Here is a 115,343-nt window from a genome sequence, read left to right as displayed (position 1 = left end):
CTATGGCGTGGATCACTTTCTTGAACGTGCCTTTGCCCCTGATCGCGTCATTCTCTTTCTCGAAGCCTTCCAGGCTGATCAGCATGACCAGATTTTCTGACATTTTCAAGATGGAATCCAGCTTCTTCTCAATGAGGATCGCGTTCGTACAAATCGTTGTGTAACGGTCTTCTTTGGCCAGCAGCTCCGCCAGTTCATCAAACTTGGAGTAAAACAGCGGCTCTCCGCCCCACAGGAATACGCGCGATTTGCGTTCTCTCGTTTCGGCCAACAGCTTCTCCACGACAGGAATCTCGATTTCGTCGTTCTTTACTTCTTTGGCAAAGCCGTGATGGAAGCCTTCCGGATTCCATTCGAAGCAGTGCTTGCAGCGCAGGTTGCAGCCGTTATTAAGCTTGATCCCGATCTCATAAGGCACGGGGGCCGCATATGTCGGATCCTCCTTGAGCTTCCTTCCCGTTTCCGCGAGCGGCACCAGGGTTCTTTTCATATTACGGAATGTCAGTTTATCAAACGTAACTGCTGTTTTCGGCTGCATAGATGTTCCTCCCATAATGGTTGATTTTGGATCGCTGCTCCAGCAAACATCTGCAAATCTCCTGCAGTTTAGGTATTGAAAAACCCCGGGCTTTCCACTCCGCAAAACGGATACCGAAACCACGGGATTCCCAATAGGCTGAATTGTGAAGCTCATGGTCGCCGAACGGTTCCAGCATAACAAAAGGGATTCCGAATGCCAGCGAGTCGTTCAAGGTCGCTCCCCCCGGTTTGCTGATGATTGCCGCGCAATTACGCATCAGGTCCGTGTAAGCGGAGTAACTCCCGAGCGGAAACTCCCGGAGAACACCGTCTTCACGGACATAACGGACCATCGGCGGAAACGTGTGACACCCCTGCGCATCCTTGCTCCACGGATCCCAAGAGGCCTCCGTTCCGAAGAAGCGTGTAACCCCGTCGTCCTCCTGTACCTCAGAGGGATCATATACGATCACATCAAGGCTGTGACCGAGCTTTTGAAGTTCTGAGATCGTCCCGGCATAGGTCCCGATCCCCCAGCCACCGCCATGGATCAGAACGCGTCCGGTACGCTGCGCATAAGGCAGAGGTTCTTCTTCGTCCGAAGCAAGGTAGCTGCCCGGCGACAGCTTTGAAGGATCGTAGAACCAGACGTTGTCATAGCCTAGGTATAATGGCTTGTGCACCTTATAAGACGGTGTATCAATCGCATCCAACCGAATCAGTCGAATATCCAGCGGGATGCCCGCAGCTTCCTTATAACGCTCCAGAATCGGCAGCCAGAAACCGGTAAAGACTGCAAAGCGGGAGATACCGGCCTGTCTCCAGTCTTCCAGCATCCTCCGAACCGTCTCCTCGTCCAGAGAAGAGTCAACGGGCTTGGCCAGCTTATGCCCCATACGGGCAACGGAGAAATCAGCATGGAATGCTTTTTGGGTGGACCAAATCTTGTGCCGGACTTCTTCGTGATACAAGTTTTCCAGAACTTGAACGTCTGTTCCGACACCTCGACTTTGCAGGTACATGTGCAGATGCATAGCCGGAATGTATGCGCCGAGAGAATTCCCGGACGCCAGCAAGGTAACCGAAGATGAATTCATGGGCAGCCTCCAAGTTCCAGTTTTAGTTGTACACTTTTACGGACAAGTCGGCGAGCACCTGCCTCAGGCTTTCGACCAGTTGGCTGCGGTGTCTGTCGTCACGGCCCACCACCGATACATACAGCCGCCCTTTCGGTACGCCTCGCTTGTTCTGTACTCCTTCGGCGATACGGCGCCGGTTCAGAATCTCGTTCACCATGACGGTATTGGATGATAGCGGTACGATCCCGTAATCCCCGAGCGTTGTCAACAAAAGACCGGATTCGCGCAGAGCCTGCAGGAGTTTCCCGAATGTGAAGCCTCCCGGAAGACCGAGAGAGAAAAACGTAAGCCAGCCGGTATGGCCGTACGGTTCCGACCATTTATCGAGATAGGCGTTAATCAGTCCCATGGATTTGCGGGCATTGATCTCCACAATGGATAGGACTTCTCCGTCCTCCAGTATCATGGAGTCAAAGCAGACAAAGCCGTGATAACCGTCCTCGACCAAAGCCCGGAGCGCTTTCTCTATCACGGTAAAATAACCGGCGTTCTCAAGCATGCCGGTAAAAGCTTCATCGGCTTTGATAGACCCGCTGTAGTTTTGCTGGTGATTCATCATCCGCTGTACGGAGATGAACTCCGTCTTTCCGTTCTCCTGGATGAACCAGTGAGAACTGAAGTCGGTCACCTTTGGCAGCAAGGGCTCCAGCAGGAATTGAACCCGCAATCCGCTCCCCTCCTGTTTATGCAAGTGCTCCGCGATCCTTCGCTGCATGGCTTCACTGTCGATGAGCAGGTTGCCCTTGCCCGAAACACCGAAAGGGTCTTTCAGCAAATATGGCCCTCGTTTCAGAAGGGCAGTTCCAATTACCTCTATTTCCGCAGCGCTGTTTGCCTCCATGCCGCAGCTTTTCTCGCCAATTCTAGTCAGAAGCCTGCTCGAGTATATCTTGGAGTTCACACGTACAACCGTTTCCATGTCCGGTAATGAATTAAACGGTTCGGCAGCATGAAGGTAAGCTTCCGTTTCTGCTGTAATAGCGTACGGCGATAAAATGTGTGCGGCGATAGAGAACAAAGCCTCATCCGGTGATTGTCTTTGCCGTAAATCGTTAGCGGCATATATGGAAGGGATCGATTCCGGCAAGACCACTCCCTTTGAATAACCGGCGGCGGCAGTCTTCAGCATCCTGTTTGCCGGCAAAAGATCCTGGGCTTGTTCGGCTGCAAGGCTGAACATACACTGTTTGAACACATCCGATCCTGGTAAAGGTTTATCCTCTTCGTTCAAATCAAAGTGATAACGGGTCCGAAAAGAAAAACCCAGTCCATTTAGGTATTCGTGCAGCGAAGGATCGATTTTGCAACGCATGTAAAGGACGTCGTCCGGTCCGCAAAATGGAAAAAGCAGCTCGTCCATACATAGGACAATCGATTCTCGGTCCTTATCGGGCATCGCGGGCAGCCGGGCCAGCACCGGATCCCTCCAGCGCGTTTCGGGATCGAAGGTACCCATCACGATTTTCGGAATCACACCGGTTTCATGGTTTGACATCTTCGTACAAGGGCTGCTCCTGCGATTGGCAGCTTTTCAGGAAAGTGATAAATGTGTCGATCGACTGGAGGTGTTCGTAATCGAATTGGTCATAGTCAATGACCACGTTTAACTGATCTTCGACTTTGAGCATAAACTGGATCATTTGCAGAGAATCGAGGCCTATATCGTTGTTTAGATCCGTTTCGGGGGACAGGCTTTGGCGGAGTTCCGGTTGGTCTTCCTTGATAGAGCACAAAATGTCTACGATTTTATCGTACATGACTACACTCCTTTAAAGGGTTAATATACGAGGTACAACCGAATCCTTACGATTAGAGATTCCATTTGAATACAAACTCCTTAGACGATTCCCTCCTTTTTCCATAGTTACAATTATTATCTTCCTGGTGTTAAAATCTGTCAACTAAAAATATAACCTGATTCGATAGAGTGAACATTGCCGAATGCTGCGCCCGATCTCACGATAAAAAGGAGCTGTAACCTCAAAAAAGGTCACTAGCTCCTTCTACTTATGACGTGGCATATGCTTTATAGTGCCTTGGCAACAGGAAGCCCGCCCGGGACACTATTTTAATGTTTCGTTTTGGTATGTCCATTTTCTGTCCAGGCATTGAAGCTTTAATCCGTTGCGGCCTCTTGCTCTTTCGGAAGCGGCATGCCCGCTTCGACCAATCGCTTGTTGCGTGCGAAGAACACAGTAAGCACGAGCATAAACAGTCCGGTACCGACCAGCAGCCATTCAATTTTGACCACGTCGGCAAGCGGTCCGAATATCAGCATCCCGATGGGCATCATGGAAGTCGAGATCATCCCGAAGACACCGAATATCCGTCCCAAATAATTTTCGTCCACCTTCTCCTGCAGCATGACGGTGGTCGGCGTATTAAATATGGGCATCGCTACTCCGAACACGGCCATGATGGCTAAGTAAATCCAGAATACAGGGACAATGCCGAGCGCAAAAGTGGATACAGCCATGATGAGGCTGGCAATCGCCATCGTGTACACTTTATTTTTGAAACCGCCCCATGACGCGATAATCCCTCCTCCTGCCATCATGCCGACGGAAAACGCGATCTCGATTGCCGTCAAACGCCATACGTCGTCACCGAAGCTGCGGGTAACCTGCAGCGGAGTCAGAAAGGCAGCTGGTGCCATAAGCACAAAGAAAATAGCGAAGAAGATAAAAAAGGATTTTAAAAAGGCATGCTGTTTAATATACGCCAAGCCCTCCTTGAAGTCGTCCAGGTAGCCTGTGCTTTGCGTATCAGAAGCCTTTTTGTGCAGCGGAATTTTGAGAAAGACAAGCAAGGTGAATATCGCGATCGCAGCCGTAACGACGTCGATAAAAAAGATCACCTCGATCGTTGCCATGGTGAGCAAAGCCGCGCTGACGATGGGTGCTACGAACATGGTCAGCGCTTGTAGACTGCCGTTGATGCCGTTAACTTTGGTTAGCTTCTCTTGCGGCACGATTTGAGGCAATATCGCTCCGACCGCTGGTGTCTGAATGCCTGCCCCGAGTGCGCGTACGGCAGAAATGACAAACAGCAGCCAAATCGCTTGGTAGCCAAGCATAAACGTAATGGCCAAAATCAGCGTAACCACCGCGATCATAGCATCCGCAATCATAATGAGTGATTTACGGTTGTAGCGGTCCGCCCAAACGCCAGCAAACGGCGACAGCAAAAACGTCGGAATGAATCCGCAAATAATATACAGCGTCATCATGAGGCCTGACTGCGTAGTTAGTGTAATGTACCACATGATGGCATATTGCACCAAGGCAGATCCAAACAACGACAGTGTCTGGCTGCTTAAGAAGAGAATGATGTTCCTCTTCCAATGGCTTTTCTTGTCATCTACGATTTCTGACATCGTCCCACCCTTTCGTGTATGATCTCACGCGAATTATACTCATTTTAACTTAAAACGAAGTGCGATATTTCTTTTTAATTGCTCATTTTACGTCCATCAGAGATCCTCGAATGCGGGAAGACAATTAGGCTCTACCGATTTTCACGAGAAGCTGCGCAAAGATAGGCACACACAGTTTCTTCTCATTAACTGTATAGACAACTTCCAGACTTTTCAACAAATAAACCTTCACTTCGGTGAGGAAGGATATCCTAGAACCATCATGACCACAAAATCGTGTCCGTTGTAATATAAGCGGCTCCCGCCTCTTCAAACGGCTTTGAAATTTCCTGTTCGTTAACGGTCCACATCGAAACGTCAATTCCGGCCCTTCTGCAGTTTCGTACGTCCTCGGGAGTCGTTGAACGATAATCGTAATCCAGAAAGGCAGGCTGCAATCGGCCGATAAACTCCAGGTCTGCAGGGGCTGGCGGTTTGGACGATAAATAGCCGAGCGGCACCCTATCGTCGATAGCCCGCACCTTCAACAGATCATCGGCATTGAAACATATGAAACTGCATTGGGCAAGCATGCCGGAACCGCGGACAAGCGCAACTAACTTCTCCAGATCACACTCTTGGTGATATTCCTCGATTTCGATAAAGGCATGCATGCCGTAGGACAAACAGACGGACAGCACTTCCTCAAGCGTAGGTATGTGCAGGCTGGAGTAGTTCCCGATCCCATTTCCTGCCACGATATGCAGTTTGCGGATCTCCTCATATGAGAAATCCTTCGTCCTCCCGGTACCGTTCGTCATACGGTCGACGGTGCGGTCATGATGGACGATCCAGCGGCCATCCGTTGTGCAATAGGTATCGCATTCAATGCCCCAGAAATCCGATTTGCCCGCTAACTCAAAGGCTGGGATGGTATTCTCGGGAGCATGCAAACTCAATCCGCGATGGGCGACATATTTGGGTTTACTATTCATCTAATTGCTCACCTCATAATCCGATTTAGTTGACCATACAAGCGGCAATCATCCTTTGATCGACCCCAGCATGGCTCCTTGATTAAAATGCTTTTGCATAAACGGATAAATAACCAGCAGCGGCAGCGCCGTCAAAATAATCGCCGCCATTTTGGCAGCAGGCGTATATTTATATAACACATTGGTGGCATTGGATATCGTAGGATCATCCTCCACCAGCATCTGCCTTAAGAATACCTGCAGCGGCATTAATTTAGCATCGTTTAAATATAAGATGGCAGAGAAATACGTATTCCAGTTAGTTACAAGATAAAACAAGGTAAAGGTAGCTATAACCGGCATGGACAACGGGACGATCATCGACAAAAACAGGCGCCACTCCCCGCTCCCGTCCATTCTGGCCGATTCCTCAAGCTCGAGCGGCATGGACTGAAAGAAACTCCTCATCACAATAACGTTAAAAGGTGCAATCGCGGTGCTTAACCAGATGGCCCAAAAGCTGTCCAGGAGATGGAGCGATCGGACGACCAAATAGGTTGGTATCATGCCGCCCGAGAACAGCATCGTAAAAAACACCATGAAATTCAGTGAATTTCGAAACTTCAGCCACCGCTTGGACAACCCGTATGCCATGAGAGAGGTCAGCACGATATTCAGCGCCGTTCCCACAGCGCTAATGATAACCGCATTGCGGAAGGCGGAGATAAACCCTGGATGCGACAGTAGATACAAGTAACCATCCAGGGTGAACTGCTTGGGTATCACGAAGAAACCGCGCGTCAAATACTCGTATTCCGTCGAGAAAGAAACCGAGAGTACATAAAACAAAGGGAAAATAGCCATCGCTGCCGCCAGCAAAAGGAAACTGTAGACCATGATCGTGAACAACAGGTCAAGACCTCTCAGGTGCCGCATTTAAAACACTCCCTCCTGCCCCGTTTTTTTGGCCAGGCGGTTGACGAGCAGCACCATCACCAAGCCGACTGCGGATTTAAACAATCCTACGGCTGTCGAATAACTGTAATCGCCTTGAACCAGACCCGTTTTGTATATGAATGTTTCAAATACCTCGGATACATCTTGATTCATCGGATTCTGCAGCAGAAAAATATGCTCGAAACCAAGGTCCAACATGTGTCCGAACCGTAAAATAAACATAATGACAATGACGCTTTGCAGGCCGGGAAGCGTAATATGCCAAACTTGGCGCCAACGGTTTGCGCCATCCATCATAGCCGCCTCATACAATGTCGGGTCTATGCCCGATAAAGCTGCGAGATAAATAATCGCTCCCCATCCAGCACCCTGCCAAATATTTTGGACTAGCCAGACCCACCGAAAATACCGGGGATCCGTCATCCATTCAATTCGATCCAGTCCAACATTCTCCAATAATTGATTGAAACCTCCGGAGCCGGTTGCGAATAACACAATGGTAATGCCGACGATTACGACCCAGGAAATAAAATTGGGCGCATATAAAATGGTTTGGACAGCCGTCTTGAAACGCTTCGCTCTAACCTCATTCAACAGCAGCGCGACCAGAATAGGAGCCGGAAAAAAGAACAGTACATCCAGCAGATTGAGGAGCAGCGTATTTTTGAGCAGCAGCAGGAAATCGCCTTCGGCAAACAATCTGCGAAAATAATGAAGTCCTACCCACTCGCTTCCTGCAATTCCCTTGAACGGGCTATATTCCAGGAAGGCAACGGAGATCCCGAACATCGGAATATATTTGAAAATGATAAAAAAGAGAATACCCGGCAGTATCATGAAATAGATTGGAAATGCCCTTTTCCAGTAAGCATTCATTCATTCAATCCTCCATTGTTATAAACCTGACAGAATTAATAAAAGGACCCGAGCAGCTGGAGCCGCTCGGGTCCTTCAGGCGAACGTTATGGATTCGCTGTATAAGCGGCATTCACTTCCTCCATGATCTTGTCTCCGCCGTCTCGCTTCCATTCCGCGATCGCTTCATCTATACGTTCCACCGGTTTTTTGCCTGCAATGATTTCGATGACGGATTTATGGAAACTTTCGTTTAGGGCTGTCCCCTTCGCCAAGTATGTGGCTGACGAGAAGATGTAAGCGTCGGACGCGTTCTTATATGGATATTTGCCTGCGTTATCAATGGATTGCTCCATTTCCTTTGCCCAAGTCGGGTCGCTCCATTTGTACGTGTTAAACGTATTGGAATTGTTTCGCAATACCCAGTTCCACAAGAGACTTTGACGCCCCTCACCTTCAGCCTTCAATTCATCGGTCATCTCATAAGCTCCATTGCTGTTTTTCTTGTAATGGATATTTTCAATTCCATTCTTGAGGATGTCTTCCCCTTCGGGAGAAACCCACCAATCGAACATTTCCAGAATGCGATCCCGCTTCTCAGCATCGACGTCCTTGCTTAAAACGACCTTAATGGTTCCGCTCGTAGGCGTGGATGTGCCCCGCGTTCCGTTTGCTCCCATCGGCGGCGCCAGCTCCACGAACTCGGCTCCTGGGGAAATGGTCTGCAGCTGCTGATTGGTTTGTTGGCTAAACTGATAATGCATGTCGGCAAAGCCTACTTTACCTTGCGCGTATTTCTCATTGAAATTCGTGTTGGTAATGAAGTCTTTGTCAAGCACGCCTTCCTTATAGGCGCGATTCATGAAAGTAAGGAATGCTTTCCATTCTTCCGATTGGGTTTGCATCGGTATCAGCTGGCCGCCCTCTTCCTTCCAGCCGTTCGCCAATCCGAATGCTGCAAACAGCTCCGGTATTCCCATAAGGCTCGAGTTGCCAAGCGCCGAGAATCCGAAGGTATCGTTCTTCCCGTTGCCGTCCGGATCCTGGGTCGTGAAAGCTTTGGCTATTTCATAAAAAGTATCGATGGTGAATTGCTCTGCAGTGGGTACGGGGATTCCCAGCTTAGTAAGCCAGTCCGCTCTTACATAAATTGTGTTTTGGGCTGTGGCGTATATCGGAATGCCGAAGATTTGATCTTTCGGGTTCAGCAGCGCCCATTCTTCCGGCTTTGCTATGTTTTGCAAATTTGAATATTCGGGTAAATGCGGCTTTAAATCCAGGAACACGCCCTGCTCCACCCATTTCAAGTATAGGCTTGGACTATCCATGCGTATAATATCCGGCAGTTTGCCGGATGCGGCGATCACGTTCAGTTTCTCGGCAAAATTGGCATTCGGAACCCATTGAATCTGCAAATCCACATTAAATTTTTCATTGATATGCTTGATAATCGGATGATGGTTGTCCGGCCAGCCCCCACCCTTCCATGAAGCGATCATCATATCGATTTTTATTTTCTTGGAATCGTCTTTCTCTCCGTTCGCACCGGAAGCCGTACCTGCATCCTCTTTTCCCGTGGATGTGCATCCAACGATCGACAATAACACCAGACTCATAACCAGGATCATTGATAACGTTCTTTTCACTTCGGGTGACCTCCATTACGAATTTTTGGAATTTGTCCTTCATGCATCTTTAATATATCTTGTTGTCCGGGGTCACTTTTTCACATAATGATGATGTTTTTATCCGAATTTCTGATCATGTGTTTGTCTTTTTTGGGAATCGAAGCGTGACTTTGCTTCCTTGTCCCGATACTGAATGCACGCATACGCCGTATGGAGGGCCGTATTTTAAAGCCATTCGGGCATGGACATTGAGGATGCCAACCGATTCCTCGTGGTCCGATGGCTCTGCCTGTTGTTCCACATACTTCATTCTCTGTACAATCCGCTGCAATTCTTCTTCTGGAAAACCACTGCCGTTATCCGTAACGTCAATGATAAGGTCGCCATCCTTCTCATATGCCTCCACCGCGATATGGGCATTTCCGTTTCTTGGTTCAACCGCATACTTTACACTGTTCTCTACGATCGGCTGCAGCGACAGCTTGATAATCCGGCAATCCATGCAGGATTCAGGCACCGATATCCGGCTTCGAAAATGATCGAACCGGATATGAATGATATCCAAAAAATTTTGCAAATTTCGCAGCTCATCCCGCAGCAGCACTTCGGAACCGGGCATCTTCGATGTATATCGATACACACCCGCAAGCCTTGTCACCATTCTCTCAATCGTCGGCACCTTCTCGATAAAGGCGATGCTTTTGATAATTTCCAACGTATTGTAGAGCAAATGCGGGTTGATCTGATTCTGCAGTGCCTGGATATGGGCATCCCTTTGCCGCAGCTGCAGCTGCATCTCGTTGATCTCAAGATGATGTACCGTGTGAATGAGTTCATTCAGCCTTGCCGTCATCTGATTAAAGCTGCCGTTAAGCTGCTGAATCTCGTCTTTGCCTTCAACCAACTCCGCACGGACATTCGTGTCGCCGGTCTCCACCTGTTTCATCAGGTTCCGCAAGCGAAGAATGGGACGGACGACTTGGCTGACCATCCTCGGAATAAACAACAACGATACGATAATAATGCCTGTCATCACAAAGAACGTTGCCTTGCGCGCGAAGTCCAGCCCGCTCGCCATTTCATGCATGGGTACAGAAGCAACCATATTCCAGCCGGTCACTTCCGAGCGGTTCCCGGAGATCAGAATTTTCTCTCCGTTCCGTTTGATTACAGCATCCTGCTCACCGAGCGGCAGTGCACCCAGAGCGGTGTCCTCGACACGTTGACCGGCCAAGTTCATGTCCGGGTGATACACGATCTCTCCTGTTGAATCGACAATAAAAAAGAACCCCGTTCTCCCGAGTCTCGTCTGTCCGAGAATGTCTTGAATTTCGGTAATGGATAAAGCGATGTTCAAATTTCCGACGAGCTTGAGGGAATTCGGATCAAATATGGGCACAATCAGCGTAATATAGGGGTATGCAGCCATGACGGCATCTTCATGACGGTAGTGTGAGGGGACGATGTTCAGCTTATCGGATAAGGGGCTGCTTAGCCATGGCGAGTACTTAATCATGGCATGATTCAAGGCGTGATCTTTCGAATAAATCAATCGGTCGTCCAGTGAACGGAGTACAATCCCCAGGACATTAGAATAGTTGATGGCAATATACTTTGACATGATGCCCTCGACGAGCGCTTCCTGTTCTCTACTGAACATTTCACCGCTAATGAGCCATTTCTGCAGAAGTCCGCTCTCCGGATTGTCGCCGAGCAGCGAATTGGAGGGCAGCGGACCGGCAATCGATGCATATGTCGATTGGGCCATTTGCGTAAAATACCGGTCGAGCTGATGATTAATCCGGGCCGTAGAATCCTGGGTAATCATATAAAAATCATCTTTTGCCGATTCTGTATAGTAATAGGACGTGAAAACTGCCATCAGTGAAATGGAAATAAAGCTAACGGACAGCACCAACCCGAGGATCTTCGTCTGAAAAGAGAAACGGTGATGCCAGTTACGCCATTTCATGAGCCCATCCTCCTTCTGTATTCGAGGGGAGCAACTCCGGTATGCGCTTTGAATACTCGTGTGAAATAGGGCGAAGAGGTGTACCCGACGATTTCCGCAATCTCGGATACAGCGTACGAGGTAGTTCTCAGCAGCTTTTTGGCCTCATCCATACGCAATCGATTGACATAACCGACGAGTGAGCTGCCCGTATGTTTTTTGAATAACGCGCTGAAATGGGAAATGCTGAAATTCGTTAGATTCGCCATTTCCGTGAGCGACAGATTCGATTTATAATTTGCCTCAATGTACCGGCACGATTGGGCAATGGCCTCAGGCAGGCTCGCTTTCCCCATTCCCGGATACTCGAGGTACCATTTTTCCAGCAGCGCCATGTAGTATTTCTGGATGGCCCCATCATCATTAGATACATATTTAGGGATGTCCTCGGACGCAACGCCGATTTCATTCAACAGGCTCTTAAGCTTGGTCTCCATAATATTCAGCAGCCCAATCCGGGCATTTTTGCTCAGAGCATGTAATCTTAAGACGGACTGAATTAGGTGGCTTTGCTTTTGCATGAGAGTATCAAGCGCCAATCCCTGGTTGTTATCCAATAGCGACTGGAACTTGACGATATAGTCGTTCAGGTCCTTCAGAGATTCCAGCTTCTCCTTGGATCTGCTTAGCGCTTCGGTCAGGGTTTCAAATTCTACCGGCTTTAGCAAATACTCCGAAACGCCATAGCTCATGGCCTTCTGGGCATATTGAAAATTGTCGTAGCCGCTGATAATCACGGATACAAGTGGAATCCGATGCTCCGCTATTTGCTTGATCAAAGATAACCCGTCCAGCTCAGGCATCATGATATCCGTAATCAAGAGCATCGGCCACACTTCCTGAATCATGCTCCACGCTTCTTTTCCATTGCTGCATTCCCCTACCACCTGGAATTCCTCACCGGCGGATTTCACCATCTCGACGATTCCTTTCAAGACCCATGGTTCATTTTCGGCTATCAGAACGGTGTACATTTGTGCGATAAACCTCCATCGTTGGCAATTATCCAGGTTTCTCAGGATATAAAGAGGATTTCGTGAATGCATGATATTTTCCTGCTTTTACATAGCGGTGATGTATGATCAAGGCTTTAACCCTCGTGATTCGATGATTGCGCTTCTTCTTTTGAAGCAAAATAAATGGGGTTTGTCACTGCCGCCATCGACAAGCCATCGGCCAGATCGAGATTCCGCCAAATTTCTGCCCGCAAAAATCTCCTATGCATGGCGTTAACCATCAGTGTAACACCTCCGTCCGAGTCAACAGAAGTTTCTTCCTCGAGACCGCGCTCGCTGTACAGACGAATCCGATCGCCCGGAATCAATTCATCCAGTTGAACGACCACCTCGTGATCGGCGTGCCCATAGGGCACTTCATCACCAATCCCGTATTCGCCGCACTGAAGGGTGGCAAAGGGACCGTCTGGCGAATAAGTGATAACGACATGGCCTTCCGCAATACCGTTCAGCACGCCTTCCACCGTTTTTTCATCAGTCCAGACCCATACGCATGGCATCGCATGCTTCACATATGAATCCGGTCGATGCACATCGCTTCCGCCAACGGCTACCAGGCGTCTCCCCGCGACAAGCTGTTCCTGCCACCAAGAAAGCGCACGTCTGTTGTGCTCTCTCCAAGGCCCGTTCCAAATTTCTACCCAGTCGTAATCCACATCGAAATCCCACTCCCACGGGCAGTTATCGCAGTGCGTATGGTTGAGCACAATCTTGGCCCCCCGCTCGCGGGCGACTCGAAACTTCTCGTGCACATCGGAAATTCCCGATACGCGAAAATCATCCATGGGGCTCGTCACGCCAAGAAAATTACTATGACCATAATTCGTCGTAAACTCCGTACCTGGTATCATCAGTACCGAGGTAGCGCGGGGATAAGCAAGGTTTTGGCTGTTCGTATTGTGATCGGTCATGGCTATAAAATCGCAGCCCAAACTCTCCATCATAGCCGCATTCTCTTCCAGGGTATAAATGCCGTCGCTATGAACGCTATGCGTGTGAAGATCTCCCTTCAGCCAGCGCGATGTCTTGTAGGTAAACTCGATTTCTATCGTGACCGTACAACCCTGAGCGGGAACCTTGTAGGCGTTATGGAGAATAGCCCAATACCCTGGGGCCAACCGTCCAGGCTGATACCCTGGAGTCGCTTGATTCAGACCGATGCTAAATTCCTGACGTGCCCCTCCGCTCCAGCCTCTTACTCTCTCGGCATCCCGGATCCCTAGATCAATGACGGCTTTTGCGGCTTCATCGCCATGGGATTCCACTTGATAGCTCACGTGGATTTCTTCGACACTCTCCGGCATTTGGAACGGAACTTCGATGTACGTACTTTGTTCCGAATGCTCAATATATCGTTTGAAAGTCGATATGTTCATTCGCTCGATTTGTTTGGTCACACGACTGCCTCCTCAATTCTGCTTATTCTTTATTTGCGCCGACAAACATTCCTTTGACAAAATACTTTTGCACATACGGATAGATGACGATCAGCGGAAGAAGGGCAATGACAATCCCCGCCATTCTAACATTGGTCGTGATAAGAAAATTGCTCGAGGTCGAATCGGTATCAACAATGAGCGATTTCAACGCGATCTGCAGCGTATATTTGGACGAGTCATTTATATACAGGAGGGCTGGCGTGAATTGGTTCCAGCGGCTGACAAATTCAAACAGCGTAACGGTTGCCAGCCCTGCTCTCGCAAGCGGCAAGTACATCGTAAAGAAAATCCGAAGATCCCCGGCTCCATCGATCCGGGCCGATTCCGACATCTCGTAAGGGACGCTCAAAAAGAAATTTCGCATGAGCACGACGCTGAAGCCGGATACGAAACCCGAAAGTATCAATGAGGACAGCGTGTTTAGGAGACCTAAATCCTGATTCACGATATACAGCGGGATCATGATCGCCTCGCTCGGAATCATCATCGTTAACAGGATCGCGGATAACATCCACTTTTTTCCGGGAAGCCCTTTTTGAATCAGCACATAGCCAGCCATAGAACTTAGGAACACATGACCTACGGTACCGACAACGGTCACAATGACATTGTTCGTAAATGGCAAATAAAGCTTCATGCGGTTCCACACCGTGGAGAATCCCTCCAGGCTGAATTCCTTGGGCCACAGTACGATCCCGGGCTGCATGGAAGCAAAATTTGATGAAAATGCAAGTGCAAGCGTATTTAGAAAAGGAATAACCATGGTTGAAACGAGCAGAAGGAGGAACAGAATATTAACCGCATCAAACACACGGCCCGGCAAGCTGATTTTATTCGTTGATTTCATATACCGACTCACCCTTCATCGTAGCGGATCACCGCTCTTGTTACGTACGTTAGCGCGAATGTTGCCAAAATCACCAGGAAGCCGGCCGCCGTAGCAGGTCCAACGCTAAATTCCAATATCCCCTTTTGGTAGGTGTACATCATAATGACATCGACTTTATTGGCAATGGCGCCGTTACTCATCACGAATATTTGATCAAACAAACGCAGGATTCCCAAAACGTTCAACATGATGACCACTTTCATGGTGGAGCGAAGCATCGGAATCGTTACATATCGTATCCTTTGCCAGCGACTGGCTCCGTCCATGCTCGCAGCCTCATACAGCGATGGATTGATGTTTACGATGGCGGCCAGGTACATAATGCAGGTATACCCCATTTCCTTCCAGCCAGAAGTTAGGATCATGACGGAGCGGGCATAACGGTCCGAAGACAGGAACCCGACCGGCTGACCGCCAAAGAGCTGAATGATTTGGTTCACGATGCCCGTATCCGGAGACAGCAGTAGAATCCACATTCCGCCTACGACAACCCAAGAGAATAAATGAGGTAAATAGACGATCATCTGGGTCATTTTTTTGAACCAGGCGGAAGCCACTTCATTTAAGGAAAGCGCGAGAATCAGCGGCAGCAAGAAGTTGATGATAAAACTTCCGGCGCCGATCACGATCGTATTCTGAAAAACTTCCCAAAAACCCGGATCCTTTAGCACACTCAGATAATTATCGATGCCGATGAACGGACGATCTCCGATAAGCCGGTAATCTTGAATGCTGATAACAAGTCCCCGGGCAAGCGGATAAAAGGAAAAGATGAGGAAGTAGGCCAGGATAGGAAGCATCATAAAGTATAGGGTTTTGTATTTGAATATGGCTTTCACGGAATTTCGCCCCCTTATTAAAAAAATAAAGAAGGGCGCGGCGTCATCACCGCCCCTCCTCTTCATGCTTTAATCGATAAGTCCGCCTGCTTTAAGCTCTTCTCGCATTTTTTTTACGGCGTCGGCAGCCGGCATCTCGCCCATGATCGCTTTGAAGGAATATTCATTGATAATCTTCTCGGCATTCGCCCAATTCGGAGGCGTTAATTCCAATGCAGCGTATTGATCGACGAGATCCTGCGCTTCCTGGACGCCCGGCAGTTTACCGAAAGGCGGTTCGACGTTGCGGTTATACCAGAAAGGAACGCCATGGTCGGAAGCATGCTCTTTACCGGTTTGGGTCAATTCGTATTTGCCGTTGGCAACCGTGTAATCCACATCCTTTATGCCTAAGCTGCCCAGCGTAATACCTTCCTCGGAATGCCACCATTCAATGAATTCAAAGGCTGTTTTCGGATGCTCCGCATTGACGGGAATAACCCAAACATCCGGATCGCCTCTGCGCAGCATGTGGTTGCCGTTTGCGTCGGCTGCACCAGGCAAGCCCTTCGCTTCGAATTTCGTATTCGAATCTTGTTCCTGGCGCGTATTGTTCAGCATGCCTACCCAAGCGTCCCAGTACGTAATCATGCCGACCCGGTCGGTCAGGAACAGGTCTCGCATTTTACCGGTGTCATTCGTGGTAAAGTTCGGATCCAGAATGCCTTCCTCAAACAGCTTGTTCAGCCATTCATAAACCGGGATGGCCGCATCTGTAGAATATGGAACGTCCAGCTTGCCGTCCGCCGTTTCCACATATCGTTGTTTCAAGCCCGCTGCGCTGAAGAAGCCCTGCAGTTCATACATGCCGGCCGTGCTGAGTCCGTACGTGTCTTTTTTGCCGTTTCCGTCCGGATCTTGTTCGGTGAACGCTTTGAGGACGTTATAATAATCGTCCAGCGTTGCAGGCTCCGGCAGGTTTAATTCGTCCAGCCAGTCCTTGCGAACGATCGGCATCGTTCCTCCCTGGTACTTGGTGAACACGCCGTAGATCTGGCCATCCTTCGTCTTTACTTGTTCCCACTCATTCGCGGGAATGACGTTTGGATCCGACAGCACCTTGGAGGCGTTCACTTGATCGGTCAGCGGCGTAAGAATTCCTTGTTCAACGAAGGTGGACATCTTCTCTTTGCTGATTTGCAGCAGATCGAATTTTTCTCCGGAAGCGATCGCTGCAAGCAGCTTCTGGTCATAGTCAGCAGCCGGCTTGTTTATCATTACCTTGATGCCGGTTAGACGTTCGATTTCTTGCTCGAACTGCGTGTTCTCCTCAGGCGTTTTGCCGCCGATGACACCCGTCATGATTTTGAGTGTGCGTTCTTCTTTCGATGCAGCTTGGGACGCGGCAATGCCGCCTTCCTGTGTACTGCTGCCTGCGTTCGGAGAACAGCCCGCAAGCAGCCCACCGAACAGAGTTACAGCCATGATTGCACTCATGATCTTGTTTCTTTTTACCAAGCTAACCACTCCTTAATTGTCATTAAATAAGAAATTTGCAGGATTCCCTCACAACCAGCTGTGCGGGTATGATGATTTGCCTGTGGATACGTTTATCGCTTATTTTCTCGATCAACAGCTTGGCTGCTTCAGCTCCAAGCGTCTCTGCCGACAACTCCACGGATGTCAGCTTTGGATTCATATCTTGAGCTAAAATCGCATCATTGCTGAGGGCGATGACCGACAGCTGTTCGGGCACCTCAATATCAAGCTCCCTGGCTGCCCTCAGCACGCCAAGAGCCACTCTGTCCGTATCGGTAATGACTGCCGTATAGTACATGTTTCTATACGTATTCATGATGGACATGTATCCGTATTCCGTGCCGTTGGCATGCAGTTTGTGGTTATAGTACATCACGTACTCTTCGCGCATCGGCAGACCGTACTGGCGATAAGCTTCCAATAAGCCATGTTTTCGATCATAGGACACGGTCATATCGGAGGCTGCATTCAGAAAGAGGATGGATTGATGTCCTCCTTGAAGCAAATAATCTCCTACCTGATGAGCCACTTTCGTGTTGTTGTTATCCACGTAGCTGATCGAATCGTCATATGGATCCGACCGCCCCACCAGCACAAGGGGTGTACCCATCATCAGATACCGTTGGATACGCAAATCATTCTTTCGCGGGTTGAGCAGAATGACGCCATCGACAGGATCCTGTGAATACATCGTAGGATCATCCTGCTCGGGTAAAGTGTCGAGCACTAAGCGGTAGCCCTGCTTGGAGCATTCCTTGATGACACCGTTAATCAACTGAGTATCGAAAGCCGTCATCGTCCCATCAGGCGGGAGAGGGATCTTGAGGCCGATGCTCATCGTCTTCTTGATCGCGAGGCTTCGGGCCAGATGATTCGGGAAATATCCCAGCTCTTGGGCTACCTCTAGTACCCGCTCCGTCACTTGCTGGCTGATCGGCCTTTTTTTGCTGAACACACTGGATACGGTCCCCTTGGATACACCAGCCCTCTTGGCAACGTCATCAATGGTAGCCATCTATGGTTGTTCCTTTCTCTAACAAATTCTCATTGTGCCTGCTGGATCATTAAACCGGTTTAATAACCCTACGCCATTGATTGTAAAAAAGAATAATTTAATAGAATGCAGGTTTTTGTTAATTAAAAATTAAAATCTCTGCACCAGCTTGATGAAGGATGCTGCTCTTGTTTTTTCTGACAAATCAAAAAAAGCCGCCTATGGCGACTTTCTACGCATGTATATTCATGTGAACCCGACCCCTATCGTGTCCGGGTTGCCATATTAGTTATTTTCGATTGGCATCGCTTTACTTTATAGCGGTTCGCATCGGGTGTCCCGCCTAATTATGAGTAAGAAACTATTATACTAACTCCGTGCGGACCGTGATTCCGCTATTTGTGAGCAAAGGTGCTAAATATAAGATTAAGCGGACACAGGTTCCGCTATTACCGGTATATCACCGCAAAAACAGAGAAAAAACCGAGAATAACGGATTCTGTGTCCGCTAAGCATTGAAATTAGTACTTTTGTTGGGAAATAGCGGACCTCCTGTCCGCATACATCAGTGCACCTGCCTATTTTTACTTCCAATTTGAAAATAGGGCTATTGTTAATTGGGCTCTCATTATCGCTGCCACAGTTGATCCTTTAGAAGAACCCGATGTATTTATCCATATACCCATCTTATTCATATAACCAACTTATCCTTAATCTTCTTCATATCCATCACTTTGGTCGAGTATTCTATTGCATGTATTTCCCCCTTGATATGGAAAATCAAATCCTAAACGGCTGAAAGAAGCAGCAGAGACCTATCCATTGACGGGTCCCTGCTGCTTCTGTGCATGCCTATATCTCGCGAGAAAACTAAACATTTTCCAGAAAAAGTGTGCAATGACGCTCTCTATTCACCTATGCCAGGTTTATGCGTCGTATCGAGTCCATATTCACCTACGCCAGCTTAATGCTTCGAATCGAGTCCATAACCGCATACACCAGGTCTAGCTTCGATTCCAGTCCATTTTCGCTTACGCCAGGCTTATACTTCGTATCAAGTCCATATTCAACGACGCCAGAACTATTCTTCGTATCAAGTCCATATTCACCTACGCCAGGTTAATGCTCCGAATCGCTTCCATATTTACTTACGCCAGCTCTATTCTTCGAATCGAGTCCATATTCACCTATGCCAGGTTAATGCTTCGTATCAAGTCCATATTCACCTACGCCAAGTTAATGCTTCGAATCGCTTCCATATTTACTTTCGGTTCGCGCTCGATCGTCAGCAAACCGTTCACTTCCTGCTGCACGTCCGTAATTTGCGTATAACAGAATCCGCTCACGTATGGCAAATTTTTAATCGCTTGCGTAATTCCTTCGTATCGCTTCAAGAATTCATCCTCGTTACGAACCTGATTGCCGTAGCCCCAACCCTCTTCGCTTGTAAAGGCGATGCCGCCGTATTCGCTGATGATCACAGGCTGGCCTCGATAGCCATACCCCTGCGCGAATGGATAACGATGCGTGTTATGCGCGAATTTGTTGCCTAACAGCGCGTCTTTGTCCCGATATCGCTCTTCCAGCATAGCGCCTATCTCTTCATAATCGTGGAGTGTAATGATATCCGAAATCGTATGTTCCCAGCCGTCGTTCACGATGACCGGCCGCATCTGGTCGAATGCCTTGGTCAAATGATAGATGGATTCCGTAAATTGCTGCTGCTTGCGGTCGGTGGCGATGTCAGTTATTCCCCAGGATTCGTTGAATGGTACCCATGCAATGATGGAAGGATGATTGTAATGCTGGCGAACGACAGCCATCCACTCATTCGTGAATCGCTCAACCGCATCGTCCCCGAATTCGTAGGTTGACGGCATCTCCGCCCATACCAGCAGCCCTTTGCGATCGCACCAATATAAGTACCGGGGATCCTCCAGCTTCTGATGCTTGCGCACACCGTTAAAGCCGAGGGCCAGCGTTTTGTCGATGTCTTCCAGCAGCGCTTCCTCCGATGGAGGCGTCAAATGCGTATCGTTCCAATAGCCCTGGTCCAGCAGCAGTCTCTGATAGATCGGCGTATGATTCAGTATGACCTGATCACCTACGATCCGGATGCTCCGCATGCCGAAGTAAGAATAGGCCGTGTCGACCGGCTTTCCGTTTTGCTTCAGAATCATCTCGACGTCGTATAAATTCGGATGGTTCGGATGCCACGGCTTGACCTTCCACTCGCCCACGGCCTCGTTAACAACGCTCACGTCAACTGCTACGGTGCCGCGCTCTACGCTCGTTTCCGTCGACCGGATCAGCTTACCATCAAACCGGATGATGGTCTGCAGAGTCAATCCGTCGTAATTCTGCCCAGCGTTGCCCAGTTCGTAACAGAAGTTTACCGACCCGCGTTCCAGCTCCGGCGTTATTTTTACCCGGTTGATATGAATCGGATTCACGTACTCCATCCACACAGTCTGCCATATCCCTGTCGTCTGCACGTACCAGCAACCGAAGTTGTCCTGCATCCACCGCTGCTTGCCGCGCGGTTGGGTACAGCTGTTGCTGTCCACGGCTCGAACGGTAATCCGGTTCTCCCGGCCGACCTCAACCGCTTCGGTAATGTCAAAGGAAAAGGCTGCGTATCCGCCCTCATGCGTGCCGACTTTGTGTCCGTTGACCCACAGGGTCGCCGAGTAATCGACCGCTTGAAAATGCAGCAGGATACGTTTGCCTGCTTCCTTGGCAGGTATGGCAACCATCCGCTCATACCATACGCAGGGGTGGAATGATTCATCCGCAATGCCGCTTGCTTTCGTTTCGAACGCGAAGGGGACCGTAATTTTGCGGTCTGCTTCAAGACGGTCGTACCACTTGCCGCTCTCCCCTTCCCATGCATCGTCAAAACGGAAATCCCATTCCCCGTTCAGATTTTCCCAGTTTTCACGCACCAATTGCGGTCTAGGATAGTCTTTAATATATTTGTGCGAGCTAGACATTATGTTCCACTCTCCATCTTCTGTTAGTTTATCGTTTCTATTTCGTACCCATGGATTCCACCGTTAAGTCGCCGAGCTCGATCTGCTCCGCATGAACCGATCGCAGGCCTACTCTCCCCTGCATGAATGCCCGGGGATCATCATATGTCAGGATCGGCTCTCTCCCGTCTTGCACATATACGCGAATCGTGCCTCGTACCGCTTCAATTCGCAAGCTTGTTGGCTCGTTCGCTTTCAGCGAAACCTTGACGCTATGCAGTAATTCGGAATCGTAATTATGTTTGTACAGCTCAAGCTTCGTAGCGCCGACCGCAAGGAAATATCCCATCAGCGAATCACTCACTTGATCCCGGAAATCCGACTCGTTAGTCACTCGAAAGAGCACTCCCGCCTGACCGGACGGATCGTCGCCCAGCTTCACGGTCGTTCGGATGCGATAATCGGTCCAAAGGGGGCTTCCGCCATACATCTTGGCATCGGAATTGGCCGCGCCGGCATACCCGCCGTCCGTTTCGATCCATTGGCCGTGAACATCCTCGGAGCTTGTTTGTTCCAGAAGATTCTCCAATTTGAACGTTTGCATGTCGACCAGCTCGAAGTCCATCGTTTTCCATTCCATCGTATGGTCGCTGTCCAATTGAATGGCAAGGCTATGTAAACCCTTTTCGAGCTTTAGAGACCCAACCCGAATTTTAACCCAAGGTTCGCTACCGCTACCCGAGTAATGGCTGCCGTCAACTTTATAGTTTTCGACCTTCTTATCGTCCACGAGCAGCTTGAAGGATGTCGGCCCCATTCCGGCCTTGACCGTCAGGTCCAGCGCATACGTTCCGGATTCCGACACGTTCACGGCATAACGCAACCAGTCGCCTTTATCCGTCAGCGAAGCCGAATAGCTTCCATCCTCAGCCATCTTAATCGCCGTACCGTCCGAACCACGCCATGCGCCTGCTTCCGATGGATGGCGGACCGAGAAGCCTCTGCCTTCACCGCTTAAGTAGTGTACGGCCTCCATGCTGCCCGGAAGCGGTTTGGCCGTTTCAAAGTCGCTGCTGCCGGAAGCGTGATTCGAGAATGCCGTATACGAAAAGCTCGGCTCGCCGTTTTGGTATCGATAACCGATTTTACCTGGTTCGAACGGTACCGCCGATTGATCCAGCTTCAGAACGCCGTCCAGGTAAACCCGCAGCCGATCTTCTCCGCGCTCGACGCGAATCGTGTGCAGCTTGGACCAATCCGTGTCTGCGGGAAGCTCCACCGTGGCAAGCACCTTGCGGCTGCCGTCCTGCATTCTGCCTAAGGATAACCCGTTTTGCTCCGGATCGATTTCGGCGAACCCGTATTGATTCGCGTCCTGATACGCAAACAACGCGGCGACGGGGGCCTTCGATGGAACCAAGTTATATTCGACAGTAAAGACTCCATCCGTGCTCACCTTGCTAATGATTTGTGCACTTCCTCCAGAATCCGCTGCTTCCCAGCGGCTTTGATCGATGGCTTCTGCGTCCAGCCTATCAGCAAAGACCGGCCCTCCCGGAACAGGCTGATCGTAATTCGTAGGCCCCAGAATCTCCATCTTGTCTCCGTTGAATACAAGCCGGTCGATGTTCATCCGACGTACGGGCGGGCCCTCCTGGGATCTTCCCGTCAAGTTATGATAGACGAGATAATAGGAATCCAGATCGGGCCCCATTACCGTCGAGCTATGGCCGAGCCCGTAAAAGTCCGGCTTAGTGCTGATGACGAGCGGGTTGTTGGCCGGAATGGTGTACGGACCTAGCGCCGAATCATGCGACACGGCATAATGAATGCGGTAGCCTTTGCTGAATACATGATTCCCGGTATATGTCATGTAATAGGTACCGTTCCGCTTGATGATCATGGACCCTTCCGTCCAATGCCCCAGATAGGGCCCTTGGATCGTCTGGCCCACCCCGAATTCGGCGGGACCGTCCATTGGAACGCCGACAATGCCCGACGAACCAGCATGGGTGAACAGCCAGGAGCCGTCATCGTCGATAAATACCGAGCCGTCAATGCTCATCCCGACGTTGTCGGAGATCCGTTCGAACGGGCCTGTCGGCGATTCGCTTCGAAACACATAATGCCCTTTTCCTGCCGGAGACGTATAGAGATAGAACCAGCCGTTCCAGTAAATCACTTCAGGTGCGTAGGCGCCGGTCGATACGGGATCCTCCGTCACCAGCCCCGCATACCTCCAATCGACCAGATTGTCCGATATCCACGCCTTGATGCCCGTCCGGTGATCCTTTGTACTGACATACAGATAATAGCGGCCGTCATGCCGCAGTATATACGGGTCCCCGTTGCCGTAATCCTCCCATTCTTCCTCTAGGGAAGGAAAAGGATTGGCGTACATCTTTTCGTTGTAAATGTCCAAATCGACCGCCTCCGGTTTCGTTCTTGAATCGCATCCCGACAATGCCAATCCGGCCGCTAATCCTAACATGCCAAGACAACAAACGATCTTCGACAGGCGCGGCATACTTATTGGCATGTGTCTCACCCCTTGATTCCGCTGATTGCCATCGACTCGATAAAGTATCGTTGGCAGAAAAAGAACACGATGATCACCGGCACCATGGCGATGATGGCGGCGGCCATGATCATCGGATAATCCGACTGGCCAATGTACATGGCCTGCATGGAAGCGATCAGCACTTGAATCGTTTGCTTCTCGGGCGTATGCAGGTAAATCAGCGGACCGAGAAAATCGTTCCAGATGCCCATAAAGCCGAGGGCAGCTTGGGCGGCGAGCGCGGGCTTCATGATCGGCAGCGCGATCTTGAAGAAAATGCCCGGAAAGCTGCAGCCGTCGATTTTCGCCGCTTCAATCAATTCCGTTGGCATCGCGCTTTGCAAATATTGGCGGATGAAAAAGATGACAACGATGTTGCCGAACAGGCCAGGTATGATGAGCGGCAGCAGTGTATCCACCCAATCCAGCCTGGAGAATCCGATATACTGCGGTATCATAACGACCGAATACGGAATCATCATCGTCCCGAGCAAACCCATGAACAGCATGCCTTTGTAAGGAAATTCGAATTTGCCAAAGGCATAGGCCGACATCGCGGATATCAGCATCCCGATCGTCAGGACGATCACCACGATGATCAAGCTGTTCATAAATCCATGCAGCAAGGGCGACTCCAGCCAAACCTTCGCATAGTTGTCGAACGTAAACGGATCGGGAATCCATTGTGGAGGAATTTCAAATACGTTTCGCCGATCCTTTAACGAGGTCGATATGGTCCATATGAACGGTGCGACCATAAAAATCGAACCGCATAACAACAGCAGCAGCGACCAGAGGTCCGTCATTTTTTCCCGTTTCACAGATTTCCCCCCTAGTCTTGATAAACCCATCGATTGGAAAGCTTAAATTGAATGAGCGTGACGATAAAGATGAGAATGCCCAGTACCCAGGCCACCGCGCTGGCATAGCCCATGTTGAAGTACTCGAACGCGTGCTGGAAAATGTAGTAGACGACCGTAGCGCCGCTGTATTCCGGTCCGCCATCCACCGCAAGCACGTAAATCTGGCTGAATGACTGGAACGCACCGATGATGCCCATAACGATGACAAAAAAATGAATCGGCGTGAGCAGCGGGATCGTAATTCGCGTCAGCTTGTGCCATGCACCAGCGCCATCGATTTCCGCAGCCTCATAATACGTCGAGGAGATCGATTGCAATCCTGCAAGATACAGCACCATGTTCCCGCCGATGCCGCTCCACAGCCCGATCAGGATGAGCGAAGGCTTCACCCACTCCGGCTTGCCCAGCCAGTTAGGCCCGGTGATGCCGAATGTTTCCCACAAAAAGTTGTTGAGCAATCCGTAATCCTGATTCAAAATCCACTGCCATAGCAGGGATACCGCGATAATCGGCGATATGACCGGAAGATAATAGATCGTTCGCATGAACGAGATGCCGGCGAATTTGCGGTTCATCAATATGGCCAGCAGCATCGACAGTATCATGCCGAGCGGAATGCCGATCATCAAATAGACCGTATTGTACAACGATTTGAACACTTTCTCGTCTTTCAATAGATCCTTATAGTTTGCGAGCCCCGTCCACTGCGGATCGGTAAGCATATCCCATTTGTGAAAGCTGATATAGATCGAGAACAAGATCGGCACAAGGCCGAACAAAAGAAACCCGAGAACTGGCGGAGCGACAAACAGATACAACCACGCCAGCTCTCTTCTGCGATACCCGCCAAGCTTGGTACCCATATTTCATTCCACCTTCGCCTGTATTTCGTTATGACATGACAGGATGTCCGTACGGCGGGGGGCGCCGATATGAATAATTGACGCCACCTGCCCTTGCGGCATTATTTATTGCCTTTGTCGTACAGCTCCTGCATCTTCGGCTGGATCTGGGCCGTAAAGTCTTTCGCCGACATCTCACCGTTCCATACTTTGCTCGCATTCTGGTTGAACATATCCATCCATTGCGTATCCTTAGAGAAAGCTACCACGTCCGGTCGTCCGTAATCTTGGATAATATCGAGGAATACTTGACGTGTCTGAGGTCCTTTGTCCATTTCCTTAAATTCGCCTTCCGCCATGTCGATCAGATTAGGAACCGCTTGACCGAGCTGGTAGTTTTCGCGCTGCCCTTGCTCATCCAGGGACAGGAAGGCCGCCAAGTCGAACGCTTCCTGCGGGTGTTTGGATTTCGCCGAAACGGCAAATCCCATCGAGCCGAGCCAGGTCGCCGTTTCTCCCGTATTCGGGCTTGCCGGCCACGCCGCAATGTCCCAACCGAAAGGCAGCTCCCAGAATGCAGGCTGATCCCAAGGGCCCATCGCAAACATCGCCAGCTGGCCGTTAATAAAGCGGGTATATGCATTCATCGCTTGCTCGGCTTCCTGATTCGGGCTGACCTTATGCTTCAGGTTCAGGTCAGCAACAAATTGCATCGCCTCATAAAATTCGGGCTCGTTCACCTTTACCGTGCCGGTGGCGTAATCGATATATTCACCGCCGTTGCCCCACACCGCCGATTCCAGGCTGTAAGCGCCTACACCATATTGATCGGGCTTTCCGTCGCCGTTATCGTCGACCGTCAGCTGTTGGGCTGCTTCCAGCATGTCGTCCCAGGTCCATTCCCCTGCCGTTGCGGAAGGGTAAGGCACCCCCGCTTCGTCAAACAAATCCTTGTTATAGACAAATGACCATGGTCCTACGTCCTTCGGCAGTCCGTACACATCTCCGGCGCCAACCTTGCTGCCGTCAAAGCGGTAGCGGTCCATCGCCTGCTTCCATACGTTATCGGGATTAAACAATGAGGTCTTATCCAGATAGGACTGAATGTTGAGAAGCGTTCCGGCCTCCGCGAAGCGGTAAAACTCGGGGCCTCCGACGTAGAATACGTCTGGAACCTTGCCGGAGCTGATCAGCGTCGTCATCTTCTGCGAGTATTCGCCTGGCGGTACCGAAGTGTATTTAACTGTGACGTGCGGGTTCTTCTCCTCGAAGGAAGCGATCAGCTTTTCGAAAATCTTTTTTTCGTTCGGATTGCCGTGGCCCATAAACTCAATCGTTACAGGTTCTTTAGGGTCCTTCCCGGCGGAAGCTTCATTGCCTGGTGATGAAGTGTCCGAGGTGGTTGGTGCAGCCCCGTCATTTGGTCCATTGCCGCCGCTGCAAGCGGTTAACGCGAACATCAGCAGCAGCATGATCATGCCTGCGAATTTGTTCTTCGATTTCATGCGATTCCCCTCTTCTTTAAAAGATGTGGTGTAAGCGCTTTACGAAATCATAGTAACTTATAATAATATAATTTTATATACTATATTTAGTATAAAATTAGGGCTATCCTCCGTTTTTCGATCTTTCACCTTAATCTTTCACCAGCATGACCGGCACCACGATTCTTCTCGCCTCAAAAGCCCCTTCGATCTGCTCAGTTAGCAGCTCTACGGTTAACCGGCACATCTCCTCCTCGTTTTGGCGGATGTACGGCACATTCGGCAGATCCGGCGGATCGAACGTGATCAGCTCCAGTTCGTCCGGCACCTTCCTACGCGATGCAACTGCCGCTTTATAGGCATTTCTGCACAGCTCCGTATTGGCCGTAATAATGCCGGTAATATGGGGATTGTCATCTATAAACGTCCTGATGTGTTCGACGGATTGACCCGATGCGATCTCATCCAGCGGGAGGAGACACCATAAGCTTTTGTCGATCGACAATCCATGCTCCAGAAATGCCTGCTCAAACCCTTGGGCCCTCTCGTCCGTCACCGTATTCGTAATTTCGGGAGAGATGAACGCGATAGACGAATGGCCTTTGTTAAGCAAATACTCAACGGCTTCCCTTGTGCCGTTTACGTTATCCGAGCTTACACTGTATGTCTTGATCTCCTTCAAGAACCGGTCGATCAGAACGAAGGGGAAACGGTCCAGCGAGAGCCTCAGAATCGAATCGTTGTAGGTCTCGTTTTCAACCGGAAAAATGATCATGCCGTCCACCCCTTGCTTGAGAAAGGACGAGATGACCTTGGATTCCTCTAGCTGGGATTCGCGCGTAATTCTCAGCATCACTTCATAGCCTGCGGCAGACGCATATTTCTCGATGTTATCCAAAAAACGCTGGTCCACTTTCGTTTTCATCGTCGGCAGCACTAACCCGATCCGCCCGCTTTTGCCCGGACCTGCCGTCCATTCACCCAACTGATCAATCGCCGTGGCGTGCTCCGGCTTGCTCATGACAAAGGTGCCCTTGCCTTGAATCCGGACGAGCAAGCCTTCCTCCATCAGTCCAACCAGCGCATTTTTGCTTGTAATCTGACTGACGCGGTAACGTTCGGACAGTTCCTTCTCCGAAGGGACCCGGTCGCCTTCCCGCAGCTTGCCGATGGCGATCAGCCGCTTGATATCTTCCTGAATTTTTTTGTATAGCGGCAGAGATTTCAATGCCCATCACAACCTTTATAATTTAAATAGTATATTTAGTATATTATTATAATATAACTTCGCTTTTGTAAATGACTAAAACATCAATCAGAGGATTCGTAAAGGAGAATGACTGCCTTTATAGGATGTTTTTTCTTGCGATATCAGGAATGTTCATGCTTCGAAGTTTATACTTTCTGATGTCTACAAAAAAAACGGTCTGAACTTAGTTCAGACCGTTTCTTGGCGGGCTACTTCATTGATTCTTAAATTGTAATTGAGATCATTCCGGCCATATCCACTGGACTGGTACGACTTCACGCCTTGGCTCGTGCGTACCGGACATTTGTTCCGACAGCAAATCGACGACACGCCGACTTACTTCATCCAATTGCTGACGGATGAAAGGAATGCCATCGAGATCCGGATCGTCAAACGCGGCCAGCTGAGGTTCGTTCCCCGCCCCCTTCCAAATCTCCCGAATGGCATAATGGGCATAGCGGGCCAATTCCGCGTTAACGGCAAAGACGGCAGTGATATCGCGCTGTTCGCTCAGGAAACGAACGACCTCCCGTTGTCCGTTCCCCTCTGCTATGGTCTCCAAATCCAGCATGCACCACAGTGTCTTATCTATAGGCAAGCCTTGTTCCATGAAAGCGGCCTCGAAGCCTTTCGCTCTTGCGTCCGTAACCGAATTTGTAATTTCCGGTGACAGGAAGGCAATGCGCATGTGCCCAGCAGCAAGCAGACTGGATATAGCTTCCCGAACGCCTGCATAATTGTCCGAGCTGACGCTGTACGCCTTGATCTCTTTCAAGAAACGGTCAACAAGCACCAAGGGAACCCGGTCGAGCGACAAGCGCAGAATAGCGTTATTGTAGCTTTCCTGCTCGACAGGGAAAATGATGAACCCGTCGACTCCTCGTTCCTGGAACTGCTTGATCGCTCGGTATTCTTCCTCTTGCGACTCGCGTGTAATGCGGATCAACAGATCGTATCCCCTATCCGCACAATAGCGTTCCAGACCGTCCAGCAGCTGCTGGTCGATCTTGGTTTTCATCGTCGGCAAAATAATCGCGATCGTCTTTTTCGTACCCGACTGAAGATGCGGCTCTTCCGGAATGACCAGCTCCCGAACGAAGGTGCCCTTTCCCCGATATCGCACTAACAAGCCTTCCTCCACCAAACCGTTGAGCGCGTTTTTGGATGTAATCTGGCTTACACCGTACCGCTGGGCCAAGTCCTTCTCCGAAGGTATCAAGGCTCCTGCTTGCAGCTCGCCGCTCTGAATGCGCTGGCGTATATCGTTCTGAATACGTTTATATAACGGTTGCTCCATGTCTGACCTCTCTTTTTACGTCAGTCCCAACTGAAAAATAATATATATTTAGTATATCTTAAATGATATTAATTACGATACAATCCATTTTAGAAAACGCTTTCTAATTTGGGTTGGGAGGTTAATTGCATATGAAACGGAACACAGGCTTCTGGAAGAAACCACTTTCGTTCATTGTTATGCTTGCACTTGCTCTAACGGCAATTCCATTGTCGCCGGTTCATGCCGCTTCATCAGGCATGGCATGGGCTTCGCAGCAGATTGCCATCTATACGCCGCCATCGGGAGGTGTGTGGTATCCAAGGCTGCTCAAGCTTACGCCAAGCGAGTGGCTCGTATCCTTCGACACCAACGCTGGCGGTGGCAACACGCGCATTGTGGTCTCCAGAACGCAGGACGGCGGCTATACATGGAGCACTCCGGTCACAGCTGTCTCAAGCACCGCGGGCAATGTGGGGAACGGTCAAATGTTAAGGCTGCCGAGCGGGGAAATCTGGTTAACCTATCGGCAGGTCGTTCAGAATGGCTCGACCTATGAGATCCAGCTTAATGTTCGGCGAAGTCTGGACGGTGGTCACACTTGGAGCGATTTACCGGGCGGATTGATCGGAAGTTCAACCGCCTCCAGCTTTAAAGGTTTGTGGGAGCCGCATCTGGACATGATCAACGGCACGATTGCCGTGCTTTATGCGGACGACAGTCCGGCAGCGGTCGGAACGACCGGCCTGCAAAATTTGTATATGAAGACTTGGAACGGAAGCGGCTGGGGCAGCCGGATCACGGTCAGTGACGGAGTTGCCGCCGGCTCCCGCGACGGCATGCCGGTCATCACGCGAATGAACGACGGGCGGTATATAACTGTATTCGAAGCCTCGGACGTTGCCGGCCACCCTTTTGTCATCAAATATAAAATTTCGCCGGACGGCTTCAATTGGTCGGTTCCCCGTCAAACGATGTACGTGCCCAGCGGCAATGGCAAAAAAGCGGGCGCTCCGTTCGTCGTTAAGCTCGCCGACGGTCGTCTTATGGCTGCATTCCAAACAGATGAAAGCAGCGCCAACACGGGGGATCCTTTCTCATCGATGTTTACGATGATCAGCTCCGATAACGGCGCGTCATGGCAGTACAAAACCAACGTGTTTCCGGTATCCGATACGAAATCCTCCAACTGGAATGCGCTAATGGCCGTTGATTCCACTCGTGTTGCAGCCGTCACCAGCGCAACTTATCCGTCAAACGGCATCTATCTGCGCTTCGGGCATACCGTGACACCGACGCAAACCAATCTGGTTAACAATCCCGGCTTTGAAACAGCCAATGTAGCGGGCTGGACTACGTACGGCGATGATTACCCGAATCGGATTCTTATTCACGGAGCCAATGACGGCGTTGGACTTCCCGCTGCCGAAGGCTCATACTTTGTCGGTCTCGCGGGCACAAGCGGACCTTCGACCGCATATGTCGGACAGACGATTAGCGGTCTTGATAACGGCACGTATACGATGCGAGCACGCATGCGCAGCAGCGGGGGCCAGAACAGCTGTGTCATGGAAGTGAAGGAGTATGGAGTAAACATGCTTCAAACCGGGTGTCCGGTGACGACGGCGTGGACCCCTGTCACGATATCCAATATTCAAGTGACGAGCGGAAAGGCAACGATCGGATTTTACGTATCCAATTCGTCCTCTTCCCAATGGGCGGATATCGATCAGGTCGAGTTCTTCCGAAACTAATAGGAATATAACCTCCGGCTAAAATCAATCGTCTAAATGAAATGAATCCATTCAACGATGGAAGCAGTTAAGGATGCATTAAAGTTGGTGAAATTGCTTTAATACCAGGGCCGTCCATAAGTCATCATAGATGACAGTGGACGGCCCCTGCTCATTATAGTCAGCAAATAAATCTCCTTCATGCCCTATGTCAATATTCGTTGTATGAATGATCATCCCTTGATCTCGCTGGCTTACATCTCTCCATACATGGCTTCCGACACAAGAAATGCTGTACCGTCGTATTCGTACCGCAGCCGGACCGCGACCGGGAATTCACCAGGCGAAACCTGTATCGGCACCGATGCATATAAGATGCCTCCCTCAACGTAATACCTAACCATGTTGCCAAGCGCGGGCTGATCCAGCCAAAATCCCGCGTCTTCCTCCATATATTCAAATGTGCGAGTTACCCCGTCCAGCGTGAATTGAAAGATCCGTTTTCCCGCTTCTGCCGTCGCACTATAGCTAAGTCTGGATTTTACCGCAAGCACCGGATCGACTGACTTCACTTGACTAAAATTTTCTGTAAGAAGTTTCAACTCCGATTCTCTAATGCTGGTACCGTAGCCGGTTGTCAAAATGATTGCAAGGACTTCCTCCTTGTTGTTCTTTGCAGGCAGCAACGCAACGTCCGGATAGTAGGATTCGTTGCTCACATTCCTCCAATCATGAAAGGTGTGATCCATGTCGCCATACTGAACGTGGATGGAGCGGATCATCCCTTCTTTTTGGATCAGAGTTCCGGTTATCTTCAGGCCAATCTCCGCGTCCTCCTTTAATATCACGGTATTCCCCTGTTCGTCTCCAGCCTTGATTTCATTCATAGGTGCTCCCGTTTCGTCTATGTCTATTTGCTCAATAAGCGAGATTCTATGTGAATCGTTACGGATGGTAACGTCTATCGTTTCCTCATACGTCATCGGAATCGAATCCCGCAGCAGCAGACGAAGTTGATATACGGTTTGAGCTGCTTCTGCGTTTATCTCCTTTACGTGCACTTCATACACCCAAGGGCTGGACACATCATAGCGGTCAAGCGGCCATTTCACCTCGGAATGCTCCCATATGTCAGGTGATGGTCCGCCCCAGATGCCCAGCTCTCGCTGCAAGAGTGCTGCGGCCAGTGTCACAATCGTACGGTCGTTAGCCTGTTTGACCTCATTTTTCGCAAGGTTCCACCAATCGAAGTCGCCTCCAGCCCCAAGTAAGAAGCTCGATTCAAACGTTCCTCCCCCCTGTATAACTGGATTACCTGGGCTTGGAGCTACCGGATGGGGAATAGATGGGGCCTGGTTTCCGAACCAGATCCCAACGCCGAGAACAAGCAGCAAAGCTGGAACGATAACCACAGCGGCTCGGCTCCATCCAAAGCAGGATCGTTTTTTTTCAACAACCTTAAGCCGTTTATCCACGGCCTCCATCATGTCAGCCCCAAAGCGCCGATCTTTAAAAGGGGGCCTAGCCAGTCTCCGGTTCCAATCCGGCTTCCATTCATTCATCGTCGTTCGCTCCTTCCGAATCTGGCGGCAACCTTCTGTTTGGCTCTGTAAATTCTAGACTTTACCGTCCCTGGCGAAAGACCAGTAATGCCGGATATTTCCTCAATGGAAAGTTGATGATGCACACTCAATACGAGGGGGTCTCGAAATTTACCGGGCAGCTTTAGAACCTCCTGCCACAGCTCATCCGCCTCCTCCTGTTTCAAATACTCCGACTCGGCAGATGGCGAAGACGTCGTCCCGTTCAGTCCATCACCCGGCGAACAATCGCCGATCAGCACCACTTTGCGCAAAAACGCTCGTTTCAGATAGGAGAGCGCTGTGTTTCGAGTAATTTTAAGCAGCCAGGTTTTGACGGAAGCCTCCCCGCGAAAGAAGGCAACCTTTTGATAAGCTTTAATAAACACATCCTGCGCGACATCGTCTGCTGTATATGTATTTCTGGTGATCACGTAAGCATAATTCCAGACATCCTCACCGTAGAATTCCATCAGCATCCTTATGTCCGATATATTCAGTTCCGCAGAATGCTGCATCTGCATCTCCCTCAAGCTGTTCGCCCCCTTACCAAAACAGACTCCTTAAGGTCGATGAAAGTTCCCGAATTCAAATGAATATTATCCGGCGTTTCATAATGAATGACTGTCACCTTAACCGATTCACCTCGTGAACTAAAAAAGACACCTGTTTAGGTGTCCCTCTGTTTATTTTGCTCAAGCTCGTCAGACCTGCTTATCTGCGGCGATCAATAAGAAAATGGGGCGTCGGTAAGCGTCATGCCATTCCGGATCCTCAATCTGCTCGCGTTCTGGTTTAAGTTCAGACATTTCCCTAAACTGGAATCCGGTTTTCACTAACGCATTTATCTGTGTGGCTATATTCCGATGGTACTTGGTGACATTACTATCAAGAAATCTAGATTGGCGTGCTCCTTCCTCATGATAGTGATCCAAAGGCCAATGCAGCTTCTTCCCGTCCGGACTATAATACCAATCTTGTTCGGCCACAGAAGTAAATACGGGATGCTCAACTGAAAAGACAAACGAACCTCCAACCGTTAGACTCTGATATACCTTTTTACAGATATCCTCGAAATCACGAATGTAATGAAGTGCAAGCGAGCTAATCACGACATCAAACTCGTTAGCAGGGTAGTCATAGTCCTCTATTGCGGACTGCACATATTCTATATTCGTGTCATCGGTCATCAATCTTGCCCTCTCCAGCATGTTCCTTGAGATATCCACCCCGACCACAGTGCTCGCATGCTGTTCTCTTACGTACCTGCAGTGCCACCCGAATCCGCAGCCGAGATCAAGCACCTTTTTATCACTAAGATCCGGAAACATCGATCGAAAGGCACCCCATTCTCCTGCACCTTCTAATCCTTTGATGGAACGGGGGAGTTGATTGTAATTCTCGAAAAATCCCGGATCATCATACTTGTTTTGCTTCACTGCAATCTCCCCTTCACGTTTTTTATGATTCCACCCCATTATATTTGTCCTATTTTCATTCCTCAACGCCAGACTTGTTTCTGCTTTAAACGTGATCATGGATCGAGCACTCTAACGCAAAGGATTTATTCCTGGTGCTCTTCATCAAGACGCAAGGTGAACACAAGTGCCCACTCCGTATTTCTTAACGAATCCGTTGTCAGATCCGCTGTATGTATTTCATTGGAACTTGTAGCATGCATGCCAAATACATGTACCGGCTGATCTATCGTAAACGAACGTGGGTGCGTATCCTGAATCAATCCTTGTGCCGTCAACGTTGTGTCCCAAGGAATGGTAAAGGTAGACAGGCTTGATCCCGAATGGGAATTGGTGTTGACTTTAATCTTTCTGAACTCCTCGAGACCTTCTATGGATTCCGTGTCCACGGATATGATTAGTTCTACTTCGTTGCTGTCCTTTTGCTCGTCCGAACTGTAAAACAAATCTCCGATCGACCCTGCCGAATCTACCTTCTGCCCGTTCTTCCAAATATCAATATCCAAGCTGACATCAGGTTTATTTCCCTCATACTTTAATGTAAATGCACCCGTCATCGGACCGAGGAATAACTTAAACTTTGCTGCGTCCCCTTGGAACAAATCCACGGGTGTCAATTGGATCTCGGCAGCTGCCGAATTGTTCTCAGGTGAGATCTGCTCTTTGGTTCCTGCAAAGCACCCCGTTAGAATCATGAAGACAATCAAAATACACGCTTTAAATCTCAATGCACTACCTCCTTTAATCTATGCTATCGACGGTGCTACACTTGAATATCGCAGCCATCAAAAGGCAAACCTCTTTCAATCAGCTTAACAGCGTGGTCTATTGCATTCCGTTGGTCCTCTGTAAAGCTGCTCTCATCACCATTCCATTCACTTAACCACCAGAAGTAAGAACAAATATTTCTATACTCCATAAACAAGGGGATTGTTTGTTTCCAGAATTCAGAGAGCTGGTGTTCCTTCTCGTAACCCATGAGGAATTCATGCAAGAACTGTTGGGCAAACCTGCTTTTGGTGAAACGATCTTCTGCATGCACTCCCCACCAAACGGCATGTGTGGCTGCTATTGCAATGTCTAACGAAAACCAGCCATAGATACTATCGTCAAAGTCAAAGACCGTTATTTCACTGTTGTTGATAAAAAAATTATACGGATGAAAGTCATTATGTATCAGACCAAACGAATCGCTCCCCCTAGGCAGTGAATCAATCGCACTTTCCATGGAGATCAATTTTTCAAGAAGCACATAGAAACGGCCTCGCTGCAGATGAGGATTATCCATATTTCTTCTGCTCCAACTATCTCTATTCACAAGGATGTCCGATGGTTCATATGATGTCGACAGCCTATGCATCCTTCCCATGGTTTCTCCCCAATTCCTGAATATCTTCGGGCCCCATAACTGCTCATTGTGTTTATCAAAAAATCGACCTGCTGCCTCGTGAAAAGCAGTTGCGATATACCACTTATCTTCATCACAGAACACGGCCATTAATTCATGATTACATGTATGAATGGGTAATGAAGCACATACTCCGTTCTTCACTAAGTAATAAAGCCAATCCATCTCCGCCCTGATCTTCGGTACATACTCGTGTGATTTCTGAGTTAACCGCAAGATATAGGATTGATCACCCTTAGTAAAACGATATACTTCATTGGTCGAGTTACTCAGGAAGATTAACGTCCTTATATTAAATTCAAAAGATTCCGCGGCTTGAAGCAATATCTTCGAGCTTGCCATTCATAATGCCTCCATTCTTATTAAGATCCTTATGATTTCGGAAGATACCCTTCGCGAACGCACGCAAACAGCCGTATAAGTTCGATTCGTTTGGTGCATTGTAGTAATGCAGAGATTACAAAGTTATCACAACATGGAGGGATCGTTTTGGCGAAGAGCAAACAGCATCAAGAAGCGCACGGGATTGGACAAGTAGAACAACAGCTGAATAATCAAATGGAGGCTGCCGAAGACATTCAAGGACAATCGAAACTGGATCAAGATGTAAAAAAAGCCTCTCAACGTCCGGCTGATCTATTGAAAGACCTTTCGAAATAAGGAGATATGTCATGAACAAACAAAGAGCGATTGAAATTTCGGAATCGGCCATTATGAAAAATGTAACTTATCTGGATACCCCTATCTTTATCCAGCATGTCAATGAGGATGAAACCGCCCGGGTCTATCCGATCGGAAACTCGGAGCAGGAAATGACCGTCCCTTTATCCAGTCTCACCGAGCATCCATAAGATAGAAGACATTCACCCTAATATAATCAAACCCGAAATAACAAAATCCCATCCAGACTCGTCGGTGGGATTTTATTATTCTTAAACGAAATATGATTCAAGTAGCACAAGCTATTCCTTTATTTCAACGATGCCGGTACTTTTACACCGAGGAGCTTACCCTCCGCTTGAATGATGATCATACCGTTCGTCTTTAGTGTCGACTCGTGTAGATCTGCTCCAGTCGTTACTTTAAAGACTGGCCGGGACGTCATCAAGTTAATGCCGAGTAATGTGCCGTTACGCTGTGCCCGGTATAAACCTTTTCCATACACATCACTCTGCGCAGCAGGTGCATCGCCGTTCCATCCGATCCGTTGACCATTTGCAAGTTTGGTGCCGGCCAGTTCACCCGTCGATCTGTTATTGAGAATCAGTCGTTCCTGAACCAGTCCGATCAACTCCCAGTCGCCCCCATAAGGGCGAGGAAAAGTTCGCAGAGGAACTTCACCTTTCTTATAGGTGTCAAATTTGTATTCGGCCACCTTATTGCCCTGATCCATGTATAACTTCCCTTGGTTCATAAATAAACCGCCTCCGCCGTACTCATATGGCGGCTCCCCCGTCATCTTCCAGCTATACTCTCGGCTGCTCCTCTTTACGCCTGTCTTAAGATTATACACGTTTACGATCCATTTGCGGTCCGGAAGCGACTGATAATCAGCCAGCAATGGAGAATAATAGTCAACCGAATACACGAGATTGTCTTTGATTTGAAGCGCTTCTCCCTGACCAAAATGGTCCCATAACTTCTTGCCCGTCTTTTTGTCATAAGCATTCAGTTGAATGGATGTTAGTGCTCCTTGTACATAGAACGTCCGAAGGATGACTCCATCCGCCTCCTGAAGGTAATCCGTGCCGTTTCCTTCTCCTGACGGCTCATTCATTTTCCACCGAAGCTTTCCTGTTGCCTTATCAAAAGCGAAAGTTGCGCTCCCTTGGATTGCATAGAGCGTATCATAAGTCGGCACCAGCGCCTCCGTTCGCGTGTGCGCATCCATAAAGATGGATGTGTTCGACTGCCATTTCAATTTTCCTGTCTTCGCATTCAGCGCGTATGGCTTCTGACCTGCCGATAGGCCGTAAATAAAGCCTTTATCATAAACAATATAAGGTTTCAGGTCTTTACCGTAGCTCCACAGCTGCTTGCCTGTCCTCGCATCCATGGCGATGAGTTTGTTTCCCGCGAATGCAAATACCTTGCCCTCTTCAGCAATTGCCTGGTGACCTGAAATATCGTTCTCGCCCATATTCAGATAATTGTCCACCTTTACCGTCCAGGAAGGCTTCAGTTCGGGTACCTCGATTGTTGATGAATAATGCCAGTTGCGTACCGAAATATCGGCTGCTTCTGCATTCACTTGCGAAGGTGGTACTAAAAGCACGCCCTGGACAGTAAGTATGCCTGCAGCGATGCTTGCAATGAGACGCCGGCGTAATCGAGCTTTGAGGCTTATGCTTGATTGTTTCTTCTTGATGTTAAGCATGAATTCCCCTCCCATTTGTTATGGCTTCTTGCTTACGACCAATATAACGCTCAAAGAAGGGATAAAGTTCCAAGCAAACTATAAATTATCTTTAATGATCTAAAACGAGCTTCGCAAGGAGTTTGTCTGAATGAATACCATGTACTCCACAGCTGCTGCCATCAAAGCTATTTCTCAGACATTCAGTAATACAAGTCCTATTTAAGATGGCTGCGCCATTTTGGATGCTAAAAAGAGCTTGGATCCTGAACAGATCCAAAGCTCTTCTAAAGAATAATATATTGTCTTACATGTTAACGCGTCGCTCATAAACTCTTCTTATAAGCTCTTCAATGATCTCATCAGGTGACCGGTCACCCAACCAAGTTTGGCCATACATTTGCAATATTTTAATGAGTGGACCATCTTCCCAAAATCCGACGAATTCATCATTGAGATAAATCTTCTCTACGACATGCTGATTCATCTCATCGAGGCATTCTTCCAGTACCGATTTCGCAATCGGATCGCTAATCCAATCGCTAATCAGGCTGAATTTATGAAATGAAACTTCTTCCTTCCCAAAATCACAATACAATCGCTCGGTAATTCTTATATCGCGAGAAGAGCTGCCAAGCGCAATTTGGAAATAACCGCTCTCCGCTACCCAGCGATTATATTTGGTATTGTAATAGGCAAAGTCTCTCTCTTCAAGTTCAAAGACGATCTGTTGTTTCTCCCCAGGAGCCAACTCGATTTTAGAAAATGCCTTCAATTCTTTCTCTGGACGCGTCCATGTGCATTCTTCGTCATGCACGTAAAGCTGAACGACCTCTTTCCCTGTTCGGTTTCCGATATTCTCCAGCCAGAAAGAGACTGTGATCCCTGTCTCCGTTTGAGCTGCCTTCATATCCTTATAGGCAAATGAAGTGTAGGATAAGCCATGGCCAAACGGAAACTGCGGAGCGAGTTCTTTCCTATCGTAGTATCGATAGCCGATGAACAGCCCTTCACGATAATACAGCTTGCCGTTTTCACCGCGGATCCTCATATGCGAAGGATTGTCTGAAAGCTTAACCGGAAACGTCTCGGACAATTTACCGGAGGGACTCACCTGTCCAAACAAGATTTCAGCAATCGCTTTACCCATGCCTTGTCCGGAAAGCCATGAGTGAATGACAGCGGGAACATGCTGAACCCAAGGACGCATCGCCAAGGCTGTTCCACTGCTGGTCACCACAATGCACTTCGGTTGTACGGCTGCAATCGCTTGAATAAGCAGAATCTGCTGTTCCGGCAAATCAATGCCCTTCAAATCACGCATCTCGGATTCTGCGTATTCAGGCTGGCCAACGAATATGACTGCGACATCAGATTTTGCTGCCAATGCGACACTTTCCTTGATCATTTCCTCATTGACGGAGTCATCTTCAGGGTAACCCTCAGCATAACTCAACTCAACGGAAGCTCCAGCCAACGCCTTCATTTCTTCAAATGGAATATCAACGCGTGTAGGCGTTACTTTTGCGCTGCCGGCTCCTTGAATTCTAGGTTTTTTGGCAAAACGGCCGATAACTGCAATGGAATGGGTTGACTCCTGGATCGGAAGGATGCCATTCTCATTCTTAAGAAGCACAATGCTTTCTGCTGCAGCTTTTCTCGCAAGATTGTGGTACTCCATATCGGATGCCGGAACAGCTTCCTCCATACCCGTTACACGTTCTACGAGTTTTAGAATACGGGCAACGCTTTTATTGAGCTGCTCTTCTGCAAGAAATCCGCTCTCAACGGCTTTGATAATCGCTTTCGTGTTATAACCGGCAGGTCCCGGCATTTCGAGATCAAGTCCTGCTTTCAGTCCGCGAACCCGGTCATTCACCGCCGTCCAGTCTGAGATGACAACCCCCTCGTATCCCCATTCTTCCCTCAAGATGTCATGTAACAAATGTTCATTCTCGCTGGTATACGAGCCATTAAGCAAATTATAGGAACACATGACGGTCCAGGGATCCGATTTCTTAATAATTCGTTCAAAGGCGCTTAAGTAAATTTCGCGCAGCGTCCGTTCGTCTACTTCTGAACTCGTCACCATTTTCTCGAATTCCTGGTTGTTGCAAGCAAAGTGTTTTAATGAAGCCCCGACGCCTTTGCTCTGGAGGCCATTGATGAAAGCAGCGCCCAGTTCCCCTGTCAGGCAAGGATCTTCGGAGTAATATTCGAAATTTCTTCCCCCAAGCGGAGTCCGTTTCATGTTAATTCCTGGTCCAAGCAGCAATTCTACGCCCATCTCTTTGGATTCATTGCCAAGTGCTTCCCCGACTTCGTGAAGCAGTTCCGTATTCCACGAAGAACCGATAGCCGCGCCCGTGGGATAACAAGTTGCCGGAACATTCTCTGTCGTAATCCCCATTTCATCGTCACTGTTCGTTTTGCGGATCCCATTCGTTCCGTCATACATATGAACCGGCGGAATGTTGAGTCTCTCGATCCCCTTGGTCATCCACATATTTAACCCCGCACAGAGGGATGCTTTTTCAGTAAGTGTCATGTCCTTTATCAATACGTTAATAGATGCATTCATTTGCTTCCACCCTTTCATATCAAGCTTCTTCTTGTAGCTCCCGCTCTTTCTTCAATTCCTGCGCATCGTACAGTTTAAAAAACGGAAACCATACGGCGAACACAATCAGCAGGACAACGGCAAGCAGAATAAGTCCATTGAATCCGGACATAAGGTAAGTCGATACACCGATCGGCGTATACCAGAGCTGGAAGATTTTACTCGGAATTTGTGCAAACCCCATATCAAGAGCTAGGTAGACGATGATAGGTGTAATAAGACCATTGATCCACATAGGCACCATCAACAGCGGATTGAAAGCAACCGGCGCTCCATACACAACGGGCTCGTTAATATTAAATAGAGAAGGTATCAAAGTTGCTTTACCAATGGTTTTCAGTTTCTTGGATCTGGCAAACAGGAACCAGATGACAAGCGGTAAGGTTGCACCCATCCCTCCGATTCCAAGCCATCCGGAGAAGAATGTTTCAAAGGTATTTATATTGACGGGATCCAGTCCCTGCGCCACCAATGCGGCATTTTCTTCAATCGCCGGAATCCATATGGCATACCAGATGGGCATCAGAACCCATGGGCTGACTCCGAAGGAGTACAGCACAACTCCAATAAAGTTGAACAGAACAAACCCGAACAAGCTTTGCCCCATAGCATTAATAGGCTCAAACACGCTCACAATCAGCCCAAAAATATCAAAGTGGAGCTGATACACAAGAACCCAGCCTAAACCCATAATCACGGCAATCGGTACCAGGAAGTCAAACCAATCCATAATAAACTCTGGCATGGAAGACCCTTTTTTAAAGAAAGAGAACTTCGCGCAGACATTCATGATGACGGCGATAAAAACGCCTACAATGAGTGCCGTAACCATACCCGCAGGACCGAAACGCTCAAGTACGAACTGAACGGTTCCGTCCTCGTTTACGACGGGATTAAGCAGCATGAGGAATAAGGATATGCCGGTCATTCCCGCCAGCAGCTTGATTTTGTGTCTCTCCTTTTTCTCCATGACCGTATACGGCGTTAGAAATGCAATAAACAAACCGAGAAGACCGAAGCTGAATGTTGTAATTGGCGTTAAATCCGGCATTCCAGGAATGAAGTCTTGCAAAATTGAAATCAAAGTAATGATGGAACCAATAAAGATCATCGGGATGGCAACCATAATGGCTTCTTGAATCGATGCTATCCAAATGTTATTTGTAATCGCATCCAATCTTGGCGCAAAGGATTCCGTCATCCATTTCATGAAACGCTTCATCTGTGTATTCCCTCCTGTGTTTCTGTTGTGGACATAGCTATAGTATAGATTCAATTGTTAACGCTTACTCGTTGTAAATTGCCTCGTCTATGGTCGTTTTTTGTTCATTTCTCGTCTTGGGAGCCAGCAAATCGAAGCTGCCTGGAATGGACAGCAAAAAACACCCCTCTCTTATAGAGCGGTGGTGTTCTTGAAGGTTCTAGTGTTTAAAACTGTTTCTCTAAAGTGAGCAATAGGACACCATGAGGTGGAAGAATGAGCTCTTTATACCACCCCTGATTCTCTAATATCTCTGTCCGGATGACCGGGCCGCTTCTTCCGCGAAGATACGCAAGTTCCTCCTCCGTCAAGATTTCGGGTGCCCCCATGCGAACCCACTCGTCAAAAACGGAGCCATGTTCCCGGTCCATCTGATAAGTTGTGCACTTATAGGCTCCTGAAAGATGAGGGATGTTGACTTGAAATACCTTGCTGCCCTTCTCTTCGAACACGCCGTAACGGTTAAGATTGGACATCTCCGACCAGTCCCCGCTTGAAAACATATGATCCAAATGGACATAATGATACAGCAGAAGCTGCATGCTCCCATCTTGATTCTGAGTGGCCACATAACCATCACCCTTAACGGTGATCTCTTCACCCAGCTTCTGAAGAAGCTCAAAGGCGTAATAACTCGGCTTCTTAAGGCCATCCCGATTCATTAAACCAAAACCTCCGTAAAACGGAGAGGATGGAACAAGACTTTCCTCAAACACATCCGTAAAACACCAGAAAGCCATGGCCTTTACGTCTCCCAGTGTATTCATCACATGATACATCACAAACGGGGCCATAAACATGGTATCGTGCAGCAGATGCCGGTCATAGAGCGAAAAGTTCCATTCGGTAATATGCAGCTCCATCTCACGGAAAGAGGCAAGCGCCATTTTTTCCTGCAATCGATGGATGCTCTCTTTATAAAAGGTCGGCGGCATCATCTTCGTCAATATGTTCTGCTCTGCCTTAAGCTGAGGATATTCCGAATAGACATGAAAGGAAAAGAAGTCTAGGGGCACCTGACGTTTATTGCAATATGCCATAAATTCCTCGGCCCAGCTGTCGTTCCATAACGAACCATAACCTAAAGCAGGGCCACCTGTTTTTAGTTCGGGAAGGACCGACTTGATCACTCGAACGGTAGATTCATAAAAAGAGAAGTATTCCTCCTTGCTGCCTGCCCAGCAAACGCCTGATAAATCCGGTTCGTTCCAGACTTCAAAGTACCATTGTTTTACTTCCCGAGCACCATAGCGATTTAAGCAATGCCGGACGAACGCACGAACAAGCGCCTCCCATTTTGCCTGATCAGCTGGAGGGGAGATATTCCCTTTCCACCAGAATACCGTTTCGTTGGAACGGCTAAGCAGGGTCGGCATGAAACCAAGCTCCACAAACGGCCTGATGCCCAGCCCAATAAGAAAGTCATAAAGCTTGTCAACATAGGCCCAGTTATAGACAGGAGTCCCGTCATCCTCTTCGTTGTATACCATCATCTCATCATTAAAGATGCCATGGAAACGTATGTATTCAAAAGGAATTCGACCTTTAAGCTCGGCGAGCTGCCGACGCCAGTCATCGCGCAGTCCTTCAATTGCCCTGCCCGCTGTTGTGGTAACGTTCCAATGCTTTTTGTACCCTGCTGACGACATTCCCGGCTGAATCTGAATTTGTACATGATCCGTAACAACCGCCGTTAAAGGGTTTGCCCTATCCTGTTCCTGAACCGACTTCTCTTCCAGATATCGATATAACGACCCCATCGCATTGATCGTATCTAATTCATAATAGTCACCACTCGAGGACTCCTCATAGGTAAGCGGTTTTCGATTAGGCTTATCCTGAAGCGAGGCAGCGGCTTCACGATACGATCCTGGTGTGCAGCCGTACTTTTCTTTAAAGTACTTATTGAATAACTTCACGTTCGCAAAACCGCAATCCATGGCAATTTCGGTAATGCTCTTCTCAGTTCCCGATAACTCCGACTGGGCTTTCTCCAAACGGATCAGCGTTAAATACTTTTGGAAAGGAATACCGATTTTATCGGTGAAAAAGTGAGAAAAATAATGCAAACTTAAGTGCTCCTGTTCGGCCATCGTCTGCAGTGTTATCTTCTCTTTGTAATTTTGATCGATATAGGTAAGAACCCGATTCAACCTTTTATAGTCATAACTCTTGCCGCCATCTTCAGCTTCCGGGTTGATTCCTTCCGCAAAATATCGCAATAAATGACCACATAACGTTTGCAGCCTTCCCACGGTAAAGCTTCGATAGCCTGGAGACTTCTTGTTCATTTCCCATACCATCTTGGCAAGCTCTTGCTTGATCGTGTCAAATCGGAAACCGACCGGCTCAGGCTCAGTCGCTGAATTACAAGAAATAAAAACGTTATTATGCAGCCATTCCGGGCCAAACTGAAGCGTTAATAATATATTGTCGTGGTTATTCTGCTCAAACTTATGGATCGACATGCTGTTCACCACAATGACATCATCCTGATGCAGGGTATACTCCTTCTGATCTAGATGCATGATAACCGAACCTTGGAGTACGTAGACAATCTCCACCTCTTTATGCCAGTGAAATGGAACCTGCTTCACGCTGTTGACAAACAGCTTAAAAGGCATATCCTCTTGGTGCTCGATAAATTCATATAGGTAACGCATCATTTGCCCTCATTTCAAATGAACTGCAAACGATATATCCTGATTCAACATATCGAATGCATTTATAGAGTGTCTCATAGATTACAAGTATGTTCTCAAATTATAGAAGCTTATCATTATAGCATGTATAGTTTACGACTTTTACATACATTAGAAAACAGGCTATCCGGTACTAGATTCGTTGCATTGTAAAAAAAACCAATGCCGATTAGATAAAGACCTAATCGGCATCGCTATCAGGAGGTGTTCCTCCAGTTATGCCATCGACATAATTATAGTTTTTAAATGCTAGAATCACGCCGTACATCGGGACATAGTTGTAGATGAACAAGTAGACGACTCCCGGCAGTTTCATTAGCAGCCACTTATACTTCTTCAGCCTCTTCCTTAAATGAGACGAACCCCTCATGTTCCAGCCCCTTCTTCTGATAACACAATGGTGACTTCTTCTCATCCGGCTTCACCTATTCCAATACGCACAAAAAAACTGTTGAAGTTTTTCAATGCAAAAAAGGGTGCCCCAAGAGGTCCATTGACCTGGGGCACCCCACTGTCTGTGGTATGATGCTGTTCGTATGAATCCTTCCTCCACTCGCTGTTAGCCCAGCAAAGTCATGCATGATTAATATAAAACAGAACGTTTTCATAGTATCTCATAAACCTTTTATAATCCGCTGTTTCTTTCAGTACAATTATGGTTGGATAAGCATTTACTTTGCGTTGTTTGAGTGCAGCTAATACGTTCTTCTGTTCAATGCAATAAAATTTGCCTTCTTTATACTGAATAAGAAGCGGTGGATCTTCATCGGTACAGTCATTCCCAGGCATAATTCCATTAAGCTCGATGAGCCGCAAGGGAAACTTAACGACACCGAAATACAAACACTCTTTACTCATCAAATCATGTAAACCAGGAGCTGCATTTCGGGTATGGAGCATATAACAATAAATCCATTCTTCGAGCATTCCGATATTCGCATACTGTACAGCGGATCGCACAGTTGGAGCATAAGTGAATTGTCGGTCATCTTTCTTCGAATAAATGATTTTCTTTATGGAATCCAAAGATAAAAAGTACTCGTCCGCAAGTTCCGAAACCGTTACCCCATTGGCATACTTGTTGCGAATCATAATATTACGCCTCTGTAATTGATTTCGGTAACCCGACTTCTCGCCCCAGCCCCTTTTTTCCTCTCCAGTAGGGATATAAAGAAGTTTTCCTGCAGCGTATTTCTGAATTTCTTTCAATAACTTCTCAGGTATGATATCGCTGGCATTTTCATAATTCATAGGATCACCCTTTATAAGGCGTATATTCGATCCTTCAGTTGACCGATAGATTTCATAATAGAATTGCAAGATTCTATATCATCGATCGATGCATGCCACCGCAAAACATCGATTCCCTTATAATAAGCCATGCATAAAAATCTTTCTTTAAAATCCGGTATGACAATGTTCCTTTTTTTGCAATACTCGAATAACAATTCAGGTATGTGCAAGTAAGGCTTATTCAAGTCCATAATGGCAAAATCTAAAAGGAAATCGCATATTCCCGATCTGCTCCAATCTGGGAAACCAACCGTCGTTTTTCCATCTGTGATCATGATTTCAAAAAAAGTGTTATTATTTACCAAATAACGTTTTCCTTCACAATAATCAATTCTGGCGTCCATTTCCATCCAATATTTTTCGACAAAGTCTCGGTCTAAAATGGTTGTATCATAGAGTTCCTTCCAATTAAACCAGTATCCTTCTTTATCTTCTGCAAATGTATCGATTAGAAATTGCCTGCAGGTACTATACTCCGTTTTACAATCCTCGTTGAACTCACCATAGCCTTCTACTCCCGCTATGTCCGATGCACTAATTTCCAAGACTTTGTCAAAAAACAACTCATAACAATCTGCAAATTGATCGGGGCTTATTTCATCTGCGACAAATCCATTGGGTGTCATGCTAACCTGATCCGAAAGCAGGGACTTGATTATACTGTCTTTACTCATGCTCGTATCTCCTTTACACCAACAATTGTTATACACACATCAGCTGCGCACCTGATATGGGGTAATGATAACATTGGCCATGGATCGGATATAGGTAAAGAATAGGTTTAGTCTACTTTACACCCGCCTCTTGTGATTACTTCCATACTAACAATAAAGTTTACCCTCAATCATCGTCCATTGCACTTGATACCTTTCATCCATCAGCACGAGATCCGCATCGTATCCTACCTCGATTTTTCCTTTGTGAGATAAACCTAGAATACGGGCCGGCGTTGTTGAAGCCATGTGTACGGCATCCTCCATTGAAATTCCGTTAGCTTCGGTCAGACGTAACGCTTCATTCATAGTCACGGTACTCGATGCTAACGTGCCATCCGCAAGCCTTGCAATCCCCTCGGATACGGTGACGTGATGACCTCCAAATATATAATTACCATCGCCTAATCCCATCGCCTGTAGCGCATCCGTAATAAGCACCATGCCTTCGGGCCCTTTGAGACGATGCATTAATCTGACGATGGCTGGGTGAAGATGGACTTGATCAACAATCGCTTGCAGGCTTACATGCGGTTCTTCGAACGCGGCTACAATCAGTCCGGGATCTCGATGGTGAATCGGTCTCATGCCGTTAAAACAATGGGTTACATGACTCGCGCCAGCTGCAAAAGCCAGCTTTGCTTCCTCGTATGTGGCATCGGAATGAGCCACGGCAATCACAACACCCTGCTCTTTCAGATAGGATATGAGCTCCAATCCTCCAGGCAATTCAGGTGCGATCGTTACCATTTTAATGAGCGATCCCGCTTCCTGAAAAATGAACTTCATTTCATCCAGATTCGGGTGGCGAAGGTATTTCTCATTTTGCATCCCTTTACGCTTCGGGTTTAAATAGGGTCCTTCCAGATGAATGCCGGCGATCCTTGCCCCTTGTTCTCGTCCGATTACAGATTTGACACTGCGAATCATGTTCAGCAGGTCCTCTATCGTCGAACTCACAGAAGTCGCCAGAAACGAGGTGCATCCGGTTGCCGCGCAAGCGCGTGATACTTCTTGAATGCTGTCCTCGGTTCCATCCATCATGTCATAGCCATTGGCCCCATGAATATGAACATCGATCATTCCTGGTATAAGCCACATTCCGTTCCCATCAATCAGTTCAGCATCACTTTCGATTTTATCAAGTTCTTGTGTCGATTCTATTCTCTTCAGCTTTCCGTTCGAAATCCAGACCGTTGCAGAAGGAAGTATTTGATGAGGTAGGTGGACTTTGACATGTCGAATGATTTTGTTATTCATTACTACAAGGCTCCTTCCTATTGGTTATGAGTCTGACATTCTATAAGCGTAATATTTTTCTGATCTAATATTTCTTGGATGTCAACGGGAACCGATTGATCGGTTACAATAATATCCACATGATCAAAGTCTAACTTGAACCTCGATTTCACCGCGAATTTGGTATGATCCGCAACAAGTATGACCTGATCTGAGCGCCGAGCCATTTCCCTTTTCACCCGCACATCTTCTTCATATGGATAATAGAGTCCGTCTGGCTGGATTGCCGTCGCGCCGATGAACGCCTTGTCGGCACGGATTTCACTGATTTTATCGATGACGGAAGGACCGTATAATAATCGATTATGGGTATGCAGATAACCGCCGAGCACGTAGATGCTCAGATTTTCTCGTTTGGAGAGTATCCCTACATTATCGATGGAATGCGTAACCGCTGTTATCTGTTTCGCTTGAATATGTTCCGCAACAAATTGTACGGTCGTAGATACGTCCAAGAAGACCGTTTCATGGTCCCGAATCAGTTTAGCGCTATGCTCGCCGATCACGTTCTTGCTCGTCGGCTTATCAATAAGCCGTTCCTGGTAAGAAGTCAGTTCCTTTTGCAGTTCAGGCAAAGCTACCCCTCCGTGCGTTCGAACAACTACTCCTTCTTGAACTAATCTGACAATGTCCCTGCGTGCGGTATCCCGCGACACTTGAAAGAGCGAGCATATCTCTCCTACACTCATCGTTTGATGTTGTTTTAAGTAATCCAGAATTTTTACTAATCGTTCCTCTTGGAACACGTCCAATCCCTCCTTGCTTAAGCATTTACATCTTATTTATAAGTATATATAAGTAAATGATTGCAATCAATAAGTATATGTAAGCCCCTTTGAACTTTCTATTCCGACTATCAAATCGTGAGCCTATATTCACGATTTGATAGAAAACAGGCAGGCCGCTTCTTGCATAGAAGCAGCCTGCCCTTACCATCGAAGCAGGAGAGCCTTTAATAAGTAAACGACTGTTGTACCGTGCCAATCCTTGCGTTTGCATATTGGATATTATTACATCTCATACTTTCAAACGCTTGTACTGCTGCATTGGCAACATCAATATCTTGTGCGCTTGTTCCTCCACTAACGCCAATACCACCCACAACCCTTCCTTCATGAACCAAAGGGATTCCTCCGCCAAGGATAACGATTCTCCCCTGATTCGTCGTGTTACTGCCAAATGTAGCCCCATATTGCCATTGCCTATATAGGTGAATTGCCTAATACCAGTACTTGCGGAATGCAGGCTAAAGAAATGTCTCGGACACCCATTCAAAAAACTTTTCCTTCTCTTCAAATTGCGGATAATGCGCAGATTGATCAAACGCGATAAACTCCTTCTGTTCGGCTTCAAGCTTATCGAAAAATTCTTTTGCTGCATGAGAGGACGTCATATAGTCATAATCGCCCATGATAAAGTAGCACGGTATTTCAAGTTTCGTTACAAGCGCTGGCAACGGATGTTCTAAACTTCCTGCAGCAAAACCTTTTGAGATATTCGAACAAAGCTTCTACAAAAAAAGCCGCTGATCTGGATACAGATCGGCGGCGTAGAAACTACCAGGAGGATAGTTCGGTCCTTTTCCAATTGTTTTGGGCAACGCAAACATATACATATTGGTCGTCCCAAGAGATCTGTCCCTGGTTGCAAGCAGCAGTGGAAGAAGCAGGTGTATACTTTTCGCGAAGACGCAGCATATCCCCGTTTACATCGAGCTTGGTGTCGGGTTCGCTCGTGCCAATCCCGATATTACCGTCGCTGCGCCGCATGGTGAGCGGGGAATCGAGCACTTCGCCGTCATCTCCATATCGTACGAACTGCAGGTTGGCTCCCGTATTGTCGCCCGCTTCCTCTAAACTGTCGGCCCGGACGGCCCACCTCGGTGTCGTCTCATTATCCTTGCCGACTGCACTTAACTGAATGTCCCGGTTCGTCCCGCTTTCGCCGGCTACCCGCAAAATACCGCTCATTACATTGAAATTGGATGAATGAGTACGGATCTCGCTTATATCGGTGTCGAACGGAATTTCAAACCGGGTAAACAGCTGGTTGGGGTATTGACCTGTCGGCGACATGGTCGTCTCGAACGAGATATGCTTATGATCCTGCTGCTCCGGATTGTTTGCCTTATCATGGGAAATGATCGCCGTCTTGTCCTTTCCATTCTCGTCCATCCAGACGATCGCCGGCTTGGCCCTTTCCGCCGTCCACTGCAATCGAATCAGATCAGACTGATGTCCTTCTTGCTCGATCCATTTCTTGTCGGTGGACAAATGAAGCCGTTCATTGTGCGGAACGCGTATATCGTCGCCAACTTGCTCGGATTGCCCAAGCTTTGTTGTCACTCCCTGTTTCTGATCCGTACATCCTATGCCGAGCAAGAAGAAGCTCCCCATTATAATCATCATAGTCCTTAATAATTTCACGTTGTTTCCCTCCATTTATCGGTATGATTCGAGTTCATTCGTGTTCAAGAGCTAAAAACACTTTGTCTGATCGTATTATATCCAACTCGAAGCGTACACCCATTTCATCAAACTTCCCGGAAAAATGATGCTTTTCGTCTATAAAGTTTTAACGTAGCTCGTCCGAAAGGTGTGCTTCGGTTGGTCATGTAATACAGCCCAAACGATCAGCTTTTTGTGGGCACAGCAAGAGGGACTTTTGGGTCACTTGGCAGTGACTCATCATCAACAAAAAAGGATTTATGCAACTCATCTCGAACATGATATTTCGGTGCATGGATTGCAAGGTTTCATGGGTTACCATCCCCTATACTCAAACTTGAAAGGATGGTCTGTATGGATTGGTTGGATCGTATGAACAACGTTATGGAATATGTGGAAACACACTTGTCCGATTCGATTGATTACAATGTCGTGGCTAGAATTGCCTGCTGCTCAACATACCATTTTCAGCGAATGTTTCCGTTCATAACGAATGTGTCGCTTTCAGAGTATATTAGGCGCAGGCGGCTGACCCTTGCCGCATTTGAACTGCAGCAGAGCGGCACAAAGGTAATCGATATTGCTTTAAAGTATGGTTACGAATCTCCTGAGGCGTTTTCTAGAGCGTTTAAAAAAATGCACGGTGTGATGCCAATGTCAGCGCGCGACAAAGGAGTTACACTGAAGGCCTATCCTCGGTTATCCTTTCACATTTCGATTCGAGGAGATGTTGAGATGAATTACAGAATAGAGGAAAAACAGGCTTTTGAGATGTTCGGCATATCAACCCTGGTGAATAGCGATGGCGATAATCCTTTTATTGATATACCTGCTTTTTGGACGAAGTGCATATCCGACGGCACCGTTGATCGAATCCGTACAGCTGCGGGTCTGGGGGAAAATGGTCAGATTCATGGGGTACTATACAACAAGGAAGATGGAGAATTTTCCTACATGATCGCTTACTTCATACCCCAGAGTGGCATGCCGGAAGGGTTTGAAAGGCTCTCTATCCCACCTCAAACCTACGCGATATTCTCAACCGGCCCCTACCCCGACGGGCAAAGCGGGATCCATGCATTGTGGAAGCGCATTTGGGCAGAGTGGTTTCCCACCTGCAACTACGAACCGGCAAATGGTCCTGAGTTTGAAATGACTTACGATAGAGGCAACAGCATGTATGAAATGGAAGTTTGGATCCCTGTCGTTAAGAAGGCAGGGTCTTAAGCGAGAAAAGCAGCACGAGGGTCAATCACTCGTGCTGCTTTTCCGTATTCAGTTTGAGCTAGAATCCTAATTTCTCTATATATCTGAGAAATCATATTGAGGTTAAACCCGTTCAACGTACGCGTGATAGCGCTCATGAAACACATCGGCAAGCGGGATGAACAACAAATCATCCTCAACATAGCGGAAAGCAAACCCGTGCGGCCCGGTTTCCTTCACAAAACCTTCCTGCAACGACTCTTCGTGCAGTGGAAGCCGCAGATAGCTTTGGGCTTCGGAGAGTGCGGCCAAGATGTACGGGCCATAGGCCAGCGATACACGCTCTTTCCGGTCGGGCGCTGCTTCCAAACGGAGACGGCATTCAAAGAAGAGTTTGATCTCATCCCCGCTCTGCCAAGTCCGGCTGATGGAGACATACCCGGCGAAGTCAGTGGCCATGTCGGCCTGCCGACCGTTGATCTCCATACGGCAGCCCGGCCCGCTCCAATGTGGACGGCGAACTTTCAGTACGAAGTCCCCCGTCCCTTCCACCCTCAGCGTCACATTCCCGGGACTGTAACCATCTACGTCCATCGTCAGCCTCACCTGCCGTTCCTTCCAATGGAGAGTGGAAGCGACAAATAGGTTCACATACAGCGTAATTTCATCATAAAAATAAACCGCTTCAGAATATTTCATATGATTCTCCAATCCGGTGCCGTGACAGCAGGTGTTCCCCGAAACGTCGAAGGACTTCGCACCGCCGGGAGCCAGCGGCATGAAATAGGTGCTCCCTCCCGTCGGCTGATGATCGCAGGAGGCCAAAATGTGATTGAACACCGTCCGTTCGTAATAATCCATATATTCCGCAGCCGGACGATACGCAAACAAATCCTTTGTCAGTTTCAGCATGTTGTAGGAAGCGCAGGTTTCCGCGGTTTTGTCACTGAGATATTCGCCGATCCTGCCCGGCTGCCGGAACATTTCGCCCTCGCCGGTGCCGCCGATTGAATACGTATGGGCGCTGGTTACGGCTTGCCAGAAAAAGCGGGCCATATCGTAATATTCCTTTTCCCCGGTGGCCTGGAATATTTTCAGCGCGCCGATGACCTGCGGAATATGCTGGTTGGCATGAAGTCCGCCGATGGCGTCAATCTCGGCGCGCATCGGGACAAACAGACGGTCATTGTCGAACAGCTTTGCCGCAGCGAGATATTCAGGCTTATGCGTAATGGTATACAGCTCAGCGAGCGATTCGTTGATGCCGCCAAATTCGCCGGCGATGTACATGCCCCACATTTTTTTCAATACACGGTTTGAAAGCCTGCTTAATCGGCGGTACACCCAATCGCCAAGCTTATCGGCAATCTCCAGTGCCGTGCTGTTTCCAAGATGGCGGTTGCAGTCAAGCAGCCCGGCAAAAATTTTGTGCAGGGTGTAGTAAGGAGCCCATATCTCCGGATAGCGAGTAAACTTCTCCAGCAGGTCAAACTGCTCCTCAGAGTAACTGCTAAGGAAACCGGCATGATATTCGGGTTTACTCGCAAAAGCAAGCTGGCATTCTTCCAGTGAAGCGACCATATACTCCGCCTTCCGCTTGATGTCTTCATCCCCTGTTGCCGCATAGCACAATGCTAGCGCAGACAAGTAATGACCGGTCGTATGCCCTCTCAGCAGGCAGTCTGGCGAATCCCAGCCGGTCATTTCCGGGGCTCCGCGCGTATCAAGATCGGCGGCAGCTCGGAAATTATACAACATCTGGTCGTCATTGACCTTCTTCAAGAAAGCAAGGCTTCTGTCTTGAGCCGCTTTGAAGGCGGTGCCATCCTTCAGAATAACTGCGCCGGTGGGAAAGCTGCTCGCGGCGGGAGCCGTATCGATCGTTTCCCGATCCAGCTTGGCTGCCACCAACACCTCCGCCCTTACCGGAATCGTCGTGTCTTTTAGCACCCCTTTGATCATGAAGGAACCGGGCTCTTCAAAAAAGCGCTCCTCCCCTTGTTCCCAATCCACGGCATGGGATATGACTTCCTCCTCTACCGTTTCAACCACAGCGACCGCCGGCAGATTAAACGTCCTGCCCAGCTCCGCTTTCAGACGAATCGGATAAATCCGGGACACTTGAATGTTGTTTTCTTCCTCCAAAATGGTCACTTCATAGACTTTTTCCTTAACGCAGCCGCCATACTGAAACGATGCGCGCAGCGGAACCGTACGTTTGCCGATACCATATTTTGGCCGAGTCACCATGCCGTCATTATGGAGAAAGCGGGAATCTCCCGATGTCCAAGTGATCTTCGAGCCGTATTTTCCTTTCCGGGGTAAGTGGAGATCGAATTCCACCGTTGCCAGATTGCCAAGATACAGCGACTCGATATCCTTCATCACAATGCTTTCGTCTTCTTGAACCGTACTCATTTTCATCCCCTCCCTATTCACTTTGCGGTATATCGGACAGGCTGCAGGCTTTGCTTAAAAACGCGATGGAGGCTTCATGCGGCCCGAGTTAGTCAGCCGGCTGTGAACCCGGAGATGAGGCGGGTTTTCCCGTTAGGAGAATGATTGTTTCACATCCATGCCTTCTCTTCCCATTTCTTGTATAATTGCTCTCTGGCATCCGGAATGCCCGAATGAAACTGAATCAAAGCAGCGGCGCGAACCCGGCGGACATGGTCCGTCGCTTCATCTAGAGTATGTTCCCGATCCTTACCAAGCACTCCGGCATCGCGGCAAATGGCGGCTGCTGCAACCCTGCCTTGTGCCATGGCCACCAGCGCGCTTTCAATGCCCGTAATATTGCCGGCGACATACAAGCCCTTCACCGGCGTCTCCATGTTCTCATTGTGAAGCGGAATATGACCGCCCAGTTCCTTTACATACACAAAAGGGCAGCCAGCCACCGCAGCCAATTCCGCGAGCGGGTACAAGCCGCCGGCAAGCGCCACAAAATCCACCTGTACCTCCCGCTCGCTTCCAGGAATGATTTCACCTGCTCTGGTTACATTGGCCAGCGTCACGGATTCCACATGATGTTGACCGTTGATGGATATCGCGGCAGTGCGCAGCTGTAAAGGAGTTTCCCAAATTTTCATTCCGCCCCGGGGAAAAAAACGGGATACCGTACCGGCCATTCCAAGGCTTGCGCCAAGCTTCCCTCCGATTCTCAACAGTGGAGACGGCGCCAAATGAGCAAGGTTCAGCAATCGTTTCACCGCTTCTTCAGGTAAAGCGTCTTGACCGGATACAGAATTTCTCTCTGGCAGCACGATGCCCGCAATCGTAACTCCGCTGACGGACAGCTCGCGGGCAATCGCCATGGCGAGTACGTTCACGCCGATGATCAGCCCGCGGCGGCCCGGTTTCACGTAATGAACATTGGCCATCACCTGAGCGGCCCCGATCGACATGACCCCGGGCAGCGTCCAGCCTGGAATCGGCTGCGGAATTTCAGCAGCGCCGGTCGCGAGCAGCACCCTTACAGCCGCGATCGAACCGCTTGCGGTTCTAACGACCCAGCGGTGGTCCGTTCGGAGCATGCCGTGTACGGAAACACCGCAGCGGATGTCCACCCCCGATACGCGGCATTTTTCTATCAGCTGTTCCGCAACCCGCCTTCCTACCCACCAGCGGCCTTTTTCCTCGTGAAACTGCCCCAGCATACGTCCGCCCGGCTCTGAGAATTCATCCAGCACAGCTACGCCCAGGCCATGCTCGGCCGCCGCCCCTGCGGCGGATAATCCCGCCGGACCGGCCCCAATAATCAACAGATCGTATACCGGTGTCTTGGTCATAACAGCTTCCTCCCCGTAATCTCATTAGGGAGCTGCTGCCCTTCGGTGATACGCATTCCCTCTTCGAGCGGGGTAAGGCAGGAACGCACCGGCCCCCTCCCTTCCAGGTTCAGACGGCATTCCATGCAGTGGCCGATGGCGCAGTACAGCCCACGGGCCGTGCCGCTCTCCTCGTGCCTGCGCAGCGTGCGTATGCCGGAGGCCAGCAGGGCCGCCGCGATCGGCTCGCCTTGAAGTCCGGTCAGCTTCCTGCCGTTAAACGTAAAGCTCACCGGTTCCCGCTCTTTCCTCTGCGGTCCCAGAATCGGATGAAAGGTAATTCTCTCCATTACACATCACCCTTTTCCAGCTGGCCGAAGGTCACGGGCCGCACTGGAGGACGGTACGGCAGCAGCTCCGGATCCCGAGGCGACGCCGGATTCTTGGCAATAATCCAGGTCTCGAGGAGCTGCTTGCATACTCTGCCTTGACAAGCACCCATAGCGGCCCGCGTTTTCATTTTTAACTGCCGCGAGGTGCGGCATCCTGACTCGTAGGCGGCCTCCAATTGGACGAGGGTCACTTCTTCACAGCGGCACACGATCATAGAAGAACAATTCATCAAAAAGCCTCCTATCCATAAGAAATGGCGCACGTCTTTAGCTCGGTATAGAAATCCAGCGCAGCCTGCCCCTGTTCGCGCGTATGGGAGCTTGACAGTTTCATACCGCCGAATGGGGACTGATATTCGACTCCCGCCGTTTCTTGGTTGACACGGACCATTCCAGCCTGGACCTCGTCCAGGAAACGGTGGGCAAAAGATAAATTTTGAGTAAACAGTGAAGCGCTGAGCCCATAAATCGATTGATTGCATAAGGCCACTGCTTCATCAAAATCGACGGCTTCCAGCACTGCGGCGACAGGTCCGAAAATTTCCTCTTGAATCAGCGGGTGATCGGCGTTCAAACCTCCGACCATCATCGGCCGAATATAATATCCTTCCTGATCTCCGGTTACAGGGGGGCCTTGGGCCAAAATCTCGGCTTGTTCATGGGCCATATGCACATAAGACATTACCGTTTCATACTGGCTTGCGGACGCCACGGGACCGAGGTAAGCCTCGGAGTCGAGCGCATGAGCAAGCTTGATGTTGGATACGGCATGCGTCAACGCCTCGATAAATGATTCGCAGATCCCGGATTCAACGATGATCCGGCTTGTTGCCGTGCATTTCTGGCCTGCTGATCGAAACGCCCCACTGACAATGAGCGGCACCGCCTTTTCAAGATCGGCGTCGTTTAACACGATGGCGGCATTTTTACCGCCCATTTCGGTTTGATATTTGATATTTCGTTTGGCACATATTTGAGCGATGTTCAGACCTGTGGATGTTGAGCCGGTAAAACTTACGGCGTCCAAGGGAACCTGCTCCAGAAGGATATTACCGATCTGACTGCCCTTGCCAACAACCAGATTGATGACGCCTGGCGGAAGCCCGGCCTCGGCAAAAACCTCAGCGAGCCGGGTCGCGGTTAATGACGCAAGCTCCGCCGGCTTCCATACTACCGTGTTTCCGCATATCAACGCGGGGGCTATTTTCCAGATCGGAATGGCAACCGGGAAGTTCCAAGGCGTAATGATGCCCGCCACGCCGAGAGGAATCTTCCGGGTGTACTGCAGCACGTTCTGCTCGCTGGAAGGGATGACCGCCCCGTTTGCGCGGACCCCCTCCGCACCGTAATAACGAAGCAGATTCACTCCCCGCTTGACTTCCCCACGCATTTCAGCAATCGGTTTTCCCATCTCCATGCTTGCAAGAATAGCCACGTCTTCTGACTTTGACTCGAGTACATCCGCCATGCGGTCCAAATGCCCGGCCCTGGCTGAGCCGCTCATGCGGGACCAGGAGGCGTAAGCATCACGCGCCGCCTGCTCGGCCTGAATCACTTGTGATGGATCCGATAAATGGAGTACCCCCACCTGCTCTTTAGTGTTGGATGGATTGATCACGGCGATTTCCCCCGCCGAAGGCTTGATCCACTCTCCCCCGATCCAATTGCGGCTGTTCATCATTTGCCTTCCCTCCTATTGCTGACTTTAGCCTTCAGCTTTTGACCTACGGCTTCATCGCCGGCTGATTCCGGTTTACGGCAAACTCATACGCTTTTTTGATCGCTGCATAATCGGCTTCAGGCAGCGGAAGGCGAGGCGGGCGCGTAGGGCCTACCGGAAAACCGGCCAGCTCCATCATATGCTTGATTGATTGAACCAGCTGCGGACTGGCATCGAAGTGGAACAGCGGAAGAAGATGGCGATACAGCGCGGACGCCTCCTGAAGCTTGCCTTGCCTCGTCAGGTTAAACAGCTGCACGCCTTCCTTCGGCAGGGCATTCGGCACGCCGGAAATCCAACCCGTTGCCCCGAACAGCGCACCCTCCATGGCTAAATCGTCGACGCCGATCATCACCTCCAGATCCGTATACGCCAAAATGTCGTGTACGCGGCGGATATCCCCGGAGAATTCCTTGACGGCAACTACATGTTCGAGCTTGGAAAGTCTGGAAAGCAGCTGCGGCGTCAAATCGACCTTGTAATCGTGCGGATTGTTATAAACTATAACCGGCAGCCCCACCTTATCGATCGCTTCATAGTGAGCGACGACCTCAAACTCAAGCGGTCGGTAATTGATTGGAGGCAATGCCATGACGCCGGCAGCTCCCGCATTCTTGGCATGCTGTACCCAATCGACCGCCTGCTTGGTGGAAGGCGCTGCAGAGCCAACCACTACCGGCACTCGGCCTGCCGCGGCTTCGATTACCGTATCTACAACCTTGGCCCGCTCTTCCCGGGTCAAGGTCGCATATTCGCCTAAAGATCCGTTCGGGATCAGGCCATGGACGCCTTGTGAGATAAGTGAATCACATAGCTCAGCCAGACGCTTGTAATCAACCTCGTAATCCGGTGTAAACGGCGTGACAAGGGCAACATAAACCCCTTCAAATCTTGCCATATCGACATTTCTCCCCTCTGTTCTTGTTCATTCCATATCCATTAGTAAAGAACAAATCCTTCCGGCAGCGGATCAGTTGGATCCAGCACGAAATTCATAAATCCCAAAATATAAGCGGTTCCTGTAAGCCGGGGAATAACGGCTTTGTACCCGTATGTTTCCGTTTCCTCCGCGATGCTTCCTACCATTTGAGCGCCGGTTATCCCCTCATAAATGACCTGCTGTCCCGGCTCAAGTAAGCCTAGGGAATGTAAAACCGCCATGTGGGCACCGGTGCCGGCGCCTCCCGGCGAACGGTCAAGCTGGACTCCGGCAAATACAGCCGCGCTGCGATATGCGGGCTGGTTCGGGTTTCGGCCTTCGCGCCTTTCAACCCCCTGATAGAAAAACACGCCATGAATCCCGGAAATCCAATCCAAGTGCGGATGCTTCACCACAAGCTGCCGTTGGATCTCCTCGCGGATCAGCCCGCCCCACTCCCGCAGCTTCGGGAGCGGGAAAGCGCCCACGACTCCCAATGCGGCTGTATCGACCACAGCATAAAATTCGCCGCTAAAAGCGATGTCGACCCTCGTCTCCACCCCCTGAACATTCACCGTGACCTGCTTGGCATACACGAAGCTCGGAACATTCAAAAAGGAAACGGACCGGACTTCATGCCCTTCGCAATCGGCAATAGCGGTCACCGTTCCCGCCGGGCAATCGATCAGAACCCCCTTGGCCGCATCCGCAGAATCCAGCTGCCCCGTCGCCGTCCAGGCTGCGACCACCGCGATGATGCCGTGACCGCTCACAGCAGCGAGGCCTTCCTGATTGAGGAACAGCAGCCCGAAGCGCGCGGCTTCCGTTGACGGCGCCGTAACAATCGCTCCTGTCATCTCTCGATGACCCCGCGGTTCGGCCAGCAGCAGCTTTCTGACGGAATCGAAATGCCGTTTGAAAAATATTGACTTTGCATGCTGCGAGGAGCCGCTAAGCTGCGGCAGGCCGCCAGTGATGATCCGCAGCGGCTCGCCGCAGGAATGCGTATCCAGCGCCGCATACCATTTCGTTGTTTCCATAATGCCTGCCTCCGGTTCTATTCATTAGAGCAGGAAAAAGCCCTGGTTCAGCTGATCCTGATCCTGCAATACAAACTGATGAAAGCCTGTGATCCATGCCGAACCGGATATTTCGGGGATGACCGCCGGCAAACCGCCTACCGTCGTTTCCTCCATAACCTTGGCCCGGAACAGGGAGCCCACGATGCTTTCATGCAGAAATTCCTCCCCTTTTTCAAGCTCCCCCTTGGCGTACAGCACAGCCGCTTTCGCCGAGGTTCCCGTCCCGCAGGGAGAGCGGTCGATGCCTCCGGGTGGAACCACAACCGTATTCCGGCAGCGGGCCGACGGTGATACGGGATCGCTGTAAAACTCAATATGGGTGAGCCCGCGAATGACAGGAATTTCAGGATGGACCACCTCCACCTCGAGATTGATCGCCTCCCGTATTTCTATCGCCAGCCGCACGATTTCCGAGCTCCGGCCGGGAACCAGCGGCAGATGAAGCAATCGTGCATCCACAAGCCCGTAAAAATTACCGCCGTACGCAATATCGACCGAGATTTCGCCGTGGCCCCCTACGTGAACCCGGACATCCCGCTTGTATAAAAAAGAAGCGATATTGGTGAACGAAACCTGCTTCACCTTGCCCTTTTCCACCGTAAGCCTTGCTTCAACAAGTCCTGCCGGTGTATCCAACTTGATGACCCTTTTGCTCTCGGAATATATCCCTCCCTCGATCAGTGCAGTGCATAGACCGATCGTGTCGTGACCGCACATCGGCAAATATCCACCGCTTTCTATAAAAACAACCCCGATATCGGCTCTTCTGTCGCACGGAGGGGTCAGAATGCAGCCTGACATCACTTCATGTCCCCGCGGTTCCAACATCAGTGCCTGGCGAAAATGATCGTAATGTTCGGACATGTACACCATCTTCTCGGTCATCGTGCGGCCGATCAGCTCCGGCGCTCCGCTTGTCACGGTCCTGGTTGGGTTTCCCCCCGTGTGCGTGTCGATTGTACTCACGAGCTTGGATATTCTCACAAGATGACCTCCTGACGAACCGTCCCACGGCGGAAACGGTCATAACGCAGCGGCTCTACGGGAATGCAGGTTGTCACTCCGCTCAGCATTTCACAAATCATTTTTCCCGTGACGGCGGCCAAGCTGATGCCGTCGCCTTCATGTCCCGCCGCGATATAGAATCCGGGGATTTCATCGACGGGGGAAACAATCGGCAGATGATCCGGGGTCCAGGGACGCAATCCGGCGTAGGTTCGAAGCAGCGGAATCTGCTCCAGGACTGGAAAAAAGCGGATCGCCCTTTCAGCGATAAGCCGAATGACCTCCTGATCCACGCGGGTGTCCATCCCCGCAAATTGGCGGCTCGAACCAATCAGAAAATTCTGCGAAGCGGTGGGTTCAAAAACGAGGGCGATCCCGTACTGCTCAAATTTCGGATCGACGCAGCGCTTCCCGCCAAATTTGCTGATCAGATAGCCGAATTCCATCACCTTCCGTTTGCCGATGCTCTCCCAACGGGAAGCTACCAGGATATGCCCTTTGCGGGGCTCGATCGGAATATCGAGCCCGACCATTCGCCCAATATGCTTCGACCATACCCCGGCGGCATTGATGACGGTATTTGTGCGAATCGTGCCGCCGGATGTCTCCACGCCACGGATTCTCCCGGCTGTATCACGCAGGATCGCCGTGACGGGTGTATGGACCTGGAGTCTGGCCCCATATCGGCGGGCAGCCGATGCCAGCGAGTAGGTGAGCAAAACCGGATTTACCGTAGAATCCGTGGCGCATTCCAGGCCTCCGAGCAAATCTTCGGCCATATGGGGCCATTCGCCGCGCAGATCCTTTTGGTCGAGCATGCGGAACGGAAGCCCGGCTTCCCGTTGCCGCATAACCCAGTTTTCGGCTGCAAGCATCTCTTCTTCCGTCTCGCAAACAAGGATGCTGCCGGGAGCCCGATACTCAAATTCCTCGTCGAGCTCCTGAGCCCATTCCGCCACCAGCTCCTGCGATTTTAAGGACATCTGGCTGTCAAAGCCCGGATCCTTGTCAATCGCCAAAATGTTGCCGTCGCATTTGGAGGATGTTCCCCCGGCGATTTCTCCGCGCTCCACTACCATCACGTCCATTCCCGCTTTAGCCGTATAATAAGCGATGGACATGCCGATTATCCCTCCGCCGATCACGACAACTTCCGCAGATTCAGCATTCATGGATGGATTCCTTCCCTCCCCTCTATAAAACGATCAGCTCTTTGTTCGATGTTGTCAGTACTTCGATGCCGGTTTCCGTGACCAGAATGTCATCCTCGATGCGGACGCCTCCATAATCAGAAAGATAGATGCCAGGCTCAACCGTCATAATCATGCCGGGCTCAAGTATATCTTCCGTTTGTTGGGAGAACCGCATGGGCTCATGAATCTCCAAACCAAAGGCGTGGCCTAAACCATGGCCGAAATATTCTCCATACCCGCAGCTGGAAATATAATCCCTGGCCAGCGAGTCTCCTTCCTTCCCGGTCATTCCCGGTTTCAGCCCCTCCAGGGTAGACCGGTTGGCTTCTAGCACGACCCGGTAAATCTCCCGGTGGCGTTCCGTCGGTTTGCCGATAAAAACCGTTCGCGTCAAATCGGAGCAATATCCTTCCACATTCGCTCCAAAATCAAGGGTCACGAATTCATTCATTCCCAGCAGCTTGTCGCTGGCTATTCCGTGCGGCAGCGCCGAGCGTGCGCCGGAAGCGATGATGGCCGGATACGCCGATGAGACCGCGCCGTTTTTGCGCATGAAATATTCTAATTCCGCCGCCACCTCCCTTTCGGAAACGCCAGGCTTCATATAACCCAGAATAAACTCAAAGGCCTTTTCCGTAATCTCAATCGCTTTTCGGATACACCGCTGCTCCGCCTCGTCCTTGATGCCGCGCAGCTTTTCAACGATGTGCCCGGTGGGCAAGAGTTCAATACCCCCAAACGTCCGCTCATATGATTCATAATCCGCATAAGGAACATGATGTTTTTCAAACCCCAATTTCTTGGCGCCAACGGCATTCAGCTTCTCCCGGATCAGCTCCAGCGGCTGGCCCTCATACTGCACCACCTCAAATTCCCTAGCCTGCTGCTCCGCTTGCTGGGTGTAGCGGAAATCGGTCAGCAGCCACGCCTGACCCTGTGTAATGACAGCCCAACCGGCGGTCCCCGTAAAGCCGGAAACATATCTCCGGTTATACGGGCTGGAAATCAACAGTGCGTCAATTTCGTGACGCTCGAGTGCCTCCCTTGCCTTTTTAAGTCGTTGTGACTCCATATGCTTCGCACTCCCTTCGTATGGTGACAAATCAAAAATTCGTATGTTCTTACAGCATTCAAGTGAAACTAATTTAATTTATATTCAACAGAGTTGAACTATAGTTATGCAAACGCCCCTCTCATCCTTTTATTCCGGTCAACGTAATCCCCTCGATAAAATAACGCTGGCCTATAAAAAAAACCACGATAACCGGCAGAATCACCACGGTGGAAGCTGCCATCAGAAGATGCCACTGCGCGCTGTGAAGCGACTGAAACATTTGCAGGCCAAGCGCCAGCGTAAACTTTCGCTCCTCATTTAAGTACACCAGCGGTCCCATAAAGTCATTCCATGAGTTCATAAAGGAAAACAACCCGATTACAATGAGGGGCGGTCTGGACAAAGGAATAATAATTCGGGAGAAGATGGTCCACGGGCCGGCTCCATCCACATACGCCGCTTCGTCCATATCTTTCGGTATCGTGGAATAAAACTGTCTAAGCAGGAAGATATCAAAGGCCGAACCGAACCATACCGGCAAAATTAACGGCACGTAGGTGTTAATCAGATCGGCAAACCTCCAGCCGATAAAAGTGGGAATCAAGGTGACGGCGCCGGGAAGCATCATGCTGGCCAGCAGCAAGCTGAAAAACAGTTTCCTTCCCGGCCAATTCAGCCTGGCGTAGCTGTACGCTCCGATCGAGCTGCTGAAGAGAGCGCCGAACAGACAGCTGACGGTGATGATCAGCGTGTTGCGGAAGAACCGGAAAAAGTCAATGGTCGTCAGCGCCTCGACGTAATTTTGAAGCCGAAACGGCGAAGGAATCCATTTCGGCGGCATCTCAAAAATCTGCAGCGAATTCATCATCGAACTGCGCACCAGCCAAAACAGCGGCAGCAAACAGAAGGCAGCTCCCACAACGAGGACCGAGTAAACGATAATCTGCGAAATCCGACGGCTTTTTTTCACAGGGAGCTACACCTCGCTTTCATAAAATACCCAGGACTTCGAGGTCCGGAAGAAAATAACGGTGACCAAGAGGATGATGATAAACAGAATCCATGCAATGGCCGAAGCTTGCCCCATTTCGCCAAACTGAAAGGCTTGCCGGTAAATGTAATAGTTATAAAACAAGCTGGCGTTATTGGGACCTCCCTGCGTCATAATCAGCGCCTCGGTAAACACCTGAAAAGCTCCGATCGATCCCATGATCAAATTAAAGAAGATAATTGGCGTCATCATGGGAATCGTAATATGCCGGAATTTCCGGATGGCGCCGGCGCCATCCACGATAGCCGCCTCATATAAGGATCTCGGCACCCCTTGCAGGCCCGCCAAGAAAATAATGATGGTGCTCCCCATTCCCCAAAGGCTCATCAAGACGATTGAAGGCACCACGGTTTGTTCGGAGTAGAGCCAGTCGAGCGTAGGCAGATTCAAGGCTTCAAGAAAGCTGTTGAACAACCCCAGATCGGGACTAAACAGCCAAAGCCAGATCATCGAAGAGGCCACCGCAGGTACGATGGACGGCAAGTAAAAGATCGTGCGGAAGACGGATTTACCGCGGATAAACCCCATATTCAGCAAGAACGCGGCGATAAAAGAGAACACAAGCCCCAGCGGAACACGGAGGATCACATATTTGAAGGTGACCCATAACGAGTTGTAAAAATAGGGATCCGTTCCGTCAAAGAGCCGGGTATAATTGGTGAATCCGATAAATTTGGGCGTATTGACGATGCGGTAATCCGTAAAGCTGAGCAGCAAGCTGGCGATCATTGGCAGCATGACAAACATGATCAGCCCCAATATGCTGGGTAAGGCAAACAGGATGCCTGCCATTGCAATCCGGCGTTTGTGAAGAATAGGAATCCCCTCCTTTCTTGAATGAATATCGTACAGTTCGAAACAGGACACGGTTTACTGCGGCCTCTAGAAAAGGATTATCTTCCGTAATATCCCTCGATCAGCGGGAGAACTTTGGGCTCAACGCTTTTTAACGCCTCTTCCGCGCTTTGTTTCCCCGTCCACACCAAATCAAGAGCGGGAGTGACGAGCGCGTTGATTTTGTCCAGGTTCTTCACTTCAAAGCCCGGGGTGCGGATACCGCTTTCAATCGTTTGTTTCATAAAAGCTTCCGTGTAGCCTTCCGGATGCGCCTTGTTCCCTGCCGCCCACTTGTTGATCTTCTCGGGATTCGTGTACCACTCTTTCTTCAGTGGCATCCATAACCCGCCTTCGATCAGCGGCAGCACCGATTCGGGATCCGCCATATATTTATACAGCAGCCACGCCTCTTCAGGATGCTTTGTTGATGCGAAAATGACCGTCGGCGCGCCATCCAGCAGCGTGTTGCTGACCTTCAGCTTCGGCAGTACCCCGACGCCGAGATTAAAATCCTGCTCCGCAAAGGCTTGAAGAGCCCAGTTGCCGGACACCGTCATGGCGACTTTTTTTGTCTGCAGCGCCGTGTCCGGCAGGTTTTTGGTCTGCAGCGGGGTAGGAGAAACATGGTGTACATACATCAAATCCGCAAGCTTTTGAATCGCTTCGATCGCCTCCGGCTGGGCAAGACCGAAACCTTTGCCGTCTTCGGTCAGGAAGTTGCCGCCGTTGGAGACTACGGCTGCCATCATGTTATATGGATCGTACTGAAGGCCAAACTGCCTGATTTTATCCGGGTTGAAATTCGGATCCAGAGCATTTCTTCCTTGGTCGTCCAGCGTTAGCTTTTTGGCGTATTCCACAAACGTGTCCCAATCCCATGCTTTATCCGCCTCCGTCGGAGGCAGCTCGACGCCCGCTTCCAGCAGCAATTGTTTGTTGTACATCAGACCGTAGCCTTCGACGGCGGTGCTCATCCCGATGGTATTGCCTGGATCAATTTCATACCATACCTGGTCCAGATAATCCTCTTTGTTAAAATCAGGGTCGTTCTCCATAAGCGGTGTGAGGTTCAACAGTTTCCCGTCACGCCCCCAGCTCAAAGCAGCTCCCGATGACAAATAACCGAGATCCGGTGCGACATTCCCTGCCACCATTGTTGTCAGTTTTGTCAAATAATCGGCCGGGACATGCATCGGCTCCACCTGGATGCCAGTTTCCTTCTCGAAGCGTTCAAGCGCCTCTGTAACCGTTTTCTTTTCAATCGTGTCTCCCCAGAAGGAAAATTTAAGCGTAACCGGCTCCTCCTGGCCCTCTTTGCCCACTTCCCCTTTTGTAGCTCCTCCGCTGTCCGAACAGCCCGCCAGCAATACGCTGATTGCCAAAGCTGCCGATAAAACCGTTCCTGCAAGACGTTTGGCGATGTTCATCTACTCACCCTCCATTCATTGGCTGATAGCTTATATATTTATTGTAAAAAGGAGCCGTCCCGAAAAAAATTCCAATATTTTTGTATTGGTGGAGTATTTTCAGTTATTCGATAAAGGCAAGTTGATGTTTACGGTGGTGCCCTCACCTTCCGCCGATGTCAGGGTGATGCCAAATGCTTCTCCATAGATGAGTTTGATTCTTTTATCCACATTCCGGATGCCGATGGAATCGCCTTCGAGCTTGGCCAGCTGTTCTAATTTGCGGAGAGGAATGCCCGTGCCGTTATCCTCCACCGTAAACATGCGCGTCTCGCCAGCCATCCATCCCCGAATGGCAATCCTTCCCCCACTGTGCAGACGGGAAAATCCGTGGACGATCGCGTTTTCAACAAACGGCTGCAGGAAGAGCTTGGGAACCCGGTATGCATAGAGCTCTGGGGCAATGTCGTACTCGACAATAAAGCGGTCCTCGAAACGCTGATTCGTGATGAAAATATAATGTTTCAACCAGTTCAGTTCCTCGGCCAAATCACCGATGTCCTGGCTGTTCTCGGAGGTGTAATGCAGCATGGAGGACAAGCTGACAATCATGCGGCTTAATTCTCTTTGGTTGTTTTCAAGCGCTGTCCAATTCATGATGTTCAGCGTGTTGTATAAAAAATGAGGATTCAGCTGTATGTTCAACGACATGATCTCGGTTTCTTTTTCTCGAAGCTTTACCTTGTAATTCTCTTCAATCAAATTGTTGATTTTGACGTTCATTTGATTAAATTTGTGGATTAGCAGCCCCATCTCGTTGTAGGATTCCACCGGTACTCGGGTATCAAATTCACCTTCACCCGTCTTTTTGATCGCTTTAAGCAGCTGATGAATGGGCCTGATAATGGTATTGGCAAAAATAAACGCAAGCAGGAGCGAAATCAGCAGGAGGGCGACGGCCAAGTATACCGTGTAGGATTTAATCTCCGGCAAAAAAGCGGCCGCCAACGCTTCAGGCGATATGGTGACTCCCGATATCCAGCCGGTCACCTTAGACGTATCAAAACAAACGATGAGCGGCTTTCCATCCTGCGTAACGGTTAAGGTCCCGCTCTTCATTTCCTTCATTTCGTCCAGCCAAACGGAATCGATTCCGGTTTCTCCCTGCTCTAAGGACGTACCCGCCACAGGCTTTCCATCCGGGCTGGCAATAAAAAAAGAAGCTCCTGTGGAAGGGAGCGTGTCGGCAAAGCGGGAACGATAGATTTCCGGATGGTAAACAACGACCAGCACTGGAAGCTCAGCCCTGCCCTGCAGTTCGATGACTTCGCCATGATTGATGTTGAACAGCTTGAGCAAGCGGACACCCGCCAGCAGGCGAACATATTCGGGAGGCTTGGAGCGGCTGATATCCTGATTAAACATCTGATCAAACGAGAAGGTAGGCACCCACTGCATGCCCCCGTCCCCCTGCAATGCAGCCTGGTATAAAGCCGTTTGGTTAAAATTCTCATACGGGATGAAAGCGGAGGCGCCTGTGGGGCCAATATTGGAATAACTGGTCATGAGGTGGATGGAATAGATTTGCTCCAGATCCGTAAAGTATTTGTTTAACGCCCGGCTTACCTTTTTCTCCATCGTGATCATGCTGTATTCGTCATGCGGGTTTGCATGCAAATACTGCTCATACAACGTTTGCTCTGCAATGAGGGCAAGGCTGCTTTCTTCCACACGCGCAAGCTCCGTGTCCATAATTTCATTGTTTTGTTTGACGATGGAATAAAGGTTTTGCCGGGCAAATTCGGAGACAAACTCTCTGCTGGAATTAAAATATTTCCAGCTCAGGATGCCAAGAGGTATCGAAACAATGAGGGCATAGGTCAGAAAAAGCTGAAACCTGTAGCTGAGATCTTTAAACCGCGGTAATAAATAACGTCCTCTCAAATGATATCCCTTCCTTATTAACGAGTAGCGGATAAATGGCGATATTCTTCCGGGCTTGTGCCAAATTCCTTGCGAAACAACCGAATGAAGTACTTTACATCCTTATACCCTACAAGCTCGGCAATTTGGTAAACCTTTTGAGAGGTCTGCAGCAGCAGGCCTGCGGCCACCTTCATTCTCGTTTGAGTGATGTACTGATGGACAGTCATATGGGTATGCGTTTTGAACAGCATACAAAAATACGAGGGATTAAAATGAAATTTTATCGCCAGCGTGCTCAGTGACAAATCATCTTCGTTATAGTGTGTATCAATATAGGCTTTGCAGCTGTCGATGATGGACCCGGTTTTGTACTGCCGCCGCTGCTCCAGGCGATCCGTGAGCTCGAAGATCCATTGCCTGGCTGTCTTAATTAATTCATCAACGGTATGACAATGCAGCAATGCTTCCTCGTAGACGGCGCTATGTAAGGGAGCGATTCCTTTCTCCATGAGGAGGGCGGTTGCTTGATGGATAGAGGCGGCAAGAAAGTACTTCAATTTTTCCGGTTCGGGAAAACCGCTGCCGGCGGCCTGGCGAACAGCCGAATCCAAACAGGCTTCGATTTCCGGCTTGTTTCCGGATAGTACCGCTTTGGTTAATTCGATGAATTCAAGCTTAACGACGGCTGGACGAGCTCCGTTATTCATCGGCTCGGCTTCAAACACCACCCCACCGCCTTTATAGAATCGTGTTTTGAGTGCATGACTAGCCTGCTGGTAAGCTTGTTTGGCTTCCTGCCTCCATTCCGTAAAATAACAGCCCAAGCCAAACGTTAATTCTGCCCCGTATTCCTGCTGGAAGTGTTGAATGACCTTCTGCAGCTTGGCTTTGAAGCCGGGAATCACCATGGATGAATGCTCGGAGCTCATGATCAAGGCAGCGAGCATTTTGTCCTGTATGCAAAAAGCGCCGGAAAATCCATATTCCCCGATCATCGGGGCAAGTATCTCTTTGAGTCCGTTCAGCAGAAGTTTATGTTCTTTCGCCTCGCCAAAAACAGCGGTGAGCACGATACCGCGCTTAAATTCCGGGAACAAACTCTCCAATAACCGATAATCTTCATCGGACGGACTTCCCCCCAGTATCTCGGAAAGCGAGGATTCTAAGGACGCAAGGCGTACAGCGCTCGCTTTGTGCTCCGCTTTCGCAAGCAGCGGCAGAACCTTTTGTTCTTCAATCGGTTTCAGCACATAATCGCTTGCTCCCAACTGAAGCGCGCGCTGCGCATATACAAAATCGGAATAAGCACTCATAATAATGATGTTTTCATTCCCTCCGCGGCAGGACAGGTGCTCCATTAATTCAAGTCCGTCCATGACTGGCATCTGTATGTCTGTAAAAACCAGATCCATCCGCTGAAGGTCCATACTCTGCAGAGCCTCCGCTCCGTCCCTGGCATGAAAAATGTTATACTCCGGTTTTAGCGCCTTCAGCATCCGGGACATTCCCTTTCTGTGCTTCGGTTCGTCATCGACAACCAAAATGTTTAACATGATTCATCCCCCTTGTACTGAGATAAAAAAAGCTCATGCGGATTTCATGTAAATGGGAAGTTCGAACTGCCATCGTTTACAAGAGTCCAGCATGAGCTTTACAAACCATTCAATTTTTTTAAATAACACCTCTCTAAGCATTGGAGTCGGAGCAAAACACCGATAAATACGTGACCTCTTCAGTTACCAGTGTATAAGTGTGGTTTTCAACCGAATCAAAGTACAGGCTGTCACCGGCATTTAACGTGTACTCCTCTTTCCCTACGTAATAAATCATCGTGCCTTCAAGCACATAAATAAATTCCTGCCCGACATGGGAAAATGTCCTTTTGCCTGTCTTCCCTTTCTTGGCAACAAAATAAAACGGCTGCATTAATTTCTCAGGCCGTTCGGCAGCAATCGCGGAAAAAGAGTATCCTTTATCCGTCTGGACCATTTTCCCCATGCTCCTGGCTTGCGACGTATACACCGTTCCATTTAAATCGTTGTCATCCAGTAAGATCGAAATTTTGGTTCCAAGCGTTTCGGCGATTTTGATGAGCGTACCGATGGGAGGCACCGTCTTCCCATTTTCGATTTTGGACAACAAGCTTTTGGTGAATCCGCAAGCCTTTGCGATGTCATCCAGGCTCCGGTTTTGCTCCTTTCGAAGCTTTCGGATTTTGCTCCCCAATTCCATACATTGTTCTCCTAGTCCACAGTGTCATTCAACCTAGTTTAATAAAATGAAACAATATTAAACCGAAATTGTCAATAAAAATTAACAAACATATCTAGACAATTTAACATAACTATGATTTCCATTCGCACTTGAGCTGGGTTGGCCCAAATGGCCAGCAGGAAAACGATCAATGGAAGTTAGATAAAGCTAAATTGAATCCCGAACAGTGAAAAAGAGGATATCCTGACGTTCAGATCGGTCACCGCAAATTGCAATACCGCTATGTGATGAAGCTAATTATTAATAGACTCATGCAAACCCATTCTTTCATTAATTGCAAGAACACAGGCGAGAAAACAATCCTCTCCTCTCTTTGCCGCATACATATAAACTATCTTTGATAGAGAGGAGCAAACCTATGAGAATCTTCCGAGCTATCTTAAACGGAGGTAATGAAGTGCCACCAGTTAGAACGAACGCTACTGGAAATGCCGTTTTTCAGCTTAGCGCTGATGGCACTCGTTTAAGATTCCGACTTGTCATCAGAAATATCGCCCAGGTTACACAAGCACATATTCATCTTGGGCGGAGAGGACAAAACGGTCCTGTGGTGGCTTTTTTATACGGACCATCTAAATTCGGTATCTCCGTAAAACGCGGCGTTGTAGAAGGAACTCTGACCAATAGCGATTTGGTCGGCCCATTGCTTGGCAAGTCGATCCGTGATTTAATCCGAGAGATCGAAAGAGCCAACACTTATGTTAATGTGCATACAATACAACATCCGGATGGTGAAATCCGGGGACAGATTAAAAAGTAACCAAAAAAAGCGTCAATACAAGAAGGACATTGACCTATATCAGGCAGTGTCCTTCTCGTATTGGTTGGAATTCAACTGTTAATGTCTTTCGTCACAATGGCTGAAGGACAGGGCTCGTATCGAGCCTGCCTTCGACCTTTGACTGTAAAAGATATTCTGGCTATCCTTCATTTCAGTTACTGCTAACACTGCGAAGTTAGTGATAATTCCTTCGTTCTCCCCCTTGTATCGCCATATACAACCCCTTCTGCCCGTTCATTGAATGAAAAAAGCAGTCGATTGCTCTAATCGGCTGCTAACATATCTTTATTGAGTTTATCGCTTCGCTTAATTAAGCACATCCAGTTGGATTTACTTTACGAATGTATCGGTCATCCACTTATAAAATTTCTCCTTCTCTTCAAATTGTGGATAATGCGCGGATTGCTCATAAGCAATAAATTCTTTTGAATCGGCTTCCATGCTGTCGAAATAAGTTTGTGCTGCATGAGAGGAAGTCATATAATCATATTTCCCCATGATAAAATAGCACGGGATCTCAAGCTTCGTTACCAGTTCAGGCAATGGATGTTCCATTACTTCCTTTAACAAAACCTGTTGAGAAAAGGATACTCCCGAGTTGTAACGTATGACATCCAATAAGTTATACTCGCTACTTAATAACGTATCCAGGGTGTTGCCGTCGGGGCTATCAATAAGCCTTGAAGCTCCGCCGTATTTCATGACATAATTTCGAGGGGTAAACGTATCGCCACTCTTGATTTGATCCGATAATCCTTGAAGATAGGAAACGTCATTGACGTTGCCGGCTTGTTGAGCCTGGTCAAGTATGTAGTTCAAACTGTCCGTCTCGCTTTTTACTGTGTCGCTCATCTGCCCAATACCAACATAAGCCTCATATTTTTCGGGAGCCTTGTGCGCTGCTTGCGTTGCGATATATGTACCATACGAATGGCCGATCAGGATGACCTTCTCTTTGCCAAGACGTTCTGAAACGTAATCGGTGAGCGCCAATAAGTCTTCCACCAATAAGTCGGATGAAAGATCAGCGTAGTCCTCAAAAAAATGATAGGATTTTCCGCTTGCTCTTTGGTCGTAATTAACAACGGTAAAACGGGTTTCCAACAAGTCTTGGTACTTAGCGGCGTAAGGAATCTCTGAACATCCTGGTCCTCCATGCACAAAAATAATGACCGGATGATCGCTGTCATTGCCGCGAATCATAATTTGATGCCGGCTTCCGTTTATGTCTACTTGTTCTAATACGCTAATACTTTTCTCGCCTTTGATAGCTGAAGTCCATGTAGGAAAGAAAAGGGCTGTAATCAGCAGCAATAGGATGGTCGCTCCAATAATTTTTAATTTTTTTCTTAAGTTTTTCATTTTCATGTGACACCTTTCTGCTTTAAGCTTCAAGTAAATTTCGCTTGGAAGAATGTAGATTTCATTCATCTCATCTTACCTTACCTTACCATCGGTTATACCAAATCCTCCCTGAGGCTGAAAATAACCTAGCCTTTAGTCGAAGAAATGAATCTGCGAGAGAGTGCAAAAAGCCGCTGATCTCATTCCAGATTAGCGGCTAAGAAATTTACCTATTCTGCTTCCTCTTCATAAACAACAACGGTCTGACTTTCTGATTCCCACTTGACGGTTGCATTCAATGCCTCACTTATAAAGCGTACGGGTACATACGTATTGCCCTTGGTAACGGTAGCCGGGGCATCCAACGAGACCTTCTTGCCATTAACGGTTGCTGTTTTACTGCCGATGAGGAGTTGAATGCTCACCCCGTCCTTCGTGACGGTGATGGAACGCTTTTCAGGATCCCATATTACCTCTGCTTCCAAAGCCTCGGCTATAGCGCGAAAAGGAACATAGGTATTGCCTTTTTTGACAAAAGGTTCGGTATCAGAAGCTTCGCCATTCACATACAGCTGAACCCCATTCTTTTTACCTGCCTTTTTGTTGAGCTTATCCAAGGTTTTGTATAGATCCAGATTTTTGAAATTTGCTTGAATGGCTTCTTCTTGCAGATACACAGCGTCAGTTACGTTACCGTTTGTTTCAAGCATGCCCGCAGCGGCTTCTAACGCCTTGTCCTTTTCTATAATGGCTTCCAGCTGTTGTTGTTGCTCGTCCGTCAGCTTGGCCGCATATTCGGTAAGCAAAATATTCGCTAAAACGGGGCCTGCCGGTTTATCCCCCACGTTTTGTATGGCATTTAGCAAACCCTTGTATCCTTGGTGCCCTTTGTTCTTGGCGTCCGCTTTATCGGTGGAGCTGTCGTTTGTGCTCTCTGTTTCAGAAGGTGCGGAATCATCAACTTGGTCTTCTTCTTTGCTGGTCGTAACCGATGCCTCGACTTCATCGATTTGATGCTCTTCATTTCGAGTTTCTTTTTCTTTAGGTCCTTTTGGCGATGCCACGTTACTTGTCTTGCCAGGTGGGGTGTTAACCGGTTTGGCTGAGATCGTGCCTGCAGCGGTCGCAAACATCAGTGCCGCACTGGTGAGCAGGATGACTGTTTTTTTCATGATAATTCCTCCTGAATGATCAAAAATATACGCACCTTCATTATCGGCAGAATAAATAGACTTCAATAGATATACGTTAAATTGAAGATTCGCAGTTAAAATGAAAAAGTCGCCCTGATGGCGACTTTTCTGCATATATATCATTTTGTCATTTGCATTCATATTTATAATAATTTTGTACATGCACTGCCTCAAATCCAACCGACTCATATAATCTCAAAGCATGGTCGTTTCTCGTTTCGACTTCTAAGTGTACCGTATAACCGGCAGAGCTTTGCTCTTTAACGACTTGGCGAAGCGCTTTTCTGCCTATGCCTCTGCCCTGATATTCCGGTAAAATGGAGAAACCATAAATCCACGCCTGCCCCTCTTCACGGCTCACCCGAAGTTTTCCAACCGTTTCTTCGTTCACGTCAATCATGAGCATATCCGCATGATCCGCAAAACGGTGGTTTTCCATCGCTCTGGCGTCATCTTCGTCCAATCCGAACGCCGTTACGGACAAATGAACGCTCATTTCGAAATCCTCTTCAGTTGCCTGTCTCAGAAGAATATCGTCCGTGTCCTCCAGAGGCGTATGCCGCCATTCCATTTGATGCTCCGAGAATGCATATTCAGCACCTTGTTTATTCAAAAAGAATACTGCCCCATCGGATCCTGCAGGCGCGTTCAGCAATATTTTCTTGTATCCATTTGATTTTACATCTTCCATTGCCAGGTGAAACAACCGCCCGAAATGCCCTTTTCGACGTTCACTTGGCTTTACCATGCCACATACCTCGACAGTAGAACCAAACGCATACAGTCCTAAAAATGCTATAAGTTCGCCATTCTCATCATAATGAAAATAATCGAACGACTCCGTATTGCGTTCTCTAAGCATGTCCCAGTTAAGCTTCAGTTGTACATGATCATGAATTTCACACTCTTTTTGCAATTGTTCAATAGCTTGTAGTTGTCGTGTCGTTAACATGTTTCCTCCTTATTAACTGTCGCATCAATAAACTCAGTTATATATATTCATACCCTAGCCGGGAGACAACATATTTGTCTGCTGAGTTCTACTTTATCATACTTACATGATGAGAGGACGTTGACTTACTGCCCACAGAAAAAAGAACTTGTGGCTAAATGCCAACAAGTCCTTCTCTTATTCAACACTCGTTACTTCATGCCCTTTTATTTTACTTCCATGGCTCGCCAAATCACAGTAATCGCTTCTGCACGGCTAGCATGAGATTGGGGTTTTAACATGTTGTTGGGATAACCCTTCATGATTCCATGATCTACTGCAAGCATCATCGCTTTCCGTGCCCAAACCGCAATCTTATTCTGATCGATAAAGGTTTTGTTGGTAAGGGGATGATCCAATTGATAGGCTTGAACCACCATTTGTGCCATTTCTTCGCGTGTAATGAAATCGTCGGGGCCAAAGGAAACCGAATCGTATCCGTGAATAATTCCGTAAGCATACGCTGTTGAAATGGCTTGCCTCGCCCAATGATCCGTTGTATCAGCGAATTCCTTATTCCCTTTGCTGGTGAGTCCCAATGCTTGAACCAAGATTGCAGCGAATTCTGCTCGACTCATCATACGGTCAGGTCTGAAGCTCCCGTCTGTATAACCGTTCACAACCCCTTTTTCTGCGAGATTCTCAATGTTCTTTTGCGCCCAATGACCTTTTATATCGGTAAACGCAACACCGATTTCAACAGGCACAATCGTTCTCGCAAAAATCGCAAATTGAGTTACGTGGTCGGTTGTACCACTTATTATCCCCGCATCCCAGTCTATGTTGAGGTTATCCAGCGCTACCCATTCCTTCGTTTCTTCATTAAACTGACGAAGTTGGAGCTCATGACTGCCTTGTTGTATGGTGTTGGCGTCAAATTTCAGGCTGATGGTTACGTCTTGATCGAATGTTCCGGTTACATCTTTCTTAAACTCAACGACTTTACTAACTACTCGCTCTCCTTCAGATAGAAGAAATTTATCACCATCTGGAAGTGTTAGATTTATGGATAAACAAAATGGTCGATTCAGTGCTTTAGCAGGGATGAGAATCTGCCCCCCTTCAAAAGCAATGGTTCTCCCTTCCAGGCCTACAAGAAAGGCGTTGTTTCGCAGTGAACATACATCGCTACCGTTAGTGAGATTTGAATCGCTTTCTTCACTCGCCTTCTGCGTTATCAAACGATACCGGCTGGACGACACGTTAGCGGCATTACCTGTTTGGTCTTGTGCTCTTACATGCATGTACCAATCACCGTCAACGCCGCTTATCATAATCGTGGCCTCGTTCGCAAACGGTCTCCAGCCTGTGGCTGGTATGGACGAATCGGTCGTCCACTGAAACTCCAGCGAGGCTTTATCTATACCGCTTCCAGAATCAATGACTGTCACCCTCGGTGTTACCGATGTAACCTGCATTTCGCTTCCATTAGGGTAAATCGTAATCATTGGCGGCGTATGGTCAATCTTCACGGTGATGTCAAGGAATAACGTATTGCCTGCTTGATTGGACGCCTCAAATCGAATGTTCGTCTCGCCTTCGCTCGATATATCGATGGGTGCTTCGTTGTCGTAGACTTGTGAAAGTCCCCCGTTCAGCGTATAAGTCAGATTGGAGATCTCGCTGACTGCCGATTCGGCATAGACGCTCAAGGTTACGCTCGAGCTGCTCCATTCCCCGCTCGTATATTCACTTCCGTCCGCCTTCACTAGTGTAGGCGTCAATGTGATTCCGGTTGTGCTGATGCAGACTGTGCGTCGTTCAATCGATTCATTGCCCGCTGTATCAACGGCTTTGAACGAGATGTTATGAACACCTTCATCACGGAGGACGATATCAGATAAATAAGGGCTCCACGACACTCCGTCATTTAGCGAATACGTAAATGAAGTGACGCCAGACTCGTCAGATGCTGCTGCACTTACGTTAACCGTTTGATTGCTCCATGTGCGATCAACGTATTCCATTCCATCCGCCGTTGTCATCGTAATAGCGATGGATGGCGGTGTATGGTCAACGGGACGTGTCAGGTTATCGACCATTCGATCCGTTAAACTGAGCAACGCATTGTTTGCCAGGTCGGAAATGGTTCCGGATGGTTTATCGTAGGACAGGAGAACTTGCTGGTCTTCTTCAATTGCTTTCTCTACGTTAAAAACAAGCGTATCCGTTCCCGAGCCGTTCACCCGAGTAATCGTAGAAGGCTTCCCGTCCGTTGTAATTGCAATTCCACCGGCGTTAGTGAGGCTGACTGCTTCATCAAAGGTCACAATGACGCTGTTCGGATGCCCGCTTTCGATCTTCGCACTGGAGATGGTTGGCGGGGCAGCGTCCCATTCGAGGTTAGCTGCAATTCCTTGTAGAACAGGAAACATGACTCCCTCCTGTAACACCCAGATTCCGCTGAAGTCCCACTCGGTGCCGAAGAGTGTGTACTGTTTCAGTTCTGATGTAAGCCGCGGTTCACCTTTGCCCGTATCGGATTGCCCGGTTGTTTCCTTATTATAGAAGCTCGCCGTAACCGTGCCGAACTCCCGTCCGACCAGGCCGCCGACTTCGCTGCTGCCGGTTACCCTGCCGACGGCATAAGTAGTCTTGATGTCTCCGACATTCCTTCCCACTAGGCCGCCCACGTCGTAACGACCGGAAACGGAACCGATGGCGTACGAATCATGCACCTTGCCGCTCTCATTCCGTCCCACGAGGCCCCCTACAAAATGCATTCCGGCAACGCCTCCGGCGGCGAAGGACAGGTTAACTTGGCTATTCATATCATGGAGTCCGACCAATCCACCGACATTGTATTGACCATTAACTTGACCCGTTGCATATGCATTATTAACCAAACCCGTATTCAAGCCGATTAATCCACCGATGTGACTGTTTCCGCTAACGCTCCCGGCAGCATACACAGCTTCAGTTACACTTCCTATGCTGTTCCTTCCAACCAAACCGCCGACTTCGTCTTTTCCATTGACCGCAACACTTGAACTAGAACTGCCGATCGTTCCGTCGTTATTCCCGACCAGACCACCTGTCTTGTCCGCTCCGGTAACATTTCCCATAACATGGACCTCTATAATCTGACTACCGGGGCCGTTCTGTCCCGACAGCATGCCTGTCTGAGGGCCGCCCGTGACATTCCCGTTCTTCAAATGAACGTCTCGAACCTCACCACCAGCAATAGTACCGAACATTCCGACACTCATTAAACTGCTCCTGTTGATATACAGGCCTTTAATATAATATCCTTGGCCGTCGAGCGTACCTGTGAACGGAGTGCTGTCATTACCGATCGGTTCAAAGCCGAAACCGTTCCCTGTACTCGTAGCCCACATATCGGAGCGACTGTTGTCAGTAAACGTCGTGTCGAAATCAATATCCTGCGTCAATGTGTAATTCGTTGACAGATCCATGGCCATCAGCTGCAGTTGATGCGAGTTCCCGATTGCGGCCGACCATTCGGAGCGAAGGAATGGGCGCGTCGAATCCTCGACCATAAACCAGTCATTGTTAAAATCCCAGCCGGAATAGCTTGATTGGGTTAGTGCCTGTGAAGTCGTGAGGCTGCTCGCGGTACAGGATCCATATGTATCATATCCACAGGCGCTATTCAAGCCGACAGTTTCGGCATCCCAGAAACTGTCGCTCAATTTTCCGCTGTTACTCCCAACCAGACCTCCCACAGATTGATCGCGCCCGCTAACGTTCCCAGTGGCGTATGACTGAACAATCAATCCGTGGCCCGTGCTGCCCACAAGACCGCCGACAGCATTTTCACCATGGACAGCTCCCGTGGCATATGACTGGCTAATGAGAGCAGAAATATTATAACCGACCAGTCCGCCGACGTGTCCAGCGCTCCCGCTGACGGCACCCGTGGCGTATGAACGGATGATTTCCCCACCTTCATTGTCCCCTACTAACCCACCGACTATAGATGCCCCACTGATCCTGCCGGCCGCATAGGAATCACTCACCGTCCCGTCATTACGCCCTACCAAACCACCGACATAATCGGTGCCGGTGACGGCATTCGTAGTGTAGGAGGAAGTTATTTTACCGTGAATGCCATTGTATCCTGCCAACCCTCCGACGTTGGCCATATGGCTTCTAACCGTTCCGGTAACGTAGGATCGATGAATGGTTCCATCACTACGTCCTGCCAGCCCGCCCACATGGTTGTTTCCTATGATTGAACCTCCTTCGAGAGCGATATGTTCGATCACCCCGTTGGAGCCTACCATCCCGAATAGGCCGACCATGTCCATCTTGGGCTGATTAATGGTGAGATTACGGATGGCATGACCCGCTCCATCGAAGACACCGGTGAACGGGTTATTCCCGTTTCCGTCGTAGCCGATAGGTACAAAGCCAGCCCCATTACTCCAATTTGCCGTTTCCGAAGCATCGACATCCGCTCCGAGCTTGTAATGAGCGTTCAAATCATTACGAACGGCGTTTAATTGATTTAACGTTGTAATGACGTAAGGATTGTTCGCCGTCCCATCACCGGACATGGGATCATTTGGAAGGGCGAATGCTTGAAACGGAATGATGCCGATCACGAGCAATAATGCCATCAAAATAGAGAAGATGCGTCTCATCTGGTCTTTTCTTCCTTTCGTTATTCAGTTGCCACGATGAACATTATATTGGATTTTTCGCGAGTTTGAATCTAACCCCGGTTATAGGCCCGGTTATAGATCACACCATAAAAAGAGACCCGCCGTGCGGGCGAGCCTGCTGTTACAACCTATGATGTTTAACCCTGAAACTCTTGACCTCTTGTAATCGCCTCGACTCGGTTTTTCGCCTGCAGCTTGCTGTAAATGCGGTTGATGTGCGCCTTCAAGGTCCCCATTCCGATACCGAGCGATTCAACGATCGCCGGATTGTCCATCCCTTCCTCCATATAACGAAATATCGCATATTCGCGCGGTGTCAGAAGCTTTTCTAATGTTGCTTTGCCTTGTGCCGAAGATTCGGCTGTTCCTCCGAAAGCGGACAATATTCTCCGCACATAGGCCAGTGAAGGCGCGTTTTTATCTCGAATGTTCCCTTTTTGACGATGTTGGACATATTCCCCTAACAGCTGTGCCACCAGATAGCCTTTATCAACAAACACACGGATATAATCATCGGGTTTCGCAAATATTAGTGCCTCTTCCAGCTTGAGCAGCGCTTGTTGCGGTTTATCCAACACCTGCAGCATCATCGCCTGAAGCACTTGGATCTCCAAGGCGTCCATCGGACGATGGCCTTTCACCGCGATTTGCAGCAATCTCTCAGATAACGCCCATGCCTCCTGGCTCTTGCCGGTCTCCATCAACACCCTAACGAGAAAGATATAGACGAATAGCTGATAAACGGATACCGGATCATCCGACGAGACCTTGTAGCGATCCCTCCATTCCACAGCTGCGGACAAGTCTCCGGATTCCATTCGCAGACGAGCCATTTCGACATCGAGCAAGATAGGGGCTGCCTTAGCGCCATCCTCAATCGCCCTTCTATAGGCTTCTTCCAGCCATTTTTCGGCCTGACTGATGTCCTGTCTGGATGTGCTGATCCGTGCCAGAAAAAGACTCGCGGGAACGTATACCTTCTCTGGTTGGTAATGGGCCTGACTCGTCCCATGTAATCCCAGCTTCAAGTAATCCTCCGCCTGCTCCAGCTCGTTGCGTTCGTAGAGTAATTCGCCATAACAAACCACGACCGAATCCTGCAGGCCCATCGGTTTCATGAATTCGATCATGCTCAAAAAGAACGTATCCGAAAGGCCCCGAGGCAAATGCTGGCCCCGCTTGCCATTGTATGACCTGTATATAGAAGGAGATAGAGGCATATGAGGAGATGCGAAGATCAGATCCGTTCCTGTAGGACTATGCTGAAGTGACAGACGGATATACTCCAGCCCTTTGATCATGTCCATGTCATATTGGGTCGCTTTAAAGTTCCTGACATAATACAAGTATCCCAAATAGCGATCATTCTCTTCCGGACTCCAGCTTGCAGAGGAAGCAGCATAATGCTTCTCCGCTAGCTGTAAATACCGTTCCGACAGCTCCAGTTCCTGGGACCACAATAACGAAAAAATGTAAGAAAAATAAAGGTAAGGATACTGCATAAGCAGTTCCTCGGGAATTGCCGACAACCAAACCTTCATGGTCGAAAATTCTCTGCGGATCATCAAGCTTCTCATCTGTTCCAGCAGACGTATCGCTTCCGAATAACAAGTTCCGGCCAAGTAGTAATCTATCGCTTCTTCGAGCAGTCCCTGCGTTTCACACCAGGCAGCAGCCGATTGGAAGAGCACATTCGTCTTAGCCGGATCCAGGCGTCGCTGCCGCTTCAGTAAAAATTCGCTGAATGAATGATGAAATCGGTACCATTCCCTATCTTCATCCAGCGGGATGAGGAACATGTTGCCTTTTTCCAGCTCCGCGAGCAGCTGTGCACCCTGTTCGCCAGCTACAGCCTTACATAGCTGCCCGTTCATCCGCTGTAAAATGGAGACGTTTAGCAGAAATTGCCTCGTTGGCTCGTCCAACGATTCAAACACTTCCTCGAATAAATATAGCTCGACGCGTTCAGGGTTGGACTGTACATGCTTGTAAGCTCCCTTCCACTCTTCATCATGGATAGACAACGAGATCAGCCTGAGTCCTGTCACCCAGCCCTCGGTCTGGATATGGATTTGTTCAATCTGCTCCCTTTGCAGCCCTCTCTTTTCAACGATTTGGAAGAAATTCACCGTCTCCTGCAAATTAAAACTCAGCTGCTGGGTATGGATTTCATGGATCCAGTCCCGACTAATCCATCTCGACTTCAGAAATCCATGGATGCTTCGACTTGAGAAACATAGATGCACGCGGGAAGGCAAATACTCTATAAAATACGAGACGGACGCCTGGATATCCGTATTATGTATGACATGCCAGTCATCCAATATCAGGATAACCGGCTCTTTCAATCCGTTCAATTCGTTTAACAGAGCAACCATAAATGGCTCGTATTGGCCCGGGCTCAGCATTGCGTTTGAAGTACGGACGGAGTCTGACAAACTACCGATGGCCTGCTCGATCGCTTTCATGAAGTAGTTCCAAAATCTTATAAGGTCATTATCCTTGTCATCCAGCGATAACCACCCGACGGGTCGGTCCAGTTGTCTGGCCCAATCACTGACCAGCGTCGTTTTACCGTATCCGGCGGGAGCCGTAACGAATGTCGCCCTGTGGTTTAGTCCCGCATTCAATCGCGCATGCAGACGGGGACGCGGAACCGTTTGATCATGGGACTGGGGCAGTTTTAATTTCGTTAGAAGCAAGAAATGGCTTTCATCTCTCTCTTGTATCATGCAACCTCTTTTCGTTAGCCTCTGTGGGCCGTATATTTGGTTTTATTCATGATAAAACCCGAAATTCGGATTATTGTCAACGGGTTAAGTGCGCTGTGTTGGCAAAATCGATTAATGTAAAGCGCCCATCCCAACACCTGATATGCGTTACAGAACATTCTGGGACCAGATTGCTTTGTGCAATTATAAAGTTCGGTTGTTTATGGTTCAACTCTTCCTCGGTAAATTCGTTTACCATAAAGTCTGTGATCAAACCACCATGAGTCACAATAACAATGGTTTCGTAGGGATGTTGATGGGACAGCTCTAATAAGCAGGAAGCCAACCGCTCACCGGCTCTTCTTGCGGAATCTCCAACTGGAGGCATATAGTCTCGTTCCTTGGTGCAGCGATTCCACATCTCAACAAACTCCTCAAACGTTTGACCAGGCGAGTCTCCCCAATTCGCACGTTCCCGTAACCGACTGTCCTCTGATACGGTTATATGAATTGCTTCAGCCACAATCTGAGCGGTCTGCTTGGCTCTATTCAGCGGGCTGCTAATCATTTTATCAATGGACATTTTACTTAAATGATTTGCCGTTTTACGAGCCTGCTTTATCCCTTCGGGTGAAATGGAAACATCTCCAACACGCTTTTCTTTCTCAGCATGTCTGACAAGATAAAACTCTGTGCTCATATCATCATTCCTTTCATACATCCATCGATTAGATAATCATTAAATTAAGCTAACATCTAATTAGATATTACATTCTTTTGGATTATATGGAAAGACAACAACGCCACGGTTAACGGATAATAAACAAAAAAACCGCCAAATTGGCGGCTCGAGCTTGCAAAAGTTTTGCAAAAGTTTTTGTTATTGAACTTGATTCGTTTCGTTTGGCCAGATCTCAGCTGCTTGTTTACGTCCATGCTAACGCATTCTGTACAGCTTGTTCTCCATCATATTATAAAGTCATGGCGTGTCCATACTTCGCGAGGAACGCTTCCTTCGCTTTGTAATCCTTCATCACGCTGCCAACAAGTCGCCAGAAAGAGCGATCATGATTCATGTGAATGAGATGGCAGAGCTCATGAATGACCACATAGTCAATGACCTCAAGGGGCGCCATCGCAAGACGGTAATTAAAGGTGAGATGTTTGGAAGAGCTGCAGCTACCCCACTTTGTTCGCGACTCCTCAATGGTGAAGGATTTAGGCGAGACTTTCAGCTGCTTCTGATAGATCTTAATCCTCTCCCCGATCACCTTCTTACAGCTGGCAAAGTAGAACTTCTTCAGCTCATGTTGGAGCGCATCTTCCGTACGCCCCTGGGTCTCGATTAAGTCATCAAGCGAATAATATTGGCCAAGATGCAGGAACTTGCCACTCTCTTCGTATGTTTTCACCTTCGGAGCATTTCGAGCTGACTCAATCGCTTGCAGTTGTTTCAAAATCTTATCCCCATACTGCCTTACGGCGTTTAGCACGGCATCATCACCTGTATGATTCGGCGCCTTCACCGTAACCAGACCTGAAGGATCGATATGGATGGACATCTTTTGCCGCGGACCGTATTCTACATGACATTCTATTTGTTGTTGTCCTAGTTCAATTTTCATATTCAACTTCGTTTCTATAAGGATGTATCTCCATTGTAACAGAATTGAACCGAATCCTCCTCTATTGGGTGGCAGGATTTACGGAAAAATTCCGCTGGAGAAAATCGATCTGATCGGATATGATCCGCTCCCGAATACCGTGCTCATAAAATTCGAAATGCGTAACGGGGTACGATTTCACCTCCGCTTTAGGAAGGCTTTTGATAAGCTCTGCCGATTGGGGGCCCTGCGTCTCCTTATCGAACTCACCATAGCAAATCAAAACGGATGCTTCGATTTGATTGGCTGTACTGCTTGGCTTATATTTGATCATTTCCCATATTCCCCGTGGCGCCACTTCGTTTCGCCATGTTTTGGATTGCATGCCGGGAATCGTTTTGGCCGCTTCTTCTCCCTTTTTCTTATTTTATCTTGCTGATTCTGCGTTCAAGAATCCGTTCCATTCAAGATATGGGATAGTGTTGCGGTTGGTTTCCGGCCTATGATCAGCTGCTGCCCATCCGTATAACCCTCCTCACGTCCATCGAGCTCTTGTATGAGCACAGAGCGCCAATATCTGATGCGTTCTTGACGGTCTTCATCCGCAATCGCATTATGCAGTTCTAGCGGATCAAGAACCAGGTCAAAAAATTGCTCCTCACCCGTTTGGGAGAACCAAATGTACTTTTCCTTCCCATCAGTCACCCAGTGATTGGACTGTACCCCTTGTGCATGCTCGCCATGCAGATGATGACGCCATGTCTGAGTGCTTAGCCCTTCTTCCTTTCCTGCTGAGGCAAGTCTCCAGATACTTTCTCCTTCGACCGTATCCGGTATAGGCACGCCAGCCGCCTCCAGCAGCGAAGGCATAATATCCCGCATTTCCACCACTTGATCCGACACCATGCCGCGCTGCAAGCCTAATCGGTTGCCCGGATCGTTGACGATGAACGGCACATGGGTGCTTCCTTCATACGGAAGAGACTTCCGGAATAAATGATGGTCTCCAAGCAGCTCACCATGGTCCGATGTAAACAGAATCACAGTGTTCTGCAGCTCTCCATATTCATTCAATGATTGCAAGAAGCGGCCAATTTGGTGATCAAGATGCGTAATGAGGGCGTAATAGGCAGCCATCGCTTTACGCAAGCGGCGTTTCGGTACCAGTCCCCGCCCTGTGATAGGGGAGTACCCTGCCAGATCGGGGTCCTCCGTCTGCGCCCAATCACCAACCGGCGGCTCCGGAATATCGGCATCCTCATACAGATCCAGATACGCCTGCGGGGGATCGAACGGTGGATGGGGCCTGACGAAAGACATCCACAGGAAGAATGGCTTTCCGGGATCCCGGCGACGCAAAAAATCAATAGACTGCGTTACCACCCAATTCGTCGGATGCTGCATTTCTGCCAAATGCCAAGGACGGGCGACGGTCGATGCGTTGCAATCCAGACCGAGATCAATCATATCCGCGCCGGGTACTCTCGCACGAAGCCATGGCAAGTAATCATCAACTTGATCGTAATGCTCCTGCATCGGAATACTATGGTTATTGCGGTTGTGATGCAGATAACCGTCGTGGAGCATGACATTGTGGAATCCCATCAGATTTCGTGCGGGGTAGACGTGCATTTTGCCGATACACTGTGTATGATAACCGGCACCGGCCAGTTCCCCCGGCAGCGTTCTCTTGTAATCCCATGGCACACAGTCCTGGTAGCCTACCCGGCCATGTGCCCGCTGTGATTGCCCGGTGAATATGGCTGCCCTTGCAGGTACACAGGTCGGTGTGGCTGAATATGCACGGCTAAACCGCACACCAGTCCTCGCAAGCTCGTCCAGATTAGGCGTCTCGACGACAGGATGACCCGCTATGCTGAGACAATCAAAGCGCATCTGATCGACTGTAATGAGCAAAACATTCGGCCTTCCCAGATTTTGACTCGAATTCATCACTTTTCCCCCTTCAACTACACCTCGCGCTTTCTTGGTTTTGGTCAACTCCATTTTATCGGGACGGCACCCACTGACTAATAACGCATTGCAGTTTCCCATAAACGAGATGTTCTATTGAAAGTATTCGTCCGAATTCATTCATTTCCTTTTATTGAACTCCTAATGTCCCTGTACAAGGAACAGTTGATGAGTCTCACCTTATAAGTGAAAAAGAGCCGCAATTTTGCGGCTCCTTTCGTTTTGATGCTGGCAAACTGCTCCACGATCCATTGAAGCCACCGCATCTTATTTCGGCGTACTGGGGGCGTCCGATTATCTTCATAGTTCACGGGCTACCCTGCTTAGTTCCTGACGAACCTCATTAGCATGGATCGCAAGACAAGCTTTCGATCAGGATGCATGGCTTACGTTACTATTCTTCAACCCGTGACTCTCGGCTTCGTCGGATCGCAGTTCGGATTCTGTATTTCACCCAGTGCAGCCAACTTGGACAAATAGTAGCACTCTTCACGATACATATGATCTGGCATCAGCGGATTAATCCGGTCCAGCACCTCCCCGCGCAGTTCAAATTCTTCGAGTTCTGCCAAAAAGTGCATGAACACCCTCATTTCCAGATCTATATCAGCGTGGAATTTACGCATAGCAGGAAAATCCTTTAATTGGGTCCTTAAATAACCCGTCATTTCTACCGCCTTTAGATAAAAACCTTCAAAATCTTTTTGAAACGCCATGCTTTTTGCAATTAACGGCTTTTCAGCAAAATCAAGATCGGCCGCTAGGCTTGCTGCATGACCAAATGCATCCTGCAGCCAAACCATATCATAGTGCAAGGGATGAAACAGAGGTACGCCCTTACCTTCTTGTAACGCCTGTAATATCCGCAGGTATTCCTCCAATTCATTTACCATATGATTGACAAAGGAAGGTGTCAGAAGGAAATCAATTTTGCCTACAAGCTGTCGTTCCAGCAATTTCAGCTTGAACTCGCGCAGTTCATAAGTGGCTTTATAGGCATCCTTCGTCAGTTTCTCGATGAATGTGGAGGCATCGGGTCGCCGCGACTCCCCAAGCAGCATATCAAATCTAGCCATTAAGGACTCTGCTGTAGCGATATCCCCTTTTTCCTTGGGGGAAAGTGCGGTAAAAATAAAACGACAGTGGTCGCCAAGAATCTGTAGCCAAAACCGGTGCTCATACAAGGGATCACTCATTGATCTTGCCCCTCCCAATAGCGTTATTCTCAGAAAATATATGCTGCTGACAGCGGAGTAGAACGCGGAAGGGGTAATCATACCATATTCGCGGCTCGAGCATCATTCACGACAAAATACGGGATTGAAAGTGTTCCGTTGTTTGCCTAGCGCCGCCTTACGACTGCATTTCGTTTTCGATTCGTTTCATAAAGTCTTCAGCCGCGCTGTATCCAAGTTGTTTCAGATACCAATTGTTGGCCGCCGCCTCGATAAGACTGGCGACGTCGCGTCCCGGCTGAAGTTGAACCTCGATATGCGGAATTTGAATGCCTAAATACTCTGTAAACTGAGGCACCGCCTCCAGCTCGTTGTTTAGGGAATTTTCACGCCAAGGCGACAGCTCAATATCGAGCACGATTCGTGTTTCGTCCTGAAATGCCGTGCGCCCGTATTGACGAACGACATTGATCAGACCGATGCTTCGCAGCGCCAGAAACTCGCGGGTTGTCTCATTGTGTGTGCCAAGAAGAGTCGAAGGGCCCAGCTTTTTAAGCACAACAATATCGTCTGCCACAAACCGGTGACCTCGTCTGATCAAGGTGTGAGCTGTCTCGCTTTTGCCAATCCCGGATTTACCCCGAAGCAGGATTCCTATGCCCGATACATTCACACATACCGCATGGATTGACATCTCCGGTGCCAAGGTCTTCACCAAATAACTGTCCAACTTGGCGATGAATTCCGTAGTCGTCTCTGTTGTCCGCAATAACGGTATGCCCTCTTGGTTACAGAAAAGGGTCAGATAAGGAATCTCCTGCTGTCCTGACGTGACAATAAAGCACGGCGGATGATATTTGACGATATTCCCGATATGTAACTTGCGTTCTTCTATGGTAAGCGTCAGTAAATAGTTGATTTCCTTGCGACCGAGCACCTGCACGCGCTCCATAGGAAAAAAATCGAAATACCCGACAAACTCCAGTCCCGGCCTGTGCGTCTGTGGACGGGTAATCATGCGATCCATGCGATTGGCTCCTGCCAGTACTTCCAAATGAAAAATTTCCGTAATACTTTGAACGGTGATCGACTTCATGTTGTTCTCCTCCTGCGATTGCAGTATGTATTCGGATATATTCAACGAACAACAGGTACTTTCCTGCCTATTTGCTTCCATACTATCAGACAGCGTCAATCTTCCAGATCATCAGCGATCAATGACGGCTACGACTGTCTATATACATGCGCCGTTAGTGATACATCAAAAAAGCCGCCAATTTTGGCGACTCTTGTGAGTATATAATGTGATCCTTATCGTAGGCTTGCAGGGCACCCATCTACAATACCTCAAAGGTAAGGTCAGGCGCGTCCTCTACCTTCACAGGCTCCATGGATTGTCCATCGTATCCCATTTCCAGCACGGCAACGATCCGTTCACCATCATGAACACCAAATCGACGGGTGCATACTCTATCATAAATCCAGTCATTCATCGTCATTCGTACATGGAGCATGCGATCCTGAGCAAGCAGACGGAAATTTTGCATGAGGCAGCTTGCAGCTGCGTAATCCTCTTCTCTTTTATGCGGATCCTGATCTTCCTTAATGACCAATATCAGATAAGCCGGAGCCTGATCCTGTAAATCAGATAACACGTCTGTGTTGTCAGAACCGATAAATATAAACCGCCAAGGTTCCCGCATTCCGTCATTAGGAGCCCATACAGCAACATTCAATAATTCCAAAATATGATTCTCGGAAACGGGTCTAGCGCTATAACTCATCCAATGACCCCTCCTCCGCTCGTTAATATCGTCCATTTCTTTTCTGCTTGAGTTCGTGCTCTGCCTCTTGGAGCCTTATCGAAATAACCCAGATGAAAAATACCAACCAGTCTCTCATTGGGCTGCAGCATCAACAGATCGAATAATTCCTTGCTCTGCATCATCGGTTCGGTGTCCCACAAGGTACCGAGCCGACGCTGCCAGGCAAGAAGCTGAAAATTTTGCATGATCCCGCAGACCGCTGCATAATTCATATCACTTTTCCTTCTGTCCGCATCAGTAGAGGCAATAATAATGAGATGGCCAGGTATATCGGTAACCCTCTTCCGAACGAAATCCCGAACCTTCTCCGGCACCCATTTAACCAGCCTGTTCTTCACCAAGGGTTCCAGCATACTGGAAGCCAAACGTTCCTTCGCATCCGCCGACCCCGCATAAACGCTTCGGAAGACCACTTCCTCTCTGGAAGGATAAAGCTGCCGTGCAGCGTAGAGTAAATTTACCACCAGCTCCTGGTCCACGGGGATGGAGTTAAACTTGCGGATGCTTCTTCGTTCTCTGATCGTCTTCATGTAATTCATGTTTTCAACCCCCAGCCATTGCTCGCTTGAATTCCCCTTCGAACTCTTCAAGGATCGCAACAGCGAACATATTCTTAATGATAAAAGTCAGCCAAATCTCCAAATAACCGCTTAATGAAATCAAGCTCGGAATCGCTATATCTTTCCAAAAACTCGTTCATCCTCTGCTGCTCCTTGATATGGAACTCATCATGAATGGCAAAAAGCCTTTTTCCGGCCGCTGTTAGCCGGAAGTACACTTCTTTTTTGTTATCATTGAGCTGGGCTTTGCGCACCCACCCCGCCTTCAATAATTTATTGGTTATCTTCGAGGTGTTCCCTTTGCTTAAGTTCATGGACTCGGCAATGGAAGTGACATTAATCGGTTCTTGCTCCCCAATACACGCGATCGTATGCAGTTCCGTTATGTTTAGGGTGGATTCTATCTCTATTAATTTCCGGAGTTCTTCGATAAAAGCGCTGCTTAGCCGGTTCTCATATTGTTCTTTTTGTTGCAGAAATTGAATGAAATTTTCATGGATAGTGTTTTTTATCATTTTGTTCGTACTCATGATTATGCAAGCTCCTCGACTCATTGTTTTTTTCATTATAACCAAAGTTCGTTTCGCAAGAAACAATATGAGTATACAACAGAAGTTACACCCCGGAAAGAAAAGATATTTCCAGTCATCCAGCCATACTAAGCCCCCCTTACTTCGGATTATTGTTTCAACAGAATAAATAAAAAAACAGAAATTACGGATGTATACCAATGAATACTCCAAATATTTATTCATATGAAACAATTAAATATTAAGGTTATTTCGATTCGGTGTCAATTCCATCCATTCTCCATAACTGCTTGAAACGCAGCCGTATCTTTGCCTGCAGATCGAGTTTATACCTTATGCTTCCAATGGAGAAAAAAAAGGCAGCTGCGCGGTCGCAGCTGCCTTTTGATTTGCAGAAATGGACTATTTGCTTGTTTTCAACGAGAGCGCAGGTCTCGTTAAGGAATATACGGCGCAAATTAGCGACACCATGACGATTCCTCCGCCTACCCAAGACGTACTGGCTACGGTACCTCCCTGCTCTAACACGAGGCCGCCGATAGCGGATCCCAGTGCAATACCGATTTGCAGCGCGGAATTGTTAAAACTCTGCTGGATATCGGACGAGCCTGGATCCACTTGAATCAAATAATTCTGCAGCGGAGGAGCCAGACTCCAGCTTAATGCACCCCATACCATCATCACGACTAAAAATACGCCGATTGAGAATGTAGAGAACGGGAGTAGAAACAGTACCAGCATGAATGACGTAATGATGATTACAATGCTCTTGTTCGAGCCCAGCCGGTCGGCGAGAGCGCCTCCAAACGCCCCACCGCCGACTGCGGATAGTCCGAACAGGAAGTAACAAATGCTGATCCAGTATGGACTCAGCCCAAGCTCCGATTCAAGAAACGGCGTGAAGTATGCATAAATGGTGTAGTGCCCTGCAAGCATGAACAAGGTGGCGAGATGCGCTCCAGCGATTTTCGATTTGCCGAGCGCCTTGAGCTGAACGGATAACGGTGTGATATTTTCAGGTTTGATCCGATCCAGGAACATATAGATCAAGATCATGGAGCCAATCGACAGAATGCCGATACCGAGGAATAATACCCTCCATCCAAAAGCTTCACTGATCAAAATGCCGAGCGGCACGCCAAGCACCAATGACGAGCTGATCCCCATATAAATCACGCCTAATGCTTTCGCCCGATGTGCAGGCTCAACCACCTTGGCAGTAATGGTCAACGATAACACGATAATCAGCGCTGTACTCATGGCGGTTAATATTCTGGCAGCCATTAACAACGTAAAACTTGGACTTACATAAGCCAGCAAGTTACCAATGAAGAAAACAAATAAGGAAATCATATAGAGCCGTTTCCGCTCCACTCTTGCTGTAAGCGCAAGGAGAACCGGTCCAGCTACCGCATAGACCAGGGCGAACACGGTAATCAGCTGACCAGCCGTACCGAGTGAAATATGCAAGTCGTCCGCAATGAGCGGCAGTATTCCGCCAACAATAAGCTCAACCAGCCCGACGGATATCGTCGAAATCGCTAGAATTAATACTTTCAGATTCATCTGGAATGGAATCCCCTTTCTTCGATGTCATATTTGCTTAAAATCAACAAAAAAATCCTGATTACAAAAAATGAGATACATTTTCTGTAATCAGGATTTTACGGTTCCTGGTAGAGACCCTCAGACCATATTAATGAGGTTATACATTTAAATATTGTATTCAGTTCCGCAACGATCGTTGTTTAATTTATCACATCCGTTACGAAAGATCAAGATCCCAGGCAGGATTCCAGCAGATCTCCCACAAGTGCCCGTCCGGATCGAGAAAGTGGCCGGAGTAGCCCCCCCAGAATGTGTCTTGTGCTGGCACGGTTACCGTTGCCCCCGCCCTTCTGGCTTGCTCCATCACCTCATCCACTTCTTCCTTGCTGCCGACGTTGTGACCGATGGTAAACTCCGAGGAACTCGGAGAAGACAGAGGAACATTCGCCTCAACTGACAGATCTTTGCGATTCCATATCGCCAGTTTCACGCCTGCCTGCAAATCAAAGAATGCTACAGCCCCGTGCTCAAACTCCGTCCCAATGATCCCTTCGGTAGATAGGCCGAGTCCATCACGGTAAAACTTCAATGACCGCTCCAGGTCATCAACGCCGATTGTAAGTACGGATATACGTGCCTTCATAATCACATTACCTCCTATGCATCATCATCATTAACCTCTTACATATTTTCGTCGATGGCTCTATCAAAAGATTGTAAAAAACGGACAACGTGCGCCTACACGTCGAGAGTTCACTCATCGATCACCTCAAAGCCTGTTTCGGTGACATGCCATATAAACGCCTGAAGTTGTTAATAAAATGAGGTTGATCATAGTACCCGTAGCTGGCAGCGATATCAGGAAACCGGGTCGGCTTGGTCTGATGCAATTCCTGCAGCATATTTTGAAAACGAATAATCTCCGTCATGATCTTCGGGCTGACGCCCAATTCCTTCTGAAATGTTCTTCTTATGTTTCTCTCACTATAATTAAGTTTTTCCGCCAAGACGCGAACCGTTATTCTCCCCTTAGCGGCGTACAGATACTGCATGCTGTGCTCTAGCAGCGGTTCCGAACGGACGTTATTCCGGCCCAAGACGCCCATTAAGAACCTTTCAATCAATTCCATTCGGTGAGCGGAATCCAGAGCCGTGACCATTTCCTCGTTCAGCTGATTTACATCCAGCCCCCATGCTTCCACCAAGAATACAGGACCCTCACGGAAATCGGAAGCTGGGTAATGGATGAATGGGCGGACGGTTTCCGCAAAAAAACGAATACCGAACAGTGACTGATCCTGCGTGAGTCTCACGGCTTCGTAAGATGACATCAGTCCGGTAATGAAGCCGGAGGTTGAAGTATCCCGTGCCTTCAAATTAAATATAATATCGACGCAGCCGTCAGGAAGGATGCGATGAAGCGGCTGCTGAAGTGACGAAGCTTGATAATCCAAGGTCCAATAACAGGCCACATAAGGAGTTAATGACGGGCTTGGCAGATATTCTTGATAGGTGTATGAAGAGTCCGGAGACGGGTTTTCTATCGTTGGTGCTTGTATAGGGACATAGTTCCGCAAGTGTGCTCACCCTTATTTACGTTGGATATACAAATGACTCGAACGAACAATTCAATTATAGCAACTAGATTAATGCTCCCTGCTCGCATAACATGGCCGTCACGTGTCGTAATGTAAACCTTCCAATCCTCCGTTACTTCGCTGCCGTCTTTCATGACAAAGGTTCGGATGTGTTCGGTGCCGGCGAATTACCCCCCTGAATAAACGTTCCTATTCGCAACGCCGCTTCGCGCAGGGCCGCTTCTTCCTGAACTAACGCAATTCGCACGTAGCCTTCTCCTTCGGAGCCGAAAGCATCCCCAGGAATAACCGCAACGCCGGTTTCCAGCAGTAATTCGCGGGCGAAACGGCGCGAACTCCATTGAAGATCACGGAATGCTTCAGGCAGCCTGGCCCATAGGAACATCGTGGCCTGTGGCTTAGGAACAACCCATCCCGCTTCGGCAAGTGATGCCACGAGGACATCGCGCCGTTGTTCATATAGTGAAGCGACACCCTGTTCCTCATGGGCAGATGCCATGGCTTGACGCAGTGCATGGACAGCCGCAATCTGTACAGGCTTGAATACGCCGAAATCAATGTTGCTTTTGTACTCCCGCAGCGCGCTCACTGCTTCCTCATGACCGGCAAGAAAGCCGATGCGACACCCTGCCATGTTAAAGCTCTTGGAGAAGGAGTGGAATTCTACCGCGATGTCGATGGCACCGGGGACCTGCAGAATACTCATGGGGCGGTAGCCGTCAAAACCCATTTCAGAATAGGCAAGGTCATGGACGATCAGCACGTCCCATTTTTTCGCCAAACGAATCAACTTTTCAAAAAAAGCAAGATCGGCCCGCACCGCAATCGGATTCCCCGGAAAATTCAGCAGGATGAAGGTCGCTTTCGCCCAAATCTCTTCCGGAATGCTGTCCAGATCCGGCACGAATCCAAACTCCTCCTTCAGTGGAAGATACCAGGGCTTTACGCCTGCAATCGCAAGCGCCCCGGCATAAATCGGATATCCCGGATTCGGCACAATGGCTACATCCCCCGGATTACATATGGCCTGAGCCAGATGCGATAGTCCATCCTGGGAGCCCATCAAAGCCAGGATTTCGGTATCCGGATTAACTTTTACGCCAAATCGATGCTGCATCCAAGCCGCCGACTGCTCTCGGAACTCCATGGTTCCTCTTGTGCCTGGATATGTATAATTATCTGCTTTCAGCGCTTCTTGGCTAAGCACCTCACGGATATCCTCGGAAGGGCCACGGTCAGGGCTGCCGATGCTTAAGTCGATAATATGTCTTCCTGCTTGAGAAGCCTCTTGTTTCCACTCGCTGACCTCGGCAAATATGGAAGAACCGATCTGCGATAGTTTGTCCGCACGCCATGTGCGTTTGGAAGTTTGATTCGGCAAGATATCCACCTACTCCACTTTTTTTCCTACATTATAGCATGAAGGTGGAGGAGCATCTCTTTGAAATCCTCATTTCAGGCTTGACTTGAAAAGCCTTTCATAACGTAAGATCGAAGCATACAAAAAGAGAAATCAGGAGAAGAGACAACCATGACCAGAACACGAGAGACCGTCTTTATTATCGCCTTTACGTTTGCCGCCTTCGTACTAGGTACTACCGAATATGTCATTGTTGGATTGTTAAAAGACATCAGCGTAAGTCTCAGCATTTCGCTTGCCGCAGCCGGCGTCCTCGTATCCAGCTTCGCCATTGCATATGCCCTCGGAACGCCGTTTGCCGTAACGCTGCTCGGACGCATACCTCGGCATGTTACCATTCTGACAGCGTATATTGCAGTGTTAGTGTTTAATTATTTGACCATCTTTGCCACTACGTACCCTGTCATGTTATTCATTCGCGTCATGACCGCGATGCTGTGCGGACTAACCTTATCGCTGGCGATTGCCGCGACCAGCGAGCATATGAGTGCTTCCCGCAGAGCCGGTGCGGTTGCCTGGATCATCGGAGGTTTCTCGATTGCCAATGTCCTTGGCGTTCCCGTCGGAACGCAGATCGGCCAAATGGCAGGATGGCAAACGGCTTTCATTGTTACATCATTGGTTGGAATCATCCCGCTAGCCTTGATGCTGGCTGTCATACCAAAGAGCAATACGATTAGCGTAAGCTCCATGAAACAGCAGTTTGCCTTGTTCAAGAACAAGCGAATCCGACTTGCCTTCTTCATTCCAGTCCTTGGCGTAGGCTCCGTTTTTATCGTATACACGTACATAACGCCGCTATTGGAAAATGTGATGGGGATTCCGCAGCAATGGATCAGCACTGTTCTGCTGGCTTACGGCGCTTTCACGATTCTTAGCAATTGGCTCGGGGCCAAGGTAGCACAAGGCAATTCAAGGGTAAAATTGAAAGTGATTTTCACCATCCAAGCGATGATTATGATGGCTCTTGCCCTTACCCTATCACTCCCTTGGATGGCCTTAGTGTCGTTAATGCTGGTCGCCTGCTTTTCCTTTGCGCTCAGTACCGCCGTTCAGCTATACCTGATTGACCTGGCGGATGAATCTTCTCCCGGCTCCAAGGACTTCGCTTCCACGCTCATGCCGGTTGCATCCAATTTGGGTATCGCCATCGGTTCCCTGCTGGGCAGCCTTGTCGTGGATAACGTCGGTCTTGAATACCTGCCTTGGGCTGCAGTAGTGTTCGCTATCGGAGCATTTGCCGTTACTTCCCGCTGCCATCAACTGGATCAAGAACAACTGGACTTAACGCTGCTGACATCAGCTAAAGCATCATAGACCGCTATTCTTCAATCCTTCTCATTTTCCTTAAGAGAGGGATTTTTTGGTACCAGCCGGAAATCGGTCGCTCTCGTAAGAACAGATATTTTATCGGAAGAACGACACAGTAATTAAGATCAGATACCTTTTCGGAGGAATGTCACAGTAATAAGAACAGTAACCTTATCGGAAGAATGTCACAGTAATAAGAACGGATACCTTTTCGGAAGAATGTCACAGTAATTAAGAACGGATACCTTATCGGAAGAATGTCACAGTAATAACGTTTTGTTTCAACGGAAAACTAAGGAGAAGAAAGGAGGAACATTCAAAAAGCTTACCCAATATGAAACGGCGTAAGCTTTTTGTCTACCTCTTCTGCCTTCTGCCCGCATGTGTCCGAAAATTAGCCGAATTCCATGTACAACAGTAATTCAGCTCAGCAGCGATTAGCCGCGTACAGAACCCTGTTTGGATACCGCCACCCGGCATTGTTAGCATCCACCGAGTTGCCCTCATTAGGATACCGCCATCCGGTATCGTTAACATCCGCCGAGTTGCGATATTTGAGGACACTGGTTCCGCTATTCCCTTGTTTTTACCCATTTCGCAACAATATGCGGACAAGAGATCCGCTATTGCGAGATTTTTGGCGGATTAGTCCGTGATTATGGTGCAATAGCGGATCCTGTGTCCGCATAAACTCCATAATCGGCCGATTCCCGCGATATAACGGATCCTCTGTCCTCCCGGACTCGACATCGAGCGAATTTCAGCACATAGCGGCGCCATTTCTCTCCACATGTGCCCAGAACATGCCGATTTCGGCATAATATCGATCCTCCGGCCTCATGATCCCCATTGGGCGAATCGCAGCATGTGACGAGGCCTCTTTTGCCTTCTGCCCGCATGTCCAACAATAGGTCGAGCCCCGCGTACAACACTAATTCAGCTCAGCAGCGATTAGCCGCGTTTAGGCCCCTCGTTAGGATGCCGCCACCCGGCATTGTTAGCATCCACCGAGTTGCCCTCATTAGGATACCGCCATCCGGTATCGTTAACATCCGCCGAGTTGGATATTTGAGGACACTGGTTCCGCTATTCCCTTGTTTTTACCCATTTAGCAACAATATGCGGACAAGAGATCCGCTATTGCGAGATTTTTGGGGGATTAGTCCGTGAGTATGGTGCAATAGCGGATCCTGTGTCCGCGTAAACTCCATAATCGGCCGATATCCGCAAAATAACGGATCCTCTGTCCTCCCGGACTCCATATCGAGCGAATTTCAGTACATAGCGGGGCCACTTCTGTCCACATGTGCCCAAAAAATAGACAGATTCCTGCAATACGGATCCTCTGGCCTTATAGACGAGCGAATCTCTGCAAATAGCAGAGCCTCTTCTGCTCGCATGAACTCCATATGTACCGACTTCAGCATATTACGGATCCTCTGTCCTCTTGATCTTCTTAATAGGCGCATATAGAATTGGCCCCCTCCACACAGACTTCGTAACGAGCGAATCTCAGCATTTAGGAGAGCCTCTTCTGCCCGCATGTGCCCAAAATAGGCCGATTCCCGCCTATAGCGATTCTTCCCGCATCATCCTACTGTTCAATGGATGCCCTATTTAAGCAGCCATCTCCCGGCATGCTTTCGTACATCGAAAGCATGCTTCAGCACATTCTTGACAGTGCTTCATATCATGCTTCTTGCACTCGTTACCGCATGCTTCGCAGACATCGGCGCAGATCCTGCATAGTTCTCTGGCATACATACTGTTCGTGGACATCGCTTGAGCCGCAAAGGCGCAAATATCCGCACACTGCCGATCCAAGCGAATACATTCTTTCATCATCGCCACATCATGTTCATCCAAACATGCGGTGTAACAATGGTTACAGGCTACCATACAGCGCAAGCATTCCTCGATACATTGTTGAAATTGTTCATGTGACATCATACATTCTCCTTTCGGTTTTAGCGATCATAGGGATTACCTTTTTTCAAGGTTGTATGTAATTAACCAAAACTTGTGAAGATGATATGAGGATGTTGTATATTTCGATACAATTGGCAACAGAAAAGACGACTGCATCGCAGTCGTCTTTTCTTGCTCATGTTGATCATAAATCTAGTTCATTTTGATCATGAATCTTGCTCATGTTGATCACGAATCTTGCTCATTTTGATCATGTATTAAGTTAACCAATCTTCAAAAGAATCCGCCAAGCTCTGCAACTCCTGAAAGAACATGCTGGCATGATAACCATCACACACAGCATGGTGCACCTGCAATGAGACTGGAAGCAGCATACGGCCACCCTGCTCGGTATATTTTCCGCCGGTTATGATGGGAAGAAGATAGTCTGCTTCATTGACAATGTTTAGATTAAATCCGCTAAAACTTGCCCAGGGTATCATGGATATGGGAAACGTGTTCGGCGGTGGATTCTCTTTAACAAACAGCCCTTTTGTATCCCGATATTGCTCCATGTCCTGCTCGTAATGATCATGAAATCGATAGAAATCATTCGAAAATGCTGTCCATAAACAGGAGAAGGTATGGTCATCGTTATGGAAAAAGGTATAACTCGGCGTCATCCGATCCCAGTAACCCAATTCCCCTTCGGGACTATAGGAAGTTTTGAATTCAACCCGATCATTGACAACTCTTGTAACCATATAAATAAAAGCTGGATAAAGCTTGAATCCATTAGCTTTTAACGAATACAACAAGCGAGTAATGTCGATATCCACGGTGATGCTGAAGGTGCATTTATTCGATCGAAGATAATGCTCATAATAAGGCTTTCTCGTCCACTCTTCAACATTAATAATGTGAAACTTCATCATTTTTGCCCTCCTAAAATAATTTCGTTCTATTTCAGGAGGGTACATCCACTGATCTAATCACACGCCATCACTCCAAAGTTTCCGTAGTAGTAGAACTATTACATATTTTAACCTTTACAGCTATTCCTTTAAATTAACAATCTGTTATATCTTCGAATTTATCTGAAATCTGCCCAGCTTCATTATTATAAATGATACAGCCATCAAAAAAAATAGGTGTCTGTTTATGCGCCCACTGGGTACTTGTGCACTCAACACATGCACAGGTTACGTATGATATACCAATTCAAGGGGAGGTGTTCGCGGATGGGGTGTCCATCTAGGAAGGCCAAGCGCTGTCGGAAGAAAAAAATGATTCTCATACGTAAACCGAAAAAGAAAAAACGTCGATGTATTATTATCAGAAGGAAAGTGATCCGAGTAAAATGTCCTCCGCCTACGATCATAAACGGAACCGCAGGCATACAAGGTCCACAGGGTACTACAGGATTACCTGGATCTCAGGGTATTCCAGGTCCGCCTGGACCACCAGGACCGCAAGGAATCCCCGGTCCTCAAGGTGCTCAGGGAGTACCAGGCCCACAAGGTGCCCAGGGTCCTCAAGGTCCAGCGGGTGAAAGCCCCACGGATCCCTGCTTTGAAGAATTGAGAGATACTTTGCTGCAATTAGACAATCAATACATTTCGGTTTCAACTTCGGGCTTCACCGATAGTATCGAGGGTCGGATTTTGCGAACCGGAGAAGGAACGGTTATTCTTACCGGTGTATTCGGAACGCGAATCATTCCGGTATGCTCCATCAATTCCGTGGACCACGGTCCCTTCGCTTATGCTTTATTTGCTTTCAACGATGTCATCACCGTCATTAATACGGCTACAAATACCATAATGGGCTTCATACCAGTCGGAGATAGTCCAAACGATATTGTCTTCACCCCTGACGGAACTCGTGCCTATGTAACTAACTTTAACGATGATAATGTCCAAGTGATTGATACCGCCTCCAACACCATCATCGGTCTTCCGATTCCCGTTGGAGATGGTGCCAATCGAAATGCAATCACGCCAGATGGTTCGCGGGTATACGTCACGAATTTTGTTGACAGTACGGTCTCTGTCATCGAAACGACCATAAATACGGTCATCGGATCTCCAATACCTGTAGGGGCCGGTCCTAACGGAATTGCCATTACGCCGAACGGCTTGCGAGCCTATGTCGCCAACTCAACCGATGGAACCGTCTCGGTTATCGACACCGCTTCAAATACGGTGCTCGGGTTGCCTATACCGGTTGGTTTGTCTCCTGGGGAGGTGGCAATTACTCCGGATAGTACGCGAGTGTATGTCACCAATTTCTCAAGCGCCTCCGTCTCCGTCATCGATACCGCCTCCAATCTGGTCATTGCGACCATCCCTGTTGGGATTAACCCTACCGGAATCGCGATTACCCCTGATGGTTCTCGGGCCTATGTCACGAATGCCGGCTCTAATACGGTATCCATCATTCACATTGCCGCCAACACGGTTATTGCTCCAACGATCACCGTTGGTCTAGGTCCGAGCGGCATTGCGATTACTCCGGATGGCACCCGTGCGTATATAACTAATTTTCAGATTCCCGAGATTTCAATCATTAATACATCATCCAACACGGTTACCTCAATACCATTAACTAATACGGGATACACAGGGATTGGCATAACGCCTATAACGATCTAGATGGTTCATAGAAATCAATAATCGATGAGGGAAGGTGTAATATGCGGAAAAATGATATCCGTGCTTGGATTCAAAAAGAACTGAATGAGCATCCAGACATCACAAGCATTCAGCTTGCGGAGAAATATCGTATTCCAATCCACATTGTCCAAATGACTAAAGATAAATTACTAAAGGGTGTTGATCGGACACCACTTCAAGAGCGTGAGTAATACCATATTCCGCTTCCTGTACGAAAATTGAGAAATATGTTGTATTTTCTGACATTAGCTGGGCACTAGCGCATGTATTCCTGAATCTCTAAATAAATCGGAGGCTCCGCATGAGGAAATACACTTAGCCGCCCCACTCAACAAAAGAAGACGGAGTGCCCAGCATGAGGTAACGATTTCGCCTATGCAGCCGCACCACGCTCCTTGTTAATTTCTCCTAACAACAATAAAGGCTTCACTCCTCAAGCAGCTGCTTAAGTCGTGAAGCCTATAGGCAATCCAATCTTAATGATGTGCTTCAGGCATTTGGGTAAACAGCAGGTTTACTGGCAAATTGCTTCCTGGCGCAGCCGTCAGCATGATTTCAACCTTTTGTTCGTAATCGCCTGTACGATAGAGGACCGCTTGCTCGCCTGGAGCTACCTGTCCAAGAGAATAGATCGGTACAATCGTTCCATTCACCATGGCATATCCCGAGTACTTACCGCCCCGCGGGTTAAACGAGATCAGAGTATCCGGCGCTACGCGATCCAATGTTATTTTATACAGGACACCAAAGTTACCCGTGTTGTGCGTAATGTCCCCAACCATAGGGTCCATACCTTCCAGGTTAGGGTCATCCTGATTGTCTCCAAGTACAAGACGCTCGGAATTAGCACCTACCAGTTCGGAATAACGGATGACTCGTGTTGAATCCGGATAGGTTCCACGGTTATGAACCCCATCGCGATTCAGGATGGGCAGCGTGCTTAAAACCTTCAATGGATCGGATTTCTCATCAATCATCACGACATCGAACTGAATCGGCAGGTCACTGTACATATCCGAGTATAGGGAAATGACATGTCCTTGCTTCATTCTCACATCGCTCAGTTCCGTCATAACCAGTTTCTGTTCGCCTGGTGCAAGCGTCACTGAAGCCCGCTTCGAATCGTCCTGCATGGATTGGAAATAGTTCAGCACAGACTTCTTGCCTGCTGCCGTTGCGATCGGCGATGGACCAGCAAATCCCAAGTAATCTTGTCTAAGCGTTACCGGGGTGCTGTTCTTGTTCGTTGCAATAACGTACATTTTCACATTTTTATTCAAATTATTCACATGGTGAATCATAAAGCGCATATCGCCAACCGCCGTCTCTTGGTACACAATACCTTCGCTGTTGACGGTTTCCGGACTATTACTGCGAATCAACGTGCTTGGCTCGTCGTAAAAATCGTAATTAATCTTCGGACGCGAAGTCACATTGCCGAGGAACGTGAATTTTTCCCCTTCCGGGATAAAGAGCATATTGAAATCCTCTTCTTGATATAAGGTCTCGTTCGTCACGTTAATCGTCGTCTCGTAGGTGGAGCTAAGTCCCTTCTTGTCCGTGGCCGTTAACTTGATCGTATAAACGCCCGGTGTGAAGAAAGCATACTGTTTATTCTCCCATTTGTACGTCAGATCCTCAGGCTTGTCCTGGTCATCTGTAGTTTGATTCGTATAGGTAATCAACTCACCCATTTTATACTCGGACTTATCGGTCTCGAACATGGCAACAGGCGGAAGATTCGGCTGAATGACCGTAATCGTTTGGCTATAAGGCTCGCTCCACGCTCCTGTAGAATCCTGAACCGAGTAAGTGACTATGTATTGGCCTGGTGCATCGAAAATATCCTGTTTGCCTTCCCAGCGTTCATTGATGATTTCACCTTGTACATTCTCCAGCTGTGGTGTATAGGTCACCGTAGTTTGTCCTGCATAAATCTCCTTAGGCCCCACCGTAAACTTGGCTACTGGCTTGGTTTCCAGATTCATGATGACACGTTTGCCTACATTATCCACTTTATATTGAATATCGAGCGCTTGGGTTATAGCTGTCAACGGAACCATGAAGGTGCTTTTCGTCTGGTAGGAGGTTCCTTTCATCTCTTTGGTTACGCCATTCACGGTATACTTGCTGCTGTCTGTTTTGAAGCGAAGCTCATTGGTTCCTTTGGTAATAACGGTTTCTTTGGTCTTCTTATCGTAAGTGACCTTGAAGCCTACACGGTCCACAAGGGCACGAATGGGAACATAGGATACTCCCTTTTTGACTTGCATCGGCTGCGGTGCATTGTAGGTAATGCCGTCTTGTACCATTTTTGTACTATTAAAATATAGAATAAGTTCTTTACCCGTCACGGTTTGCTGGTTATTCTGGTTGCCCTGCTCTCCCGTTGTTGTTGCCGGATCTTGCACTTCGCCGGTTTCCTCTACAGGTACTTCGGTTGTTCCTGTTTCATTCGGTTCTTGAGACCCTTCTGTCTCTGTCGTAGTAGTTGTTTCCGTTGTTTCTGTTGTTTCTGTTGCTTCTTGAGCAGCGTCTGTACCCCCGGATGTTACCGCTTTGGTTGCCGCAGCGTTTTGCTCGTAAACTTCTTGGGTGACTGACTGTTGTGATTTGTCTGCGGTATTTGCATCCGCGCTCGCCGGATAAGCTGCCGCTAATTGGGCAACAGCCAATACGGTTAGCAATGATCGTTTCTTCAGTTTCATTCCATAACTCCTTCTAATCCTTTTTTGATATTTATTTAGGTCATACTATTAGACGCAAATTTTGGTAAAAAAGTTTCTCTGATCTGTTAATAATATTTACGATAAAATAGATTATTGTAAAACCAATGAAAAATCCCGCAACAGCACGATGACTATAGCGGGATTATGATGTTGCATATTATTTCAGGATAGGTGCTCCTGCAAATTCGTAGCCGCAATTATCTTTTTCCCGCTCCGATCATATTTCCATAGATGAACGCCTGTATCGCCTGTCGGGATATGAATATCCGTATGGTAAGGAAGATTCAAGAAACTTCGGAATAACATCGTGATCATCCCGCCGTGGGAGACAATACAAACCCTTTTCAAATCAGGCTCGCTATGAATTGTAGTAAACAGCTTGGATATGAATTGTTCGGCTCTTGCTCTGAACTGCACTTCAGATTCTCCGCCTTCGATCGCATCGTGCCGTTTTCTTCCTCCATCAGGCAGGGGATATTTAAGTAAAGCCTCTTCTCTTAGCATACCGGCGATGACCCCATTATTTTGCTCCATTAAATCATCATCATAGGTAACAGGGACATTTGTTGTTTCAGCTATGGCTGCAGCGGTCTGCTTGGCCCGGCTTAACGTACTGGAGAAAATAGCATCCAATGTATATTCACGATGAATCCACTCTGCCAGGAGCCGTGCCTGCTGCTGGCCAAGATCCGTCAGTGCAAAGTCAGCCCGTCCTTCACACCGATTCATAATATCCGCTTCCGATTGTCCATGTCTGACGACCAGAATTTCAACCATGTCACATCCCCCTGTTCTCCTTTAGTCTCTATAACTTATTACCAATCGCGATCCATCGCCCGTCCACATCCTCAAACACGAACTCATGATTATTATAATCCGTTGTCGATAAAGCCCTGACAATCTTCACGCCCAAATCGATATGTTCTTGCTGGATTTCCCGTTGTCCGTAAGTAATAAAATAAGCATCGTACCCATATCCGTAACGGATTCGATTCGGAACAACCTCAATCTCCGTCTTCGTTAATACAATCTCAACAGAGTCCTTGTAGAGGCATACATGCGGTTCTGCTGCATCAAAATAGTTCACGGCACGGAACCCGATTCGCTCATAAAACTCGCTGGTTTTCTCGAAGTTAGAGGTCGGGAAAATCTGCAAACAATGCGAAAACCCTTTATTCATCGTTCTTTCTCCTGTACAAGCTTATTTATGATCCTTCTCTTTACCAACAGGATCTTGACTTGTTTCCCCATCCAATAAATGAATACTTTATGATCTTTGGTAACCGAATAAGTAAACACTTCTTCATCCAGTCGATTGCGTTTATCCACATTGCCCATTTTTACTACCTCCTGAGGATAGTAAATCTATTGCTTATTCTTAATTTCCCGTATATCTTTGATCATCATATCGAGTCTCTCAATGATTCTCTCGTCATTATCCAATTTCTTTTTGAGTCTAACCTCAATCACAATGAGTTCAATAATAAGCAACACGATAAGAACACCGATCATCATAGCCCGCTCCTTTCTGAACCTGATACCTTCACCATGTTATACATGAAGCTCAAGTCATCCGATCTTCCTTCATCCTCTCGGTAATCGAGCCGTTCCAAACAGATGAAGGATAGCAAGGTAGAATGGGTACAACGCCAAAACAGCGATGGCCATGAGTCCTGTTACAGGATTCGGTTTGTCTGCCGGATGGGTGATCGGAAACCATGAAGCCACAATATAGGTCAATATAATGAAATAGGGGCTCCACAAAATTAGCGAAAAGAAAGACGCTTTACGGCCACCCAACCAATACCTGATCAGCTTCGGAAATCCGAAACCCGATAGAAGCAGGCCAACAAAGAAGAAAACCAAGATCACAAGATTCACGTGATCCAGCCCCCACCCTGTCACTCGACTGAGTCGGTAAACGTTGGCCATGAGCTCAATCCCGACAAAAGGGAACCAGGCATACAAAAAACTCGATATATTTAATCGAATGACGAAGCTCATGTTTCACTCTCCTGAAACTTATATAGCTGAAGCCGATGATTAGCAGAACGATTTATTAAACCAGCTCTTTAATCAGATACAGGTTCAGATCGTCATCCGCACATACCATGTCACCGGGCACCACAGATTCGTTGTTGTACATAATTCCGTTGCCGTCCGGAATATAGCCGCGCCGGACATATATTCTTTGAGCCGCACCGTAGTCCCTGTACAATCCAACCCCGATACCGATGCGTGGCATTTTTTTGCGGACGATGTTCTCGAATTCTTCCATGATGCTGTTAGCTATGCCGTTTCTCCGGTACTCCGGGAACACATTCAGATCATTGATTTCCGGAATGCTCTGCTCTTGAAAATAGGGATAACTCGATTCGTATTTCAAGTGGGAAACACCGGCCAGCTCCTCATGAACAAAAGCCAACAAGGTGACACGCTTGCCGATTTGGTTCTCATATTCGCATAAATCGTAATACTCATCCGGGCGCATTATATTTTGCTGCTGAAACGCTTCCTTCCAGATGCTTTTAAGCTCCGTGTTATCTAACACCTTTAATGTAACGTTCATTGGTTTACCTCGCTGTTATGTATTTTGTTGGTAGGATTCAGCCATGAGACAAGATGTTATGTTGGATTTCTTTCAACATTTTAGCGTGCGACTTGCTTCAATATCCGCTGGACAAAGTCGGATTTGCCTTCCGTATAAGCTTTCCGATCATTTCGAAAAGTTATGGCTAGTTCTTTCTTTAATGAGGCGTATTCTTTGACAAGCTCCGGGTTATTGATGAGAGCATCCCGAAAAGTAATATGCCTGTATAGTTCTTGGCTGTCCCGATGGCAGACATATAAATGCTGGGTCATTCTCAAACTAAGCTCCTCGCTGTAGGGAACATACTCATCTTTCCTATCAAAAGCTTCCCTGCCCTCCACCCCTAAATCCCCCTGATGGTTATAGCCCAGGTTTTCTAATTTCGCAATGACCGTCGGAAGCGATTTCATGGATTCGATCACAACATCGATATCCAATATTGGCTTTGCGGCAAGTCCAGGTACGGAGGTGCTTCCCACATGCTCGATACTCAGCGCATCAGCACCAAGGGTAAGTGCCAATATGGCTTGAATTTCCTGAAACATTTTCGGCCATTCGGGATTATATTCCTCGATGATGACGGGTTTAGGTGTCATTTATGCGGCTCCTCCAGCAGATTATATCATGTAAAAATCCATGATTATGTTTCATCTAAAATCTCGTATGCCTGCCTCAAACGCCTCAGCGTCTTGATGAATAACTCCATGCAGCGCCTCTTGCAAGGCAAACGTGCTTCTATAAAAATGAACGCGCTCCGCGATGGGGTCTCCATTCGGATACATGGCGATACACTTTTCGAAAAACACTTGACCATACCCCGCTAGGATTCCCGCTAAATCATATGCCGGATCTCCAATCCCTGAACCTCCAAAATCAATGATACCCGTCATTCGACCTTTCTCCGGACTCCAAAGTATGTTGGCCGTACCAAAATCACCGTGAATGCAGGTTGGACAAATGTCACGATTCGCAGGGTTGTTCAGAAATCTTGTGAAGTTGCTTGAGATTTCCTCTTGTGCATCGGGCCTGATGAAACGAAACAACTGATCTTGAATTTGTGTGTACAATCCGGACATCTCTTCGTGGACATTTACAACATTTCTATCGTCAGCGATCCATTCATTGATCTCCACTGTATGAAGCTGAACGAGAAATTCGACCATCTGTTCTGCTACCCTATCCTCGATGTCCGAATTCCTGTGTGAAAGCAGCTCTTCTGACCATAACGGCTGACCCTCGATTAACGGATAGCCCATGAACATTTTACCCACCTGCAAATCGTCAAATGAAACATACATCGGATTCGGTATAAGCAGCGTTACCTTGCTCTTGATCTTATTCAGAAATTGAGTTTCTCTGATCATCGCTTGGAGACTTTCTGCATACTTAGGAAATCTGAAGACCAGCGTCTGATTCACAATCAACACATCGTTGTTCTGACCTATGTTGTTCATCTCAACGTCTTGAATATCCAGGTGCGGATAAACTTCTTGGATGCGCTGGGTATATGACGGTATCGGGTTCATTGCATAAACTCCTTCTACTTGCGAATGTCGTTAACCTCTATTTTAATGCTTTTCCTTAACCTGGTAAATCAAGACGGAGCAATATTGGCGATTTCGTTGGAAAATACATGCATAAAAAAACCTAAAAATTACATTATATTCTACATAAATAATCTGTCGTGATTAGGGTTCAATACGATCCGTCCGATGATGTCGCTAAGGTTGACTATCAAGGGATGTTTTTGAATGTATCCAATATCAAAGGTTCGTTCCAAATTTCTTACAGTAATTCTCCTTAATTGAAAGGGCCAGGACACGTGTCCTGGCCGCTCTTTCCTGATGATAACAATGCTATATAACGGTTTCACGAAAAGGATATCCGATCTCGCCTATTCTTTCATTCGTTCTGCCCGAATAATTCTACGGATCGATTGCTCCGTTAAATAATATCGTTCTGACAATGTACGGATGGAGTCGCCATGCAAATAACTTTTGAGAATGCTCCGATTCCGAACATCCAGATCCTTCTTGACCCCGGTTTGTTCACCCCAGGACTTCCGGTTCTCCGACTTTCTCGGAATATAAATATAACTTCCATCAATATATTGTTGAATGGTTTTGACTACATGTTCAGGTAAAATATCAAGTGCTTTCTCGTATTTCATTCTCTCTGCTCCTATCTACATAGAATCGTGTAAATAGTGAGCAAAGCCGGCACATGAAATATTGCAGTTCTAATTCATGTTGAATAAGGCTCCGAACAAATTATCTGCCCGATATTTCCGTGCGGCTTTGCCCGGAGCCTGATTTAACGACTTGAACGGTTGTGCTTCTAACGTGAGCCATCATGATTTTCACCTCGCCAGATTGGATATTTCAAAGTTTACTCGGTTCTACTTGTTATTCTAACAAATTCAATTTCCTTTGCACCAGTTTCGAACAACATAATGACGGATAAACGATCTACACTTCCGTTAGAGTCAGTTAAAAAAGTCGCTTTGGTTTTAATATCAAACACCGTAACATGGAGTTCAAACTGATTCGCATTTTGATGTGTGAGGGGAAACAGCATCGAATTAAATCCTGCACGAAGCCCTCCATCAACAAGTTCCACGACCATTTCTCCATACCCTGCATGAACGTACGTCCCCGCTAAATCCAACAAAGATGCGGATAATGGAACAATGGGTTGTTTCTCGCCTGGAGCTGCCTCATTGTTTGTGGTGGGCTCGCTCGCAACGGTGGCTTCCTTCTTTTGTCCCAACGCTAGCCCACTCCAGTCCTTGACCTCACCGCCTAGCAATGAATCGAAGATATAATTGGATATAAAGACAGGAAGCGGAGTACCATTGAGATTCGACAAGACCACGACGCCAATCTTCTCCGCAGGAATAAAGGCAACATGTGCGGTGAATCCGTCAATATTGCCTCCGTGACTCACCATCCGTAAGCCACGATAAGGTTCGATCAGCCAACCCAGACCGTAGCTTCCCATATGTGTATTATTTTCATTGACCTCGGTCATCTCACAAACCATATGAGGCGTGTGCAGCGTATCCAGCATTTCGTTAGATACGAGACGCTGACCGTCGTGCATTCCATGATTTATTTGAAACCGCACCCAATTCGCCATATCTTTGATATTGGAATTGATGGACCCAGCCGGGCCAATGGTATCTATATTACGAAACGGAATGACACGAGCCTGATCTTCAATTTGTATATAGGGCATTGCATAATCATGATGGAGCTGTGTCTTATCCACAGAGAATTGACTGGATGTCATGTTCAGTGGCCTGAATATCCGCTTCTGAACAACCTCTTCCCAAGATGAGCGACTCACATGCCCGACAACATAACCCGCTACCATATACATGATATTTTGATACTGCCACTTCGTCCTGAAATCTACATTCGGCTCTAAGTATCGCAAGCGTTCAATGATTTCTTCTCTGGTCAGTGAAGCGTTGTACCACATGAGATCATGCCTCGGCAAACCCGAACGATGGCATAACATATCCCTCAGCGTAATCCGCTCCGTTGCAAAAGGATCAAACATTTTGAAATCAGGAAGGTACTCTTTCACAGGTGTATCCAATTTCAAGATCTTTTCATCCGCAAGGATTCCGGCTGCCAGTGCAGTAAAAGCTTTGGTGGAGGAACCGATCGCAAACAGTGTCTCACTCGTCACAGGCAAGCTTTTATCGATATTTCGATACCCGTAACCCTCCATCATGACGATCTCCTGATTTTTGACCACCGCTACGGACAACCCAGGAACCTTCCAAGCCTTCATTTGCTCCTCGATATAGGCATGGATGCCCGTCAACGATTCCATTGTCATTAAAACCTCTCCCATATGATCCCCTTTCCTTCACATCTACAATTTTATGAGGCCAAACATATGAATCGACAACCTATACATTTATACCTCATTCGACACTCTAACGCAGGATTCCTTGCATACACGCACTCACTGTTCTCAAGTGAACAGGTCCTTGCTCCTCTTTTTAACCATCAATCCGGATAGGACTCACTCCGCATGGTATACTTTTCCCAATAACCAGTTAATGAGGAGCCTGTTTCCGTGGGGCCGATTGGTTGAATATAGACAAATGAAAAAGGACCTGATTCAGGTCCTTTTGTCATGTGCTCGCAGCTTCCCTCAATTTCTCATTCAACAATTGAAAAGCTTGCTGAATGCTTTCTCTCGGCGTCTTGCTGTACCGTTCCCCGATGTGGACTTCCGTATAACATTGGCTTTCCCCTGCTTCGTTTAGATAACTGATCAATCCGACGCCCGTCGCGCGGTAAACCTCAATAAGAATCGGTTCAAGCTGTTCTTTGTCCCATTCAAAATATACATGAAACATATTCGATACGGGCACGGCAGGCTTCGTATTCACGCCCTTGCACTGATTAAACAGCGCTGCGAGCTCTTTAGCTTCCTCGTAATACCGGCCCATGTTACCTATTCTTTCCGCGTAATAATAACTTGAACTGATGATATACGGGTAAAGACTGACCAGATCCCCGCCATGACGCCGTTTCCATACTTTGGACTTCTCCACAAAGTCGGTGCCGCCAGCCAGAATGGCGCCGGCAATCCCGCCTATACCTTTATAGAAGGACACATATACACTGTCAAATAGAGCACAGATTTCGGCCGCCGTTTTTTGATAATACGGAGTGATCTCGAACAGTCTTGCCCCGTCCAGATGCAGCTTTATGCCTTGAGAACGACAATACGCCGATATGGCCTCCAGCTCTTCGTATTCGGGCAGCTGCCCTCCGATTTCACGCTGCGGCAGCTCCAGCAGCAAACATGCAATGTCGCGATTCAGATTCTGCACGTCTTCAAGCGCAATCAAACGCTCTTTATCGGCAAGAAGAATCGGTTCGATATGATGCAGCTCCTTAAGCCCGTCCTCTTCGTGAATCTCCAGATGGCAGAGGGGATGATAAGCCACTTGTTTCAGCCCTGCATCATCGCACCAGATCCGCAAAGCAATCTGCTGCGCCATGGTTCCGCTCGGAAAAAAGACAGCCGATTCCTTGCCCAGAACGTCTGCCATGCGTGCCTGAAACTCCTCAATGATGGCGCCTTTGCCGTATGTATCCCCCATCTGCGACCCATCCACATCCCGAAATGCCTCCAGCAGCACCTCGAGATTCCTGCGGCTATGTCCAATCAATGGATAGGCTGTTTCGCTGTAAGCTTCGCTAATCGATTTACGTTGTTCTCCCATGTCGCATATCGCTCCTTCTCTTTAACCGATAATAAGGACTCATCATCAGACGTAAAAATTTAATTTCCTCGCTTATCAAGCATACTAGATAAATGAATAAGTGGAAAATCATATTCGCTTTCGTAATACCTTCGGAAAAACTTGACAAAAACAAACCAAAGGATTACATTGTATATGAGCATATGTTCATATTATAAATAACACAAATGGTTCCATGATTATTGATTCATTCCACAGATGGATTCGAAGGGAGTTTTCGATTATGCATCATCATAACCACCATCATGGGCATGACCACAGCCACCATGATCATGCCCGCTCAGGAAACAAAAAAGGTCTTGCCATTGCCCTCATCATCACACTTGGCATCATGATTCTAGAGTTTATAGGTGGATTGCTGACCAACAGTCTGGCTCTGTTATCCGATTCCGGGCATATGTTAAGTGATGCCAGCGCTTTGCTGCTCAGTCTGGTCGCATTATGGTTTGCCACAAAGCCTTCATCGCCGAATAAAACCTATGGCTTTTACCGTTTTGAAATATTGGCAGCACTACTAAATGGCGTCGCCTTGTTTATCATCGCCGGCTTTATCGTATGGGAAGCGATTCAGCGCTTTGACGACCCGCCAACCGTCGCCAGCGGAAGCATGATGCTCATTGCAGCCATCGGCCTGTTGGCTAACCTTCTCAGTGCCTGGTTCTTGATGCGAACAGGAGATGTAAAGAACAATGTGAATCTCCGCAGCGCTTACCTCCACGTTATTGGCGATGCGCTCGGCTCGGTAGGAGCCATCATCGCCGGGATCGTGATGATGGCCTTCGGATGGTACATTGCGGACCCTATCATATCCATCCTTGTGTCGATCTTGATTCTGAAGAGCGCCTGGAGAATCATACAGAATACCGTTCATATTCTGATGGAGGGAGCACCGGCAGCGATAAACCCTGAAGAGGTAAAGAAATCCCTGCTGTCTATACCTGGGGTCACCGGCATCCATGATCTTCATATATGGACGATTACGTCCAATTTCGATTCCTTAAGCTGCCATCTCATCGCCCAGGATGAAGCGAACAGTTATGAGATTCTGCAACAAGCGATCGATCTTCTGGACAGCCGATTCCACATCGAGCATTCAACGATCCAAATTGAGAACTCCACTATCACGCATCGTGATAATAAAGTCTAATCTCTTCTCTGCGGTAGTCCTTTAGTTCATGAAAAGGGGAAAAAAAGCTGCCGAGGTTTACACTTTTTACAAGCTCGGTTGACCTCCATAATGGGAGTATCAAGACATTCTACTGGCGTTACAGCAAACTTCGAATGTCTGATAGGGAGGTTAGCATGAGCAACGATTTTTATACACTGGAAAAACTGAACGAATACCAGCAAAGAAAATGGGACGAACTTGATCGTCAAGGAAGATTCATAATTCATGACGAGATCGCATGTGAATCGCAGCATACCTCAAGGAATACTCGAATTCTCGATAAACTTTATGGCTTCTTTCGGAAGCGGAGATCCCGAAGAAGCCGCACAAAATCCTTATAAGAAATAAAGAGCAAGCGCGGTTATTCGCGCTTGCTCTTTTTATGAGAAGAAATCATACTCGCCAAATCTGCTTGAAATCCAGCCATCCCAGATTATTGATGACAACCCCTTTATAAGAAGGATCCAAGCTTGCGTAAAATCTCGTATGAACCAAGAATGATACATGTGCTTCCTCCCGAAGCCTCTCTTCAATATGGGACAACAAACTTAAACGCTCCTCATACCACTCGCTGGCAAGCGCATCATCCACGCAATCTTTCACCCAATGATGCAGCGATGGATCCATGAACTCTTGAACTACGCTTCCCTTCTGCTCGTAATTCTCGATTAAACATACTTCTTCACCTGGAAGAACAAGGCCATGCAAGACACAATCCATGGTGTTCATCACATCCGATTGGTGTATGGTATCCATCCTCTCCTCCCGGATAGTCAATGGAATCCCGATGGAAGCGCACTGCTTCTGAACCCATTCCGCATCTTTGATATGATTGGCGAGCGTAGCCATGGTAATGGGAGAGCCGTCATAACCCGACTGTTTCAGCAATGACTTTGCGAGCTCGGGATCATGTCGGTCTTTACGGTAAGGCGCTTGCTCATCCATAATGAATCCTTTGGCCGGGTATAGCCGGTTGCCGCCAAGTTCGCGTATCATCTCGGCACGGTTCAGAATCAGGCTGAATGCCCGGCGAAATTCGATGGACTGATAGGGCCCCGGCTTCTTCATATTCCACGTAATCAAAGTCGTACAGCCTTCAGAAGATTCTATGATATCCACAGCATGCTTCTCACCTTTATGCTCGATACGCTCCGGTTCTTGCAGCAGCCGCTCCCAGCTGACCTCGCAATGCTCCGCATCCTCGGGCATCATGATAATGTGGATGTTGTCCAAATGCGGCCGTCCCTGATAATAATGGGGATTCGCACGTATGGTCAGCCGTTCATCGGTCCATTCTTCCACCTGAAAGGGTCCCGTTCCGACAGGAAGCTTCCAGAACTGTTCTTCATCAAGACTCACCAAATGTTTGGGCACGATGGACATGCAAATGGAGCTAACAAACCGGATAAAAATTCGATTCGGCTTGTTAAGAATAAAACGAACCTCCCGAGGCGACACCACCTCTACTCGCTGCAGTTCACGCACGATCCAAGCATTTCGTTTATCCCGTCCCAGGCGTTCCACCGTGAATTTCACGTCCTCCGCGGATAACTCTCTACCGTCATGGAACCGGATTCCTTTACGCAGATGAAAAGTCCAGATCGTTCCATCCTCATTGCTGTTCCAATAATGCGCGATAACGGGAAGATATTGATCGTTGGCATTATCGTATATCACCAGCCGGTCAAATATCTGCTGGATCATATGCGCTTGAAAACTGTAGTAGCATTCGGCGGGATCCAACGTTTCAATCAAGCGGTAAACGGGAAGCCGCAATGAATCCCTTGCTTCTGCTTCCCCTTCTCTCATCTCCTTGCTAAAGCCAAAATGCCCGTTCATCCATTCCACGTAGGAATCGTTAGTGTGAATACCTTGACCATAAGTACGCAGCAGTTCGAAGGCCTGCCGATATTCCCCTTTTAACGCGAGTTGCTGCGCTGCTTCCTGAAGCAGATCAGCTTGATCAGCTAGAAACGTAAGCTTGGAACGGTTTCCTCGCCCGCGTCCTGCCTTCCATATAATCCAACTCTTCTCCTCGAGCTTGCGTATAACGAGCTTGGCATTCCGCGTTGTGCAATATAACGTTTCGGCGATCTGCTCAAGCGTCACTTCCGTAGCCGTGTTGGCTGGAGCGTTAACAGCAAGCTTTTGGTGCAGCATGAAAAATTGTTCGTACAGCATTGCAATCCGCTCCCCCCTGGTAACATCTATACGCTTTATTCTACTTGGAGATCGTTTCGAGCGCGAGTCCCTTTTCGGTAGAAAACCATTATATTCGAAAAAGAACAAAGGCATTCCATATGTCGGCCTATACAAGTTGTTGGTCATGAGTTTACACCCCATGATGCGGAAGCAAGGCTTCCTCATGTCATCATTCACAGGATTGAATGATAACCTCAACCGCCTTCTGCAGAGTCAATGTAAGCTCCTTGCCCTCGGTCATTTTTTTCAGTCGAACCATGCCCGCCGCCGCTTCATCTTCGCCGATTAGGATGGCATATGGAATACACTCAGCTGAAGCAGAAGCTAATGTTTTCTTCAATTTGCGGCGGTTGTCCGCCAATCGCGTATGAATCCCGCGATTCCGGAGTGCCGCTGCAGCCGTTAATCCTTCGGCGATGGTTTCTCCTATCGGGATAATCATAACGAGCGGCTTGTTTGCTTCAATCCGACGGTTTCGGATCATCTCCATGATGGATTCCATGCCGAACGAAAGACCCACCGTAGGATAAACAATGTCCTCACGTCCAACGAGCTGCCCGATAATCGCGTCATACCTGCCGCCTCCGCCCAAGCTTGAACGAAAGCCCTGAGATGCGTCAAAGATTTCGTAAACGGTTCCTGTGTAGAAGGACAATCCTCGGGAAAGAAACGGATCGAATACGCAGATGTCTTGCAACCCGACGCGCTGCAGTATATTTTGCAGGATCTGGACTTCTCGTGCTCCGCGCTCGTTGTCCGGGTTGTATGTGCTTGTTATTTGCGTTAATGTCGGCTCCTTGAGATCAACAAAATCAAGAATTTGACGACAAATCTCCGATGCGAGCACCTTACCCGCAAGCTCTTGTCGAACCCCCTCCTTACCAATCTTGTCGAGCTTATCCAGCGTCAGCATGACGGATGGCTTCATCTCTTCCGGTACGCCCATAGCTCCAAGAATATCACCAAGAAAGCTTCGGTTGTTCCACCGGAGCACGATCGGGATTTCAAGTCTCCGAAACACTTCGGCTGCAAGCTGCATTAGCTCAACTTCCGCTTCCGGTCCCGAGATTCCCACCACATCAACGTCGCACTGCAGAAACTCCCGCAATCTGCCCCGTTTGACGGGACCATCGCGGAATACCTTCCCCATCTCATAACGTTTGAAAGGCTGGCCGATCGCGGGATTCAGCGCGATTACCTTGGCGAATGGAATCGTCAAGTCGTACCGGAGGCCCAGACGTCGCGTACCCTGATCTGTCAGCTGGTACATTTCCTTCAGAATTTCTTCCCCTCCTGCGTATTTGGAAGACAACAGCTCCGATTCATTCAGAATGGTTGTCTCCATTTCAGCATAGTCATAACATTCAAACACTTCACGCAGCGTCGATTGCACCTTTCTTCGGATCGCCTGTTCTTGGCCAAAATAATCATACGTTCCTTTTACGTTCTGCATCGTTAATCATCCTTTCTTCTAAATGAA

Annotated in this window: 97 protein-coding genes, 1 pseudogene and 1 riboswitch (1 of these 99 running past the window's edge); of the genes and pseudogenes, 9 read left to right on the top strand and 89 right to left on the bottom strand. The window is 48.3% G+C overall.

Going from position 1 to position 115,343, the window contains the following annotated elements:
- From M4D81_RS24370 to M4D81_RS24260, 23 genes are all read right to left on the bottom strand, one after another.
- Positions 1-538, bottom strand: the beginning of a protein-coding gene (locus M4D81_RS24370; protein WP_260068331.1) for a radical SAM protein. Its footprint begins 638 nt before the window's first position; the window shows 538 of its 1,176 coding nt (coding positions 1-538); the start codon lies at positions 536-538; the stop codon falls past the left edge of the window.
- Entirely contained in the window at positions 510-1,616 is a 1,107-nt protein-coding gene (locus tag M4D81_RS24365) for a glycosyltransferase family protein (protein WP_260068330.1), read from the bottom strand. The genes M4D81_RS24370 and M4D81_RS24365 overlap by 29 nt, the downstream gene beginning before the upstream one ends.
- A 22-nt stretch (positions 1,617-1,638) precedes the next feature.
- The gene (locus M4D81_RS24360) at positions 1,639-3,153 is read right to left on the bottom strand and encodes an ATP-grasp domain-containing protein (protein WP_260068329.1); all 1,515 of its coding nucleotides are present in this window, start codon (positions 3,151-3,153) and stop codon (positions 1,639-1,641) included.
- Positions 3,140-3,415, bottom strand: a complete 276-nt coding sequence (locus M4D81_RS24355; protein WP_071220754.1) for an acyl carrier protein — start codon at positions 3,413-3,415, stop codon at positions 3,140-3,142. Before M4D81_RS24355 ends, M4D81_RS24360 begins: the two co-directional genes overlap by 14 nt.
- Positions 3,416-3,774: 359 nt before the next feature.
- Positions 3,775-5,034 (bottom strand): MFS transporter, encoded by a 1,260-nt coding sequence (locus M4D81_RS24350; protein ID WP_260068328.1) that lies wholly within the window; start codon positions 5,032-5,034, stop codon positions 3,775-3,777.
- 260 nt (positions 5,035-5,294) lie between these two features.
- Positions 5,295-6,008, bottom strand: a complete 714-nt coding sequence (locus tag M4D81_RS24345) for a glycerophosphodiester phosphodiesterase (RefSeq protein WP_260068327.1) — start codon at positions 6,006-6,008, stop codon at positions 5,295-5,297.
- A gap of 48 nt (positions 6,009-6,056) precedes the next feature.
- Complete coding sequence (locus M4D81_RS24340; RefSeq protein WP_260068326.1) at positions 6,057-6,923, bottom strand: carbohydrate ABC transporter permease; 867 nt, start codon at positions 6,921-6,923, stop codon at positions 6,057-6,059.
- Complete coding sequence (locus M4D81_RS24335; RefSeq protein ID WP_260068325.1) at positions 6,924-7,820, bottom strand: ABC transporter permease; 897 nt, start codon at positions 7,818-7,820, stop codon at positions 6,924-6,926. It lies immediately after the preceding gene.
- Positions 7,821-7,906: 86 nt separating this feature from the next.
- Complete coding sequence (locus M4D81_RS24330; protein WP_260068324.1) at positions 7,907-9,445, bottom strand: extracellular solute-binding protein; 1,539 nt, start codon at positions 9,443-9,445, stop codon at positions 7,907-7,909.
- A 115-nt stretch (positions 9,446-9,560) separates the two neighbouring features.
- Positions 9,561-11,399, bottom strand: a complete 1,839-nt coding sequence (locus tag M4D81_RS24325; protein WP_260068323.1) for a cache domain-containing sensor histidine kinase — start codon at positions 11,397-11,399, stop codon at positions 9,561-9,563.
- A complete protein-coding gene (locus tag M4D81_RS24320) occupies positions 11,396-12,412 on the bottom strand; it encodes a response regulator transcription factor (protein ID WP_260068322.1) in 1,017 nt (338 codons plus the stop codon). Before M4D81_RS24320 ends, M4D81_RS24325 begins: the two co-directional genes overlap by 4 nt.
- Positions 12,413-12,528: 116 nt before the next feature.
- Positions 12,529-13,851: a CehA/McbA family metallohydrolase gene (locus M4D81_RS24315; RefSeq protein ID WP_260068321.1), complete on the bottom strand. Its 1,323-nt coding sequence runs from the start codon at positions 13,849-13,851 to the stop codon at positions 12,529-12,531.
- Positions 13,852-13,873: 22 nt separating this feature from the next.
- On the bottom strand, positions 13,874-14,740 hold the full coding sequence (locus M4D81_RS24310) for a carbohydrate ABC transporter permease (RefSeq protein ID WP_260068320.1): 867 nt from the start codon (positions 14,738-14,740) through the stop codon (positions 13,874-13,876).
- A gap of 8 nt (positions 14,741-14,748) precedes the next feature.
- Positions 14,749-15,621 (bottom strand): ABC transporter permease subunit, encoded by an 873-nt coding sequence (locus M4D81_RS24305; RefSeq protein ID WP_260068319.1) that lies wholly within the window; start codon positions 15,619-15,621, stop codon positions 14,749-14,751.
- A gap of 69 nt (positions 15,622-15,690) precedes the next feature.
- Positions 15,691-17,127, bottom strand: a complete 1,437-nt coding sequence (locus M4D81_RS24300; protein WP_260068318.1) for an extracellular solute-binding protein — start codon at positions 17,125-17,127, stop codon at positions 15,691-15,693.
- 13 nt (positions 17,128-17,140) lie between these two features.
- Complete coding sequence (locus M4D81_RS24295) at positions 17,141-18,154, bottom strand: LacI family DNA-binding transcriptional regulator (RefSeq protein WP_260068317.1); 1,014 nt, start codon at positions 18,152-18,154, stop codon at positions 17,141-17,143.
- 1,205 nt (positions 18,155-19,359) lie between these two features.
- Positions 19,360-21,126, bottom strand: coding sequence for a glycoside hydrolase family 2 protein (locus M4D81_RS24290; protein WP_260068316.1), 1,767 nt, complete (start codon positions 21,124-21,126; stop codon positions 19,360-19,362).
- 37 nt (positions 21,127-21,163) lie between these two features.
- The gene (locus tag M4D81_RS24285) at positions 21,164-23,644 is read right to left on the bottom strand and encodes a family 43 glycosylhydrolase (RefSeq protein WP_260068315.1); all 2,481 of its coding nucleotides are present in this window, start codon (positions 23,642-23,644) and stop codon (positions 21,164-21,166) included.
- A 5-nt stretch (positions 23,645-23,649) separates the two neighbouring features.
- Entirely contained in the window at positions 23,650-24,486 is an 837-nt protein-coding gene (locus M4D81_RS24280) for a carbohydrate ABC transporter permease (RefSeq protein WP_113058931.1), read from the bottom strand.
- An 11-nt stretch (positions 24,487-24,497) separates the two neighbouring features.
- Complete coding sequence (locus M4D81_RS24275) at positions 24,498-25,391, bottom strand: carbohydrate ABC transporter permease (protein WP_071218449.1); 894 nt, start codon at positions 25,389-25,391, stop codon at positions 24,498-24,500.
- Between the two features lie 101 nt (positions 25,392-25,492).
- The gene (locus tag M4D81_RS24270) at positions 25,493-26,875 is read right to left on the bottom strand and encodes an ABC transporter substrate-binding protein (protein WP_260068314.1); all 1,383 of its coding nucleotides are present in this window, start codon (positions 26,873-26,875) and stop codon (positions 25,493-25,495) included.
- Positions 26,876-27,005: 130 nt separating this feature from the next.
- Complete coding sequence (locus M4D81_RS24265; RefSeq protein WP_260068313.1) at positions 27,006-28,082, bottom strand: GntR family transcriptional regulator; 1,077 nt, start codon at positions 28,080-28,082, stop codon at positions 27,006-27,008.
- A gap of 262 nt (positions 28,083-28,344) precedes the next feature.
- On the bottom strand, positions 28,345-29,400 hold the full coding sequence (locus tag M4D81_RS24260) for a GntR family transcriptional regulator (RefSeq protein WP_260068312.1): 1,056 nt from the start codon (positions 29,398-29,400) through the stop codon (positions 28,345-28,347).
- 131 nt (positions 29,401-29,531) lie between these two features.
- On the opposite strand from M4D81_RS24260, the gene M4D81_RS24255 reads away from it, so the two are divergent.
- On the top strand, positions 29,532-31,133 hold the full coding sequence (locus tag M4D81_RS24255; protein WP_260068311.1) for a sialidase family protein: 1,602 nt from the start codon (positions 29,532-29,534) through the stop codon (positions 31,131-31,133).
- A gap of 233 nt (positions 31,134-31,366) precedes the next feature.
- On the opposite strand, the gene M4D81_RS24250 is transcribed toward M4D81_RS24255, so the two are convergent.
- From M4D81_RS24250 to M4D81_RS24230, 5 genes are all read right to left on the bottom strand, one after another.
- Entirely contained in the window at positions 31,367-32,674 is a 1,308-nt protein-coding gene (locus M4D81_RS24250) for a hypothetical protein (RefSeq protein WP_260068310.1), read from the bottom strand.
- Complete coding sequence (locus M4D81_RS24245) at positions 32,671-33,216, bottom strand: RNA polymerase sigma factor (protein ID WP_260068388.1); 546 nt, start codon at positions 33,214-33,216, stop codon at positions 32,671-32,673. The genes M4D81_RS24250 and M4D81_RS24245 overlap by 4 nt, the downstream gene beginning before the upstream one ends.
- Before the next feature lie 180 nt (positions 33,217-33,396).
- Positions 33,397-34,131, bottom strand: a complete 735-nt coding sequence (locus tag M4D81_RS24240; protein WP_260068309.1) for a class I SAM-dependent methyltransferase — start codon at positions 34,129-34,131, stop codon at positions 33,397-33,399.
- A 125-nt stretch (positions 34,132-34,256) separates the two neighbouring features.
- Positions 34,257-34,898 carry a hypothetical protein gene (locus M4D81_RS24235; protein ID WP_260068308.1) on the bottom strand — a complete coding sequence of 214 codons (642 nt, stop codon included), beginning with the start codon at positions 34,896-34,898 and terminating at the stop codon, positions 34,257-34,259.
- 35 nt (positions 34,899-34,933) lie between these two features.
- Positions 34,934-35,920 (bottom strand): phosphotransferase enzyme family protein, encoded by a 987-nt coding sequence (locus M4D81_RS24230; protein WP_260068307.1) that lies wholly within the window; start codon positions 35,918-35,920, stop codon positions 34,934-34,936.
- 147 nt (positions 35,921-36,067) lie between these two features.
- On the opposite strand from M4D81_RS24230, the gene M4D81_RS24225 reads away from it, so the two are divergent.
- Positions 36,068-36,238, top strand: coding sequence for a hypothetical protein (locus M4D81_RS24225; RefSeq protein ID WP_201259344.1), 171 nt, complete (start codon positions 36,068-36,070; stop codon positions 36,236-36,238).
- Between the two features lie 11 nt (positions 36,239-36,249).
- Positions 36,250-36,429, top strand: a complete 180-nt coding sequence (locus M4D81_RS24220) for an H-type small acid-soluble spore protein (protein WP_071218462.1) — start codon at positions 36,250-36,252, stop codon at positions 36,427-36,429.
- A gap of 119 nt (positions 36,430-36,548) precedes the next feature.
- Here the strand turns inward: M4D81_RS24220 and M4D81_RS24215 are convergent, their stop codons facing one another.
- The 12 genes and pseudogenes from M4D81_RS24215 to M4D81_RS24160 all read right to left on the bottom strand — a co-directional run bounded on the left by M4D81_RS24215 (position 36,549) and on the right by M4D81_RS24160 (position 50,248).
- A complete protein-coding gene (locus M4D81_RS24215) occupies positions 36,549-37,955 on the bottom strand; it encodes an outer membrane protein assembly factor BamB family protein (RefSeq protein ID WP_260068306.1) in 1,407 nt (468 codons plus the stop codon).
- Positions 37,956-38,241: 286 nt separating this feature from the next.
- Entirely contained in the window at positions 38,242-40,515 is a 2,274-nt protein-coding gene (locus tag M4D81_RS24210; RefSeq protein WP_260068305.1) for a beta-glucosidase family protein, read from the bottom strand.
- A 19-nt stretch (positions 40,516-40,534) separates the two neighbouring features.
- Positions 40,535-41,776 (bottom strand): PTS sugar transporter subunit IIC, encoded by a 1,242-nt coding sequence (locus M4D81_RS24205; RefSeq protein ID WP_260068304.1) that lies wholly within the window; start codon positions 41,774-41,776, stop codon positions 40,535-40,537.
- 206 nt (positions 41,777-41,982) lie between these two features.
- The gene (locus M4D81_RS24200; RefSeq protein WP_311200698.1) at positions 41,983-44,481 is read right to left on the bottom strand and encodes a GH39 family glycosyl hydrolase; all 2,499 of its coding nucleotides are present in this window, start codon (positions 44,479-44,481) and stop codon (positions 41,983-41,985) included.
- Positions 44,482-44,698: 217 nt separating this feature from the next.
- Positions 44,699-44,887 (bottom strand): hypothetical protein, encoded by a 189-nt coding sequence (locus M4D81_RS24195; RefSeq protein ID WP_071218467.1) that lies wholly within the window; start codon positions 44,885-44,887, stop codon positions 44,699-44,701.
- Between the two features lie 203 nt (positions 44,888-45,090).
- Positions 45,091-45,768 carry a CD3324 family protein gene (locus M4D81_RS34725; RefSeq protein ID WP_071218468.1) on the bottom strand — a complete coding sequence of 226 codons (678 nt, stop codon included), beginning with the start codon at positions 45,766-45,768 and terminating at the stop codon, positions 45,091-45,093.
- A gap of 11 nt (positions 45,769-45,779) precedes the next feature.
- Entirely contained in the window at positions 45,780-46,484 is a 705-nt protein-coding gene (locus M4D81_RS24185; RefSeq protein WP_071218469.1) for a hypothetical protein, read from the bottom strand.
- A 147-nt stretch (positions 46,485-46,631) separates the two neighbouring features.
- Complete coding sequence (nagA, locus tag M4D81_RS24180) at positions 46,632-47,783, bottom strand: N-acetylglucosamine-6-phosphate deacetylase (RefSeq protein ID WP_260068303.1); 1,152 nt, start codon at positions 47,781-47,783, stop codon at positions 46,632-46,634.
- A 17-nt stretch (positions 47,784-47,800) separates the two neighbouring features.
- Positions 47,801-48,568, bottom strand: a complete 768-nt coding sequence (locus M4D81_RS24175; RefSeq protein WP_260068302.1) for a DeoR/GlpR family DNA-binding transcription regulator — start codon at positions 48,566-48,568, stop codon at positions 47,801-47,803.
- A 206-nt stretch (positions 48,569-48,774) separates the two neighbouring features.
- On the bottom strand, positions 48,775-49,038 hold the full coding sequence (locus M4D81_RS24170; RefSeq protein ID WP_397376774.1) for a heme-binding protein: 264 nt from the start codon (positions 49,036-49,038) through the stop codon (positions 48,775-48,777).
- Positions 49,039-49,068: 30 nt separating this feature from the next.
- Positions 49,069-49,290 (bottom strand): annotated as a pseudogene (locus M4D81_RS24165) (alpha/beta hydrolase); the annotation flags it as partial.
- A gap of 88 nt (positions 49,291-49,378) precedes the next feature.
- Positions 49,379-50,248 carry a hypothetical protein gene (locus M4D81_RS24160; RefSeq protein WP_071218473.1) on the bottom strand — a complete coding sequence of 290 codons (870 nt, stop codon included), beginning with the start codon at positions 50,246-50,248 and terminating at the stop codon, positions 49,379-49,381.
- A gap of 375 nt (positions 50,249-50,623) precedes the next feature.
- Here M4D81_RS24160 and M4D81_RS24155 point away from each other — a divergent pair, with 375 nt between their 5' ends.
- Entirely contained in the window at positions 50,624-51,496 is an 873-nt protein-coding gene (locus M4D81_RS24155) for an AraC family transcriptional regulator (RefSeq protein ID WP_260068301.1), read from the top strand.
- 102 nt (positions 51,497-51,598) lie between these two features.
- Here the strand turns inward: M4D81_RS24155 and M4D81_RS24150 are convergent, their stop codons facing one another.
- The 16 genes from M4D81_RS24150 to M4D81_RS24075 form a co-directional block, all read right to left on the bottom strand.
- Positions 51,599-53,893, bottom strand: coding sequence for a glycoside hydrolase family 127 protein (locus M4D81_RS24150; RefSeq protein ID WP_260068300.1), 2,295 nt, complete (start codon positions 53,891-53,893; stop codon positions 51,599-51,601).
- A 149-nt stretch (positions 53,894-54,042) separates the two neighbouring features.
- Positions 54,043-55,266, bottom strand: a complete 1,224-nt coding sequence (locus M4D81_RS24145) for an NAD(P)/FAD-dependent oxidoreductase (protein ID WP_260068299.1) — start codon at positions 55,264-55,266, stop codon at positions 54,043-54,045.
- Entirely contained in the window at positions 55,263-55,595 is a 333-nt protein-coding gene (locus M4D81_RS24140) for a (2Fe-2S)-binding protein (protein ID WP_260068298.1), read from the bottom strand. Before M4D81_RS24140 ends, M4D81_RS24145 begins: the two co-directional genes overlap by 4 nt.
- The gene (locus tag M4D81_RS24135; protein WP_260068297.1) at positions 55,595-55,867 is read right to left on the bottom strand and encodes a (2Fe-2S)-binding protein; all 273 of its coding nucleotides are present in this window, start codon (positions 55,865-55,867) and stop codon (positions 55,595-55,597) included. Before M4D81_RS24135 ends, M4D81_RS24140 begins: the two co-directional genes overlap by 1 nt.
- A gap of 11 nt (positions 55,868-55,878) precedes the next feature.
- Positions 55,879-57,315 (bottom strand): aldehyde dehydrogenase family protein, encoded by a 1,437-nt coding sequence (locus M4D81_RS24130; protein ID WP_260068386.1) that lies wholly within the window; start codon positions 57,313-57,315, stop codon positions 55,879-55,881.
- 46 nt (positions 57,316-57,361) lie between these two features.
- The gene (locus M4D81_RS24125; protein ID WP_260068296.1) at positions 57,362-58,255 is read right to left on the bottom strand and encodes a dihydrodipicolinate synthase family protein; all 894 of its coding nucleotides are present in this window, start codon (positions 58,253-58,255) and stop codon (positions 57,362-57,364) included.
- 41 nt (positions 58,256-58,296) lie between these two features.
- Positions 58,297-59,316: a proline racemase family protein gene (locus tag M4D81_RS24120; RefSeq protein ID WP_260068295.1), complete on the bottom strand. Its 1,020-nt coding sequence runs from the start codon at positions 59,314-59,316 to the stop codon at positions 58,297-58,299.
- A 24-nt stretch (positions 59,317-59,340) separates the two neighbouring features.
- Entirely contained in the window at positions 59,341-60,342 is a 1,002-nt protein-coding gene (locus tag M4D81_RS24115; RefSeq protein ID WP_260068294.1) for a proline racemase family protein, read from the bottom strand.
- Positions 60,339-61,535, bottom strand: coding sequence for an NAD(P)/FAD-dependent oxidoreductase (locus M4D81_RS24110; RefSeq protein ID WP_260068293.1), 1,197 nt, complete (start codon positions 61,533-61,535; stop codon positions 60,339-60,341). Before M4D81_RS24110 ends, M4D81_RS24115 begins: the two co-directional genes overlap by 4 nt.
- Positions 61,536-61,557: 22 nt before the next feature.
- Positions 61,558-62,628 carry a M24 family metallopeptidase gene (locus tag M4D81_RS24105; RefSeq protein ID WP_260068292.1) on the bottom strand — a complete coding sequence of 357 codons (1,071 nt, stop codon included), beginning with the start codon at positions 62,626-62,628 and terminating at the stop codon, positions 61,558-61,560.
- Between the two features lie 121 nt (positions 62,629-62,749).
- Entirely contained in the window at positions 62,750-63,580 is an 831-nt protein-coding gene (locus M4D81_RS24100; protein ID WP_260068291.1) for a carbohydrate ABC transporter permease, read from the bottom strand.
- A 6-nt stretch (positions 63,581-63,586) separates the two neighbouring features.
- Positions 63,587-64,390: a carbohydrate ABC transporter permease gene (locus tag M4D81_RS24095; protein WP_216532485.1), complete on the bottom strand. Its 804-nt coding sequence runs from the start codon at positions 64,388-64,390 to the stop codon at positions 63,587-63,589.
- A 164-nt stretch (positions 64,391-64,554) separates the two neighbouring features.
- The gene (locus M4D81_RS24090) at positions 64,555-65,925 is read right to left on the bottom strand and encodes an ABC transporter substrate-binding protein (RefSeq protein ID WP_260068290.1); all 1,371 of its coding nucleotides are present in this window, start codon (positions 65,923-65,925) and stop codon (positions 64,555-64,557) included.
- Between the two features lie 99 nt (positions 65,926-66,024).
- Entirely contained in the window at positions 66,025-67,848 is a 1,824-nt protein-coding gene (locus M4D81_RS24085) for a sensor histidine kinase (RefSeq protein WP_260068289.1), read from the bottom strand.
- A 17-nt stretch (positions 67,849-67,865) separates the two neighbouring features.
- Positions 67,866-69,383 carry a response regulator transcription factor gene (locus M4D81_RS24080; protein WP_260068288.1) on the bottom strand — a complete coding sequence of 506 codons (1,518 nt, stop codon included), beginning with the start codon at positions 69,381-69,383 and terminating at the stop codon, positions 67,866-67,868.
- A 133-nt stretch (positions 69,384-69,516) separates the two neighbouring features.
- A complete protein-coding gene (locus M4D81_RS24075; RefSeq protein ID WP_260068287.1) occupies positions 69,517-70,062 on the bottom strand; it encodes a helix-turn-helix domain-containing protein in 546 nt (181 codons plus the stop codon).
- Positions 70,063-70,468: 406 nt separating this feature from the next.
- Here M4D81_RS24075 and M4D81_RS24070 point away from each other — a divergent pair, with 406 nt between their 5' ends.
- On the top strand, positions 70,469-70,864 hold the full coding sequence (locus M4D81_RS24070) for a CHRD domain-containing protein (RefSeq protein WP_260068384.1): 396 nt from the start codon (positions 70,469-70,471) through the stop codon (positions 70,862-70,864).
- A 351-nt stretch (positions 70,865-71,215) separates the two neighbouring features.
- On the opposite strand, the gene M4D81_RS24065 is transcribed toward M4D81_RS24070, so the two are convergent.
- From M4D81_RS24065 to M4D81_RS23980, 18 genes are all read right to left on the bottom strand, one after another.
- A complete protein-coding gene (locus M4D81_RS24065) occupies positions 71,216-72,247 on the bottom strand; it encodes an alpha/beta hydrolase (RefSeq protein ID WP_260068383.1) in 1,032 nt (343 codons plus the stop codon).
- A gap of 212 nt (positions 72,248-72,459) precedes the next feature.
- Positions 72,460-73,584: a copper amine oxidase N-terminal domain-containing protein gene (locus M4D81_RS24060; protein ID WP_260068286.1), complete on the bottom strand. Its 1,125-nt coding sequence runs from the start codon at positions 73,582-73,584 to the stop codon at positions 72,460-72,462.
- Positions 73,550-74,374: a GNAT family N-acetyltransferase gene (locus tag M4D81_RS24055; protein ID WP_260068285.1), complete on the bottom strand. Its 825-nt coding sequence runs from the start codon at positions 74,372-74,374 to the stop codon at positions 73,550-73,552. Before M4D81_RS24055 ends, M4D81_RS24060 begins: the two co-directional genes overlap by 35 nt.
- 206 nt (positions 74,375-74,580) lie before the next feature.
- On the bottom strand, positions 74,581-79,020 hold the full coding sequence (locus M4D81_RS24050) for an S-layer homology domain-containing protein (RefSeq protein ID WP_260068284.1): 4,440 nt from the start codon (positions 79,018-79,020) through the stop codon (positions 74,581-74,583).
- Positions 79,021-79,178: 158 nt separating this feature from the next.
- Positions 79,179-81,773 (bottom strand): winged helix-turn-helix domain-containing protein, encoded by a 2,595-nt coding sequence (locus M4D81_RS24045; protein WP_260068283.1) that lies wholly within the window; start codon positions 81,771-81,773, stop codon positions 79,179-79,181.
- Positions 81,774-81,849: 76 nt separating this feature from the next.
- Positions 81,850-82,452 (bottom strand): histidine phosphatase family protein, encoded by a 603-nt coding sequence (locus M4D81_RS24040; protein WP_260068282.1) that lies wholly within the window; start codon positions 82,450-82,452, stop codon positions 81,850-81,852.
- A gap of 271 nt (positions 82,453-82,723) precedes the next feature.
- Complete coding sequence (locus M4D81_RS24035) at positions 82,724-83,377, bottom strand: M48 family metallopeptidase (protein WP_260068281.1); 654 nt, start codon at positions 83,375-83,377, stop codon at positions 82,724-82,726.
- A gap of 61 nt (positions 83,378-83,438) precedes the next feature.
- A complete protein-coding gene (locus M4D81_RS24030; protein ID WP_260068280.1) occupies positions 83,439-83,690 on the bottom strand; it encodes a hypothetical protein in 252 nt (83 codons plus the stop codon).
- A gap of 113 nt (positions 83,691-83,803) precedes the next feature.
- Positions 83,804-85,309: an arylsulfatase gene (locus M4D81_RS24025; RefSeq protein ID WP_260068279.1), complete on the bottom strand. Its 1,506-nt coding sequence runs from the start codon at positions 85,307-85,309 to the stop codon at positions 83,804-83,806.
- A gap of 422 nt (positions 85,310-85,731) precedes the next feature.
- Positions 85,732-86,526: a DUF2935 domain-containing protein gene (locus M4D81_RS24020; protein ID WP_260068278.1), complete on the bottom strand. Its 795-nt coding sequence runs from the start codon at positions 86,524-86,526 to the stop codon at positions 85,732-85,734.
- 157 nt (positions 86,527-86,683) lie between these two features.
- Positions 86,684-87,601 carry an HPr(Ser) kinase/phosphatase gene (gene hprK, locus M4D81_RS24015; protein WP_071218491.1) on the bottom strand — a complete coding sequence of 306 codons (918 nt, stop codon included), beginning with the start codon at positions 87,599-87,601 and terminating at the stop codon, positions 86,684-86,686.
- Between the two features lie 241 nt (positions 87,602-87,842).
- Positions 87,843-88,289: a nitroreductase family protein gene (locus M4D81_RS24010; RefSeq protein WP_260068277.1), complete on the bottom strand. Its 447-nt coding sequence runs from the start codon at positions 88,287-88,289 to the stop codon at positions 87,843-87,845.
- A complete protein-coding gene (locus tag M4D81_RS24005) occupies positions 88,286-88,870 on the bottom strand; it encodes a nitroreductase family protein (protein WP_260068276.1) in 585 nt (194 codons plus the stop codon). The genes M4D81_RS24010 and M4D81_RS24005 overlap by 4 nt, the downstream gene beginning before the upstream one ends.
- A gap of 74 nt (positions 88,871-88,944) precedes the next feature.
- A complete protein-coding gene (locus M4D81_RS24000; RefSeq protein WP_260068275.1) occupies positions 88,945-89,421 on the bottom strand; it encodes a MarR family transcriptional regulator in 477 nt (158 codons plus the stop codon).
- Between the two features lie 402 nt (positions 89,422-89,823).
- Entirely contained in the window at positions 89,824-90,987 is a 1,164-nt protein-coding gene (locus tag M4D81_RS23995; RefSeq protein WP_071218494.1) for an MFS transporter, read from the bottom strand.
- Between the two features lie 67 nt (positions 90,988-91,054).
- Positions 91,055-91,154, bottom strand: a riboswitch (purine riboswitch).
- Positions 91,155-91,186: 32 nt separating this feature from the next.
- Positions 91,187-91,612, bottom strand: a complete 426-nt coding sequence (locus M4D81_RS23990) for a VOC family protein (RefSeq protein WP_071218495.1) — start codon at positions 91,610-91,612, stop codon at positions 91,187-91,189.
- 121 nt (positions 91,613-91,733) lie between these two features.
- A complete protein-coding gene (locus tag M4D81_RS23985; protein ID WP_260068274.1) occupies positions 91,734-92,546 on the bottom strand; it encodes a helix-turn-helix transcriptional regulator in 813 nt (270 codons plus the stop codon).
- Positions 92,547-92,697: 151 nt separating this feature from the next.
- Complete coding sequence (locus M4D81_RS23980; protein WP_260068273.1) at positions 92,698-93,948, bottom strand: aminotransferase class I/II-fold pyridoxal phosphate-dependent enzyme; 1,251 nt, start codon at positions 93,946-93,948, stop codon at positions 92,698-92,700.
- A gap of 150 nt (positions 93,949-94,098) precedes the next feature.
- Between M4D81_RS23980 and M4D81_RS23975 the strand changes: the two genes are divergently transcribed.
- Entirely contained in the window at positions 94,099-95,304 is a 1,206-nt protein-coding gene (locus tag M4D81_RS23975; RefSeq protein ID WP_260068272.1) for an MFS transporter, read from the top strand.
- A gap of 1,611 nt (positions 95,305-96,915) precedes the next feature.
- Here M4D81_RS23975 and M4D81_RS23970 read toward each other — a convergent pair.
- Together M4D81_RS23970 and catA are read right to left on the bottom strand one after the other, a co-directional pair.
- Positions 96,916-97,245, bottom strand: a complete 330-nt coding sequence (locus M4D81_RS23970; RefSeq protein ID WP_260068382.1) for a four-helix bundle copper-binding protein — start codon at positions 97,243-97,245, stop codon at positions 96,916-96,918.
- Positions 97,246-97,484: 239 nt separating this feature from the next.
- Positions 97,485-98,138, bottom strand: coding sequence for a type A chloramphenicol O-acetyltransferase (gene catA / locus M4D81_RS23965; protein WP_260068381.1), 654 nt, complete (start codon positions 98,136-98,138; stop codon positions 97,485-97,487).
- A 732-nt stretch (positions 98,139-98,870) separates the two neighbouring features.
- On the opposite strand from catA, the gene M4D81_RS23960 reads away from it, so the two are divergent.
- A complete protein-coding gene (locus M4D81_RS23960; RefSeq protein ID WP_260068380.1) occupies positions 98,871-99,860 on the top strand; it encodes a beta-propeller fold lactonase family protein in 990 nt (329 codons plus the stop codon).
- Between the two features lie 41 nt (positions 99,861-99,901).
- The gene (locus tag M4D81_RS23955) at positions 99,902-100,072 is read left to right on the top strand and encodes a hypothetical protein (protein WP_162487518.1); all 171 of its coding nucleotides are present in this window, start codon (positions 99,902-99,904) and stop codon (positions 100,070-100,072) included.
- A gap of 285 nt (positions 100,073-100,357) precedes the next feature.
- On the opposite strand, the gene M4D81_RS23950 is transcribed toward M4D81_RS23955, so the two are convergent.
- The 11 genes from M4D81_RS23950 to M4D81_RS23900 all read right to left on the bottom strand — a co-directional run bounded on the left by M4D81_RS23950 (position 100,358) and on the right by M4D81_RS23900 (position 110,454).
- Positions 100,358-102,589, bottom strand: coding sequence for a stalk domain-containing protein (locus M4D81_RS23950; RefSeq protein ID WP_260068271.1), 2,232 nt, complete (start codon positions 102,587-102,589; stop codon positions 100,358-100,360).
- 183 nt (positions 102,590-102,772) lie between these two features.
- A complete protein-coding gene (locus tag M4D81_RS23945; protein WP_260068270.1) occupies positions 102,773-103,387 on the bottom strand; it encodes a histidine phosphatase family protein in 615 nt (204 codons plus the stop codon).
- 28 nt (positions 103,388-103,415) lie between these two features.
- On the bottom strand, positions 103,416-103,790 hold the full coding sequence (locus M4D81_RS23940; protein WP_260068269.1) for a VOC family protein: 375 nt from the start codon (positions 103,788-103,790) through the stop codon (positions 103,416-103,418).
- Positions 103,787-103,948, bottom strand: a complete 162-nt coding sequence (locus M4D81_RS23935; protein WP_162487516.1) for a hypothetical protein — start codon at positions 103,946-103,948, stop codon at positions 103,787-103,789. The genes M4D81_RS23940 and M4D81_RS23935 overlap by 4 nt, the downstream gene beginning before the upstream one ends.
- Before the next feature lie 246 nt (positions 103,949-104,194).
- The gene (locus M4D81_RS23930) at positions 104,195-104,614 is read right to left on the bottom strand and encodes a hypothetical protein (RefSeq protein WP_260068268.1); all 420 of its coding nucleotides are present in this window, start codon (positions 104,612-104,614) and stop codon (positions 104,195-104,197) included.
- A gap of 55 nt (positions 104,615-104,669) precedes the next feature.
- On the bottom strand, positions 104,670-105,179 hold the full coding sequence (locus M4D81_RS23925; protein ID WP_071218505.1) for a GNAT family N-acetyltransferase: 510 nt from the start codon (positions 105,177-105,179) through the stop codon (positions 104,670-104,672).
- A gap of 80 nt (positions 105,180-105,259) precedes the next feature.
- The gene (locus M4D81_RS23920; RefSeq protein ID WP_260068267.1) at positions 105,260-105,796 is read right to left on the bottom strand and encodes a GrpB family protein; all 537 of its coding nucleotides are present in this window, start codon (positions 105,794-105,796) and stop codon (positions 105,260-105,262) included.
- Positions 105,797-105,847: 51 nt separating this feature from the next.
- Positions 105,848-106,726 (bottom strand): phosphotransferase family protein, encoded by an 879-nt coding sequence (locus tag M4D81_RS23915; protein ID WP_260068266.1) that lies wholly within the window; start codon positions 106,724-106,726, stop codon positions 105,848-105,850.
- A gap of 368 nt (positions 106,727-107,094) precedes the next feature.
- On the bottom strand, positions 107,095-107,370 hold the full coding sequence (locus tag M4D81_RS23910; RefSeq protein WP_260068265.1) for a CD3324 family protein: 276 nt from the start codon (positions 107,368-107,370) through the stop codon (positions 107,095-107,097).
- Between the two features lie 218 nt (positions 107,371-107,588).
- Positions 107,589-109,049, bottom strand: a complete 1,461-nt coding sequence (locus M4D81_RS23905; protein ID WP_260068264.1) for a serine hydrolase — start codon at positions 109,047-109,049, stop codon at positions 107,589-107,591.
- Between the two features lie 301 nt (positions 109,050-109,350).
- Positions 109,351-110,454 (bottom strand): threonine aldolase family protein, encoded by a 1,104-nt coding sequence (locus tag M4D81_RS23900; protein WP_260068263.1) that lies wholly within the window; start codon positions 110,452-110,454, stop codon positions 109,351-109,353.
- Between the two features lie 262 nt (positions 110,455-110,716).
- Here M4D81_RS23900 and M4D81_RS23895 point away from each other — a divergent pair, with 262 nt between their 5' ends.
- Positions 110,717-111,640: a cation diffusion facilitator family transporter gene (locus M4D81_RS23895; protein WP_260068262.1), complete on the top strand. Its 924-nt coding sequence runs from the start codon at positions 110,717-110,719 to the stop codon at positions 111,638-111,640.
- Between the two features lie 414 nt (positions 111,641-112,054).
- Here M4D81_RS23895 and M4D81_RS23890 read toward each other — a convergent pair whose 3' ends face one another.
- Together M4D81_RS23890 and M4D81_RS23885 are read right to left on the bottom strand one after the other, a co-directional pair.
- Complete coding sequence (locus M4D81_RS23890) at positions 112,055-113,842, bottom strand: SgrR family transcriptional regulator (protein ID WP_260068261.1); 1,788 nt, start codon at positions 113,840-113,842, stop codon at positions 112,055-112,057.
- A gap of 190 nt (positions 113,843-114,032) precedes the next feature.
- Positions 114,033-115,316: a histidine--tRNA ligase gene (locus M4D81_RS23885; protein WP_260068260.1), complete on the bottom strand. Its 1,284-nt coding sequence runs from the start codon at positions 115,314-115,316 to the stop codon at positions 114,033-114,035.
- Between the last annotated feature and the right edge of the window lie 27 nt (positions 115,317-115,343).

Source organism: Paenibacillus sp. p3-SID867 (assembly GCF_025142895.1).
In the GTDB taxonomy this organism is placed as follows: Bacteria; Bacillota; Bacilli; order Paenibacillales; family Paenibacillaceae; genus Paenibacillus_AQ.
The sequence above is the reverse complement of the archived record's forward strand: the minus strand, read 5'-3'. Positions and strand labels throughout refer to the sequence as shown.

Coding starts and splice junctions, on each gene's coding strand:
- M4D81_RS24195 (WP_071218467.1), bottom strand. CDS start 44,887: ATGAGGGGTTCGTCTCATTTAAGGAAGAGGCTGAAGAAGTATAAGTGG.
- M4D81_RS24230 (WP_260068307.1), bottom strand. CDS start 35,920: ATGGCAAGCTCGAAGATATTGCTTCAAGCCGCGGAATCTTTTGAATTT.
- M4D81_RS24365 (WP_260068330.1), bottom strand. CDS start 1,616: ATGAATTCATCTTCGGTTACCTTGCTGGCGTCCGGGAATTCTCTCGGC.
- M4D81_RS23900 (WP_260068263.1), bottom strand. CDS start 110,454: ATGGGAGAACAACGTAAATCGATTAGCGAAGCTTACAGCGAAACAGCC.
- M4D81_RS24155 (WP_260068301.1), top strand. CDS start 50,624: ATGGATTGGTTGGATCGTATGAACAACGTTATGGAATATGTGGAAACA.
- M4D81_RS24335 (WP_260068325.1), bottom strand. CDS start 7,820: ATGAATGCTTACTGGAAAAGGGCATTTCCAATCTATTTCATGATACTG.
- M4D81_RS23915 (WP_260068266.1), bottom strand. CDS start 106,726: ATGAACCCGATACCGTCATATACCCAGCGCATCCAAGAAGTTTATCCG.
- M4D81_RS24205 (WP_260068304.1), bottom strand. CDS start 41,776: ATGAAGCGTTTCATGAAATGGATGACGGAATCCTTTGCGCCAAGATTG.
- M4D81_RS24055 (WP_260068285.1), bottom strand. CDS start 74,374: ATGTTAACGACACGACAACTACAAGCTATTGAACAATTGCAAAAAGAG.
- M4D81_RS24345 (WP_260068327.1), bottom strand. CDS start 6,008: ATGAATAGTAAACCCAAATATGTCGCCCATCGCGGATTGAGTTTGCAT.
- M4D81_RS23940 (WP_260068269.1), bottom strand. CDS start 103,790: ATGAATAAAGGGTTTTCGCATTGTTTGCAGATTTTCCCGACCTCTAAC.
- M4D81_RS24185 (WP_071218469.1), bottom strand. CDS start 46,484: ATGAGTAAAGACAGTATAATCAAGTCCCTGCTTTCGGATCAGGTTAGC.
- M4D81_RS24095 (WP_216532485.1), bottom strand. CDS start 64,390: ATGATCGCCAGCTTGCTGCTCAGCTTTACGGATTACCGCATCGTCAAT.
- M4D81_RS24135 (WP_260068297.1), bottom strand. CDS start 55,867: ATGAATTGTTCTTCTATGATCGTGTGCCGCTGTGAAGAAGTGACCCTC.
- M4D81_RS24145 (WP_260068299.1), bottom strand. CDS start 55,266: ATGACCAAGACACCGGTATACGATCTGTTGATTATTGGGGCCGGTCCG.
- M4D81_RS24285 (WP_260068315.1), bottom strand. CDS start 23,644: ATGCCAATAAGTATGCCGCGCCTGTCGAAGATCGTTTGTTGTCTTGGC.
- M4D81_RS23950 (WP_260068271.1), bottom strand. CDS start 102,589: ATGAAACTGAAGAAACGATCATTGCTAACCGTATTGGCTGTTGCCCAA.
- M4D81_RS24260 (WP_260068312.1), bottom strand. CDS start 29,400: ATGGAGCAACCGTTATATAAACGTATTCAGAACGATATACGCCAGCGC.
- M4D81_RS23895 (WP_260068262.1), top strand. CDS start 110,717: ATGCATCATCATAACCACCATCATGGGCATGACCACAGCCACCATGAT.
- M4D81_RS24200 (WP_311200698.1), bottom strand. CDS start 44,481: ATGATGCGTTACCTATATGAATTTATCGAGCACCAAGAGGATATGCCT.
- M4D81_RS24120 (WP_260068295.1), bottom strand. CDS start 59,316: ATGGAAACAACGAAATGGTATGCGGCGCTGGATACGCATTCCTGCGGC.
- M4D81_RS24105 (WP_260068292.1), bottom strand. CDS start 62,628: ATGGAGTCACAACGACTTAAAAAGGCAAGGGAGGCACTCGAGCGTCAC.
- M4D81_RS23935 (WP_162487516.1), bottom strand. CDS start 103,948: ATGGGCAATGTGGATAAACGCAATCGACTGGATGAAGAAGTGTTTACT.
- M4D81_RS23975 (WP_260068272.1), top strand. CDS start 94,099: ATGACCAGAACACGAGAGACCGTCTTTATTATCGCCTTTACGTTTGCC.
- M4D81_RS24210 (WP_260068305.1), bottom strand. CDS start 40,515: ATGAATGCATCTATTAACGTATTGATAAAGGACATGACACTTACTGAA.
- catA (WP_260068381.1), bottom strand. CDS start 98,138: ATGAAGTTTCACATTATTAATGTTGAAGAGTGGACGAGAAAGCCTTAT.
- M4D81_RS24050 (WP_260068284.1), bottom strand. CDS start 79,020: ATGAGACGCATCTTCTCTATTTTGATGGCATTATTGCTCGTGATCGGC.
- M4D81_RS23925 (WP_071218505.1), bottom strand. CDS start 105,179: ATGAACGTTACATTAAAGGTGTTAGATAACACGGAGCTTAAAAGCATC.
- M4D81_RS23920 (WP_260068267.1), bottom strand. CDS start 105,796: ATGACACCTAAACCCGTCATCATCGAGGAATATAATCCCGAATGGCCG.
- M4D81_RS23970 (WP_260068382.1), bottom strand. CDS start 97,245: ATGTCACATGAACAATTTCAACAATGTATCGAGGAATGCTTGCGCTGT.
- M4D81_RS24035 (WP_260068281.1), bottom strand. CDS start 83,377: ATGAAAATTGAACTAGGACAACAACAAATAGAATGTCATGTAGAATAC.
- M4D81_RS23990 (WP_071218495.1), bottom strand. CDS start 91,612: ATGAAGGCACGTATATCCGTACTTACAATCGGCGTTGATGACCTGGAG.
- M4D81_RS24000 (WP_260068275.1), bottom strand. CDS start 89,421: ATGAGTACGAACAAAATGATAAAAAACACTATCCATGAAAATTTCATT.
- M4D81_RS24355 (WP_071220754.1), bottom strand. CDS start 3,415: ATGTACGATAAAATCGTAGACATTTTGTGCTCTATCAAGGAAGACCAA.
- M4D81_RS24250 (WP_260068310.1), bottom strand. CDS start 32,674: ATGAATGAATGGAAGCCGGATTGGAACCGGAGACTGGCTAGGCCCCCT.
- M4D81_RS24090 (WP_260068290.1), bottom strand. CDS start 65,925: ATGAACATCGCCAAACGTCTTGCAGGAACGGTTTTATCGGCAGCTTTG.
- M4D81_RS24270 (WP_260068314.1), bottom strand. CDS start 26,875: ATGAAATCGAAGAACAAATTCGCAGGCATGATCATGCTGCTGCTGATG.
- M4D81_RS23945 (WP_260068270.1), bottom strand. CDS start 103,387: ATGGTTGAAATTCTGGTCGTCAGACATGGACAATCGGAAGCGGATATT.
- M4D81_RS24025 (WP_260068279.1), bottom strand. CDS start 85,309: ATGAATTCGAGTCAAAATCTGGGAAGGCCGAATGTTTTGCTCATTACA.
- M4D81_RS24220 (WP_071218462.1), top strand. CDS start 36,250: ATGAACAAACAAAGAGCGATTGAAATTTCGGAATCGGCCATTATGAAA.
- M4D81_RS24110 (WP_260068293.1), bottom strand. CDS start 61,535: ATGAATGCTGAATCTGCGGAAGTTGTCGTGATCGGCGGAGGGATAATC.
- M4D81_RS23930 (WP_260068268.1), bottom strand. CDS start 104,614: ATGAGCTTCGTCATTCGATTAAATATATCGAGTTTTTTGTATGCCTGG.
- M4D81_RS24060 (WP_260068286.1), bottom strand. CDS start 73,584: ATGTACAAAATTATTATAAATATGAATGCAAATGACAAAATGATATAT.
- M4D81_RS24295 (WP_260068317.1), bottom strand. CDS start 18,154: ATGGCTACCATTGATGACGTTGCCAAGAGGGCTGGTGTATCCAAGGGG.
- M4D81_RS24065 (WP_260068383.1), bottom strand. CDS start 72,247: ATGAAAAACTTAAGAAAAAAATTAAAAATTATTGGAGCGACCATCCTA.
- M4D81_RS24350 (WP_260068328.1), bottom strand. CDS start 5,034: ATGTCAGAAATCGTAGATGACAAGAAAAGCCATTGGAAGAGGAACATC.
- M4D81_RS24125 (WP_260068296.1), bottom strand. CDS start 58,255: ATGGCAAGATTTGAAGGGGTTTATGTTGCCCTTGTCACGCCGTTTACA.
- M4D81_RS24340 (WP_260068326.1), bottom strand. CDS start 6,923: ATGCGGCACCTGAGAGGTCTTGACCTGTTGTTCACGATCATGGTCTAC.
- M4D81_RS24045 (WP_260068283.1), bottom strand. CDS start 81,773: ATGATACAAGAGAGAGATGAAAGCCATTTCTTGCTTCTAACGAAATTA.
- M4D81_RS24010 (WP_260068277.1), bottom strand. CDS start 88,289: ATGAGTTATAGCGCTAGACCCGTTTCCGAGAATCATATTTTGGAATTA.
- M4D81_RS23905 (WP_260068264.1), bottom strand. CDS start 109,049: ATGACAATGGAATCGTTGACGGGCATCCATGCCTATATCGAGGAGCAA.
- M4D81_RS24290 (WP_260068316.1), bottom strand. CDS start 21,126: ATGTCTAGCTCGCACAAATATATTAAAGACTATCCTAGACCGCAATTG.
- M4D81_RS23890 (WP_260068261.1), bottom strand. CDS start 113,842: ATGCTGTACGAACAATTTTTCATGCTGCACCAAAAGCTTGCTGTTAAC.
- M4D81_RS24030 (WP_260068280.1), bottom strand. CDS start 83,690: ATGATCAAATATAAGCCAAGCAGTACAGCCAATCAAATCGAAGCATCC.
- hprK (WP_071218491.1), bottom strand. CDS start 87,601: ATGAAGTCGATCACCGTTCAAAGTATTACGGAAATTTTTCATTTGGAA.
- M4D81_RS23910 (WP_260068265.1), bottom strand. CDS start 107,370: ATGAAATACGAGAAAGCACTTGATATTTTACCTGAACATGTAGTCAAA.
- M4D81_RS24320 (WP_260068322.1), bottom strand. CDS start 12,412: ATGTACACCGTTCTGATAGCCGAAAATGAACCATGGGTCTTGAAAGGA.
- M4D81_RS24360 (WP_260068329.1), bottom strand. CDS start 3,153: ATGTCAAACCATGAAACCGGTGTGATTCCGAAAATCGTGATGGGTACC.
- M4D81_RS24325 (WP_260068323.1), bottom strand. CDS start 11,399: ATGAAATGGCGTAACTGGCATCACCGTTTCTCTTTTCAGACGAAGATC.
- M4D81_RS23885 (WP_260068260.1), bottom strand. CDS start 115,316: ATGCAGAACGTAAAAGGAACGTATGATTATTTTGGCCAAGAACAGGCG.
- M4D81_RS24005 (WP_260068276.1), bottom strand. CDS start 88,870: ATGAATTACATGAAGACGATCAGAGAACGAAGAAGCATCCGCAAGTTT.
- M4D81_RS24130 (WP_260068386.1), bottom strand. CDS start 57,315: ATGAACAGCCGCAATTGGATCGGGGGAGAGTGGATCAAGCCTTCGGCG.
- M4D81_RS24245 (WP_260068388.1), bottom strand. CDS start 33,216: ATGCAGATGCAGCATTCTGCGGAACTGAATATATCGGACATAAGGATG.
- M4D81_RS23955 (WP_162487518.1), top strand. CDS start 99,902: ATGCGGAAAAATGATATCCGTGCTTGGATTCAAAAAGAACTGAATGAG.
- M4D81_RS24215 (WP_260068306.1), bottom strand. CDS start 37,955: ATGCTTAACATCAAGAAGAAACAATCAAGCATAAGCCTCAAAGCTCGA.
- M4D81_RS24150 (WP_260068300.1), bottom strand. CDS start 53,893: ATGAGTACGGTTCAAGAAGACGAAAGCATTGTGATGAAGGATATCGAG.
- M4D81_RS24255 (WP_260068311.1), top strand. CDS start 29,532: ATGAAACGGAACACAGGCTTCTGGAAGAAACCACTTTCGTTCATTGTT.
- M4D81_RS24140 (WP_260068298.1), bottom strand. CDS start 55,595: ATGGAGAGAATTACCTTTCATCCGATTCTGGGACCGCAGAGGAAAGAG.
- M4D81_RS24080 (WP_260068288.1), bottom strand. CDS start 69,383: ATGTTAAACATTTTGGTTGTCGATGACGAACCGAAGCACAGAAAGGGA.
- M4D81_RS24075 (WP_260068287.1), bottom strand. CDS start 70,062: ATGGAATTGGGGAGCAAAATCCGAAAGCTTCGAAAGGAGCAAAACCGG.
- M4D81_RS23995 (WP_071218494.1), bottom strand. CDS start 90,987: ATGAATCTGAAAGTATTAATTCTAGCGATTTCGACGATATCCGTCGGG.
- M4D81_RS24020 (WP_260068278.1), bottom strand. CDS start 86,526: ATGAGTGATCCCTTGTATGAGCACCGGTTTTGGCTACAGATTCTTGGC.
- M4D81_RS34725 (WP_071218468.1), bottom strand. CDS start 45,768: ATGAATTATGAAAATGCCAGCGATATCATACCTGAGAAGTTATTGAAA.
- M4D81_RS24275 (WP_071218449.1), bottom strand. CDS start 25,391: ATGGGTACCAAGCTTGGCGGGTATCGCAGAAGAGAGCTGGCGTGGTTG.
- M4D81_RS24310 (WP_260068320.1), bottom strand. CDS start 14,740: ATGAAATCAACGAATAAAATCAGCTTGCCGGGCCGTGTGTTTGATGCG.
- M4D81_RS24040 (WP_260068282.1), bottom strand. CDS start 82,452: ATGAGCACAGAGTTTTATCTTGTCAGACATGCTGAGAAAGAAAAGCGT.
- nagA (WP_260068303.1), bottom strand. CDS start 47,783: ATGAATAACAAAATCATTCGACATGTCAAAGTCCACCTACCTCATCAA.